Annotated in this window: 73 protein-coding genes and 4 tRNA genes; 24 read left to right on the top strand and 53 right to left on the bottom strand. The window is 72.7% G+C overall.

Annotation, left to right across the window (positions count from 1 at the left end):
- Positions 1 to 283 precede the first annotated feature (283 nt).
- Positions 284 to 1,000, top strand: coding sequence for a GTP pyrophosphokinase (locus tag CLV70_RS26295; protein ID WP_245908468.1), 717 nt, complete (start codon positions 284 to 286; stop codon positions 998 to 1,000).
- 51 nt (positions 1,001 to 1,051) lie between these two features.
- On the opposite strand, the gene CLV70_RS26290 is transcribed toward CLV70_RS26295, so the two are convergent.
- Positions 1,052 to 1,741 carry a peptidylprolyl isomerase gene (locus tag CLV70_RS26290; RefSeq protein WP_106129291.1) on the bottom strand — a complete coding sequence of 230 codons (690 nt, stop codon included), beginning with the start codon at positions 1,739 to 1,741 and terminating at the stop codon, positions 1,052 to 1,054.
- A 173-nt stretch (positions 1,742 to 1,914) separates the two neighbouring features.
- On the opposite strand from CLV70_RS26290, the gene CLV70_RS26285 reads away from it, so the two are divergent.
- The gene (locus CLV70_RS26285; RefSeq protein WP_245908467.1) at positions 1,915 to 2,142 is read left to right on the top strand and encodes a hypothetical protein; all 228 of its coding nucleotides are present in this window, start codon (positions 1,915 to 1,917) and stop codon (positions 2,140 to 2,142) included.
- Positions 2,143 to 2,191: 49 nt separating this feature from the next.
- Here CLV70_RS26285 and CLV70_RS26280 read toward each other — a convergent pair whose 3' ends face one another.
- From CLV70_RS26280 to CLV70_RS41795, 3 genes are all read right to left on the bottom strand, one after another.
- Positions 2,192 to 3,352, bottom strand: coding sequence for an alkaline phosphatase PhoX (locus tag CLV70_RS26280; RefSeq protein WP_106129258.1), 1,161 nt, complete (start codon positions 3,350 to 3,352; stop codon positions 2,192 to 2,194).
- 80 nt (positions 3,353 to 3,432) lie between these two features.
- A complete protein-coding gene (locus CLV70_RS26275) occupies positions 3,433 to 4,176 on the bottom strand; it encodes an esterase family protein (RefSeq protein ID WP_106129257.1) in 744 nt (247 codons plus the stop codon).
- Positions 4,177 to 4,200: 24 nt separating this feature from the next.
- Complete coding sequence (locus CLV70_RS41795) at positions 4,201 to 4,326, bottom strand: hypothetical protein (RefSeq protein WP_281260490.1); 126 nt, start codon at positions 4,324 to 4,326, stop codon at positions 4,201 to 4,203.
- A 191-nt stretch (positions 4,327 to 4,517) separates the two neighbouring features.
- On the opposite strand from CLV70_RS41795, the gene CLV70_RS26270 reads away from it, so the two are divergent.
- Complete coding sequence (locus tag CLV70_RS26270) at positions 4,518 to 5,768, top strand: glycoside hydrolase family 3 N-terminal domain-containing protein (RefSeq protein ID WP_245908466.1); 1,251 nt, start codon at positions 4,518 to 4,520, stop codon at positions 5,766 to 5,768.
- A 13-nt stretch (positions 5,769 to 5,781) separates the two neighbouring features.
- On the opposite strand, the gene CLV70_RS26265 is transcribed toward CLV70_RS26270, so the two are convergent.
- Entirely contained in the window at positions 5,782 to 6,369 is a 588-nt protein-coding gene (locus CLV70_RS26265; protein WP_106129256.1) for a hypothetical protein, read from the bottom strand.
- Between the two features lie 109 nt (positions 6,370 to 6,478).
- Between CLV70_RS26265 and CLV70_RS26260 the strand changes: the two genes are divergently transcribed.
- Positions 6,479 to 8,119, top strand: a complete 1,641-nt coding sequence (locus tag CLV70_RS26260) for a diguanylate cyclase (RefSeq protein WP_106129255.1) — start codon at positions 6,479 to 6,481, stop codon at positions 8,117 to 8,119.
- Between the two features lie 18 nt (positions 8,120 to 8,137).
- Here CLV70_RS26260 and CLV70_RS26255 read toward each other — a convergent pair whose 3' ends face one another.
- A complete protein-coding gene (locus CLV70_RS26255) occupies positions 8,138 to 9,817 on the bottom strand; it encodes a peroxidase family protein (protein ID WP_211303884.1) in 1,680 nt (559 codons plus the stop codon).
- Positions 9,818 to 10,036: 219 nt separating this feature from the next.
- Between CLV70_RS26255 and CLV70_RS26250 the strand changes: the two genes are divergently transcribed.
- Entirely contained in the window at positions 10,037 to 10,729 is a 693-nt protein-coding gene (locus tag CLV70_RS26250) for a hypothetical protein (protein WP_106129254.1), read from the top strand.
- A 134-nt stretch (positions 10,730 to 10,863) separates the two neighbouring features.
- On the opposite strand, the gene CLV70_RS26245 is transcribed toward CLV70_RS26250, so the two are convergent.
- The 3 genes from CLV70_RS26245 to CLV70_RS26235 form a co-directional block, all read right to left on the bottom strand.
- Positions 10,864 to 11,313, bottom strand: coding sequence for a YdeI/OmpD-associated family protein (locus CLV70_RS26245; RefSeq protein ID WP_106129253.1), 450 nt, complete (start codon positions 11,311 to 11,313; stop codon positions 10,864 to 10,866).
- Positions 11,314 to 11,390: 77 nt separating this feature from the next.
- Entirely contained in the window at positions 11,391 to 13,490 is a 2,100-nt protein-coding gene (locus CLV70_RS26240; protein ID WP_106129252.1) for an MMPL family transporter, read from the bottom strand.
- Positions 13,491 to 13,929: 439 nt separating this feature from the next.
- Complete coding sequence (locus CLV70_RS26235) at positions 13,930 to 14,454, bottom strand: LURP-one-related family protein (protein ID WP_106129251.1); 525 nt, start codon at positions 14,452 to 14,454, stop codon at positions 13,930 to 13,932.
- A gap of 65 nt (positions 14,455 to 14,519) precedes the next feature.
- Here CLV70_RS26235 and CLV70_RS26230 point away from each other — a divergent pair, with 65 nt between their 5' ends.
- Entirely contained in the window at positions 14,520 to 15,098 is a 579-nt protein-coding gene (locus tag CLV70_RS26230; RefSeq protein WP_106129250.1) for a hypothetical protein, read from the top strand.
- Positions 15,099 to 15,657: 559 nt separating this feature from the next.
- On the opposite strand, the gene CLV70_RS26225 is transcribed toward CLV70_RS26230, so the two are convergent.
- On the bottom strand, positions 15,658 to 16,398 hold the full coding sequence (locus tag CLV70_RS26225; protein WP_106129249.1) for a hypothetical protein: 741 nt from the start codon (positions 16,396 to 16,398) through the stop codon (positions 15,658 to 15,660).
- A gap of 603 nt (positions 16,399 to 17,001) precedes the next feature.
- On the opposite strand from CLV70_RS26225, the gene CLV70_RS26220 reads away from it, so the two are divergent.
- Complete coding sequence (locus tag CLV70_RS26220; RefSeq protein ID WP_106129248.1) at positions 17,002 to 17,994, top strand: helix-turn-helix domain-containing protein; 993 nt, start codon at positions 17,002 to 17,004, stop codon at positions 17,992 to 17,994.
- Here CLV70_RS26220 and CLV70_RS26215 read toward each other — a convergent pair.
- The 3 genes from CLV70_RS26215 to CLV70_RS26205 form a co-directional block, all read right to left on the bottom strand.
- Positions 17,979 to 21,461, bottom strand: coding sequence for a S8 family serine peptidase (locus CLV70_RS26215; RefSeq protein WP_106129247.1), 3,483 nt, complete (start codon positions 21,459 to 21,461; stop codon positions 17,979 to 17,981). The two genes, CLV70_RS26220 and CLV70_RS26215, sit on opposite strands and share 16 nt — an antisense overlap.
- 110 nt (positions 21,462 to 21,571) lie before the next feature.
- Positions 21,572 to 22,531, bottom strand: a complete 960-nt coding sequence (gene ligD, locus CLV70_RS26210) for a non-homologous end-joining DNA ligase (RefSeq protein ID WP_106129246.1) — start codon at positions 22,529 to 22,531, stop codon at positions 21,572 to 21,574.
- Positions 22,532 to 22,578: 47 nt separating this feature from the next.
- A complete protein-coding gene (locus CLV70_RS26205; RefSeq protein WP_106129245.1) occupies positions 22,579 to 24,411 on the bottom strand; it encodes a sensor domain-containing diguanylate cyclase in 1,833 nt (610 codons plus the stop codon).
- 105 nt (positions 24,412 to 24,516) lie between these two features.
- Here CLV70_RS26205 and CLV70_RS26200 point away from each other — a divergent pair, with 105 nt between their 5' ends.
- Positions 24,517 to 25,617, top strand: a complete 1,101-nt coding sequence (locus CLV70_RS26200; RefSeq protein ID WP_245908465.1) for a WD40/YVTN/BNR-like repeat-containing protein — start codon at positions 24,517 to 24,519, stop codon at positions 25,615 to 25,617.
- A 19-nt stretch (positions 25,618 to 25,636) separates the two neighbouring features.
- Here the strand turns inward: CLV70_RS26200 and CLV70_RS26195 are convergent, their stop codons facing one another.
- Both CLV70_RS26195 and CLV70_RS26190 read right to left on the bottom strand, forming a co-directional pair.
- Positions 25,637 to 26,272, bottom strand: a complete 636-nt coding sequence (locus CLV70_RS26195) for a LuxR C-terminal-related transcriptional regulator (protein WP_106129243.1) — start codon at positions 26,270 to 26,272, stop codon at positions 25,637 to 25,639.
- The gene (locus CLV70_RS26190) at positions 26,224 to 27,510 is read right to left on the bottom strand and encodes a sensor histidine kinase (protein WP_106129242.1); all 1,287 of its coding nucleotides are present in this window, start codon (positions 27,508 to 27,510) and stop codon (positions 26,224 to 26,226) included. The genes CLV70_RS26195 and CLV70_RS26190 overlap by 49 nt, the downstream gene beginning before the upstream one ends.
- Before the next feature lie 152 nt (positions 27,511 to 27,662).
- Here CLV70_RS26190 and CLV70_RS26185 point away from each other — a divergent pair, with 152 nt between their 5' ends.
- Entirely contained in the window at positions 27,663 to 28,679 is a 1,017-nt protein-coding gene (locus CLV70_RS26185; RefSeq protein WP_106129241.1) for a fatty acid desaturase family protein, read from the top strand.
- Positions 28,680 to 28,853: 174 nt separating this feature from the next.
- Positions 28,854 to 29,648, top strand: a complete 795-nt coding sequence (locus CLV70_RS26180) for an SDR family NAD(P)-dependent oxidoreductase (RefSeq protein WP_106129240.1) — start codon at positions 28,854 to 28,856, stop codon at positions 29,646 to 29,648.
- 160 nt (positions 29,649 to 29,808) lie between these two features.
- On the opposite strand, the gene CLV70_RS26175 is transcribed toward CLV70_RS26180, so the two are convergent.
- The 7 genes from CLV70_RS26175 to CLV70_RS26145 all read right to left on the bottom strand — a co-directional run bounded on the left by CLV70_RS26175 (position 29,809) and on the right by CLV70_RS26145 (position 32,950).
- A tRNA-Met gene (locus CLV70_RS26175) sits at positions 29,809 to 29,883 on the bottom strand.
- Between the two features lie 2 nt (positions 29,884 to 29,885).
- Positions 29,886 to 29,958, bottom strand: a tRNA-Lys gene (locus CLV70_RS26170).
- A 3-nt stretch (positions 29,959 to 29,961) separates the two neighbouring features.
- Positions 29,962 to 30,035 (bottom strand) — tRNA-Arg (locus CLV70_RS26165).
- A gap of 145 nt (positions 30,036 to 30,180) precedes the next feature.
- Positions 30,181 to 30,257: transfer RNA gene (locus tag CLV70_RS26160), tRNA-Trp, on the bottom strand.
- A 202-nt stretch (positions 30,258 to 30,459) separates the two neighbouring features.
- Positions 30,460 to 31,413 carry an SMP-30/gluconolactonase/LRE family protein gene (locus CLV70_RS26155; protein WP_146164159.1) on the bottom strand — a complete coding sequence of 318 codons (954 nt, stop codon included), beginning with the start codon at positions 31,411 to 31,413 and terminating at the stop codon, positions 30,460 to 30,462.
- Positions 31,410 to 31,712, bottom strand: a complete 303-nt coding sequence (locus CLV70_RS26150) for a hypothetical protein (protein ID WP_106129238.1) — start codon at positions 31,710 to 31,712, stop codon at positions 31,410 to 31,412. Before CLV70_RS26150 ends, CLV70_RS26155 begins: the two co-directional genes overlap by 4 nt.
- 47 nt (positions 31,713 to 31,759) lie before the next feature.
- Positions 31,760 to 32,950 (bottom strand): FAD-dependent oxidoreductase, encoded by a 1,191-nt coding sequence (locus CLV70_RS26145; RefSeq protein WP_106129237.1) that lies wholly within the window; start codon positions 32,948 to 32,950, stop codon positions 31,760 to 31,762.
- 132 nt (positions 32,951 to 33,082) lie between these two features.
- On the opposite strand from CLV70_RS26145, the gene CLV70_RS26140 reads away from it, so the two are divergent.
- Positions 33,083 to 33,679, top strand: coding sequence for a TetR/AcrR family transcriptional regulator (locus CLV70_RS26140; RefSeq protein ID WP_106129236.1), 597 nt, complete (start codon positions 33,083 to 33,085; stop codon positions 33,677 to 33,679).
- A gap of 171 nt (positions 33,680 to 33,850) precedes the next feature.
- Here CLV70_RS26140 and CLV70_RS26135 read toward each other — a convergent pair whose 3' ends face one another.
- Both CLV70_RS26135 and CLV70_RS26130 read right to left on the bottom strand, forming a co-directional pair.
- The gene (locus CLV70_RS26135; protein ID WP_106129235.1) at positions 33,851 to 34,843 is read right to left on the bottom strand and encodes a TAXI family TRAP transporter solute-binding subunit; all 993 of its coding nucleotides are present in this window, start codon (positions 34,841 to 34,843) and stop codon (positions 33,851 to 33,853) included.
- Between the two features lie 88 nt (positions 34,844 to 34,931).
- Positions 34,932 to 37,073 (bottom strand): TRAP transporter permease, encoded by a 2,142-nt coding sequence (locus CLV70_RS26130; protein ID WP_106129234.1) that lies wholly within the window; start codon positions 37,071 to 37,073, stop codon positions 34,932 to 34,934.
- Between the two features lie 134 nt (positions 37,074 to 37,207).
- On the opposite strand from CLV70_RS26130, the gene CLV70_RS26125 reads away from it, so the two are divergent.
- Positions 37,208 to 38,086, top strand: a complete 879-nt coding sequence (locus tag CLV70_RS26125) for a CDP-alcohol phosphatidyltransferase family protein (RefSeq protein ID WP_106129233.1) — start codon at positions 37,208 to 37,210, stop codon at positions 38,084 to 38,086.
- 220 nt (positions 38,087 to 38,306) lie between these two features.
- Positions 38,307 to 39,995 carry an AMP-binding protein gene (locus tag CLV70_RS26120; RefSeq protein ID WP_245908464.1) on the top strand — a complete coding sequence of 563 codons (1,689 nt, stop codon included), beginning with the start codon at positions 38,307 to 38,309 and terminating at the stop codon, positions 39,993 to 39,995.
- 113 nt (positions 39,996 to 40,108) lie between these two features.
- On the opposite strand, the gene CLV70_RS26115 is transcribed toward CLV70_RS26120, so the two are convergent.
- From CLV70_RS26115 to CLV70_RS26090, 6 genes are all read right to left on the bottom strand, one after another.
- Positions 40,109 to 41,293, bottom strand: a complete 1,185-nt coding sequence (locus CLV70_RS26115) for a glycosyl hydrolase (RefSeq protein WP_106129231.1) — start codon at positions 41,291 to 41,293, stop codon at positions 40,109 to 40,111.
- Between the two features lie 92 nt (positions 41,294 to 41,385).
- A complete protein-coding gene (locus CLV70_RS26110; protein WP_106129230.1) occupies positions 41,386 to 42,258 on the bottom strand; it encodes a carbohydrate ABC transporter permease in 873 nt (290 codons plus the stop codon).
- Positions 42,255 to 43,157, bottom strand: a complete 903-nt coding sequence (locus CLV70_RS26105; RefSeq protein WP_106129229.1) for a carbohydrate ABC transporter permease — start codon at positions 43,155 to 43,157, stop codon at positions 42,255 to 42,257. The genes CLV70_RS26110 and CLV70_RS26105 overlap by 4 nt, the downstream gene beginning before the upstream one ends.
- On the bottom strand, positions 43,157 to 44,557 hold the full coding sequence (gene ngcE, locus CLV70_RS26100; protein WP_106129228.1) for an N-acetylglucosamine/diacetylchitobiose ABC transporter substrate-binding protein: 1,401 nt from the start codon (positions 44,555 to 44,557) through the stop codon (positions 43,157 to 43,159). The genes CLV70_RS26105 and ngcE overlap by 1 nt, the downstream gene beginning before the upstream one ends.
- 16 nt (positions 44,558 to 44,573) lie before the next feature.
- The gene (locus CLV70_RS26095) at positions 44,574 to 45,317 is read right to left on the bottom strand and encodes a sugar isomerase domain-containing protein (protein WP_425440227.1); all 744 of its coding nucleotides are present in this window, start codon (positions 45,315 to 45,317) and stop codon (positions 44,574 to 44,576) included.
- A gap of 2 nt (positions 45,318 to 45,319) precedes the next feature.
- The gene (locus tag CLV70_RS26090; RefSeq protein ID WP_211303883.1) at positions 45,320 to 46,255 is read right to left on the bottom strand and encodes a MurR/RpiR family transcriptional regulator; all 936 of its coding nucleotides are present in this window, start codon (positions 46,253 to 46,255) and stop codon (positions 45,320 to 45,322) included.
- Positions 46,256 to 46,332: 77 nt separating this feature from the next.
- Between CLV70_RS26090 and CLV70_RS26085 the strand changes: the two genes are divergently transcribed.
- A complete protein-coding gene (locus tag CLV70_RS26085; RefSeq protein ID WP_106129225.1) occupies positions 46,333 to 47,244 on the top strand; it encodes an N-acetylglucosamine kinase in 912 nt (303 codons plus the stop codon).
- 145 nt (positions 47,245 to 47,389) lie between these two features.
- On the opposite strand, the gene CLV70_RS26080 is transcribed toward CLV70_RS26085, so the two are convergent.
- Positions 47,390 to 48,421 (bottom strand): zinc-dependent alcohol dehydrogenase, encoded by a 1,032-nt coding sequence (locus tag CLV70_RS26080; protein ID WP_106129224.1) that lies wholly within the window; start codon positions 48,419 to 48,421, stop codon positions 47,390 to 47,392.
- A gap of 54 nt (positions 48,422 to 48,475) precedes the next feature.
- On the opposite strand from CLV70_RS26080, the gene CLV70_RS26075 reads away from it, so the two are divergent.
- Positions 48,476 to 49,489, top strand: coding sequence for a LacI family DNA-binding transcriptional regulator (locus CLV70_RS26075; RefSeq protein ID WP_245908463.1), 1,014 nt, complete (start codon positions 48,476 to 48,478; stop codon positions 49,487 to 49,489).
- On the opposite strand, the gene CLV70_RS26070 is transcribed toward CLV70_RS26075, so the two are convergent.
- From CLV70_RS26070 to CLV70_RS26060, 3 genes are all read right to left on the bottom strand, one after another.
- The gene (locus tag CLV70_RS26070; RefSeq protein WP_106129222.1) at positions 49,481 to 50,491 is read right to left on the bottom strand and encodes a LacI family DNA-binding transcriptional regulator; all 1,011 of its coding nucleotides are present in this window, start codon (positions 50,489 to 50,491) and stop codon (positions 49,481 to 49,483) included. The genes CLV70_RS26075 and CLV70_RS26070 overlap by 9 nt on opposite strands.
- A 10-nt stretch (positions 50,492 to 50,501) precedes the next feature.
- Positions 50,502 to 51,329: a LuxR C-terminal-related transcriptional regulator gene (locus CLV70_RS26065; RefSeq protein ID WP_245908462.1), complete on the bottom strand. Its 828-nt coding sequence runs from the start codon at positions 51,327 to 51,329 to the stop codon at positions 50,502 to 50,504.
- A 117-nt stretch (positions 51,330 to 51,446) separates the two neighbouring features.
- A complete protein-coding gene (locus tag CLV70_RS26060; RefSeq protein ID WP_106129220.1) occupies positions 51,447 to 51,857 on the bottom strand; it encodes an ankyrin repeat domain-containing protein in 411 nt (136 codons plus the stop codon).
- Between the two features lie 63 nt (positions 51,858 to 51,920).
- On the opposite strand from CLV70_RS26060, the gene CLV70_RS26055 reads away from it, so the two are divergent.
- Entirely contained in the window at positions 51,921 to 53,576 is a 1,656-nt protein-coding gene (locus CLV70_RS26055) for an FAD-dependent oxidoreductase (RefSeq protein ID WP_106129219.1), read from the top strand.
- A gap of 326 nt (positions 53,577 to 53,902) precedes the next feature.
- On the opposite strand, the gene CLV70_RS26050 is transcribed toward CLV70_RS26055, so the two are convergent.
- Positions 53,903 to 55,030 (bottom strand): glycoside hydrolase family 12 protein, encoded by a 1,128-nt coding sequence (locus CLV70_RS26050; RefSeq protein ID WP_106129218.1) that lies wholly within the window; start codon positions 55,028 to 55,030, stop codon positions 53,903 to 53,905.
- A 302-nt stretch (positions 55,031 to 55,332) separates the two neighbouring features.
- On the opposite strand from CLV70_RS26050, the gene CLV70_RS26045 reads away from it, so the two are divergent.
- The 3 genes from CLV70_RS26045 to CLV70_RS26035 all read left to right on the top strand — a co-directional run bounded on the left by CLV70_RS26045 (position 55,333) and on the right by CLV70_RS26035 (position 57,769).
- Positions 55,333 to 55,683, top strand: a complete 351-nt coding sequence (locus tag CLV70_RS26045; RefSeq protein WP_106129217.1) for a histone-like nucleoid-structuring protein Lsr2 — start codon at positions 55,333 to 55,335, stop codon at positions 55,681 to 55,683.
- A gap of 82 nt (positions 55,684 to 55,765) precedes the next feature.
- Entirely contained in the window at positions 55,766 to 56,503 is a 738-nt protein-coding gene (locus tag CLV70_RS26040; protein ID WP_106129216.1) for an SDR family NAD(P)-dependent oxidoreductase, read from the top strand.
- A gap of 186 nt (positions 56,504 to 56,689) precedes the next feature.
- Positions 56,690 to 57,769 carry an NAD-dependent epimerase/dehydratase family protein gene (locus tag CLV70_RS26035; protein WP_106129215.1) on the top strand — a complete coding sequence of 360 codons (1,080 nt, stop codon included), beginning with the start codon at positions 56,690 to 56,692 and terminating at the stop codon, positions 57,767 to 57,769.
- On the opposite strand, the gene CLV70_RS26030 is transcribed toward CLV70_RS26035, so the two are convergent.
- The 7 genes from CLV70_RS26030 to CLV70_RS26000 all read right to left on the bottom strand — a co-directional run bounded on the left by CLV70_RS26030 (position 57,766) and on the right by CLV70_RS26000 (position 63,403).
- A complete protein-coding gene (locus CLV70_RS26030; protein ID WP_106129214.1) occupies positions 57,766 to 58,407 on the bottom strand; it encodes a GntR family transcriptional regulator in 642 nt (213 codons plus the stop codon). The two genes, CLV70_RS26035 and CLV70_RS26030, sit on opposite strands and share 4 nt — an antisense overlap.
- Before the next feature lie 31 nt (positions 58,408 to 58,438).
- Positions 58,439 to 59,287, bottom strand: coding sequence for a 5-oxoprolinase subunit C family protein (locus CLV70_RS26025; RefSeq protein ID WP_106129213.1), 849 nt, complete (start codon positions 59,285 to 59,287; stop codon positions 58,439 to 58,441).
- On the bottom strand, positions 59,287 to 59,901 hold the full coding sequence (locus CLV70_RS26020; RefSeq protein ID WP_106129212.1) for a 5-oxoprolinase subunit B family protein: 615 nt from the start codon (positions 59,899 to 59,901) through the stop codon (positions 59,287 to 59,289). Before CLV70_RS26020 ends, CLV70_RS26025 begins: the two co-directional genes overlap by 1 nt.
- Entirely contained in the window at positions 59,898 to 60,665 is a 768-nt protein-coding gene (locus CLV70_RS26015) for a putative hydro-lyase (RefSeq protein ID WP_106129211.1), read from the bottom strand. The genes CLV70_RS26020 and CLV70_RS26015 overlap by 4 nt, the downstream gene beginning before the upstream one ends.
- A complete protein-coding gene (locus tag CLV70_RS26010; RefSeq protein ID WP_106129210.1) occupies positions 60,662 to 61,423 on the bottom strand; it encodes a LamB/YcsF family protein in 762 nt (253 codons plus the stop codon). The genes CLV70_RS26015 and CLV70_RS26010 overlap by 4 nt, the downstream gene beginning before the upstream one ends.
- 16 nt (positions 61,424 to 61,439) lie before the next feature.
- Positions 61,440 to 62,663: an NRAMP family divalent metal transporter gene (locus CLV70_RS26005; protein WP_106129287.1), complete on the bottom strand. Its 1,224-nt coding sequence runs from the start codon at positions 62,661 to 62,663 to the stop codon at positions 61,440 to 61,442.
- Positions 62,664 to 62,755: 92 nt separating this feature from the next.
- Entirely contained in the window at positions 62,756 to 63,403 is a 648-nt protein-coding gene (locus CLV70_RS26000; protein WP_106129209.1) for a class I SAM-dependent methyltransferase, read from the bottom strand.
- A gap of 80 nt (positions 63,404 to 63,483) precedes the next feature.
- On the opposite strand from CLV70_RS26000, the gene CLV70_RS25995 reads away from it, so the two are divergent.
- The gene (locus CLV70_RS25995) at positions 63,484 to 66,558 is read left to right on the top strand and encodes an EAL domain-containing protein (protein ID WP_106129208.1); all 3,075 of its coding nucleotides are present in this window, start codon (positions 63,484 to 63,486) and stop codon (positions 66,556 to 66,558) included.
- On the opposite strand, the gene CLV70_RS25990 is transcribed toward CLV70_RS25995, so the two are convergent.
- Positions 66,521 to 67,468, bottom strand: a complete 948-nt coding sequence (locus tag CLV70_RS25990) for a DMT family transporter (RefSeq protein WP_106129207.1) — start codon at positions 67,466 to 67,468, stop codon at positions 66,521 to 66,523. The genes CLV70_RS25995 and CLV70_RS25990 overlap by 38 nt on opposite strands.
- On the opposite strand from CLV70_RS25990, the gene CLV70_RS25985 reads away from it, so the two are divergent.
- The 4 genes from CLV70_RS25985 to CLV70_RS25970 are packed head-to-tail and all read left to right on the top strand — an operon-like array spanning position 67,467 to position 71,328.
- A complete protein-coding gene (locus CLV70_RS25985) occupies positions 67,467 to 68,873 on the top strand; it encodes an aminotransferase-like domain-containing protein (RefSeq protein WP_106129206.1) in 1,407 nt (468 codons plus the stop codon). The two genes, CLV70_RS25990 and CLV70_RS25985, sit on opposite strands and share 2 nt — an antisense overlap.
- Before the next feature lie 22 nt (positions 68,874 to 68,895).
- Positions 68,896 to 69,813 carry a DNA-3-methyladenine glycosylase family protein gene (locus tag CLV70_RS25980; RefSeq protein ID WP_425440224.1) on the top strand — a complete coding sequence of 306 codons (918 nt, stop codon included), beginning with the start codon at positions 68,896 to 68,898 and terminating at the stop codon, positions 69,811 to 69,813.
- 27 nt (positions 69,814 to 69,840) lie between these two features.
- Complete coding sequence (locus CLV70_RS25975) at positions 69,841 to 70,593, top strand: ROK family protein (RefSeq protein WP_106129205.1); 753 nt, start codon at positions 69,841 to 69,843, stop codon at positions 70,591 to 70,593.
- A 3-nt stretch (positions 70,594 to 70,596) separates the two neighbouring features.
- The gene (locus CLV70_RS25970) at positions 70,597 to 71,328 is read left to right on the top strand and encodes an HAD family hydrolase (RefSeq protein ID WP_106129204.1); all 732 of its coding nucleotides are present in this window, start codon (positions 70,597 to 70,599) and stop codon (positions 71,326 to 71,328) included.
- Positions 71,329 to 71,645: 317 nt separating this feature from the next.
- On the opposite strand, the gene CLV70_RS25965 is transcribed toward CLV70_RS25970, so the two are convergent.
- From CLV70_RS25965 to CLV70_RS25920, 10 genes are all read right to left on the bottom strand, one after another.
- Complete coding sequence (locus CLV70_RS25965; protein WP_245908461.1) at positions 71,646 to 72,905, bottom strand: Pecanex-like protein 1; 1,260 nt, start codon at positions 72,903 to 72,905, stop codon at positions 71,646 to 71,648.
- Positions 72,906 to 73,005: 100 nt separating this feature from the next.
- Complete coding sequence (locus tag CLV70_RS25960) at positions 73,006 to 73,791, bottom strand: DUF4142 domain-containing protein (protein WP_106129203.1); 786 nt, start codon at positions 73,789 to 73,791, stop codon at positions 73,006 to 73,008.
- 166 nt (positions 73,792 to 73,957) lie between these two features.
- Entirely contained in the window at positions 73,958 to 74,656 is a 699-nt protein-coding gene (locus tag CLV70_RS25955; protein ID WP_342750412.1) for a COG4315 family predicted lipoprotein, read from the bottom strand.
- A 271-nt stretch (positions 74,657 to 74,927) separates the two neighbouring features.
- Entirely contained in the window at positions 74,928 to 75,701 is a 774-nt protein-coding gene (locus tag CLV70_RS25950) for an anti-sigma factor family protein (protein WP_106129201.1), read from the bottom strand.
- On the bottom strand, positions 75,701 to 76,378 hold the full coding sequence (locus tag CLV70_RS25945) for a sigma-70 family RNA polymerase sigma factor (protein WP_211303882.1): 678 nt from the start codon (positions 76,376 to 76,378) through the stop codon (positions 75,701 to 75,703). The genes CLV70_RS25950 and CLV70_RS25945 overlap by 1 nt, the downstream gene beginning before the upstream one ends.
- Before the next feature lie 821 nt (positions 76,379 to 77,199).
- Positions 77,200 to 78,171 (bottom strand): hypothetical protein, encoded by a 972-nt coding sequence (locus CLV70_RS25940; protein ID WP_211303881.1) that lies wholly within the window; start codon positions 78,169 to 78,171, stop codon positions 77,200 to 77,202.
- A gap of 28 nt (positions 78,172 to 78,199) precedes the next feature.
- Entirely contained in the window at positions 78,200 to 80,734 is a 2,535-nt protein-coding gene (locus CLV70_RS25935) for an AAA family ATPase (RefSeq protein ID WP_106129199.1), read from the bottom strand.
- Positions 80,731 to 81,882, bottom strand: a complete 1,152-nt coding sequence (locus CLV70_RS25930) for an exonuclease SbcCD subunit D (protein ID WP_106129198.1) — start codon at positions 81,880 to 81,882, stop codon at positions 80,731 to 80,733. The genes CLV70_RS25935 and CLV70_RS25930 overlap by 4 nt, the downstream gene beginning before the upstream one ends.
- Positions 81,883 to 81,891: 9 nt before the next feature.
- A complete protein-coding gene (locus CLV70_RS25925; RefSeq protein WP_425440223.1) occupies positions 81,892 to 83,652 on the bottom strand; it encodes an ATP-binding protein in 1,761 nt (586 codons plus the stop codon).
- A 63-nt stretch (positions 83,653 to 83,715) separates the two neighbouring features.
- The gene (locus CLV70_RS25920) at positions 83,716 to 84,441 is read right to left on the bottom strand and encodes a pyrimidine reductase family protein (protein WP_106129197.1); all 726 of its coding nucleotides are present in this window, start codon (positions 84,439 to 84,441) and stop codon (positions 83,716 to 83,718) included.
- Between the last annotated feature and the right edge of the window lie 3 nt (positions 84,442 to 84,444).

Below are 84,444 nucleotides of genomic sequence, written 5' to 3'. Positions count from 1 at the left end.
CGCCGCCTCCTACGCCGGCCACACCTGGGGCCTCGGCCGCCTCTGGACCCGCATCCCCTTCGTCCAGAAGCACCGCATCCTCATCTGAACCCACCCACACCACACCCAGCCGGCGCCCTTCCGGGGCGCCGGCTTCGTCGTGCCCGGCGCCGGGCGGGCGTACTGCGCCTACGGTAGGGCGGTGACTCCGTGAGGATGACGACCGCGCAGGCCGCGAGGGGTCATGATGGGCACCGCACCGGCGTCGCTCCGCGCGCCGGCCAGGACACGGGAGACCAGGAACGTGACGACCGAGCACGCCACGACCGCACACGCCGACCGTACGGCGTACGGCACCGGCGAGGGGCAGATCGCCCAGTGGGAGCACGCCGTCGACTCCGCCGCCTTCAGTGAGCTGGCCGACGAGCTGACCCACTTCATGATGGTCTACAAGTTCGGGCTGGCCGAGATCGGCACCAAGGTGACCATCCTCGCGGAGGAACTGGCGCACAAGGGCCGCGGCAACCCGATCGAGCACGTCAGCCCCCGCCTCAAGACGCCGGCCAGCATCGCCGCCAAGGCCCGGCGGATGGGCTGCCCGCTGACCTTCGACGACATCAGCGCCCGGATCCGGGACATCGCCGGCATCCGGATCGTGTGCAGCTTCGTCTCCGACGTCTACACGGTGGCCGACATGCTCACCCGGCAGCCCGACGTCAACCTGGTGCTGACCAAGGACTACATCGCCGAGCCGAAGCCGAACGGCTACCGCAGCCTGCACCTGATCGTGGAGATCCCGGTCTTCATGTCCGAGCGCGTGGTGGCGGTGCCGGTGGAGGTCCAGCTGCGCACGGTGGCGATGGACTTCTGGGCCAGCCTCGAACACAAGATCTACTACAAGTACGACCCGGGCATCCCGGCCGAGCTCCGCGCCGAACTGGCCGCCGCCTCGGAGGACGCCGCGCGCCTGGACCAGCGGATGGAACGCCTCCACCGCCAGATCCACGGCCCGCGCCGCTGACCCCCGGCGCGTGCTGTCGCGCCGGGGGCGGCGTGGGCCGGTGCTGCCGGCTCAGTGGCGTACGTGGGCCGTCTTGAACCTGGTGGTCAGGGCCGGGGCGCCGTCGACGGGGGCGGGGTCCTCCGGGGTCGGCGCCACCCCGCCGGCCGCGACCCGGTCGAGGGTGGCCAGGCCCGCCGGGGTCACCGTGCCGAAGATCGAGTAGTTCGGGCGCAGCGCGGAGTCGGCGTACACGAGGAAGAACTGACTGCCGTTGGTGTCCGGTCCGGCGTTGGCCATCGCGAGCACGCCGCGCGCGTAGACCCGCCGCTCGCCGGTCGGGTCGGTCGGCGCCGGCGGCAGGCCGGTGGGCAGCTCGTCCCCGTAGCGGTAGCCGGGCCCGCCCTCGCCCGTCCCGGACGGGTCACCGCACTGCAACACCTTGAGCGTCGGGTACGCCGTGAGCCGGTGACACACCGTCCGGTGGTAGAACCGGTGCCGGACGAGATGCAGGAAGCTCTGCACGGTGCAGGGCGCCGCGGCGCGGTCGAGCACCAGCGGGATCTGCCCCAGGTTGGTGCGCAGCAGCACCTCGACCGTGCCCACGCTGGGGGTGTGACGGGGGTCGGGCGGCAACCCCACCGGCCGGGCCGCGGGCTCCTCGGGCGTCGGCGTGTACGCGCACGGCCCCGGGGTCGGCTCCGTGGGATCCGCGCCGCTCGCCATCGCCGGGGTGCCGAGCCCCACCCCGGCGGTGACCATCACGATGGCGGCGAGCGCCCTGCCGAACCGTACGTATGCCACTTCGTCCTCCAGTGCGGGCCGGATAGTCCTCCCCGGGTCTAATCGACCGAGGTGGATTGGTCAAGCGCGGCGGGCGCGGCTCGCCGGCCGGAACGCATGACCGGGCGGGCCGGCCCGCCCATACTGGGGGCATGACCGTCGGTCCCGCGCCCCCGGCGATGCGGCGTTGCCCCAGGTGCGGGCACCTGACCCGCGCCGACCGCATGATCAAGGGCTACGGGCGGGACTGCGCCGCCCAGCTCGGGCTGATCGGCCGCACCGTGGACACCGGGCACGTGGGCCCCGACCTGCTGGACCTGCTGACGGAGGAGCCGGAGGACGCCTGCGACGGCGGCGACCGCCCCGCCGACCGCCCCTGACCCCGCGACCATCGCCGGTCGAGCCCGATCCAGGTAGAGCGCCGGGCGGTCAAGGGCGCCGGAACGGCCCCTTGACGCAGTACGTGATCCCGCCGGTGGTCAGCCCGGTGCGCCCCCGCTGCGACGAGAAGTAGAGGCGGTCGCCGGCCGGGTTGAACGCCAGGCCGGTCACCTCGGACCGGCGCTGGCCGGTGATCCGCAGGAACGGCGAGACGTGCCCGTCCGGCGTGACCAGGCAGACGTCCATGCTGCCGTTGTCCTCGGCCACGTACAGGTCGCCCGATTCCGCGCCGGTAAGGTTGTCCACGCCGGTCAGCGGCGGCGGGCCGGGCTTGACGAGGCTGTCGTCGTACGCGAGCCGGTATCGACCGGCGGTGAGGTCGAGTTGCCAGATCCGGCCGTCGCCCTTGGTGGTGAAGTAGACGGTGTCGTTGGCGTAGTAGCAGCCCTCTCCCCCGCTGAAGGCCTTGGCGGCGGCGACCTGGTGCCGGGTGCGCACCGGCGCGCCGCCGGGGTCCGGGACCGGGGCCCAGGTGAAGGCGCCGGACGTGCCGGGGCCCGCGCACATCACCTCGAGCCGGCCGGCCGCCAGGTTGCCCCAGACGTCCGGCACGAAGCGGTAGAAGCGGCCGTCCGGCTCGTCCTCGGTCAGGTAGACGACCTTGCGGACCGGGTCGGCCGCGGCGGCCTCGTGCTTGAAGCGGCCCATCGCCGGGCGCGCCTTCGCGGCACCGCCGGCCGGGTACGCCTCGAAGACCCGGCCGCGGTCGATCTCCTCGCAGGACAGCCAGGTGTGCCAGGGCGTACGGCCGCCGGCGCAGTTGCTGTCCGTACCGGAAAGGATGCGCCGGGCCGAGACCACCCTGCCGTCACGGTCGAAGCTGATCTTCGATGCTCCGCCGCCCTCGGCGGCGAGCACCTCGGAGTTGGAGACGTAGCACCATCCGTCGCCCTCGGCGAACGTCGCGCCACCGTCCGGGGCCTGATGCCATCGGTACGCCGTCCCGGGCACCCGGCGGCCCGTGCGCGCGACGACGCGGCTGCTGAATCCCCGCGGCATCCGGATCCCGTTGGCGTCCGCGGCGCGGAGCGGGCCGTAGGGGCCGGGAGCCGCCTGCGCCGCCCCGTACGCGGCCGACCAGCCGGTGAACGGCAGGGCGACCACCCCCGCGCCCAGCACCGTCGCCCGTAGCAGAGCCCGTCGGTCCATGACACCTCGCTGACATCTCGTGATCACGCCGAGACGCAGCGTAAACGTACGGGCGACCGACGGCCCGCAACCGCGCCGGATCAGCCGAAACGCGGCAGGTGATGGGCGAACTGGCGGCGCCACGACTCCCAGTCGTGCGGGACGTCGGCGCCCCACAGGTCCAGCTCGTGCCAGACGCCCTTCGCCGCGAGCAGCCCGCCCATCCGCCGGGTGGACTCGAGCGCGCCCGTGGTGTCCTCCCACCGGCCCTGGCCGCAGACGAGCAGCACCGACAGCCGCTCCCGCAACCAGGCGAGATGGTCACCGTCCAGGTTGGCCACATAGTCGCCGGGACTGTTGAAGTAGACGGCGTCGCCACGGTCGCCCCAGCCACGCCACGTGCCGGGGTCGTAGTTCCCCGAGAAGCACAGGGCGAGCGGGAAGAGGTCGGCCCGCTTGAAGGCGAAGTTCAGCGCGTGGAAGGCGCCCAGCGAGCAGCCGGCGGTGACGATCTCCGCGGCGTCCCCGCTGTCCTGCCGGATGTGCGGCACGACCGCGTCGAGCACCCAGGACTCGTACGCGGCGTGCCGCCACGCCCGCTCCTCCAGCGGCAGGTGGTGTGCCGACCAGCTCTCGGCATCGAACGAGTCGACGCAGTAGAGCTTCACCCGCCCCGACTCGACCAACTCCCCGGCCGCACCCACCATGCCGTTGCGGGAGAACTCCCACGCGTCGCCGCCCTCGGTGGGGAAGACGAGCACGGGCCGCCCCCAGTGCCCGTAGACGGCGACGGTCCCGGACCGCCCACCCCCGGGTACGGCCAGGTCGACCGAGTAGTGACGCACCGCCCCACGCTACCGGCCCGGCGATCACATCGTCGTGATCAGGCCGCCGTCGATCCGCAGGTCGGGCAGCGCCGCGTTCACCGAGCCGATCATGACGATCGGCCCCTGCCGCTCGATCAGGTACGGCAGCGCCGCCCGGGTGACCCGCACCGCGGCCAGGAAGTTGAGGATCAGCGCCGCCAGCCGCCCGTCGCGCTGCAGGACCGTCGCCGGCCGTTGGTCATCCGCCCAGCGTCGAGCATGCCGTCGCCCTTGTCCACGGGCAAGGCGGGCGCGGCGGCGCCCTTGTCCACGGCAGGCGGGCGCGGCGGCGTCCGGGGCCGGGCGATAGCGTGGGTGCGATGGCGGACATGTCGCGGATTGCGGTGCCGGCGGTGAAGCGTGGCCGGCTGTGGTGGGGTGTCGCCGGGGCGGTCGCCGTCGCGGCCTGCGGTGCGCTCACGGCCTGCTCGCCGCGTCCTCCCGCGGCCGAGGCCCCGCCCGCGCCCGCTTCCACCGCCGCCGCGGCCCCGCCGTCGCGCGCGGCGCCGTCCTCGCCGGCCGCGTCGTCGTCCGCTCCGGACTGTGTCACCCGGACGCTGGCCGGGATGTCCGTCGACGAGCGCGCCGGGCAGGTCCTGATGATCGGCACGCCGGTCGACACGCCGCGCCGGCTGGAGCGGGCCGTCGCCGACCGGCACCTCGGCGGGGTGTTCCTGGCCGGCCGCAGCACCCGCGGCGCCGCCGGGCTGCGGGCGGACCTCGCCGCGCTGCGACGCGCCGGGAAGATCACCCCGCTGATCGCCCTCGACCAGGAGGGCGGCAGCGTGCAGACGCTGAAGGGGCCGGACTTCCCGCTCCTGCCCTCGGCGCAACGGCTCGGCCGCGGCTCCCCGGCGAAGCTGCGCGACACCGTGCGCGACTCGGCGCGGCGGCTGGCGGACATCGGGGTCACCGTCAACCTCGCGCCGGTGGCCGACACCGTCCCGGTGGACATCGCCGAGGCCAACCCGCCGATCGGCGCCTTCCACCGCCAGTACGGCTCCGAGCCCGGCGCGGTCGCCGCGGACGTCGGGACCGTGGTCGCGGCGTCGCAGGGCGAGGGCGTGCTGACGATCCTCAAGCACTTTCCGGGGCTCGGACGCGTACGCGCCAACACCGACGTCTCCCGCGACGTGACCGACGCCCGGACCACCGCCGACGATCCGTACCTGCAACCGTTCGTGGCCGGGATGAAGGCCGGATCCGCCGGAGTGATGATGTCGTCGGCGCGGTACCCCCGCCTGGACCGCTCCACGATCGCGGCCTTCTCCAGGCCGATCGTGACCGGGCTGCTGCGCGAACGGCTCGGCTACTCCGGCCTGATCATGTCGGACGACCTGGGCGCGGCGGACGCGGCCGCGTTCGTGCCGGTCGGCGAGCGGGCGGTGCGCTTCGTGGCGGCGGGCGGCGACCTGGTGCTGACGATCCGGCCGCAGGACGCCGCGCCGATGGCCGCCGCGCTGGTCGCCGAGGCGCGCCGGTCGCCGTCGTTCGACACCCGCCTGACCGACGCCGCCCGGCACGTGCTCCGGACCAAGGAGCGGGCCGGCGTGCTGAGCTGCACGTCCTGACGCCGGACGACGCTCAGGTGACCGGGATGCCGGTCTCGCGGACGGTGGCCGAGACGGTCAGGGTCTTGTGGCGCTGCTTGCCGCCGCCGACCGTGTAGAGCGCGTACGTGTGGGTCTCCTTGTGGCCCGGCTCGCCGGCGCACGAGAACGTGAACTCCTGCGTGCCGTGCAGCCCGACCGGCCCGTACGTGCCCGGGGTGCCGGTCGGGTCGTCGACGGAGAGCGCGGCCGAGTGGGCGCCGGTGATCTTCCACTTGATGATCAGAGGGGCGCCCTCGGTGCGGTAGACGTCCGTGCCCTCGGGGCAGCGCGGCTTCTGCACGACCTTGAACGAGACGATCCGCGGCCCGGTCGCGGGCTTCGCGGTGTGCTTGGTCTCGACGACGGGGGTGACCTCGACGTCCCCGGTGCCACGGCTGTCGCCGGACTTCTTGGTGACGTGCGAGGCGGAAGAGGAGGACGAGGAGGACGAGGAGGACGAGGGCGCCGGGGCGGGCTCGCCGGCCGGCGACTGGACGGTGACGGTGCAGCCGGTCAGCGCGGCGGCGGTGGCGAGGGCCAGAACGGCCGGGACGGTGGCGGAAAGCTTCGTGTTGGGCATGCGACTGAGCGTAGGAACTCGGTGATCGGGAGTAATCCCGGAAACGTGCCGCGAAACTCAAGGGCAAGTTTCGCTCAAGCCGGGGCCGGTTCGGGCCGATCTGCGCACCATGACCACCAGCATCGCCGGAACCCGGCCGCCCAGCGCGGCCGCAGTCCAGGTCGGTGCGCTGCTGGTGCAGGCCGAGGAGGCGCGGCTCGCCGGGAACTACCGCGCCGGGTCGGAGCTCGCCCGCGAAGCGGCGGCCCTCGCCGAGTCGGCGGGCGACGGCGCCGGCCGGGCCGAGGCGCTGCGCTCGATGGCGAACCAGCTGCTGCGCCTCGGCGAGCAGGAGGCCGCCGTGACGGCGTGCCGGGAGGCCGTCGCCGTGCTGGAGAAGCTCTCCGACGACGCGGCGATCTGCGAGGTGCTCACCATCCAGGCGATGCCGCTGAACGAGCTCGGCATGCACGAGGAGGCGCTGGAGGTGCTCGCCACCGCCCGCGACATCGCCCAGCGGCTCGGCGACCGTGACCTGCTCTACTGGGTGCACAACCGGACCGGGGTCGTGCACAGCAGCATGGGCGACTACGACCGCAGCACCGAGTACCTCACCCGGGCCCTGACGATGGTCGAGGGCATGGACGCCGAGGCCCGCTTCTGCATCCTCAACAACGTCGGCGACAACGCGGTCTACCAGGTGACGAAGCTGCGCAACCGGGGCGACGCCGCGGAGGCCGAGGCCCTGCTGCACAACGCGCTCGGCTACGTCGACGAGGCCCTGCGGCTCGCCCGGGAGGCCGGCAACCCGTTCCGGGAGTCGATCTGCCTGGACAACTACGGCATGCTGCGGGCGCTCGACGGCGACTTCGCCGCCGCCGACCGGATGATCGAGGACTCGCGGGCCATCGCGGCCATCCACGGATACCGGTCGCTGGAGTCGGGGGCCCTGCAACACCAGGCTCGCGTACGCCTCATGCGCGGCGAATGCGACCGGGCGATCGACGGCCTGCTGGCGGCGCTCGACCGGGCCCTCGCTGCCGGGGAGACGCCGATGGTGATGGAGATCCACCGCGAGCTGTCCGAGGCGTACGAGCGGATCGGCGACTTCGCCTCGGCGCTGGCGCACTACCGCAGCTTCCACACGCTGGAACGCACCGCCCACAACCACGTGGCGGCGGCCCGCGCCCGGATGGCCGTCCACCAGTTCGAGCTCGACAACGCCCGCCTCGAGGCCGAGCTGGCCCGGGTCCGCAGCGCCGAGCTGGAGGCCGCGACCCTCAGCTGGCAGCGGCAGGCGACCGAGGACCCGCTGACCGGCCTGCCGAACCGGCGCGGTGCCGAGCTGCGGCTGCCCACGATGACCGCCCACGCCGGGGACCTGTGCGTCGCCATCGCCGACGTCGACCTCTTCAAGGGCGTCAACGACCGCTTCGGCCACTTCGTCGGCGACGAGGTGCTGCGCCGGATCGCGTCGGTGCTGCGGGACAGCGTCCGCGACAGCGACCTCGTGGCACGCCTCGGCGGCGAGGAGTTCCTCATCGGGCTCGACGGGGTCGACCTGGACGAGGGACGGGCCCGCTGCGAGGTGCTGCGGGCGCAGGTGGCGGCGTACCCGTGGGAGTCCCTGGAGCCGGGACTGAGCGTGACCATCAGTCTGGGTCTGGCCGTGATCCCGGCGGACGGCGACCTGCCGGCCGCCATGACCCGCGCCGACCAGCGCCTCTACGACGCGAAGCGGGCAGGCCGCAACCGGGTGGTCGCGGCCTGACCCGGCATCGCCGTCCGGTCACCCCGTCGGGGCCGTGTCGCCCAGCGGGGCGAGCAGCTCCTTGCGTCCCTCGAAGGCGAACAGCAGCAGGTCGACCATCCGGAAGGTCTGCTCGTCCGGGCCCAGCGAGGGCCGCCACGACGGGTCGCGGACGATCGAGATGCGGCTGCCCTCCATCGCGCGGTGGAACACCTCCGCGACGATCCGGCCGCCGACGCCGGTCAGCCGGCCACCGTTGAGCTCCGCCTCCCGCAGGATGTAGAACCACAGCGGCGTACGCGTGCCGAAGGCCTCCTTCTCGTCGTCGGTGAGCGTGTCGAGCACCGCGCCGCCGTCACCCTGAAGGATCTGTTCCCTGGTCAGCGGGGTCAGGCCCAGGAACTCGGCCATCTGCTGACCGCTGGCGAGCTCGACCATGCCGGCGCGGACCAGGTTGCGGAACGCCAGGTTCGCCTGGATCGGCGGCGGGTCGGTGCCCACCCCGCCGAACGCGCCCTTGGGCAGCGTGGCCAGCGGATCCACCAGCAGCGTGTCGATCCGCTGGGTGATGTTGAAACCGTTCGGCCCGGCCAGGTCCGCCCGGCCCGCCTCGCCGGCGAAGTCGTACATCCGGCGCCAGTCGACCGCCCAGTTGGTCGGCAGCCGCTCGAACAGGCCCGACTCGGGGTCGCTCACGTCCGGCCCGAACGCGTCGAAATTCCCGCTGGTCCCGCTGAAGATGAACAGGAACCGCAGGCTGCCGGCGCGGCCCGGGAAGACCCGGTTCCAGTCGTACGCGGCCCGCACCATGCTGTGCCCCAGCCGGTACGCCGCCACCGAGAACTCGATCGGCATCGTCGGGGTGTCGCCGGCCTTGACGGTCCGGTGGTGACCGTTGTGCGGCCCGTACGCCGGGACCTCGAAGAATTTGCGGCCGTGGGTGAACACGTCCTCGACGATGGCGCGGTCGACGATCCGCGGCAGGAAGTCCGTCCGGAGCATCCACTGGTAGTGGCGGACCACCTGGGCCTTGGCGCGGTTGAACAGCAGCGCGCTCGGCACGCCCCGGTCGGCGAGGGCGTCGACGACCCGGTTGTGGAAGCGGATGAAGGCCAGGTGGGTCTGCGCGACGACCAGGTTCTCGTCGTTGCGCAGGTCCGGGATGAGCGCGCTCTGCCGCTCGAACTTCGTCGAGCCCTGGGTGACCCGCGGCAGGTCGTACCCGTTGAGGTTGACGTTGGTGCCCGGCCCGTCGAACGCGGCGGTGATGCCGGCCCGCAGCTTGAGCTTGTCCGGGGCGTAGAACCGGTCGTCGTCGCGGTCGTCCGGGCCGCGCCCGTAGAGAGAATCCAGGTCCAGCGCCGGCGACCGGCCCTGGAGCAGCTCGTTGACGGTGACATGGTCGCCGAGCGCCTTGGCGGTGTTGTCCTGGGTCAGGTCGTGGTCGACGAACTGGCCCAGATAGGTGAAGCCGGCCGGGACCGGCGGGTCGGAGACGGGCTGCACCGGCGGCGTGCCGGTCGGCGCCGCGGTCATCGCGCGGGCGACCTTCTCCAGCAGACCCGGGTCGAGCGCCTCCCCCTTCGGCCCCAGCCGGGAGAATCGGAACTTGCGTAACGCGGCTTCCGTCGACGGGCGTTCGCACACGCCGCTCTTGCCGTCCGTGGTCAGAATCCCCTCGCCGACCACGTAGTAGTTCTCGCGCATGTGACGCTTCACGGTGCGCACCTTTCGCGTGAGCGAAGTCGCCGCCCGCCCGGTGGCCGGGCGGGCGGCGGGACACGTCCCCCTCGGCCGCGTCCGATCAACAGATCCGTGCCGGGGGTACGCAGATACGCCGGGCCGGAGTCGGCTACCCGACCAACACGTACGGTGTCGACAACGGCACGGACGGGTGGTCAAGGGCGGGCGGCGGTGACGGTCTGCCATCATGGCCGGATGCTTGTGCTGGGTCGGATGCTTCGGGGTGTGCTCGCGGTCGTCGCCGTCGCCGGTTTCGCCGGCTGCTCGTCGGACGACTCGCCCGAGCCGGACAGGACCACGATCACCGTCGACACGATGCGCAACGCGCTGCTGAAGCCGGCGGACGTGGGCCCCACCTGGAAGACGCCCACCGAGTCGGCCGCGCCCGCGCAGCTCGTGAGCATCTGCGGCGCCGACACCGCCCCGGCGACCATCCCGGGCAAGCCGTCGGTCGTCTCGGCGCCGCTCTCCGACGAGGGCACCGAGGGCGTGCAGAGCCTGACCCAGCACGCCCTGGTCTACGAGGACGCCGTCTCGGCCGCGACCGCGCTGGCCACGCTGCGCACGGTCGCCGACGCGTGCCCGCCGAGCGTGCAGCGCCCGGCGAAGTCCGGGGAGCGGGAGGAGCCGGCGTACACCGAGACCGCGGCGACGCAGCCGCTGGAGGAGGGCGCCTGGACGGGCTTCGTGACCCTGCGCACCAAGCTCTACGACAAGGCCCACCCGGCGACGGCCGACGTCGCCGTCACGGCGCTGGCGCGGGGCAATGTGGTGCTGGTCGATCAGTACGCGATCTACCGGCTGGGGCGGTCGGATGCGAGCGCCAACCCGCAGTTCTCGGCGGACTGGAAGAAGCTGGTCGGCACCACGCTGAGCCGGATCGGCTGACCCGCCTCCCGCACCTTCTCCGCGCCGGGCCGGGCCTTCCCCGCCGGGCCGGGCCTTCCCCGCCGGGCCGGGCCTTCCCCGCCGGGCCGGGCCTTCCCCGCCGGGCCGGGCCTTCCCCGCCGCGGCGGGCCGGGTCAGCGGGCGCGGCCGGCCGCCAGCAGGGTGATCGACTTCTCGATCCGGCGGGTCCGGGTCTCCGCCGTCTTCGCCCCGGTGACCTGCAGGACGTGCCAGCTCTTGTTGCTGTACGACAACCCGGCCCAGAACGCCTTCGCCCCGGGTGACGCCTCGAGCGCCGCGGCCAGATCCTCCGGCACGTCGACCTCCCGCACCGCCGTGTCCAGCTCGACGCCGACCTCGAGCACGTCACCGGCGGCGATCCCGGCCTCGGCCCGGCGCTCCGCACTCACGCCGAGCCAGTAGCTGCCGCCCATCCGCGCGATCGAGCCCCGCCACGAGTGCCCGTTGACGGTCACGACCACCTTGGGCCGGCCGCCACCACCCAGGCCGGCGACGAACTCGTCACCGACCTGGAAGCCGGTCGTGGTGCCGCCCGTCGCCAGCAACTCCCCGCGGAATTTCATGCCGCCGAGAATAGCCACTGACCAGCGCCCGAAGTCCAGATCGCCCGCAGGCGCACCCGCCCAGGCCCCTGCTCAGGTCACGGGACGCGGTCCAGGTTGCGGCCGGGGGCGTCGGCCTCCGTCACCGGCGCGTCCGGCTCGTCGCGGATCCGGGTCAGCCGGCTCGGCCACCACATCCACCGGCCGAGGTCCAGGTTGAGCGCCGTGACCAGCACCGAGCGCACCACCAGCGTGTCGAGCAGGACGCCGAACGCCACCGCGAACCCGATCTCGGCGAAGGCCACCAGCGGGAGGCTGCCCAGCGCCGAGAACGTGCCAGCCAGCACGACGCCCGCGGACGTGATGACCCCGCCCGTGGCCGCCAGGCCGACGAGGGCGCCACGCCGGGTGCCGTGCTGCTGGGACTCCTCGCGTACCCGGGTCATCAGGAAGATGTTGTAGTCGATGCCCAGCGCGACCAGGAAGACGAACACGTACAGGGGGAACGAGGTGTCCTGACCACCGAACCCGAACACGTGCCGGAACACCAGGGCGCTGACGCCCAGCGCCGCCATGAAGGACAGCACCACCGTCAGGATGAGCACCAGCGGAGCGACCACGGCGCGCAGCAGGATCCCGAGGATCACCAGGACGACCAGCAGCACCAGCGGGATGATGAGCAGGTTGTCGTGCTCGTTGGCGGCGTTGATGTCGAGCGTCATCGCGGTCATGCCGCCCACCTTGGCGTCGCCGACCGGATGCACCGCGTCGCGCACCCGCTCGATCGTCGCCAGCGCCTCGTCGCTGTCCGGGGCGGCGCTGAGCACCGCCTCGTACATCACCAGATCGCCGTTGACGACGGGGTCGCCGACCGAGTCGATGCCCCGGGTGCCCGCGACCGCCGACTTGATCTGCGCCGCGGCGGAATTCTGTCCGATGACGACGACCGGCTCGCCCTGACCGGCCGGGAAGTGCCGGGCCAGCGCCTCCTCACCGGACACCGACGCCGGCTTGGTGACGAACTGGTCGGCCTGCGTGAGGCCGGTGGCGTCGAGCTGGAACAGGCCGAGCGACATCACGCCGAGGACGGCGGCGGTGACGAGCCAGACGATCCGGGGCCGCCGGGCGATCCGGCCGCCGAGCCGGGCCCAGATGCCGGTCGCGGTGGGTTCGGCCGAACCGGACTTCGGGCGTACGGGCCAGAACAGCCACCGCCCGCAGATGACCAGCAGGGCCGGAAGCAGCGTGAGCATGGCCAGCAGGCCGACGGCGATGCCCAGCGCGGCGACCGGCCCCAGCCCGCTCGTGGAATTCAGCTCGGCGAGGGTCAGGCAGGACATGCCGATCGCGACCGTGGCGGCGCTGGCGATGATGGCCGGCCCGGCCCGGTGCAGGGCGAGCGCCATCGCCTCGTGCCGGTCCTCGTGCCGCCGCAACTCCTCCCGGTAACGGGCGACGAGCAACAGCGCGTAGTCGGTCCCGGCGCCGAAGACCAGCACGGTGAGGATGCCCGCGCTCTGCGCGTTGACCACCAGCCCGGCATGCTTGGCGAGCAGATAGATGAAGGCCTGCGAGGTCAGCAGCGCCGTGCCGGCGGAAACAACGGGCAACAACCAGAGAACCGGGCTCCGGTACGTGATGAGCAGAATGATCGTGACCACGACGAGCGTCGTGTAGAGAAGCGTGCCGTCGATGCCGTCGAACACCTCGGACGAGTCGGCGGCGACCGCGGCCGGCCCGGCGAGCTGCACGTCGAGGCCGTCAGCCGCACCGCCGGTCGTGGACCTGATCTGCTTCACGACGCCGACGACCCCGTCCAGATCACCCTCGACCTTGATCGGCACGAACGTCTGCAGCGCCTTGCCGTCCTGCGCCGGCACCGGCCCCGCCACCTGCCCGGTGACGCCGGCGATCCCCTGCAGCCGCGCCACGTCGTCGGCGGCCTTCTTCCGGTCGGCCGGCGTGATGCCGGCGCCACGCTCGTACACGATGACGGCAGGCACGATGTCGTCCGGCCGGAACCGTTCCTGCAGGTCGGCCACCTGGGTGGCCTCGGCCCCGCCGGGCAACCAGGCGGAGTTGTCGTTGCTCTCGACGCTGGTCAGCTTCCCCGCCATCGGGAAGGCAACCGCGAGAATCACCACCCAGAGCGCGAGGACCATCCACTTGGTCCACCGTCCGCACACGAGCCAAGCCATGACGTCCCTCGATCCCGGTCGAATATGTAGCGATGCTAGACCTTACATATGACGGGAAGAAGCACGGCAACGTCGCCTCAGGGAAATCTCAGGGTCGTCGTCCATCCCCTCTGATCGCGGCGGCGCGGCCCCGGAAGGGCGATGCGGGCGGCCGGGAGGGTCCTACTGAAAGGCGCTCTGAGCTGCCCGGACGGGCACGGTGAGGCGCCGCGGGTAGCTCGGACACCCGGGCGGCTCGCGCACCCAGGCGGCTCGCGCACCCAGGCGGCTCGCGCACCCGGGTGCCCGACCACCCAGACAGCTCGACCACCCAGGCGGCACGGGCACCCGGGCAGCTGGGGCACCCAGGCGGCACGGGCACCCAGGCGGCTCGGCTTCCCGGGCAGCTCGGTTACGGCCGCCCGGGCCGGTGATGGGGGCGCGGGTGGGGTGGTGGTGGTTACGCGGCTGCGGCGGTGGCGGACTCTACGGCGGCGCGAACGGATTGGGCGAGGCCGATCGCCTGCACGATCGAGAGCATCGGGGTGCGGAGTTCGAAGGCGAGGTTGCGGCCGAGCGCGAACACGCCGCCTCGGGTGTGGAGTTCCGCGACGGGGGTGCCCGCCTCGTCCGTCATCGTGAACTCCCGGGCCGTCCAGTTGCCGCGGGTGGCCAGGGTGCGGCCGTCCGGCAGGGACACCACGCCGCGTCCGGTCGGGCCGGTCCAGCCGCTGAACTTCAGCGACAGGAGGAACTCCGACTGCGGGCCCATGAGCTCGTACTTGTTGCCCCACATGCCGGCCTGGGACCCGGTGGCCAGCAGCGACGTGCCGGCCGCGTCCAGGATCTCGAAGCGCCGGCGGGAACTCCACACGCGGCGGCGGATGGTGGCGACGGGCAGGCCGTCCCCGGTGGTGACGGCGGAGGTGGAGCCGAGGACCGGGGAGTCCGGGAGCAGCAGGACCCCGGCGAAGGGTGTGTGCATCGTTACATTCTGCTCGCCGTACGCAAGGGCCCAAGGTTGTCGTACCCGGCCCATACGATCTGTCCGTGGGAAGCAGCTATCAGACGATCCTCGCCACGGGCGAGCTCAGCGCCGTGCGGGCGGCCGTCGCCGCGTCGGGACAGCAGGCCATGGTGATTCCGGTGGGCGACCGGCGGTGGGCGGTGGTGCCGATCCAGGTGGACGGCTACGCGGCAACGGAAGACCTGGCCCGCGCGCTGAGCCGCCCGGAGGGCAGCATCGCCGCGACGTTCGACGTGTTCGACTCCGACGTCATCGTGGCCGGCGTGTTCCGCGGCGGCCGCAGCGTCCACGACTACCTCTCCGACCAGTCCTACCTGGCGGAGGCGTGGGACGACGACGACAACGAGATCCTCGTCGACCTGCTCGGCCGCCCCTACCCACCGGGCACCGCCCCACCCGCCGGCCCCTACGGCGCGGACGCCGCGGCCTTCGCACCCCTCGGCATCGCCCCGGTCGACGAGACCGCCCTGGAGGCCGCACTCCGCGGCCCCGAAACGATGGCAGAGAGACAGCACCACGCGATCCTGCACGCGCTGAACGTCACCCCCCGTCCACTCCAGATGACCTACGAGGAGGCCAGAAGGTCGAACACGGCGGTCTAGCCAGGCCGCACCCAAGGCACCGTCGCGGACCGCCACCGTCCGCCGGTGCGATCCGGGCGGGGGCGCCGAGGGCCTCCGCGGCGATCCGGCCGGCCCGGGGCCCAGCCGGGCTGCCCCGCCGGCCACCGAGGGCAAGTCGCGGTCGGGCGAGCGCGACCAGACGCGGGCGAGCGCGACCAGACGCGGGCGAGCGCGACCAGACGCGGGCGAGCGCGACCAGACGCGGGCGAGCGCGACCAGACGCGGGCGTCGGCGCGACCAGACGCGGGCGTCGGCGCGGGTCGCGCGGCGGCTCGACCGAACGAGCACTCAACGGGGCGTGGCCGGGCGCGAGCGAGCGCCGACTCAGCCGGGTGCGGAGCAGCGGCGCGGGCCGACGCTGAGCGGCGAACGCGGGGCAGCAAGCGCGGGCCGACGCCGAGCAGCAGGCCGACGCCGAGCAGCAGGCCGACGCCGAGCGGCAGGCCAGCGCCGAGCGGCCAGCCAGCGCCGAGCGGCCGGCCGACGCAGGGCAGCGGGCCGACGCGGGGCAGCGGGCGGGCAGCGGGCGGTTGGTGGGTCAGGCTCGGCGGTCCAGCCAGCCGCAGTCGGAGCAGACGTCGAAGCGGCGGAATTGGGCGATGCGGCGACGGGCGCAGACGGGACAGATTACGCGGTAGCGCTCGTGGTGGGTGCCGTCGCCGCCGGAGGGGTGGATGACGGTGAAGAAGAGGCGGCGCTGCCAGATGCCGTCGCCCGGGTCGATCGCCACCACGCCGGAGCGGCGGGGTACGGCTATGCGGACCAGGAGGCGGGTGTCGGCTGTGGGGGGTGGTGGGACGAGGAGCAGGGGGGCCACGTCGGCCGGTTTGACGTCTTCGAGGCCGGAGAGGACGGCGGCGTCCCGGCGTACGCCGTCGGTGCCGAGGGGGGTGATCGGGAGGTCGGTGCACCAGGCGGGGCGCGGGCCGGGGTCGGACTGGCCGAGGCGGGTGCGGAACAGGATCCAGAGTCCGAGGTTCTCGGAGCCGACCAGCCCGACCTTCACGTCCGCGCCGCGTTCGTCGTTGAGGCCGACGAGTTGCGGGCCCCACTTGGTGGCCCGTTGCGCGGCGGCCACAGCCACGCCGAGGCCCGGGTAGAGGACGTCGGCCACGGCCTCGGTGAAGCGCCACAGGCCGCCGCGGGCGACGTCGCCGGCGATCTCCTCGCAGCGGGACGCCGCCCATGCGGAGACGCGGCCCTGCTGGGGACGGTCGGGCAGTTCGGGGCGCCGGGGCAGGGCGACGGACCCGAGCGGGTCGAACCAGGACCGGGGCATGGCCGGCATCCCCCGCGCGCCGGAAGACCGCGACCCCGGCACCCGGCGAGGACGCGGCGGCCAGGACCGGGGCGGCCAGGACCCGGGTGCACCCGGCACCTCACGAGGACCGGCCGCCCAGGACCCGGGCGCGGGCGACACCGCGCGGGGACCGGGCGACCAGGACCCAGGCGCGGGCGACACCCCGCGGGGACCGGGCGACCAGGACCCACCGGAAGACGGCGACCCGGGCCCGGGCGACACCCCGCGGGAACCAAGAGGCGACACGCCCCGGGAGCCAGCGGGCGACGCACCACGAGGACCGGGCGGCGAGGGTGACGCGTCGCGAGGGTGGGGGGACCAGGACCGCGGCGTGGCGGGGGTGTCACGGGGGCCGGAGGACATTGACACATGCTGGCACCGCCCCGGAGGTCCGGCCACCCGCACCGATTCGGACGGACCCCGGTAAAACCGTTGCTGACCTGGGCTTACCTGTCCTGGCCCGCAGCACCGGGTTACCCCGTTCGAGGTAACCCCTTGACCCGGGCCAGCAGCATTCGAACGCGGAGCGTGACGTATCGGTGACAGCCCATCGACCCTTGCGAATGTTCGTACAGTTGCCGCATGGACCTCGATCTCGGCGTGCTCACCGCGGCTGAGCAGCATGCCTATCGGATGCTGGTCCGCCTGGGCGGAGCCGGAGCGGACGACCTGGCCGCGCAGGACGGGCTGACCCCGGCGGAGGCCGCCGCGGCGCTGGAGTCGCTGCGGGTCAAGGGTCTGGTGAGTCCCGGGCCGGTCTTTCACGCCCTGCCGCCCGATGTCGCGCTGGGCGACGCCCTGCTGCGGCGGCAGCAGGCGCTGGAGAACGCCCGGCAGGTGGTGGCGGCGCTCAGCGAGGACTATCGCAGCCACACCCGGCGGCGCAGCTCGGAGCATCTGGTCGAGATCGTGGTCGGGGCGCGGGCGCTGCGGCAGCGGCTGCGGGCGATGCAGGACTCGGCGCGGGAGGAGATCCTCTGGTTCTGCCGGGCCAACCCGATCGCCATGCAGGGGCCGGAGAACGAGGAGGAGGGTTCGGCGCTGGCCCGCGGGGTCCGCTACCGCGCGATCTACGAGCGTGAACTGCTGGACAAGCCGGGCGAGCTGGCCAGCATCGTCGACTCGGTCGCGGCCGGCGAGGAGGCGCGCACGCTGCCGGCCCTTCCCGTACGGCTGGCGATCGCCGACCGCGAGCTGGCCATCTGCCCGCTGGTGCCGGACGAGTCGCGGGGGGTCGGCGAGCCGACGGCGGCGCTGATCCGGTCGAGCGAATTGCTCGACGCGCTGGTGGCGCTCTTCGAGAGCTACTGGGAGCGGGCGACGCCGGTCGGTGCGGTGGCCGCCCACGGCGACCTCCAGGAGTCCGAGGTGCTGCTGCTCTCGCTGGTGGTGTCGGGCATGCCGGACAAGTCGATCGCCACGCATCTGGGGGTCAGCAAGCGGACGGTGCAGCGGCGGCTGGACCGGCTGATGGATCTGGCCGGCGTGGACACCCGCACCGGCCTGGCGTTCCAGGCGGCCCGCCGGGGCTGGCTGTCAGCCCCGGCGGACCTCCACCGTCAGCCCCGGCCGTAGGCGCGGACGACCGTCTGGGTGAGCGAGTTGCCGGCCTTGTCGGTGGCCGTGATCCGCAGCGAGACGGGTCCCCGGCCGGGCGGCACCAGCACGGTCGAGCCGGTCACCACGGCCCGCTTCCAGGTGGCGCCGTCGTCCGCGGACAGCTCGGCCCGCAGCGACTTGAGCTTCGCCGAGAAGTCCAGCCGGACACCGTACGGGCGCACGTCGTAGTCCACTCCGAGCAGGGGCAGGTCACCCTCGCCGCCCGACTTGAACGTCCACTCCGATTCCGTACGGGTGCCGTACTCCCAGTCCTCTCCCCCGCGGCTGGCGTCGAGCCGCAGCCGGTAGGTGGCCGTACCCGCAACGGTCGTGACGTCCTGCCACCCGTCGGGCAGCTCGGCGATCTGCTTCCCGTCGCGCCACAGGGTCGCGGCGACGCTGTCGGCCTCGCCCATCGAGTAGTGCCCGTCGCTGTCCACGAACTCCGGGACCCGCAGGTGCAGCACGTCGCCGGTGCGCCTGGAGCCCACGTCGGCGGGGCGGACCACCGGCGCGACCCAGGACTCGGACCGGTGCCCGGCGCGGTAGCTCACCGGCTCGTCGGCGAAGCCGTACTTCAGCGGGCCCATCGAGTCCCACGGGTACGCGTGGTGCACCCGGTGCTGCCACACCGAATCCCCGGCGGAGACCCATTCCTCCCGCGCCGACGGGGTACGCACCGACCGCGACCTGTCGTTCCACGCGTACGTCTGCCAGGGCCGCCAGCCGAACCGCTGCTCCCGGACCCAGTCGAAGCCGCCGTTGTCGGCGTAGCGCGACGCGATGCGCATGCTGTTCGCGGCGGTGACGGTGTGGACGATCTTCTCCGGCACCCGGTCCTTCGACACCTGCACGACGTCGTACAGGTACGGGCTGGACGGGGTGAGCGTCAGGTCGATCGTGGCGGGCACCCGCTTCAGCAGCTTCTGCGCCGTGTCGTTGCCGACGGTGACCGCGATCGTCGGCATGCGCTGGCCGTCGGGGTGCCATGAGGTCCACGCCGACGTGGTGACCGGCTGCATCATCAGGGCCACCGCCGCGCCGGCCTTGGCCGCCGCGTCGATCTGGGTCTGCTCGTTCTCCTCGAGGCTGCCCTGGATCAGCACGGCCTTTCCGCGTACGTCCTTGGCACCCCACTTCACCAGGGGGAACCGGCGGGTGCCCTGGTAGTACGGCGAGCGGCTCATCAGGTGCAGGTCGAGGGGCCCGCGTACGCCCGGCACCGCGCCGGCGGCCAGCGGGGCGGCCAGCTGCCAGCGGGACGAGAACTCGAAGTCGCCCTTGGCCACCTTGCGGGTCGGCGCGACGTTCACCTTCTGCACGTACGAGAACTTCATGACGCCGTGGGAGATGCCCCGGCCGGTCCCGGTGACCCGGTGCGAGTAGAAGCTGAGCACCGTCTGCTGCTCGGCGGGGCGCGGCGTCTCGATCCGGATCGGCGTGCCCTTGCGGCCGTCGACCAGCACCGTGAGGTCCCGGTCGACCTTCAGCTCGGGAATGGTCACGTAGTTCGCCTGCCGGTTCTGCGGCTCGCCGTCCTCGAACTCGGCGTCCAGCATGTACGTGCCCTCCTGCACCTCGAACGTCTCGCCCTCCTCGGAGAGCGAACCGAGGACGTCGGAGCGGCCGTCGTCGCCGAAGAGGGTGAACGCGGGTACGAACGTCGGTGCGCCGCTGCGGTCCACGGCCTTCACGGTGACCCGGCGTACTGGGCCGTCCACGGTCCCGCCGACCGCGGTGGTCACCTGCACGCCGGTGGCGGTGGCGGTGAGCCAGCCGCTGATCCGGCCGGGGGCGAGCGTGGCGACGTCGAGGGTCACGGTGACGGCCGCCGTCCCGTGCGCGGGGACGGTGACGGTGTTCGCGCTGAGGCTGACCGCCGCGGGCTTCTTCAGCGTCAGGGTCACCGCGGTGTCGCCGTCGTTGGTGTAGGTGACCGTCCGGGTGTGCTTGGCCGGCTTCTCGCCGACGGCGTGCAGTCCGAAGTCGGCCACCGGGGTGCCGGTGACCTTCTGCGTGGTGGCGCGGGCCAGGTCCGCGCGGCCGGCGCCCTGGGCGTACACGGACAGGTCCGGGGCGGTCTTCGCCGTGCTGACCAGCGCTTCCTTGATCCGCTCGCCGTTCCAGCCGGGGTGCTGCTGGGCGATGATCGCGGCGGCTCCGGCGACGTGCGGCGCCGCCATCGAGGTGCCGGACGCGGCGGTGTAGAGGGCGTCGACCGGCTGGCCCATCGTGGTGCCGGTCGCGCGGGCGGCCACGATGTCCACGCCCGGGGCGGTGATCTCGGGCTTGAGGCCCTCGTCGCCGAGGCGCGGGCCGCGGCTGGAGAACTCGGCGATCCGGTCGGCGCGGTCCACGGCGCCGACGGCCAGGGCGTGCGGTGCCGCGCCCGGGGTGCCGATGCTGCTGTCCCGGCCCTCGTTGCCGGCCGAGGTCACGAAGAGCGTGCCCGACGACTCGCTCAGCTCCTCGACGGCCAGGCTCATCGGGTCGAGGCCGTCGGTGGCGTCGCTGCCCAGGCTCATGTTGACGATCCGCGCCCGCTGCTCGACGGCCCACTGCATGCCGGCGATGATCTGCGACTCGTAGCCATAGCCGTCGTCGCCGAGCACCTTCCCGACCAGCACGTCGGCGCCGTACGCGACGCCCTTGCGGCTGCCGCCGGAGCCCGCGCCGGTGCCGGCGACGGTGGACGCGACGTGCGTGCCGTGCCCGAACCGGTCCACGACGTCCGGGCTGGAGCTGAAGTTGGCGGTGCCGGCGATCTTGCCGGCGAGGTCGGGGTGGGTGGCGTCGACGCCGGTGTCGAGCACGGCCACCCGCACCCCGCGCCCGTCGAGGCCCAGCTGCCAGGCCTGCGGCGCCCCGATCTGGGCGGTGCTGCGGTCCAGCGCGGCCCGGACCCGGCCGTCGAGCCAGATCTTCAGGGCGTTCGCCGTACGGGCGTTGCTCTGCCCCTGCCAGAACGCGGCGAGGGTGTCCTTCGCGGGCCGCACCGCGGTGGCGCCGATGCTGCTCAGCGACGCCGCGGCCCGCATCCCGGCACCGCCGCCCTGGACGATCAGCGGCAGGGTGGCCGACCGGGCGTCGCCGTAGCCGTCGGCGATCAGGCGCTCGACGTCGAACAGGTCGGCGTCGACGCGGCCGGCCCGGACCAGCGGGATCGCGTCGGCGGGCAGGACCCGCAGGCCGCCGTCGACCTCGAAGGTGTGGAACGTGACGGCCTCGCGGCCGGGTGCCGGGGTGACCGTGGCGGCGTACCGGCCGCCGGCGGCCCGGGAGAGCTGGACGGTGTCGCCGGTGACGAGAGTGATCGTCTCGGCGCCGGCGGCGGCCGGGCGGGCGGTGCCCGGGGCCGGGGGTACGGCGGGGGGTGCGGCTGCCGCGGGGCCGGGTATCGCCGCGGCCCCGATGAGGATGCCGGCGAGCAGACGACTCAGCATGGGGACTCCTTCGCGCGTTTTTCGCTGCACGCATCATGGAGTCCGGAAATTCACCGCCGTGTTACGCGGGCCTGCCGCACAGCGGACATGGCGCGATGTGGACACGCAGGTCAGTCGACCTCCGCCGGCCCCTCGAGGCCGGCCTTCTCGTCACGTTCCGCCCACTGGAGCAGCGGGCGGAGGTCGTACGCGGTGTCGTCGATGGTGGCGTGCAGGTCGCCGAGCTCCGCGTACCGGGCCGGGACGGTCAGCAGCGTGAAGTCGTCCGGTTCCACGTCGTCGACCTCGTCCCAGCGGATCGGGGTGGACACCGTGCCGCGCTGGTTGCCGCGCACCGAGTACGCGCTCGCGATCGTGTGGTCGCGGGCGTTCTGGTTGTAGTCGACGAACAGCTTCGCGGGGTCCCGGTCCTTGCGCCACCAGGTCGTCGTGACGTCGTCCGGGGCGCGGCGTTCCACCTCGCGGGCGAAGGCGAGTGCGGCCCGGCGTACGTCACCGAAGCCGTGCTCGGGCCTGATCCGTACGTAGACGTGCAGGCCACGGCCGCCGGAGGTCTTCGGGTAGCCGGTGATGCCGAGCTCGTCGAGGACCTCGCGGGTGACGTGCGCGACCCGGCGTACGGTCGCGAAGTCGCAGTCGGGCATCGGGTCCAGGTCGATGCGCCACTCGTCCGGCTTCTCGGTGTCGGCGCGCCGCGAATTCCAGGGATGGAACTCGACCGTCGACATCTGCACGGCCCACACGACCTCGCCGAGCTGGGTCACGCACAGCTCGTCGGCGTGCCGGTCGTAGCGCGGGAAGGTGACCCGGACGGTCTGCAGCCACGGCGGCGCGCCGTGCGGCACCCGCTTCTGATGCACCTTCTCGCCGGCCAGGCCCTCCGGGAAGCGGTGCAGCATGCACGGGCGTTCCCGCAGCGCCCGGACGATGCCGTCGCCGACGCCCAGGTAGTAGTGGACGAGGTCGAGCTTGGTGAGGCCGAGCTCCGGGAAGTACACCCGGTCGGGGTTCGAGACCCGTACCGTGTGCTCCCCCGCCTCGACCTCCACCGCGGGCGCCTTCGTGGCCATGGCTCACAACGTAGCCGCTCACGAGCCGTCCCGCCGGTGTCCGCGGTTCAGTCCTCCGCGCGGTGGCGCCCGGCGCGGGCCAGCTCACGCTGGTGCGGGATCGCCGCGTTGCGGCCGCCGCCGAGGTGCTTGATGGCGTACATGGCGTGGTCCGCCGCCCGCAGCGCCTGGTCGGGGTCGTCGGTCGCGCTCGCCACGTGCACGCCGATGCTCGCCCCGATGGTCACTTCGTTGCCCAGAACGTGGAACGGGCGCTCGATGGCCAGGCGCACCCGGGTGCTCATCGCGTCGGCGTCCGCACGGTTGGTGACGCCCGGCATCAGCACCACGAACTCGTCACCGCCGACCCGGGACAGGACATCCTGCTCCCGTACGCAGGAACTCAGCCGGTCCGCCACCTGGCGCAGCAGCTCGTCGCCGGTCTCGTGACCGTGGGCGTCGTTGACGGGCTTGAAGCCGTCGAGGTCGACGAAGAGCACCGCCACCGGCTCCTGCCGCAGCGAGGAGTCCAGGGCGTCCTGCATCCGGCGGCGGTTGGGCAGCCCGGTCAGCGCGTCGTGCTGCGCCTCGTACGCGAGCCGCTCCTGGAACGCGCGGGTCTCGGAGATGTCGCGGGCGTTGATGACGATGCCGGTCAGCGCCGGATTGTGCATCTGGTTCGAGGCGGTGAACTCGAACCAGGTGGCGGTGCCCGACGAGTTCAGGATCCGGGTCTGCAGCCGCACCACGCTGCCGCGCTCGGCCAGCAACCGGCCGAACGCCTCCATCATCCGCGGCCGGTCCTCCGGATGGACCAGGTCGAACACGCTGTTGCCGCGCAGCGACCCCGGCGGGAAGTGCAGCACCGAGGCGGCGCTGGGGCTCGAGTACGCGACCCGCCCGTCGGCGTCGAGCACGGCCACCATGTCCGGCGCGTGCTGGAACAGCGCCTGGAACCGCTCGTCGGCCCGCCGGCGCTGCACCTGCGTGCGGTACCCGAGGATGGAGATGCCCACGGCGCCGATCAGCAGCATGGCGAGCAGGGTCAGGTTGATCGTCTGGCTGCGGCGGTGCACCGCGCCGTCGAACGAGGCGGTCGTCTGGGTCCGGACGTACGTCCACCCGCCCGGCAGCACGTCGCCGGTGACCAGAATCGCCGTCATGCCCGTACCGTCGGCGTCGTACGCGGAGAAGGTCGACCCGGACGGGTTCGCCCGCGCCGCCGCCATGATCTCCTGGTCGACCTTGGTGCCGATCAGCTCGGGATCGCTGGAGAACCCGATCGTGCCGACGCTGTCGAAGACCATGGTCAGGTGCGCATCCGACTGCAACTTCGCCGTGTACGCCTGCAAATTCGTGTCGGCGAGCTTGTTGAACCCGATCAGCAGCGCCACGGAGGCGCCGGCGACCTGCACGGGCACCGCGACCGCCTCGATCGCGACCGGCTTGCCGTCGGTGCCGTAGACCGTCATGACCGACGAGAACCCGGGCTTGCCGGCGAGCAGCAGCCCGCGCAACACCTGGAAACCGGGGTCGTCGAGCGAGGGCAGCGGGTTGCCGCGGGTGGTGTTGAGCACGGTGCCGTCGAGGCTGGTCAGCGCCGCCCCGTACGGGAACAGCTTGGACCTGGCCACGAACTCCTCGAGCACCTTGCGGTCGCTGGCCTGCCCCGGCGCGAGGATGAACGGGCGCCGCGCGGCCATGTCGCTGAGCTCCTTGGCGGAGAGCAGCTGCATCTGCCCGGCGAGGGTGGCGTTGTTGACGGCGAGCGCCCGGGAGTCGGTACGGTGCACCGTGTCGGCGGCACGAAGCGCCGAACGGTTGACCAATATGCCGACGATCCCCACAGCGACCAGCAGCAGCACGCTGGCAACCACGGCGATCCAGTTGCGCAGCCGCATCGAATCCCTCCTCAGGAGGAAACATCGGACCGACCGCGGCCGATCTGAAGAATTCCGCGCCCCGTTCGTCCGCTCCGGCCGCCAACGGGAGTAGGTTTCGCAACCATGATTCGAAAGCTCTCGATGGCCGCGCTCGGCCTGGTCACCCTCGCCGCCACGAGCGGCTTCAGCTCCGGCGGACCCGCGCCGTCGTGGGAACTCTCCGGCACGGGCGTGACGGCCCGCTTCCGCGGCCTCGCCCCGGTCAGCGACAAGGTCGCCTGGGTGGCCGGTTCCGGCGGCACCATCCTGCGTACGGTGGACGGCGCGCGCTCCTGGCAGCGGATCGACCCCCCGGGTACGGCCGAACTCCAGTTCCGCGACATCGAGGCCTTCGACGCCCGCCACGCCGTGGCCCTGACCATCGGCGAGGGCGACCAGTCCCGCCTGTACGCGACCGGCGACGGCGGCGCCACCTGGACGGAAACCTTCCGCAACGCCGACCCGGCGGCCTTCTACGACTGCGTCACCTTCCTGGACCGCCGCCACGGCCTGGCCCTCTCCGACCCGGTGGCGGGGAAATTCCGCATCCTCGCCACCTCCGACGGCGGCCGCACCTGGCACGTCCAGCCGACCACGGGAATGCCGGACGCCCTGCCCGGCGAATTCGCCTTCGCCGCGAGCGGCACCTGCCTCGTCTCGGCCGGCCCGCTCTCGGCCGGCTCGGTCTCGGCCGGCTCGGTCTCGGCCGGCTCGGTCTCGGCCGGCCACCACGCCTGGTTCGCCACCGGCGGCGCCGACCGGGCCCGCATCTTCGCCACAGCGGACGGCGGACGCACCTGGCACGCGACGGACACCGGCATCCCGAGCGGCCCGAGCGCGGGCATCTACAGCCTGGCCTTCCGCGACCCCCGGCACGGCCTGGCGGTCGGCGGCGACTACGCAACCCCCGAAACGGCCCCCGACGCGGCCGCCACCACCCACGACGGCGGCCACACCTGGACCCCATCCCGATCCGAGCCGGGCGAATACCGCTCGGGAGCAACCTGGCTGAGCACCACCTCGGCGCTGGCAGTGGGCCCGACCGGCAGCGACATCAGCCTCGACGGCGGCCGCAGCTGGAAGGAGTTCGACAGCGGCAGCTTCGACGCGGTGCGCTGCGTACGGGGGGCATGCTGGGCCTCGGGCGAGCAGGGCCGGGTGGCGAAGCTCACCTGGCAACGCTGAGCCTGCGGGCGGGGGCCGCTCAGCCGCCGAGGTAGGCGAGCACCGCCAGCACGCGGCGGTTGTCGTCGTCCGACGGTGGCAGGCCCAGCTTGGTGAAGATGTTGTTGATGTGCTTGCTGATCGCCTTCTCCGTGACGAACAGCTTGGCCGCGATCGCCGCGTTCGACCGTCCCTCGGCCATCTGCCCGAGCACCTCACGTTCCCGGGCCGTGAGCACGGCGAGTGGCTCCCGCCGGGCGAGCAGTTGTGACACCACCTCCGGATCCATGGCGGTTCCCCCGGCAGCCACCCGGCGAACCGCGCCCACGAACTGCGCCACATCAGAGATGCGGTCCTTGAGCAGGTAGCCCACGCCCCCGCTGCGGTCGGTGAGCAGCTCCCGCGCGTACAGCGGCTCGACGTGCTGGGAAAGCACCAGAACGGGAAGCCCGGGCACCTCGGTGCGGGCGGCAATCGCCGCCTGTAGTCCCTCGTCCGTGAAGGTCGGCGGCAGCCGGACGTCCACGACCGCCACGTCCGGGCGATGCCGCACCAGCGCCGGCAGCAGCGCGGGGCCGTTGTCGACCGCCTCGACCACCTGGAAGTCGAAGGCCTCCAGGATGCGGGTCAGCCCGTCCCGGAGGAGGGCGAGATCCTCGGCGATGACAACACGCACGGCAACTCCATCGTGACGGCAGTCGGCCCGCCCGGCGGGGACGACAGCGTCATGGTCCCATCGAAGGCAGCGAGGCGGCGCGCGATGCCCCGCAGACCCGTTCCCTCCTTCGGGTTTGCGCCGCCCTTGCCGTCATCGAGCACCACCATCGTCATCCGCCCGTCCTCGTACCGGATGGATACCGCGGCCGTCCGCGCACCGCTGTGCCGGACCACGTTCGTCATCGCCTCGGCCATCACGAAGTAGGCCGCCGACTCGACCGGCGTCTCCGCGCGGCCCGGCAGATCGACGTCGACGCTGATCGGCAACGGCAGCTGAAGGGCGAGGGCCCGCACCGCGCCGTCGAGGCCACGCTCGGCAAGCACCGGCGGGTGAATCCCCTGCACGAGGTGACGAAGCTCGACCAGGGCGGCGCCGCTGGCCTCCCGCGCCTCGGCGAGCAACTTGCGGGCGTGCGCGAGGTCGCGGTCGAGCATCTCCTCGGCCAGCCCGATCGTCATGCCCAGCGACACCAGCCGCGCCTGGGCGCCGTCGTGCAGGTCCCGCTCGATCCGGCGCAGCTCGGCGGCCTGCGCGTCGACCGTGTCCGCGCGGCTGACCGTCAGGTGTGCCACCCGTAGCCGCAGCTCAGCGGCCTTGGTGGGGGCCAGGAACACCTTGGCGAACCGCGCGTCGACCCAGCGCAGCCAAGGGGCGGCCGCGATGCCGACGGCCAGGATCAACACACCCTGCGGCAGGGACAGCAGCCCCTCGCTGAACGAGTTGATCGGCCAGAAGAGCCCGTAGCCGTACCAGTCGGTGCCGAGGTAGAGCCAGAGTGGAAGCAGCGTGATGCCCTCGATCCCATAGAGCGGTCCGGCCAGGGAGATGATGCCGAGAGCGATGCTAACGATCGCGCCGGGCACGAGCCAGGCGACGTCGCGCCAGGTAGCGGGATCGGTGAGAATCCACTGGTAGCGCCGCCAGCCGCCGGCCGCGGCCCGGGTCGGGCCGGGTGCATACGGGCGGGCGATGACGACCCCGACCCGGCCGGCGAGCTTGCGCTCGAGGTCGGCGCGGGCCCGCAGCACCAGGGTCATGAACGGCAGTGCGATCAGTCCGAGACCGGCGACCGGGCTGAGTGCCAGCGCGACCAGCCAGAGCACCAGGAGCGGGAAGTTGGTCAGCGACAGGCCGATGGCGATGAAACCACCCGCCACGGCCTCCAGGCCGCCTCGCATCCAGGTCCGCATCTCCATGGACCCATTGTGTCGACGGCCCGGCCGGACGGCGATGGTGCTGCCACCCCTTCATTTGTGGGGCACGCTCCCGCGGATGGTGGGGTTAACCCCACCATCGTCCGGGTGCTTTCACTCCTGACACCACGCCCCGCATCCGGGACCCTTGTCGGATGACGACGATGGAACGGCCCAGAGCCACGGCCGGCAGCGACTTCGCCGAACTCGGACGCCGCATCACCGAGGCCAAGCTGCTCGACCGCACACCCGGCTACTACGCCTTCCGCCTCAGCGCCGTCGGCCTGCTGCTGGTCGGCACCTGGACCGCGTTCTTCCTGGTCGGCTCGTCCTGGTGGACGCTCGCCGTGGCGGTCGTCCTCGCCGTGGCCTTCGCCCAGCTCGCGCTCGTCGCCCACGACCTGGCCCACCGGCAGGTGTTCCGCACCAACAAGCCGAGCGCGCGCGCCGGGCTGATCGCCGGGAACATCGGCATCGGCATGAGCTACGCCTACTGGATGGACAAGCACACCAAGCACCACGCCAACCCCAACCACGACGACCTCGACCCGGACGTCGCGCCGGCGGCCCTGGTGTGGTCGGTGGAGGACGCGGCCGTCCGCAAGGGCCGGATCAACCGCTGGCTGACCCGCAACCAGGCGTGGCTGTTCTTCCCGCTGCTCACTCTGCTCGGCCTGAGCCTCCGCAAGGACAGCATCGACGCGCTCCGCAACGGCACCGTCAAGCGCCGCGGGCTGGAGGGCACGCTGCTCGCCGTGCACATCGTCGGCTATCTGGCCGCCCTGCTGATCGTGCTGAGCCCGCTGCAGGCGCTCGCCTTCTTCGTGGTGCACCAGGCGCTGTTCGGCGTCTACCTCGGCATGACTTTCGCCCCCAACCACAAGGGCATGCCGCACCCCACCGGCGACGAGGACTTCCTCCGCAAGCAGGTCCTGACCTCGCGCAACGTCCGCGGCGGCATCCTGACGGACATCGCGCTCGGCGGCCTCAACTACCAGATCGAGCACCACCTGTTCCCGGGCATGCCGACCCCGAACCTCCGCAAGGCCCAGCCGATCGTGGAGGCCTACTGCAAGGAGATCGGCGTCTCCTACGAGATGACAGGTCTCATCGAGTCCTACCGCATGGCCCTGCGCCACCTCCGCGACGTAGGCGCTCCCCTCCGCTCCTGACCGCTCCCCGGCCGGCCGCGCCGCGGAACGACACCGCGGTCGCGGCCTTCTTCCCCGCCCCCACCCCTTCGCCGCGCCACGATTTCCGTGGCCGTCGAGTCGGGCCTTCTGCCTCGCGCTGTGCGACCGTGCCTTGAGCGCACCGGATGCGCCGCGGATCGAACAGGAGGCCCGATGGATCTTCAGCTCACGGACAAGGTCGCGGTAATCACCGGCGGCAGCGTCGGCATCGGTCTGGCCATCGCTCGCGGCCTGGCCGCCGAGGGCGTCCACCTGGCGTTGTGCGCCCGCGACGGGAAACGGCTGCGGGCCGTCGCGGACACGATCAAGACCGATTTCCCCGTACGCGTAATCGCCGTGCCCGCCGACATCGCCACCCCCGGCGGCGTCGCGCTGCTCGCCGGGGCGGTCGACGCCGAGTTCGGTGGCGCCGACATCCTGATCAACAATGCGGGCACGGGCAGCGAGGAGACGATCCTCGAGGCACCGGACGAGCGCTGGCAGGCGTACTGGGAACTGCACGTGATGGCGGCGGTCCGCCTCGCCCGCGCCCTGGCTCCGGGGATGAAGGCCCGCGGCGGCGGGGTGATCTTGCACAACGCGTCGATCTGCGCGACGCAGCCGCTGGGCTACGAGCCGATCTACAACGTCACCAAGGCGGCGCTGGTGATGTTCTCGAAGTGCCTGGCCAACGAGCTGATCGGCGACGGCATCCGGGTCAACGCGGTCAACCCGGGCCTGGTCATGACTCCGGACTGGCAGAAGACGGCGAAGCAGCTGACCGCCGGCACGGACACGTCCTGGGAGGCGTACCTGCAGAAGGTGGCCGACGACAACGCGCCGATCGGCCGATTCGCCGAGCCGGAGGAGATCGCCGACCTGTTCGTGTTCCTGTGCTCGCCACGCGCGAGTTACGCGGTCGGCTCGACGTACTACATCGACGGCGGCTGGCTGCGCACGACGACCTGACGCCGCCCGCGGGTCGTCGTCGAGGCTGCGGAACCTGAACAGCGGGCGGAACTGGGTCGCAGGCCCCGGTGTCGAACCGGGCAGCCCGCCCTTATGAGGGGCGGGTGAGCAGCCAACGCTCCGCCTGCGGTGGCCGCGGCAACCATTCCGCGGCCGTTCGTGGCAGGGGTGGGATTTGAACCCACGGCCTCGGGCTCATGAAACCCGCGAGCACTCCGAACTGCTCCACCCTGCGAGTGCGCCGCCGGGGACTCGAACCCCGAACATACTGATTAAGAATCAGCTGCTCTACCGTTTGAGCTAGCGGCGCCCGCACCCCCAGCAGGACTCGAACCTGCGGCCTCGACGTTCGTAGCGTCGCGCGCTTTCCAGCTGCGCCATGGGGGCAATTGTTGTTCCCGGGGGGCGGTGGGCCTTCGCGTTGGCGGGGTAGCGCAAGTGTTCCCTGCCAGCGAGCCCGGCGGTCGTCGTACCCGCCGCAGCCGGCCCGCGCCGGCCACCGCCCCTCGAGCGTCGGAAAAGTCATGGTGAATGGCACGGGCGGCAGGAATCGAACCCGCAACATACGGTGTTGGAAACCGTTGCTCTACCGGATTGAGCTACACCCGTAGGCAAAGAAAAGCCGCCGTCGGCGAACCCGGGGCGGCGGCGGAACGCGGTGATCAGCCGCGTCGCCAACCCGGCCGGGGGCGCTTCATCCACAGTTCCCGCATGCGCTTCGCGGTGCTGCCGATCATCTCAACCCCCTTGAATCCGTGTGCCGTGCGAACGCGACATACGTTAGCCCCTCCGCCCCGGGCCGCCAACACATTTAAAATTCCCGGGTACGCCCTGTGGAGATTCGCCACACTCTGGCGTCGTGGGGCTCCTCGAGCCCGGCCTGAGTGATGTAAAGGGAGGATCCCCGGATCTCCGCCGCGGTGGGCCAGTTGAGGCCGTCGTCCCGGCTGAGGATCGTGATTCTGCGTCCGCCCGGCCGGATGACCTGCACCTCGGCACTTCTGTTCGCCGCGACGATCGCCACGTCCGAGTGGTCGCCGGCGAAGGTGAAGTCATCGATGCCGACGACGCCCGAGGCGACGACCGCCATCCGTCCCGGCCTGCCCGCCCGGGTGATGGACACCTTCAACAGCGCGCCCTGGGCGGTGCTCGAGATCCACAGCGCACCGCGGTGATATCGCACCCCGTTCGCGCCGAATCGATCCGATTCCGTCGGCGCCAGGATCGGGTTCTCGAACCATTTCTCCGAGGTGCCCAGCCGGATGTCCACGGTCCAGATCACCCCGGCGACGCTGTCGGCGATGTACAGCGACCGGCCGTCCGGGTGCAGGGCGAGCCCGTTCAGGAATGAGGCGCCGGGCACCGCCGCCACCCGCACGGGCCGTCCGTCCGGTGGAAGCTTCCAGACGCCCGCGCGCGAGGCGACGGGGGAGTTGAGGTTGTAGTAGATGACCCCGTCGTCGGCGCGTACGTTCCCGGTCAGCATCTCGCCGTTCTCACCCTTGAAGAGGGTGGTGACCGCACCCGATCGATGCAGGCGGACGAGCGACGGCGGCTGCTGAGCGACCTTGCCCAGCATGGAGATGTTCATGGAGCCGTCCGGGTTGAAGGACAGGTCCTCGGGGTTCTCCCCGGCGCTGAAGTCGAAGGCCTTGCCGGTGATGGAATGGCGATCGGCGGAGGGAGCGAGGTCGGATCCGGCCGCCGCGGAAGGGCCGACAAGTTGCGCCACCACGGCAGAGAGGATCAGAAGGGTCGTCCTCATGACGACTCCACGGGCGAGGACGAGCGGGTGGCCGTGAACGGCACCGTCATGAACAGAGCACGGGCCTCGCCCGTCATCGCCTCTCCGTCCACCTGGGCGGCGCACTTGATTCTCGTCCGGATCGGCGACGTGATGGAGGCGGTGAAGGTCACCCGGGCGCCCTGCAACCGGCCCTCGCTGAGGGGCCTGCCGTCGAAGGTGCCGTTCAGCGCTTCTCCCGCCGATTGCAGGAACAGTTCGACGGTTTCCTCGCCGCCGCCGGTGACCAGGGTGAGGTGCCATTTTCCATCGATGCTCATCGTCTCTCTTCTCTCCTGGGGGTGACTCGGATGTCGCACGCGGGAAGCTATCGGGCGATGGATTCGGACTCGTCCCGGCCGTTGATCTCGTCCTTGAGCACCCGCATCTTGTCGCCGCCTTCGTGGCTGTCGTCCCGCTCGAGCAGGAAGCCGGCCACGCCGTCCAGGGCGGTGCTCCACTCCGCGGAGCGCGGCAGCATGGTTCGTTCGTACGCGCGCACGGCCTCGCCCACCGTGTCGGCACGCGTCAGGGCCAGAGCCAGCTCGTACGCGTCGAGCATGGCCAGGTTGACGCCGACGCCCACCGGCGGCATGAGGTGTGCGGCGTCGCCGAGCAGGGTCACGCTCGGCGAGTGCGCCCAGGTGTGCGGTGCGGGCAACACGAACAGGGGACGGTCGACGTACGGGCCGTCGTTGTCGGCGATCATGCCGAGCACCCGGGGCGACCAGCCGGCGAACCGTTCGAGCAGGTACGCCCGCAGGCCGGCGGTGTCGTCGACGCTCAGCCCTGCCTCCGAGATCCAGTGCAGCGGGGCGCGCTGGACGATGTAGACCCGGAGGTGATCGCCGCTGTTGCGCTGGGCGGCCAGCGCGCGTTCGCCGTCCGTCCCGGTCGCGAGTCCGTGGCCGATCAGGTCGGCGATGCCGGGATGACGCGCCTGGACGTCGTCGAACCGGGCCTCCAGGAAGGTCACCCCGGTGTAGCGCGGAACCGCGGAGGAGACCGCCGGCCGCACCCGGGAGAACGCTCCGTCCGCGCCGATGACCAGGTCGCTCTCGGTCGTGGTGCCGTCGGAGAAGCGCAACTGCCGAGGCCCGCCGGTGGGGCCGTCGACCGATTCCAGCGCGCGGCCCCACCGGACAGTGCCCGGCTCGAGGGAGCCGAGGAGCAGGTCACGCAGCATGCCGCGGTCGATCTCCGGCTTGTACCGGTCGTCGGGTTCCGGCAGCTGGCGGAACACGATGTTGCCGTCGGTATCGAAGCGCCGCATCTCCTGCCCCTCGGGGCGGGCGAGAGCGAAGAACTCGTCGAGCAGGCCGGCCTCGCGCAATGCCAATTGGCCGTCGTCGGCGTGCAGGTCGAGACTGCCGCCCTGGTTGCGGGCATGCACGTCGGTGTCGCGGTCGTAGACGGTGACCGGGATTCCGTGACGCTGCAGGATCCGGGCGCACGTCAGGCCGCCGGGACCGGCACCGATGATGCTGATCCTGGCCTCGGCCGGTTTCGAAGACTCCATCGCTTCTTCCTCTCGTGTCGGGGTGATCGGAGGACGCCCCGATCACCTGCCCCGTCACGATAGGCGGAACGAGTCTAAAAATGCAATGGTTCCAACTTTCGTTGTGATCCAAGTTTGAGATAGGGTCGGGGCATGAGTGTCACGGGCCGCGAACCGACCGGCCTGCGGGAGCGCAAGAAGGCGGCCACCCGTAAGGCGATCGCCGACACCGCACTGCGGCTGTTCCTCACGCACGGCTATGAGCAAGTGAGCATGCGACAGATCGCCGAGACCGCCGACGTCTCCGTGTCGACGCTCTTCAACTACTTCCCCGGCGGCAAGGAAGCCCTCGTCTTCGACGACGAAACCCACAACGAGGCGGCGCTGATCGCCGCCGTGACCGACCGGCCGCCGGGCCGGACGATCCCCGAGGCCCTGCGGATCCACTTGACCGGCTTCGTCACGGATCCCCAGACCCCCGGGTCCGGGCTCGCCGAGTTCCAGGCCTTCGTCCAGCGGACGCCGGCGTTGCGGGAATACGCCCGCGCGATGTGGCTACGCCACGAGGAAGCGCTCGCCCGCGCCATCGCCGCCCAGACCGGACGGCCGGCGGACGACCTGACCTCCGCGGCGCTCGCCTGCTTCGCCCTCGAGATCGTGACCCTTGCTCGCTCCCGTCCGGACCCGGCGGCGGCCGTCGCCCGAGCCTGCGAGCTGCTCGACCGCGGATGGGCAGCGGTCACCGCCTGAGTCGGGCCCGCTCGCCCCCGCCGGGCCGGCGAGGAGCAAGGCATCGGCCTCGCCGGGCCGGCGAGGAACAGGGCATCGGCCTGGCCGATCCGGCGAGGAGCTAGGCATCGGCCTGGCCGATCCGGCGGTGACCGCCGCCGGCCGGCGGCAGCGGTCGGCGCCGGCGGTGGGTCAGGGCGCGCCGAGGTCGTCGAGGGCCTTGGCGGCGCCGCGGTGCAGGGTGACCGGTTCCGTCCGGCGCGCCTTGTCGAGGGTGATCTCCTTCGCGGCGGCGTTGGCCTGGGCGAGCTGCGGCTGCTTCTCGAAGAGCGTCTTCGTCAGCACGCAGGCCACGTCCGCGTCCAGGTTCTGCCGGACCAGGAGCAGGTTGGGCACCACGATCGTCTTCACGTCCGCGGGCGTCCTGTACGTGGCAGCGGGGATCGCGCCCTCCTCGTACACCGGATTGATCTTCTTCAGGCCCGCGAGGACGGGCGTGATGTCGAGGAACTGGACCTGATTGCCGGACGTGGTCAGCAGGTCGGTGATGCCGGGCGTCGGCAGTCCGCCGGACCAGAACATCGCGTCGATCGAGCCGTCCTTCAGGCCGTCGACGGTCTTCGCGAGGTCGAGCCGCTGCGCCTGGACGTCCTTGGCCGGGTCGAGGCCCGCCGCGGTCAGCACCCGGTTGGCGATGACCTCGGTCCCGGACTTCGGCGAGCCGGTCGAGACCCGCTTGCCCTTCATCCCGGCCACATCCTTGATGCCCGCCGACTTCCGTACGATGACCTGCGTGTAGTTGGTGTGGATCCGCGCGAGCGCCTGCACGGGCTGCTTCGCGGTGAAACTGCTGGCCCCGTTCACCGCATCCGCGGCGCTGTCGGCGAGGGAGAACGCCACGTCGAACTCGCCGGCGACCAGCTGCTGAATGTTCTGCACGGAAGCGCCGGTTTCCGAGGCCGTGGCCTTGACCTTGCCGCCGCCGGCACCGATCTGCTCCGCGTACGCATTCCCGAGCGCGAAATACACACCGGTCGCATTGCCGGTCGCGATCCCGATCCGAGTGTCGTTGTCCACCGTGCACGTGACCGCGCCGCCGGTGTCGGTCTCGGCCGCGTCCTGTTTGCCGCCGCAACCCGCCACCGCCAGCGCGCCGGCCGCGGTCAACGCCAATAGCTTCCTCATGTGTCGCCTCTCCGTTCAGATCGGAGCCGGCTGGTCCCCCGGCTTTCGGTTTGTCCCCATCGGCCACGGTCGGTGCCCGCGGCCCCGGTCACGAGGCGGCCCTCGGATGCCGCGCCTGCTTCAGGAAGGCGATACCGGCGGAGAGCGCGAGTGCCACCACGCCGATGGCGATCGTCACGGGCGACAGATAGAGCAGCAGTAGTCCCGCCAGACCACCGAGGATGCGGCTGGCCGTACCCGCCGGGCCGATTCCCGGCACCCAGGCCCCCGTCGCGATCGCGAGGCCGACCACGGCGAGCATCGCGACGGCCGTCGCCCAGACGATGCCGGTGACCGGACCTCGCGCCAGCAGGTACTCGCCGGGCTCCGTCAGGACGAAGGCGACGGGCGCGAGGAACGCGGGCAGCGCGTACTTCAGCGCCTGCCACATCGTGGCCACGGTGCGTCCCCCGGTGATCGCGCTCGCGCCCACCGCGGCCAGCGCCGTCGGCGGCGTCACCTCCGACAGCACCGAGTAGTAGAAGACGAACATCGCGGCCGCCGGCGCCGGAACCCCCAGGCCGAGCAGGGCCGGCCCGATGATCACCCACCCGATGATGAAGCTCGCGGTGACCGGCACGGCCAGCCCCAGCAGCGCCAGGGCGACCGCGGCGAGGGCGACGGTGAGGGCCAGCACGAGCGCCGGGTTGTCCGTCACCGCCTGCGCGCCGCTGACCAGCAGGGACGCCAGCTGGGCGCCGAGGCCGGTCTTCGTCGTGGTCGCGGTGATGATGCCGGCGGCCGTGCACACCGCGACGACCGGCAGCACCCCGCGCACTCCGGCCGACAGCGCGCTGAACACTCGCTGCGGCGTCAGCCAGGCACGCCGGTCGAGAAAGGACAGGGCCGCGGCCAGCAGCGTCGCATAGACCACCGCGCGCGTCGCGCTCTGCCCGAGCGCCAGCAGAACGACGATCAGTACGAGCGACGAGAAGTGATAGCCGAACCGCAGGAGCAGCCGCCCCGCGCTGGTGGCGGGCGCGTCGACGGCCCGTACCCCATGCCGTCGCACGTCGATCTCGACCGCGAGCAGGATGCCCAGGTAGTACAGGACGGTCGGGATCATCGCCCACCCGAGGACGGTGAGGTAGGAGACGTCGAGGTATTCCGCCACGATGAACGCGGCGGCGCCCAGCGTGGGCGGCGACAGGATCGCACCGACACCGGCCGCGGCCAGCATGCCCCCGGCCTGCTCCGGCGGATATCCGGCCCGCCGCAACATCGGCCACGTCACGGCGCCGACGCTGACGGCGGTCGCGGTTCCCGACCCGGAAACGGTCCCGAGCAGAAACCCCGCGGCGACGGCCGTACGCCCGGCGGCACCCCGCGACTTCCGGAAGGCGGCCACCGACAGGTCGACGAAGAACCGGCTGGCCCCCGAAAGGTCGAGCACGGCACCGTAGATCGTGAACAGCACGATGTACGTGGCGGCAACGTCGAGCGGAGTTCCGTAGAAGCCGCTGCCCGAGTTGTAGAGCGCGTCGACGATCTGCGCGAAGTCCAGCCCGGAGTGGGCGATCGTCCAGGTCTGCGGAAGCAGCCCGCCGTAATACCCGTAGGCGAGAAAGACGAGGCAGACAACCGGAAGAGCGAGCCCTGTCGTACGCCGGCACGCCTCGACGACAAGCACCAGCATGACGGCCCCGGCCACGATGTCCGGGGTGTCGAGCAGCCCCTGCCGATCGAGGAACCCGTTGTAGCCGCCGGTCCACGGGTTGAGCGGGTACAGGCAGACAAGCAGGGTCGCGACGGCCAGAGACCAGTCGAGGGCGGTCGGCAGGTCGCGCGGGCCGGCCACGGCCGTTTCCCCGTCGGCGCCCGAGCCATCGTCCGTACGCGTGTTGCGGCGGCTCCGCCGCCATCGTGCCGGCGCCGGCACGCCACTGCGGTACACGAGGAACGCCAGCGGCAGCGTGGTGGACAGGAACACGATCAGGTAGAACTGGCTGCCCTGGGCCAGCGGGCGGAACACCTGCCAGAGCACGAGCAACGCCGCGGCGAAGGCCACGCTCGCGACTCCGAGGCCGACGTGGCCCGTCAGGACCCGAGCGGGTCGCTCCTCGTCGTCGTAGTGCACCGCCGGCGGGTCGTCCGAGAGGATGCCGGCCCGATCCGGCGCCGTGATGGACGTCGATTCCGCCGCCCCGTCCGCAGCCGCTTCCCGCTCGGTCGGATATCGACGGTTGACCATGAACGGACGTTACTATGCGGATCGCTCGTTGTAACCACGAGCACACGCGCCAGCCTCTCCCCCACCGCTCGACTGGCGTCACAAAAGGGATAAAAGTCGTGTCCGGGACAGGGCCCGGGCCGTTGATACCGGTTATGGTGCAACGCTCATCCCTGCAGGAAATCCGCGAGCAGACATACAAGGCTCGCGACGCGTGGTGGACGGTGCTGCTCGTCGATCCGGTGGCGGCCAGGCTCGTGTGGCTGGTCTCGCCGTACCGGAGGATCACCCCGAATCTGCTTACCGGCCTGGCCACCCTCCTGGGCCTCGCCGCGGCGGCCTGCTTCGCGATGCAGGATCGATGGTGGCTGGTCGCCGGCGCCGTCCTGTTCCACGCCAGCTTCGTCGTCGACTGCGTGGACGGCAAGGTCGCCCGCCTCCACGACACGGGGTCGATGTTCGGCGCCTGGCTCGACTTCATGTTCGACCGGCTCCGCGTCTTCATCTGCGCCATCGCCCTCTTCGGCGGCCAGTACGCGAGGACGGGCTCCACGGCGTACCTGTGGGCGCTGATGGTCGTGACCTTCCTGGACCTCTTCCGGTACTTGAACTCGAACCAGATGGCGAGGATTCGCCAGACCATGCGGGACGAGCTCGACGAGGCACGCGGCCCCGTGCCCGCGCCGTCCCCGTCCGAGCCGGCACCGGTTTCCGTGCCGCCCGGCACCCGCGCCCGCCTGCGCCACAAGCTGTTGTCCCGCCGGATCCGTACTCACCTCGTCAGCGGCATCGAGTTCGAGATGGCGGTGTTCATCATCGGCCCCCTGACCGGCTGGATGATCCAGACGTCGGCGGTCGCCGGCGTCCTGCTGCTCTTCTTCGAGCTCTGGCTGATCCTCCGTCTCTGGCAGGCCACCCGAGCCTTCCCCGTCGCGTTGGCCAAGGCCCACGCCTCGGCCGCGGTGGCGCACGCATCCCCTCGCCTGCCGACGCAGGACCCGGAGCACGAGCTCACCGCGACGACCCGGAATTGACTCCCCTCCCGTCCGATCGGCATGGACCCGCGGTTCGCCGGGAGCAGCACTCCCCTCGACTGCGGTTGGCCCGTGACGCTGAAGGAGGCGCGCACGCATGGATTGCGCTACCCCCGCACGGGGGTGGCGGACCGGTCGTCGCGGGTGCAGGCTGGCCGGGATCGGCGGAGACGACGGCGTGCGAGGCGCGAGAGCAGGCAGACGGCTACCAGGAGGAGATGTGACGGGGTCCGAAAGCACCGCGACGTTCCGGGCGGCGCGCGATTTTCTGCTCGAGCACCGGGAGGACTACGCCCGCGCCTACGCCGACTTCGCGTGGCCTCGGCTCGATGAGTTCAACTGGGCGCTGGACTGGTTCGACGTGATAGCCGCCGGCAACGACGACCCGGCGCTCTGGATCGTCGAGGAAGACGGCAGCGAACAGCGCTTCTCCTTCGCTCAGATGTCGCGGCGGTCGAATCAGGTGGCGAACTGGCTCCGGGCGCGGGGCGTCGCACGCGGGGACCGGGTGGTGCTCATGCTCGGCAACCAGGTCGAGCTCTGGGACACGATTCTCGCGGTCATGAAGCTGGGCGCCGTGATCATCCCTGCGACGCCGCTGCTGGGCGCCGCGGACGCGCGTGATCGGGTGGCCCGGGGCGGGGCCCAGCACGTGATCGTCCTGTCGTCGGCGGCCGAACGGTTCGCCGCGATCGACGACGCCGTCACCCGCATCGCGGTGGGCGGGCCGGTCGACGGGTGGCATGCGTTCCATGACGCGTACCAGGCCGGCACCGAGTTCGTCGCCGGCGGCGCGACCCGTGCCACGGACACGTTGCTGCTCTACTTCACGTCCGGCACCACGGCGCGGCCCAAGCTCGTCGAGCACACCCACGCCTCCTATCCCGTGGGGCATCTGTCGACCATGTACTGGATCGGGCTGCGGCCGGGCGACGTACACCTCAACATCTCGTCGCCCGGATGGGCCAAGCACGCGTGGAGCAACGTCTTCGCGCCGTGGAACGCTCAGGCCTGCGTCTTCATCCACAACTATTCACGGTTCGACGGGGCGCGACTGCTGCGCGAGATGGACCGGTGCGGCGTCACGAGTTTCTGCGCGCCGCCCACCGTCTGGCGGATGCTCATCCAGTCCGACCTGAGTGCGCTGACCACACCGCCGCGAGTGGTGGTGGGCGCCGGCGAGCCGCTCAACCCCGAGGTGATCGAGCAGGTCCGGAAGGCATGGGGGGTCACGATCCGGGACGGGTTCGGCCAGACCGAGACCACCGTCCAGATCGCCAACACTCCCGGCCAGGTAGTGCGGCCGGGGTCCATGGGGCGGCCGGTGCCCGGTTACCGCGTGGCGCTGATCGACCCTCTGACCGGTGAACCCGCGGACGAGGGCGAGATCTGTCTGGAGCTTGACCCGCGGCCGCTCGGCCTCATGGTCGGATATCACGGCGACGCGGAGCTCACGGCCGACGCCGTGGCCGGCGGCTACTACCACACCGGCGACATCGGGGTCCGGGACGCGGACGGCTACATCACGTACGTCGGCCGCACCGATGACGTGTTCAAGGCCTCGGACTACCGGATCTCCCCGTTCGAGCTGGAGAGTGTCCTCATCGAGCACGAGGCGGTGGTGGAGGCCGCGGTGGTGCCCTCGCCCGATCCGCTACGCCTCAGCGTTCCCAAGGCCTACGTCGTGCTGGCGGAGGGGTGGGCGCCCGACGAGGAGACGGCCCAAGCCATCTTCGCGCACTGCCGCGCGCACCTGTCGCCGTATCAACGGGTGAGGCGCCTGGAGTTCACCGAGCTGCCGAAGACGATCTCGGGCAAGATCCGCCGGGTTCAGCTGCGCGACGCGGAGCGCGGCAAGTACGCCTCGCTCGAGGCCGTGCCGCCCGGAGAGTTCCGCGACAAGGGCTGAACCGGAACGCCCGCGCTGCCTGCGCCGGGGTGGGCGCGGAGACCCGCGCCGAGAACCGGTGGGCCCGTCCCGGACGGATTCAGGACGGGCCCGATGGTCATCGGTGGGGTCGTTCAGCAGCGGCCGAGGTCTTCCCACTGCTGGGTCCAGCCCGGCTCCGAGCCCTGGGTCCAGTAGCGGGCGCGCCACAGGTGTTTGCCCTCGCCGGAGGCCGGACCGTTGGGGTCGCCGTTGCGGCTCTTCTCGTGCTTCACCGTCTGGCCGGCGGTGTAGACGGCGGAGAAGGACCACTCCGGGGCGGTGCTGCACGTGCCGGTCGGTGGGGGTGTGCTGGAGGGCGGGTCGGACGGCGGGGTCGACGGGCCGGAGGGCGGGGTTGTCGGGGTCGTGCAGCTGCCGCCGGTGGATTCGACCGTGTCGGCGAAGGTGGTTCCGGCGCTTCGGTAGGCCGCTGTTCGCGACGCTACCTGGGAGGGGGTGAGGGCTTGATTCTTGGCGAAGAGGACCCAGTCGACCTGTTCGATGTACGTGGAGCGGCCGCCCGAGTGGGCCGCGGTGTCGATGAACCAGAGGTTCCAGTTGATGGTCATCGTCTGGCGGGGGTAGAACTTGCCCGAGTGGTCGCCGACCCGGACGCCGTCGATGTAGTAGATGACGTGGCCGTTCGCCACCGTGGCCACCAGGTCGTGCCAGCCGTTGAGGGAGCTGCGCTGTTCCGAGTGGACGTTGTCGGCGTACCAGGGCTCGTTGCGGTAGGTGTACCAGGTGGTCTGGTAGTTGATCGGGCCCGTCTCGCCCCAGCCGCCGTTGGGCAGGTATTCCGAGATGTCGAGTTCGCTGTAGGTGGGGTCGAGGTCGCCGTTGAGGGGGCTGATCGTGAAGAACGTCTCGTTGATGTGGTCGCCGTCGGCTCCGCTGGACGGGGTGTCGGTGAAGCGGACCCGGCTGGCGTAGGTGCCCTCGAAGTAGCGCTTCTGGGTGCTGTAGAGCTCCGCGTGGTTGGTGCCGGCGCCGGTGCCGTCCGTGGAGGCGGTCAGCTGCATGACCTTCTGCCCGTCAGCGGTCGGGAACGTGATGCTGTTCGGCGACCAGGTGGCGCCCGGCACGCCGGGGCCGCCCGAGTAGCTGCGGGGCGTCCAGCCGTGGCCGGTCAGGTTGGCGTCGCTCGACGACGTGTAGTGGAAGTCGTCGAACAGGTAGCCGCAGTCGGCGGCGGATGCGCTCGGGGCGTTGACGGCGACGGCGAAACCGGCCGCGAGAACGGCCGCACCGGCGATGGCCCAGGGTCTGATGGACATGAGCTGTTCCTCCAAGGGGGGACGGGAACGAGCAAGGGACGGAACCGAACAGAACCGGGTAGGGGATGAGAACGGCAGGGACGGGGGGCGGGCTACTTGACCGCGCCGGCGGTCATGCCGGATCGGATGTGGCGTTGGAAGGCGACATAGGCGATCAGGACCGGGAGCATCGCTATGGTCAGGCCGGCGAACAGGCCGCTCCAGTCGCTTCGGTAGCCCTGGCTGACCGACAGGGCGGCCAGGCCCTGGGCCAGGACGTACCGGTCCGGGTCCGGGTTGAGGACCAGTGGCAGCAGGTACTGGTTCCAGAGACCCAGGAAGTTGAAGATGGCGACGGCCACCAGGCCGGGGCGGGCCATCGGGAGCATCACCCGGAAGAAGACCGCGCCGTGGGAGCAGCCGTCCATGAAGGCCGCCTCCGCTACCTCGCCGGGGAGGGAGCGGAAGAAGGCGTGCAGGAAGAAGACCGTGAAGGGTACGGCGTAGGCCGCGTACACCAGGATCAGTCCCTGGTATGTGCCGAGCAGACCGAGTTGCTGCACGACGAAGAACAGGGGCACCAGGGCCAGGAAGACGGGGAAGAACATGGCTGCGACGAACGTGTAGTAGATGAGCCGGTTGCCGCGGAACTCGTAGCGGGCGAGGGCGTACGCCACCAGGGCGCCCAGGAACATGGTGAGCAGCAGGGCTCCGCCGACCACGATGAGGCTGTTGAGGAAGTAGCGGCCGATGCTGGCCTCGTTCCAGGCGCGGGCCCAGTTGCCGGCCTGCGGGGTGGACGGCAGCGACCACGGGTCGTTGAGGATCTCGTTGTCCGTCTTGAACGAGCTCACCACCGCCCACAGGAGCGGGAGGGCCGTCACGACCGCCCACGCCAGCATGGCCAGGTGGACGGGGAACGAACGGAACGACCGGGGTGGGGACGGGACGCGGCGGGAACGGCTGAGCGACAGCGACAGAGTCATGCGAGCCCCGCAGCCGTCTTGCGGCCGCCGCGCAGGGCCAGCACCGCGAGGGTCAGGGTGGCGAAGAAGAGGGCGACTCCCATCGCCGAGGCGTAGCCGAACTTGCCGTACTGGAAGGCGTTGCGGTACAGGGACAGGCCGACGACCTCCGTGGCGCCGTCGGGGCCGCCCGGGCCGACGGTCATGACCTGCACCACGGCGAAGGCGTCCAGCGCCGCTATGCCGAGGTACACGAAGGCGACCTGCACCGTGTCGCGGACCAGCGGCAGGGTGACCTTGCGGAAGGTCGTCCAGCCGCCGGCGCCGTCGATCAGGGCCGCCTCGAACAGTTCCCGGGGTATGCCGTCGATCGCCGCGCTGAACAGGACCACGTAGAAGCCGACCGACGACCAGATCAGCACCGCCATCACGGCCGGCAGCGCCAGCGACGGGGACGCCAGCCACGACGGCCCGTGCAGGCCGATCGCCCGCAGCGCGCCGTTGAGCAGGCCGTTGTTGGGGTTGTAGACGAAGCTCCACAGCACCGCCACCACGACGAGGGAGAGCAACTGCGGAAAGAAGTAGACGATCTGGTACGCGCCGGAGCCCGCGATCCCCCGCCTGCCGCCCCGGCCGCCGAGGTGCAGCATGCTGGCCAGGAACAGGCCGATGGCGATCGTCACGAGCGGCACCGCGACGAGCAGCAGCGCGTTGTTGCGGACCGCGTCGAGGAACAGGGAGTCCTCGGCGAGGCGGGCGTAGTTGTCCACCCCGACGAAGTGCGCCTGGCCCGCGACGCCGGTCCAGTCGGTCAGCGACAGGTAGAAGGCCTGCGCGTACGGCGACAGCACGAAGACGACGTGCAGCACCAGCGCGGGGATCAGCGCCCCGGCCAGGAACCGCCACCGGCCGTGTCTCATCAGCGGGTGTACTTCTTGACCGAGGAGTCCTTGGCGATGCCGTCCGCCGCCTTCTGGACGCGGTCCGCCCACTGCGCCGCGGTGATGCGCTTGTTCACCAGTTCGCCCGTGGCGTCGTCGACGGCCTTCGCGAGCGGAGCGTACCACGTACGGAAGCGGTAGGTGAAGGTCTCCGATCCGGCCGCCGTGACCGCGTCGCGGACCGAGCCGAGGCCGCTGCTGAGCGTCAGGCCGTCGGTGGCGCCGACGACCGCCGGGAGGGTGCCCGCGGTTGCGGCGAAGGCCCTGGCCGACTTCTTCGAGAAGAGGATGCGGAGGTATTCCAGGCCGCCCGCCGGGTTCTTGGCCTTGGCCGGCACCAGGAACGACTCGCTGCTGGCGGCCTGCAGCGCCGTCGGCTTGAGCCGGTCCGACGTGGTGCGGGCGGGCACCGTGCCGAGGACCATGTCGAAGCCGTCCGGGGTGACGCCCTTCTGCTCGCTCTCCAGCCAGGAGCCGCTGGGGATGAACGCCGCCTTGCCCTGGCACCAGGCGGCCTGCGCCTCGGTGTGCGACAGCGCCTCGGAGCCCGCCATGATGTAGCCCTTGCCGGCGAGTTCGGCGAACGCCTCGGCGGCGGCGATCAGGCCGGGCGCCTTCCACGCGTTCGGTTCGAGGTTGTCGACCGCCTTGATCAGGTCGGGGCCGCCGGTCTTCGCGGCCATGCCGAGCATCGGGTCGTTGATGTACTCCGGGTACTTGCCCTGGTAGGTCCAGGGCGCGATGCCGGCCGCCCTGATCGTGGCGCAGAGTTCGAGCATCGCGTCCCAGGTCCGCGGGTACGTCCAGCCGCGCGCGGTAAAGAGCTTCCTGGAATACCAGATGCCCCACACCGTGTACGTGAAGTTCAGCGTCTGCGGCACATTGTCGAACGTGCCGTCGTCGATCACGCCGGGCAGCAGGGTGTCGCGGACCTTCTTGGCCGGGTCGTCGAAGGCGGGGGCGTCCAGCAGCGGGGTCAGGTCGGTGACCTGCTTCGCCGACACCAGGGCGGAGATGTCGAGGCGGTCGGCGCCCGTGTTGTCCACGACGTCCGGGGGCGTGTTCGCCACGAACCGGGGCTGCAGCGCCACACCGATCTTCTGCAGGCCCTTGTGGTCGATCTTCGCGCCCGCGTACTTCTGCGTGTAGGTGGTCTCGGCGCTCTTGGCGTACTCGTCGCCGTATCCGCCCTTGAAGATCACGACCTCGAGCGGGGCGTCCGCCTTGACCCCCAGGGGGTTGTCGGCGCTCTTCGCGCCGGTGTTGCCGGCGGCCCGGTCGCCGTCGTCACCGCCGTTGGTGACGCAGGCGCTGAGCAGGGGTACGGCGGCGCCCGCGGTGAGCGCGGTGCGCAACAGAGTTCGTCTCGTCGCAGACATCGGCACGACCTTCTTCCTATGCGGTACGCCGGATGCGCCCGGCGTAGCGCTCCTCGAGGAGTTTGTTGTGTTCGCGCCCGCCCGGCACGTTGTCGGACAGGTAGACCGGCGGCGTGACGCCCAGCGCCAGCAGCCGCGCCACGACCTCGACGACGATCTGCTGGGCGAGCAGCGCCGCGGTGATCGACGAGATCGCCCCGACGGCGCCGGAGCCGTAGTCGAGCGCCGCGTCGCCGTAGGGGGCGCCGTTGTCCAGGACCACGTCGGCCAGGTCGGTGAGTTTGAGCCCGCTGTCGTGCCGCGAGTCGACCCGCGCCGAGTGCGCGAGCGAGGTGATCGCGATCAGCGCGTGGCCGCGCTGCTTGACGAGCCGGGCCATCTCGACGACCGCGCCGTTCACGCCGGAGTTGCTGGCGATGACGAACAGGTCGTCGGGCTTGACGGGTGCCAGCTCGTAGAGGCGGTGCGCGACGCCGGGGGTGCGCTCGAGCTGGGGGTCGGCGAGGACGGAGGCCGGTTCGCCGCCGTACAGGACGATGTCGCGCAGGGCGATCCTGTTGGTCGGCACCAGGCCGCCGGCCCGGCCCGCGATCTCCATGGCGAGCGCCTCGGAGTGGCCGCAGCCGAACGCCTGGATCACCCCGCCGGCCTGGAGCGTCGCGGTGAACAGGTCCGCGGCCCGCGTCACCGCGTCGTGCTGGGTGGTGCCCGTACGGTCGATCGCGGCCCGGATCGCCTCGACGTAGTCGGCGCTCGTGATGGTCACAGCGGCTTGTCCCTCCGTGCTCGCTTGCGGTTGGCGGCGGTGTCCGGCACGCGGTGCGCGTCGACCGCCCGTACGGTGAGCTCGAACGCCTCGTTGGTCCGCTCGTACGTGCGCTGCGCGACGGCCACGTAGATCAGATCGAGGATCAGCAGCTGGGAGTGCAGGGCGGAGAGGGCGGCCAGCCGGAACGTGGTCTCGTGCACCGAGGTGGTGAAGACGACGTCGGCGACCTCGGCGAGCGGGGAGCGGCCGAACGAGGTGACCGCCACGGTCAGGGCGCCGTGGTCGGCGGCCTCGGCGAGCATCTCGATCGCCTCCCGGGTGCGCCCCGAGTGGGACAGGGCGATGGCGACGTCGTCGGGGCCGAGCAGGGCCGCGTTGGTCAGGGCGGTGTGGGTGTCCGCCCGGTAGCGCACCGGCACCCGGATCCGCTCCAGCCGGAAGGCCATCTCGCTGCCCGCCGTACCGCTGCTGCCCAGGCCGAAGATCTCCACCCGGCCGGCGCCGGCGATGGCCGCGGCGACCCGCTCGATCGCGTCGGTGTCCAGCGCGGACGCGGTGGCCTGGATGGCCCGGGTGTCGGCGGCGGTGATGATGTCGAGGACCTTCTCGGTCTGGTCGCCGGGGTTGATGTCGCCGCTGATGTCGGTCTCCCAGCGGGCCTGCTCGGCGCGGCCGGTCTCGGTGGCGACGGCGACGCGCAGGTTCGCGTACCCCTTGAAGCCGAGCGCCCGGGAGAAGCGGGTGACCGTCGCGGTGGAGGTCCCGGATCGCTCGGCGAGGTCGACGATGCTGGCGTGCGCGGCCGTCTCCGGGTCGGCGAGGATCGTCTCGGCGATCTTCGCCAGCGCCTCGGGCAGGGTCGGCCCCTCGATGCGCAGCCGCCCCAGCAGCCCTCCGCTCTCACCGGTCACCACGAACGTCCTTTTCATCGTTGGGTTATGCCGATGAAAATTACGACCACTTCGTCGTCTGGTCAATAACAACTTTCTATGTTTCGATCAGCGCCATGGTGCTGGTAGTGGGCGTGGACGCCGGGGGAACGGCGTCCCGGGCCGTCGTGGCCACCCCCGACGGCAAGATCGTCGGCCGCGGATCGGCCGGGCCGGGAAATCCCGCTTCCGCCGGTGCCGCGGCGGCCCGATCCATCGGTACGGCCGTACGCGCGGCCCTCGGCGGCCACGACCCGGGATCGGTGATCGCGGGGGCGGGCGGGGTCGCGGGGGCGTCCGTGCTGAGCGATCCGGCGATCGTCGCGGCCTTCGACGCCGAGTGGGCGGGGCTGGGCCTGACCTGCCCGGTCGAGCTGACCGGCGACGCCGTCACGGCCTTCGCGGCGGGCGTACCGGCACCCCGCGGCGCGGTGCTCATCGCCGGGACCGGCGCCGTCGCCGCACGGGTCGAGAACTGGCGGGTCGGGCGCACGGCCGACGGGCTGGGCTGGCTGCTCGGCGACGAGGGTTCCGGGCTCTGGCTCGGGCTCGAGGCGGTCCGCCGGGTGGCCCGCTCCTGGACGTCCACACCGGACGGACTCGCCGCGGCCGTCGCCGCCCACGCCGGCGTACGCTCGTGCGACGAGCTGGTGCACTGGGCCGGCCGGCAGCATCCCGCCGCGTTCGCCGCGCTCGCCCCGCTGGTCTGCGCCTCCGACGATCCGCTGGCGGCCCGCCTGACCGCGGAGGCGGGCGCCCGCCTGGTCGCCACGCTCGGCGAGCTCGGCGCCCCGGACGGGCCGGTGGTGCTGGCCGGCGGCCTGCTCACCGAGCCCACCCCGGTGCGCGAGGCCGTCCTGACCGCACTGCCCGGACCGGTCGCCACCGCCCACGATCCGGCCGCCGGCGCCGCCTGGCTGGCCCTGCGCCGCGCCCTCGACCTGGACGCGGGCACGGCCGCCGACCTGCACCGCCGCATGCTGCCCTGACTTTCCCTGGGCCCGGCCAGGCCGGGGTAGCCGAGCCGGGGTCAGCCGAGAGCCGGGGCCGGTCGAGATCAGAGCCACCAGCTCGACCTGCCGGCCCCGGCGGCGCTGGGCTCCGACCTGATCGCCGTGCTGCTGCGCTGACCGCTCAGCGCAGGGCGGCCGGGTCCGGCGCGACGAGCACCTTGATGTGCCGGCCGCTCTCCGCGTCCGCGAACGCCGCGGCGGCCTGGTCGAGCGGGCGGACGGCCGTCACGAACTCGCCCGACGTCACCACGCCGGCGCGCAGCAGGGTGATCGCCTCGGCGTAGTCCTCCGGCAGGTACGTGGCGCTGCCCTGGAGGCGCAGCTGGCTGTCCTGGAGCAGCGCGAGCGGCAGGCGTACGTCGCCCGGCGGCACACCCACGACCACGACCGTGCCGCCCTTGTTCGCGGCGGCGAGCGCCTGGTGCAGGGTCTCCTCCTCGGCGACGCAGTCGAAGACCACGTCGGCGCTCTCGCCGAGCGCCGCGCGCACCCGATCGGCCGCGTCGGGCGCCGTGGCGTCGACGACCGCGTCCGCGCCGTACTTCGTGGCTCGCTCGCGGCTCCGCGCCGACCGGGCCGTCATCACGATGCGCCGCGCGCCGCGGGCCCGGGCCACCCGCAGGGTGAGCAGGCCGATCGTGCCGGCGCCGAGGATCGCCACGGCCCGGCCGTCGAGCGGGCCGGCCAGCCGGGTGGCGTGCACCGGCGTCGCCAGCGGCTCGATGAGTGCGGCCGTCGCGTCGTCCAGGTCGTCCGGCACGGCGTGCAGGCGGCGGGCGTCGATGGTGAAGAGATCCGCCATCCCGCCCTGTTCCGAGCCGCAGCCGAAGAAGCCGAGGTTCTCGCAGAGGTTCTGCCGTCCCGCCCGGCACTGCTTGCAGTCCCAGCACGGCAGGTCCGGCTCCACGGTGACCCGGGTGCCGGGCGACACGCCGGTCACGTCCGCGCCGGCCGCCAGCACCACGCCGACGACCTCGTGGCCCGGCGCGTACGGCGGGGTGACGTTCGGGTGGCGTCCCCGCAGGGCGTGGGTGTCGGAGCCGCAGACCCCGGAGACGGCCGTACGGACGAGCGCCTCCCCCGGCCCGGGCACCGGCTCGGCGGCCGGCACCACCTGAACGCCGTCGGGGGTGACGACCACCTTGCGCATCATCATCGGAGAATAAATGGCGGCGGCCCGGTGTGCGCGACGCATTACGGTAGGGGCGTGCGCGCAGCGACGATGACCGACATCGCCCGGCGCGCGGGCGTGTCCCGGATCGCCGTCTCCTACGCGTTGAACGGCCGTCCCGGCGTCTCCGCGGAGCTGCGGGAGCGCATCCTCGGCATCGCCCGCGAGCTCGGCTACCGGGCGAACGGCCCGGCCCTGGCCCTGCACGGCGCCGCGGCGAGAACCGTCGGGCTGGTGCTGCTGCGGTCCTCCGCGGCGCTCACCGTGGAGGTCTTTCAGCGGCAGCTCATCGCCGGCATCCAGGCCGAGCTGGCGGGGCCCGGCTACGCGCTGGCCCTGCAGATGGTGGACGGCCTGCCCGAGGAGGCGTGGGTGCACCGGCGGTGGAGCGCCGAGCGCCGGGTCGACGGGGTGCTGATCTGCGACCCCCGGCTGGACGATCCGCGGATCGCCGCGGTCGGCCTGCTGGGGCTGCCGGCCGCGCTGATCGGCAGCGCGTACGACGACCGGCTGCCCGGCGCGTGGTGCGACGACCGGGGGTGGTCGCAAGAGCTCGCCGGCCACCTCGCCGGGCTGGGACACCGGCACATCGCCCGGGTCAGCGGACCGGAGGGCCTGCTGCACACGGCCATCCGCGACGCGGCGCTGCGGGACGCCGCCGCCGATCGGGGCGTACGCATCACGATCGTCCGCGGCGACTACACCGGCGACTCCGGCGCGCGCCACACCAGGGAGCTGCTCGGGATGGCGGAGCGGCCGACGGCCATCGTCTACGACAACGATGTCATGGCCATCGCGGGCCTCGGCGTGGCGGGCGACCTCGGCCTCCGCGTGCCCACCGAACTGTCCATAGTGGCTTGTGAGGATTCGCCGCTGTGCCAGGTGGTCGGCCCGCCGCTGACCGCGGTGCACCGCGACATCGCGGGCTACGGGGCGCTGGCCGCCGCGCAGCTGCTGGCCGCCATCGAGGGTGAACCGGGCCCGCCGGTGCAGGCCCGCGGCGGGCGGCTGGAGATCCGCGGCAGCACGGGCCCGCACCCCTCAGCGTGAGGGCGGGGCGGTGCTGCCGCGGACGAGCAGCCGGGCGGGCTCGTCGAGCCGGGCCCCGACCCGCTCCCCCGCGATCACCGCGAGCAGCAGCCGGGCCGCGTGCGCGCCGTACGTGTAGATGTCGCGGGCCAGCGCGGTCAGCGGCGGATGCACGAGCCCGCACATCGGCGAGTCGTCCCACCCCACGATCGACAGCTCGGCGGGCACGTCGAGGCCCCGCTCCCGCGCGACGGACAGCCCGGCGATCGCCATGATGTCGTTGTCGTAGACGATCGCCGTCGGCCGTGCGTCGCCGTCGAGCAGCCCGCGGGTGGCCCGCGCGCCGGCCTCGCCGGAATAGTCGGTGAAGACCGTCATCTCCTCGGTCAGCCCGAGCTCCGCGAACGCCCGGGTGCGTGCGGCGGTGCGCGCCAGGCCGGGCAGGCCCGCGACCCGGGCGAGGCGCCGATGCCCCAGCCCGGTCAGGTACTCCACCGCGGTCGCCGCCGCCACCGCGTCGTCGGACCACAGGGTGGCCAGCCCTCCCCCGGCCGACGGCGGGCCGATCGCCACCGCCGGCACCCCGATCCGCTCGATCGCCGGCACCCGCGGGTCGTCGGCGTGCAGGTCGCAGAGCAGCACCCCGTCGACCCGGCCCTCGACCCACCACTGCCGGTAGACCTCGAACTCGGCGTCGGCGTCGTTCTCCGGGACCATCTGCAGCAGCAACGCGTACGAGCGGGTGGCGAGCTCGGCCTCCAGCCCGCTGATCAGCTCCATGAAGAACGGCTCGACGCCCAGCGTGCCGGCGGGGCGGCGCAGGGCCAGCCCGACCACGTACGCGGGCGCGCCGGCCAGGGCGCGCGCCGCGGCACTCGCCCGGAAGCCGAGCCGCTCGGCGATCGCCAGGATCCGCGCCCGGGTTGCCTCCGACACGCCGGGGCGGTCGTTGAGCGCGTACGAGACCGCGCCCTTGGACACCCCGGCCTCCCGCGCTATATCGGCGATCGTCGGTCTCTTCACCGTTGCGACCTTAGGGCAGCAGGCCAAGTCTCCGGGCGGTCGTGACGGTTTCGACGCGGCCGTGGGTGCCGAGTTTGCGCATGGCGTTGCGCAGATAGCTCTTCACCGTCTCGGGCAGCAGGCCCAGCCGCCGGGCCGCCTCGGCGTTGCTGCAACCCATCGCCACCAGCGCCAGGACGTCCAGCTCGCGGGGCGACAGCGGGGCCACGGCGGTCCGGTCGGCGCCCTCGGGCCGGACGAGCAGCGCGCACACCCGTTCCAGCCGCGAGCGCAGCGCCGGATCGCCGACCTCCTGCGTCAGCGTCCGCAGTTCGGCGTGCGCGCGGCGGACGTCCTCCCACCCCGGCGAGCGCCGGGTCAGGGCGGCGGCCGTCTCCAGCTCGTCGAGGCGGCGCTGCACTTCCCGGCGTACGGTCAGCTCCGTCGCGATCCGGGCCGCCACCTGGCCCATCGCGTCGAGCGCCCGCGCGCCCACCGCCAGGGGTTCGCGCGTGCCGCCGTAGAGCACGGCCAGCACGGAGGTGCCCACGGCGACCGGCACCGCGGCGATCGCGCGCAGGCCCTCGGCGGTGACGGGCTTGTCGTACTCGTGGCTGATCCTCGGGTCGGCGGCGTAGTCCTCGACCCGCACCGGGCGGCAGGTCGACACGACCCGGCCGCCCAGCCCGTGACCCGCGCTGACCACCAGGCCGTTCAGCGCCAGGGTGGTCGTGCCCGCGAAGTCGGTCAGCCGCATGGTCCGGCCGCCGGCGGAGACGGCACCGCCGAACGCGACCGGGAGCCCGGTGATCCGCCGGATCCGGCCGAGCGCGGCGGTCAGGTCGGCTGTTTCGCGCACGTGACCAGCATGTCCCGCGGCCGGGTCACGGTCCACCCCCGAACGGGGGTGGCGGGGCCCTCCGGCCGCGCTCATGCTGCGGAAAGGCCGTCGCGCGCGGGCAGGCGGTGGAGCTCCTCAGGGACGCCTGACGCCCAGCAGGGCCGCGGTGCCGTGGTGACCGCCGGCCACGGCCCACTCCGCCGCCGTACGCCCGGCGCCGCGGTCCTCGCGCAGCGCCGGATCGGCCCCGCCGGCGAGCAGCGCGCGCACGCTCTCGTCGTGGCCCCAGCACGCCGCGGCACAGAGCGGCAGCCCCTCCTCGCCGGTGCCGCTCTCCCGCCCGGGGTCGGCGCCGGCGGCGAGCAGCAGCCGGACGTTGACGGCGGCGTCCTGCACCGCGGCCCGGTACAGCGCGGTGGTGCCGCCGGCGTCGGGCAGCCCGGGATCGGCGCCGGCCCGGAGCAACCGGGCCAGCTCGGCCGGGGCGTCCCGGCCGGCCGCCTCGACGAGCCGCCGCTGAAGCTTCTTGCGCCGCCGCCGGTTCACCCGCCCAGCCTCCCATTCCGCCGCCCCTGGTGCGACGGCGGCCGGCGTGGTGGAGTGGGACGCATGACTGACTACGACATCGTCGTCGTGGGCAGCGGCTTCGGCGGCAGCGTCACGGCACTGCGGCTCGCCGAGAAGGGCTACCGCGTCGGGGTGCTCGAGGCCGGCCGGCGGTTCACCCCCGAGACGCTGCCGAAGACCTCCTGGGACCTGCGCGCGTTCCTCTGGGCGCCGGCCCTCGGGCTGCGCGGCATCCAGCGGATCACCCTGCTCAAGGACATCGTCGTGCTCTCGGCCGCGGGCGTCGGCGGCGGTTCCCTGGTGTACGCGAACACCCTCTACCAGCCGCCGGCCCCGTTCTTCGCCGACGAGCGCTGGTCCGGCATCACCGACTGGGCGCGGGAGCTCGAACCCCACTACGACCAGGCGTCCCGGATGCTCGGCGTGACCGTGCAGCCCACGATGACGCCGTCGGACCGGGTCGTCGCGGCGGTCGCCGAGGAGATGGGGGTGGGCGGCACGTTCCGCCGTACGCCGGTCGGGGTGTTCTTCGGCGAGCCGGGCCGGACGGTGCCGGACCCGTACTTCGGCGGCGCCGGGCCCCCGCGCACCGGATGCGTCGAGTGCGGCGACTGCATGATCGGGTGCCGGCTGGGCGCGAAGAACCGCCTCGACCTCAACTACCTGTACCTGGCCGAGAAGCTCGGCGCCGTCGTGCACCCCGACACCGAGGTCACCGCGCTCCGGCCGGTGCACGGCGGCTGGCGCGTGGAGACCCGCCGCCGCGTCTTCACCGCGAAACAGGTGGTGCTCTCGGCGGGGGCGCTGGGCACGCAACGGCTGCTGCACGCGATGCGGGACACCGGCATGCTGCCCGCGTTGTCGCCGCGGCTGGGGTCGCTGACACGCACCAACTCGGAGGCGTTGCTCGGCGCGCAGGCTCCGCGCGTACCGTCGGAGCCCTTCTCCCGGGGTGTCGCGATCACGTCCTCGTTCCACCCGGACGCCGACACCCACATCGAGCCGGTCCGCTACGGGCCCGGCAGCAACGCGATGGGCCTGCTCACCACCCTGCTCGTGGACGGCGGCGGCCGGGTCCCGCGCCCGGTGCGCTTCGCCGGGCAGGCGCTGCGGCACCCGGCGGCGCTGCTCCGGTCGCTGTCCAAGCGGCACTGGAGCGACCGGACGATCATCGCGCTCGTCATGCAGACCCTGGACAATTCCCTGACCGTACGCCGGACCCGCCGCGGCCGGCTCACCACGGGCCCCGGGCACGGACCGGCGAACCCGACCTGGATCCCCGTCGGCCACGAGGCGGTACGCCGGATGGCGGCGGCGATCGGCGGCCACCCGGGCGGCGCGATCGGCGACGTGTTCGACATCCCGATGACCGCCCACATCCTCGGCGGCGCCACGATCGGCGCCTCCCCGGAGACCGGGGTGGTGGACGCGTACCAGCGGGTGCACCACTATCCGGGCCTGCACATCGCCGACGGCTCGGTGATCCCGGCGAACCTGGGAGTCAACCCGTCGCTGACCATCACCGCCCTGGCCGAGCGAGCGATGTCGTTCTGGCCCCGCAACGGCGACCCCGACCCACGCCCTCCGCTCGGCGCCGCCTACGAGCGGATCGAGCCGGTGGAACCGCTGACCCCGGCGGTACCCCCGCACGCGCCGGCGGCGCTGCGCTGGACCCCGTCCACCCACCCGGCCGACTGACCACCGGCCCGCTCCGTCCGTCGCGGCCCCACGTCCGCCGCGAGCCACGCCCACCGCGCCCCACGCCCACCCGCGCCACCGCCGCCCGCGCCCACGCCCTTCGCCCCCCGCGCCACCACCGCCCGCGCCCTTCGCCCACCCCCGCCCGCGTCGCGCCGCGACCCCGCGCGCCGCAGCCACCGCCACCGCGAGCCGCAGCCGCCGCGAGCCCCAGCCAACCGCCGGCCGCAGCCGCCGCGACCCCGCGAGGGCGGTTGGGCGGGAACACGCCGGCCGCTCCGCCGCCGGGTTGATCGGCGACGGAGCGGGGCTGTTCGCGGGGCCGGTCAGGCCCGGGTGCAGGCGGAGCCGTTGAGGGTGAAGGCCGACGGCGCGGAGTAGCCGCCGCTGAGCGTGCCCTGGAACCCGAACGACGTGCTGCCGCCGGCCGGCAGGCTGCCGTTGTGGCCGAGGTTGCGGGCGGTGATCGCCCCGCTGGAGCCGGTCAGCGTCGCGTTCCACGAGCCGGTGATGGCCTGGCCGGCGGGCAGGGTGAAGCCGAGCGTCCAGCCGTTGACCGGGGTGCTGCCGGTGTTGGCCACCGTCACGTTGGCCACGAAGCCGTTGCTCCAGCTGTCCGCGGCGTACGTGACCCGGCACGACGTCTGGCCGGACGGCGGCGGTGTGGTCGGGTCGCTGGGCGGCGGGGTGCTTCCGCCGCCGTTGACGGCCGCCGAGAAGTTGGTGACCGCCAGCCCGGTGCCGCCGATCCACGGCTCGAAGCCGGCCTGGATGCTCGTCAGATACCAGGAGCTGGTGATCGCCCCGCGGTTCTTCGTGTCGTTGATGAAGTCCAGGACGCTGAAATTCCAGCTCGTGATCGGGGACGGCGCCACGTACGAGATGACGTTGTTGGAGCCGTTGCTGCCCCGCCACACCTCCCAGCTGCGCCCGCCGATCGTGGTGGTGCCGACGACCGAGCCGATCGGCTGGATGGAACCCTGACGGTTGAACCAGATCATGATTTCCATGGCGTTGACCCCGTCGCGCCGCGGCGTCGGATCGAGCCAGATGTCGTAGGCGGCGTCGTACGTCGCCCCGCTCACGTAGTTGTACGAGATACTGCTGGTCACGCTGCTGATCGAGCTGAGTTGCAGGGGCAGATTCGTGCCCGGCGAACAGTTCGTGTAATGGCAGCCGTAGTAGACGGCCGGGTACGACACGGGCGCTCCACTGGTGCTGCCGACGCCCTGCTGACTGGTGATGGCAAATCCGCTGCTCGTGACATTGATGCACTGTTGCGCGCTGGTGCCCCAGCGGTTGTTCATCACCACGTATCGGCCGCCGATGGTCGTGGAGCCGTACTGCTCGCAGATCTGTGTGTCGGCCCGGGCGGGCCCGGCCAGCACAAATGTCGTCAGTCCGGCCGCGGCCAGCAGGGTGGCCGCGACGACGGCACGGATGGCACCTCTCATGCCAAGCTCCTTGGTGAGGGGGATCCCCGGGGGAAGGGGACGCTGTGGGAGCGCTCCCACGCAACGTACAACACATCGATGAACCTGAGAAGTGTTGCCGGAAAGTTTCGCGAAGTTGTCCTGGTCCGGCCCGGTCCCGGCCCGCCCTTTTCCGCCGGCCGGCCGCGGTCGCCGCGCGCAATATCCCCGGATCCGTACGCGACATGCGCGGGCGACAATTTGCTTCGGCAACCTCCGGGCGACAGAATGAATAGGCGCAATTAGAAGACAGACATTGGCACCGCTGTAGGAGCGACCACACCATGGCCAAGCAGGTAATCACCCTTCTCACCGACGACATCGACGGCAGCGAAGCCGATCGCACGGTCGAATTCGGGCTGGACGGGGTCAACTACACGATCGATCTGTCGGAGAAGAACGCCGGAAAGCTGCGCAAGGCCCTGGACCCGTACCTGTCGGTCGCCACCCGCGTCGGACGCAGCGGCTCCGACGCCCGGCCGGCACGCCGTGGCGCCGCCCCGGCCAGCACCGGCCGGGCCACCCGGGACCAGAATCAGGCCATTCGCGAGTGGGCGAGCAAGAACGGTTATGAGGTGTCGGAGCGCGGGCGCATCCCGAGCTCGATCGTCGAGGCGTACCACAGCAAGCGCTAGATTCTCCCTGGCCCGCGAAACGGCGCCGCCGATCGGCGGCGCCGTTTGCCGCCGGCGGAAGTCACCGGGTGCAGGAGGACGAATGCGGGTCGTTATCGTGACCGGAGCGTCGAGCGGGATCGGCCGCGCGACGGCGCTGCGGCTCGGCCGTCCCGGAACGACCCTGGTGCTCGCCGCCCGCCGCCGTGACGAGCTCGCCGCCGTGGCCGCCGCCGTCGAGGGCGCCGGCGGTGCCGCCCTCGTCGTCCCCACCGATCTGCGCGAGCCCGCCGCGATCGAGGCACTGGTCGAGGCGGCCCTCGGCGTCACCGGGGCGATCGACGTACTGATCAACAACGCCGGCCTGGGCGGGCCGGCCACCGTCCTCATCGACGACGCGACGCTGACCGGCGTGGTCGACGTCAACCTGCTCGCCCCGATCCGGCTCATGCGGGCCGTCGTGCCGGCCATGCGCGCGGCCGGGGCCGGCGCCATCATCAACATCGGCTCGGTCGCCGGCGAGGTCGGCATCGGGGGCACCTACTCGGCGACGAAGTTCGGGCTGCGCGGCATGACCGACTCGGTGCGCCGCGAACTCGCCGGCACCGGCATCGGCGTGACCCTCGTCGAGCCCGGCTACATCGCCACCGACCTGAATTCGCGCGACGCCGACCGGCTGCCCGGCCCCGGCATCGTCGTCGACGCGATCGAGCGCGCGATCCGCCGCCCACGCCGCCGGATCGTGGTGCCGTGGCGCTACCGCCTCTCGATGCTCGCGGCGGCCGCCCTGCCCGCCGTCCCCGACCGGATCTACGCCGGCAAAGCCGCCCGCAACTCCTAGGCCGGACCGACGCCGGCAAGGCCGCCCGCAGCGCCCAGGCCCGAACGACGCCGGCAAGGCAGCCCTCGACTCCCAGGCCGGACCGACGCCGGCAACGCCGCCCGCGACTCCCAGGCCGGATCTACGCCGGCAAGGCCGGCCGCGGCTCCTAGGTTCGATCACCCGCCCTCCGGGTACGCCCGAAGCATGCGAGTGGTGATCGTCGGAGCTACCGGTAACGCCGGCACGGCCCTGCTGCGCCGGCTGCGCAACGAGCCCGGGATGGACCTGGCCGGGGTGGTCCGGCGGCTGCCCGGCACCGCCGCCGCCCCGTACGACGCGGTCGAGTGGCACTCCTGCGACATCGGGGACGCGGACGCCGCCGGTCGGCTGGCCGAGGTGTTCCGCGGCGCGGACGCGGTCGTGCATCTCGCCTGGCAGATCCAGCCGAGCCACGACCAGCGCCGGCTCCACCGGACCAACGTGCTCGGCAGCCGCGCCGTCGTCGAGGGGGTGCTGCGCGCGGGCGTGCCGTCGCTGGTCCACGCCTCCTCCGTGGGGGCGTACTCGCCCGGCCCCAAGAATGCGTACGTCACGGAGGCGTACCCGAGAAAAGGGGTGAAGGGTTCGTCCTACAGCCGGCACAAGGCGATCGTGGAGGCGATGCTCGACCGGGTCGAGGCGGACCACCCGGCGCTGCGGATCGTCCGGCTGCGCCCGGGGCTGATCTTCCAGCGGGACGTCGGGACCGAGATCGGGCGCTACTTCGCCGGACCGCTGCTCCCCGCCCGCCTGCTCCGGTACGGCCGCATCCCGCTCGTGCCGTCCCACCCGGGGCTGCGGGTGCAGGCGGTGCACGCGGACGACGTGGCCGACGCGTTCGCGCGGGCGCTGCTGGCCGACGTACGCGGCGCGTTCAACGTGGCGGCGGGGCCGGTGCTCGACCCGTCGGTGGCCGCGCGCGTCTTCCACGGGCGGGAGGTGCCCGTACCCGGGTTCGCGCTGCGGGGCGCCGCCGGCCTGAGCTGGCGGCTGCACCTGCAACCGGTGGACGTGGGCTGGGTGAGGCTGGGCCTCAAGGCGCCGCTGATGTCCTGCGACCGGATCGCGGCGGAGCTCGGGTGGCGCCCGCTCTCCGACGCGGTGCACTCGCTGAAGGAGCTGGTCGCGGGCATGGCGGACCGGGCGCACACGGACAGCCCGCCGCTGTCCGGGCGCGCCGACCTGCCGGGCCGGATGGGCGGGGTGCTGCGCGGACGACTCCCCGGCACCGGCAACCCGTATTAGGGCAGGTTCCCCAGCACCACGCGTTCCGAGGTCAGCAGGTAGTCGCGGAGCATCTCGGCCGCGCGGGCCGCCTCGCCCGCCTCGTACGCGGCGGCGATGTCGTCGTTCATCGCCACGAACGGCCGGTGCAGGGATTCGAGGTCGGGCGCCGCCCCGAACGCCAGGCGCAGCTCGGCCGTCAGCTGCCGCATCCAGGTGTCCAGGCGGGGGCTGCCGGCGAGCGCCACGATCTGCTCGTGGAAGTGCATGTTCGCCGTGCCGACCCCGCGCCAGTCGGCGGCCTCGATGGCCCGGCGGGCGTCGGTGACCGCGGCGCGCAGACCGCCGGCGCGCGGCGGGTCGGTCGGGGCCTGCGCGAGGGCGGAACATTCGAGCAGCACCCGTACGCGGTAGATGTCGGCGATCTGCGCCGGGCTGAGCGTGGCGACGAAGACGCCGCGGTGCGGCCGGCGCACCAGCAGCCCCTCCTCGATGAGCGTGGAGAAGGCCTCACGGAGGGTGTTGCGGGAGACGCCGAGCGGGCCGGTCAGCGAGCCCTCGGCGAGGCGGGTGCCCGGCGCCAGCTCGCCGTTGATCATCGAGTTGCGCAACTGCTCCACCGCCCGCGCGGCGGACCCCGGCTTCTCCACGGTCGTCACCGTCCCAGTCAACCAGCCCGCCCCGGGCGGGTCATTCGGGGGCGCGGGCGAAGCGGACCGTCGCGCCCGGGCGGAGCTGGGCCGCGCGGTCCGCCGCCGCCGGGGTCAGCACCGCGATCACCGGGTAGCCGCCGGTCACCGGATGGTCGGCCTGGAAGATGATCGGCCGGCCGTCCGGCGGCACCTGCACCGCGCCGCGGACCACGCCCTCGCTGGGCAGCTCCGCCGTGCGGGCCCGGGCCAGCGCCGGGCCGTCGAGGCGCAGCCCCACCGAGTTGCTCGCCGGCGACACGGTGTACGCGGCCCCGAACAGCGTCTCGATCGCCTCCGCGGTGAACCAGTCGTCGCGCGGCCCGAGATCGGCCTCCAGCGGCCCCTCGCCTCCCGGGGCGACCATGGCCTCCACCTCCGGGAAGCCGGCGACCGGGCCGATCGGCAGGGCGTCGCCCGCGGCCGGGCGGGCCGGGCCGACCCCCGCGAGCGCGTCGGTGGAGCGCGAACCCAGCACCGGCGCGACGTCGATCCCGCCGCGGACGGCCAGGTAGCTGCGCAGGCCGCGGCGCGGCATGGTGACCGCCACGGTGGCTCCCGCCGGCACCCGTACCACCTCCTCGACGCCGGTCGCGGTGCCGTCCACCGTCAGCACCGCGTCGGTGCCGGTCAGGGCCAGCACCGCCGGTCCGTCGAAGGAGACCCGCAGGCCGCCCAGGGTGCATTCGAGGACGGCCGCGCCGGGCGAGTTGCCGACCAGGGCGTTGGCTCGCGCGTACGCCGCCCGGTCCACCGCCCCCGACGGCGCCACGCCCTGGTGCGCGTGCCCCGGCCGGCCGGCGTCCTTGAGAACCGTCATCGGGCCCGTACGCAGCACCGTCATCCGCATCACCGCACCGCCTTGAAGATCACGCGTACGCCCGGGACGAGCAGCGCCGGCTCCGGCCGCGTGAGGTCCCACATGGGCTCGGTCGTGCTGCCGATCAGCTGCCAGCCTCCGGGGCTCTCGTTCGGGTACACGCCGGAGAACCGGCCCGCGAGCCCCACCGAGCCGGCCGGGATCCGGGTCCGCGGGGAGCTGCGCCGCGGCACGTCCAGGGTGGGGTCGTCACCGGTCAGGTAGCCGAAGCCCGGCGCGAACCCGGCGAACGCGACGGTCCAGCGGGCCGCGGTGTGCCGGGCCACCACCTCGTCCTCGGTGACGCCCAGGTGCCCGGCCACCTCGGCCAGGTCGGGGCCGTCGTACACCACCGGGATCTCCACGGTGCCGGCGTCCGCGCGCCCGGCACCGCCCGGTTCCAGGGCCGCCGTGGCCGCACGGACCTCGGCCGGGGAGGTGACCGCCGGGTCGAGGCGGATCAGCACCGTCCGGGCGGCGGGCACCAGGTCGACGACGCCGGGCAGCCGGGCGTCGCGCAGGGCCGCGTACAGGGCGAGGGCCGCGTCGAGGTCGTCCACCTCGGCGAGCACCGCCTCCCGGCCGCAGCGCAGGAATCTCGTCATGCCTCGTATTCCGTGTCGGGCACGTCGGTCACGAACATGTGGCCGGGTGCGTGGGTGATCGCGTACGGGACCTTCGACGCCATCACGGCCGCCTGCGGGGTCACGCCGCAGGCCCAGAAGACCGGGAGCTCGCCGTCGCGGAGCTCGACCGGGTCGCCGAAGTCCGGCGCGCCGAGGTCGCCGATGCCCAGCCCGGCCGGGTCGCCGACGTGCACGGGCGCGCCGTGCACCGCCGGGAACCGGCCGCTGATCGTGACCGCGTCGGCGACCCGGTCCGCCGGGACCGGGCGCATCGAGACGACGAGTTCGCCGCGCAACCGCCCGGCCGGACGGCACTGCCGCCCGGTGCGGTACATGGGCACGTTGCTGCCGGCCGAGATGTGCCGCACGTCGATGCCCGCGTCGATCAGGGACGCCTCGAAGCTGAAGCTGCACCCGATGAGGAACGCGACGAGGTCGTCGCGCCACGCGACGGTGGCGTCCGGCACCTCCCCGGCGAGTTCGCCGTCCCGCCAGATGCGGTAGAGCGGCAGGTCGGTGCGCAGGTCGGCGCCGGGGGCGAGGACCGTGGCCGGCGAGCCGGGGTCGCTCACGTCGAGCACCGGGCAGGGCTTCGGGTTGCGCTGGGCGTAGAGCAGCATGTCCCACGCCCAGTCGCGGGGCACGGCGATGAGGTTGGCCTGCGCGACGCCGGGGACGAGCCCGGCGGTGGGCCGGACCAGGCCACGGCGGAACTCGGCGCGCAGGTCGCCCGCGGCGGTCACAGGCCGCTCCCGGCGAAGGCGTTGATCCGTACGCCGGCGGCCACGAGCCCGTCGTGCACGGCCCGGGCCATCCCGACCGCGCCCGGCGAGTCGCCGTGCACGCAGATCGAATCGGCCTCGATCTTGATCGTGGACCCGTCGGCCGCGACCAGGGTCCGGTCGGTGACCAGCCGGACCATCCGCTCCGCGACCTGCGCCGGATCGTCGAGCAGCGCGCCCGGCGACCGCCGCGAGACCAGCGTGCCGTCCGGGTTGTACCCCCGGTCCGCGAACGCCTCCCGGACGGTACGCAGCCCCGCGTCCTCGGCGAGCAGCAGGAACGCCGACCCGGGCAGCCCCAGCACGGGCAGGTCGGGGTCGTACCGCCGGACCGCGTCGACAACCGCGGCGGCCTGCTGCTCGTGGTGCACGATCGTGTTGTAGAGCGCGCCGTGCGGCTTGACGTAGAGCACCCGGTCGCCGGCCGCGCGGGCCAGCCCGTCGAGCGCGCCGATCTGGTAGATCAGATCGGCCACGAGCTCCTCGGGCTCGTAGTCGATGAACCGGCGGCCGAAGCCGGCCAGGTCCCGGTAGCCCACCTGGGCGCCGATCACGACGCCCCGGGCCACCGCCCGCTCGCACGTTTCGAGCAGCGTACGCGGGTCGCCGGCGTGGAATCCGCACGCGATGTTGGCGCTGCTGACGATGTCGAGCATCGCCGCGTCGTCGCCGAGCCGCCAGGTGCCGAAGCCCTCGCCGAGGTCGCTGTTGAGGTCCATGACTCCCCCTCGCCGGTCAGCCGGCCAGATAGTCGAAGATCGTGCGGGCCGAGGTCACGCCCATGTACCAGGTCAGGGCGGCGACGACGGCGCCGAGGGCGAGGAGCCAGCCCGGGTAGGCGTAGCCCCGCAGCAGTTCCCGCCGGCGCCACGCCGCGTACAGCAGGATGGTGAACCCGATGGGCAGGATCAGCCCGTTGAAGCCGCCGGCGAAGACCAGCAGGGCCGACGGCGCCGTGCCGATCAGCAGGTAGATCGCGGTGCTGACGGCGATGAACGCCACCGTCGCCCACGAGCGAGGGCGGCCCGAGGCGAGCGCGGGCGAGTAGGCGTTGAAGAAGGACACGGAGGTGAACGCCGCGCCGACCACCGAGGTGATGGCCGCGGCCCAGAGCACCACCCCGAACGCCCGCCGGCCGAACTCGCCGGCCGCCGACTCGAACGCCTGCGCGGTCGCGTTGCCGCTGGTGTCGAGGACGACGCCGCCGGCCACGACGCCGAGGATGGCCAGGAAGAGCAGGAAGCGCATCAGGCCGGTGACGGCGATGCCGGTGAGGGCGCCGCGGGTGACCTCCCTGACGTGCTCGGGCCCGGTGGTGCCGCTGTCGAGCAGCCGGTGCGCGCCGGAGTAGGTGATGTAGCCGCCGACCGTACCGCCGATGATCGTGGTGATGGCCGCGAAGTCGATGTCGTCCGGCAGGACGGTCTGCCGCAGGGCCTCGCCGACCGGCGGCCCGGAGACGATGCTGACGTACAGGGTCAGCAGGATCATCACCACGCCGAGCACGATGATCAGCCGGTCCATCGCCAGGCCGGCCCGCTTGACGGCGAAGATGATCACCGCGAGCAGGGCGCTGAGCAGGCCGCCGAGCTTCGGGTCGAGGCCCAGCGCGGCGTTGAGGCCCAGCCCGGAACCGGCCACGTTGCCGATGTTGAAGACCAGGCCGCCGAGGATGACGAGGGCCGCGAGCAGGTGGCCGGCGCCCGGGACGACCGCGTTGGCGATCTCGTGGGCCCGCTTGCCGCTGACCGAGATGATGCGCCAGATGTTCATCTGGACGACGAAGTCCACCAGGATCGACACCAGGATGCCGAAGGCGAACGCGGCGCCCAGCTTCGCCGTGAAGGTGGTGGTCTGGGTGATGAAGCCGGGGCCGATGGCGCTGGTGGCCATGAGGAAGATCGCCCCGATGAGGGCGGTCCGGCGGGTGCGGGAACGGGCGGTCGTGTCCGTCGGCATGAGCACTCCTGGATCGGTTCGGTTCGATGGGAGGCACCGTTGACGGTAGGGATTGTTGAACGATCGCACAAGGGTTGTTCAACAATCTGCGATCAGCGACCCGTCTGCACCTGCCACACGCTGGTCCGCCGCACCGGCACGCTCTCCAGGGCCTCGATCACCGGGACGTCGTAGGTCGCGCGCCGGACCATCCCGTCGACCGGCAGATACGCCCGCCCCGGGTCCCCGACCAGCACCAGCGCCCCGCGCCCCGCCGCGCGGCGCAGGAACGGCAGCACCCGCCCCGCCATCTCGCGGCTGTAGAAGACGTCCCCGGCGAGTACCACCGCGGCGTCGTCGTAACCGTCGGCCAGCAGATCGGCCTCCAGCAGCTCCAGGCGTACGCGATTGGCCGCAGCGTTCGCCTCCGCCGCCGCGAGCGAGAAGGGGTCGATGTCGTTGGCGGTCACCGGCCGGGCACCGGCCCGGGCCGCCGCGACCGCCACCAGGCCGGAGCCGGTGGCCAGGTCCAGCACGTGGCGCCCGGCGACCAGCTCGGGCTCGTCCAGCACGTGCCGGGCCAGCGCCTGACCGCCCGCCCACGCGAAGGCCCAGAACGGCGGCGGCTGCTCCGCGCCGCCCTCCTCGGTGCGCTCCCAGAGCTCGATCGGCTCGTCGGCCTGGTGCAGCACCAGCTCCGGCAGGAAGGGTACGGGCGCGAGCCGGGTGTTCGCCCGGACGAAGTCGGCAGAAGTGGACACCCCGCGATTCTGCTCAGTTGACGCCCCTGGAAACCGATCAGGGTCCCAGTGTCGCCGGAGCGCCCGGGAAGGGGAGGAGCATGCCGACACGGCTGGCAACCGCCCTCTTCGGTGCCGCGATGGCAGCCCTCGGCCTCCTGTTCGCCGCCGAGCCCGAGTGGCGCGCCCCGGTACGCCTGATCGCCGGCGTCTGCGCCGTCCTGGCCCTCCAGCTCGGCGTCAGCCGGCACCGACCGGCCCACCGGGGGCCGTGGCAGCTCCTCGGCGCCGCGATAGCGCTGTCGGTGGTGGGCTCGATCGCGCACGGGGCCGGCCCCCGCCTCACCGGCGCGGTGCCCTGGCTGCCCGCGGCGGGCACAGCCGTCCTCCTCGCCTTCTACCCGGTCCTGGCGGCGGCGCTGCTGATGTTCGTCCGGCGCCGTACCGGCGGCCGGCCGGACCGCGGCGGCCTGCTCGACGCGCTCACCCTCACCTGCGGCGTGGCGCTGCTCGCCTGGACGCTGGTGATCGGGCCGCACGTGCGCGACGCCGCCCTCTCCGCCGGCGACCGCGCGATCGCCGTGGCCTTCCCGGTCGGCGGCCTGCTCTGCCTCGGGGTGCTCACCCGCCTGCTCACCTCCGCCGGCCGCCGGCTCACCGCGGCCGGGCTGCTCGCCGCGGGCGTGCTCGCCATGCTGGTGGCCGACGTCGCCATCAACGTGGCCGCGCACCACGACGACCTGACCAACCTGGCCGTCTTCGGCCGCATCCCGCTGTACGCCGGCATCGGGCTGGCCGCCCTGCACCCCTCGATGCCCGAGCTGACCGGCACCGCCGCCCGGCCCGCCGCGGACCTCGGCCGGCTGCGGCTGGTCCTGCTGGCCGTGGCGTCGCTGGTGGCCCCGGCCGTGCTGCTGTTCCAGGTCGGCGTGGACGGGCGGGTGCCGGACCTGGAGGTGATCGCCGCCCTGAGCGCCTGCACGTTCCTGCTGATCCTGGCCCGGACGGCGGGCGTGATGGCGAGTCACCGCCAGGCCATGGCCCGCGAGCGGGGGCTGCGGGAGGCGTCCGCCGCCCTGGTCTCCGCGGCCGACGCGGACGAGGTCGCCGGCGCCGTCCGCGCGGCGGTGGCGCAACTGCTGCCCGCGGACGTGCCACACCGGGTGGTACTGGCGATGGCGTACACCGAACCGGAGCACCCGATCCCGGCCGAGGCCGCGGCCCAGTCGGCCCAGGACCGCGCCGCGGGGACCGCCGCCCGGCTGGTGGCGACCCGCGACCTGGACTGGGCGGTCTCCGTACGCCTGAGCCAGTTCAACACCGTGCTGCGCTGCCCGATGGTGCTGGCCGACCGCCCGACCGGCGACCCGCTCGTCGGCGTCCTGCACGTCGGCGGCCCCACCTGGGCGCTGCTCGGCCTGCAGCGGGCCCTGGAGGTGCTGGCCGGCCAGGTCGCGCTGGCGCTCGAGCGGATCGCGCTGAGCGAGGAGGTCATCCGGCGCAACAGCGAGGCGTACTTCCGGACGCTGGTGCTCAACACCTCGGACGTCATCCTCATCGTCGACGACGAGGACCGGGTCCGGTACGCGAGCCCGTCCGCCGTCCAGGTGCTCGGCGCCGACCCGGTGGGCGCGACCCTGCCGGACGTCATCCACCCCGGCGACCGCCCCCGCCTCGCCGACGTCCTCGCCGCGGTCCGCGCCGGCGAGGTCGCCCCGGAGGGGCTGGACTTCCGGGCGGTCGGGCGCCGGCGTACCGAGGTCATGCTGGAGATGCACTGCCGCGACCTGCGCGCCGACCAGACGGTGGCCGGCCTGGTCGTCACCCTGCGCGACGTCACCGAGCGCCGCCAGCTCGAGCGGGAGCTCACCCACCAGGCCTTCCACGACGCGCTGACCGGGCTCGCCAACCGGGTGCTCTTCGCCGACCGGCTCCGGCACGCCCTGGCCCGCGGCGCCCGGGACGGCTCGGTGGTCGGCGTGCTCTTCATCGACCTCGACGACTTCAAGATCGTCAACGACACGCTCGGCCACGCCGTCGGCGACCAGCTGCTGATCGCCGTGGCCGCGCGGATCGCCGGGGCCCTGCGCGCCGACGACACCGCCGCCCGCATCGGCGGCGACGAGTTCGCGGCGCTGGTCGAGAACGTCCAGGACCCCGGGGCCGTGGAGGAGACCGCCAACCGCATCCTCGCCGCGCTGGCCCGGCCCATCGTCGTCGACGGCGAACCGCTGCAGGCCGTCGCCAGCATCGGCATCACCACCACCCCCGAGGCGGACAACGCCGACGAGCTGCTGCGCCAGGCGGATCTCGCGCTCTACGTCGCCAAGGGGGCCGGCAAGAACCAGTGGCGGCGCTACCAGAGCCACCTGCACGGCGCGATGGTCGAGCGTCTCGAGCTGCGCTCGGCGCTGGACCACGCGGTCAACGAGGGCCACTTCCTGCTCCAGTACCAGCCGATCGTCAGCCTGGTCACCGACGAGGCGGTCGGGTTCGAGGCGCTGGTCCGCTGGCACCACCCGGCCCGCGGGGTCATCGCCCCGGACCAGTTCATCGAGGTCGCCGAGGAGAGCGGGCTGATCGTGCCGATGGGCCGCTGGGTGCTCGACCAGGCCCTGCACACCGTCGCGCAGTGGCGGCGCATCCTGCCGCGCACGCGCCAGCCGTACGTCAGCGTCAACGTGTCGGTCCGCCAGTTCCGCGAGGCCGGCTTCGTCGAGCAGGTACGCGCGTCGCTGGAGTTCGCGGGCGTGCCGCCGCAGGCGCTCATGCTGGAGATCACCGAGACCCTGCTGATGGGCGACGACGAGCACATCTGGTCCGATCTGGAGATCCTGCGCGACCTCGGCGTCCGGATCGCGATCGACGACTTCGGCACCGGCTACTCGTCGCTGGGCTACCTGCGCCAGCGGCCGATCGACGTCCTGAAGATCGACAAGATGTTCATCGACGACATGGTGGCCGACGACCAGCAGTTCGCCCTGGTACGCGGCATCGTCAGCCTCGCCCAGAACCTCAACCTGACCGTGGTGGCCGAGGGCATCGAGGACGCCAACCACCGCGCGATCCTGGCGCAGCTGGGCTGCCCGCTCGGCCAGGGCTACTACTACTCGTCGCCGCTGGACGCCACCGAGGCGCTCACCTGGCTGCGCAATCCTCAGCCGATCGCCGCGTAGCGCCGCGGACCCGGACGGCGCCGCGCGCGAGGGCGACGACGGCGAGGCCACCGGCGACCGTGGCCCCGCCGAGGGGTTCGCGCAGCAGCAGCGTCGCCCAGAGGATGCCGAGGACCGGCTGCACGAGCTGCACCTGGCTGACCAGGGTCATCGGGCCGATCGCCAGGCCGCGGTACCAGGCGAAGAAGCCCAGGTACATGCTGACGACGCTGAGATAGGAGAAGGCGAGCCACTGGCCCGCCGTGCCGGACGGGCGCTCCCCGGCGACGGCGGCGGCCGTGAGCCCGAGCATGAGCGGCGCGGCCAGCAGCAGCGCCCACGAGACGGTCTGCCACGAGCCGAGTTCCCGGGCCAGGAGGCCCCCTTCGGCGTACCCGACGGCGGCGGCCAGCACGGCACCGAAGAGCAGGAGGTCCGCCCGGTGGGGCGCGCCGAGGCCTCCGGTCCGCAGCGCGGCGAACGCCACGACGGCGGCGGCGCCGAGGCCGGCGAACAGCCAGAACGCTGCGGGTACGCGCTCCCGGCCGCGGAGCACGGCCATGGCGGCGGTGGCCGCGGGCAGCAGCCCGACCACCACGGCACCGTGGGCGGCCGGAGCCTGCGTCAGGGCGTACGAGGTGAGCAGCGGGAACCCGGCGACGACCCCGCCGGCCACCACCGCGAGGCGCGCCCACTGGCCCCGGTCCGGCACGACCGGGCGGCTGATCAGCAGGCACCCGGCCGCGAGCGCCGCCGCGACGACCGCCCGGCCCGCCCCGATGAACAGCGGCGACAGGCCGTCGTGCGCGGCGATCCGGGTGAACGGGATGGTGAGGGAGAAGGCGGTGACGCCCAGCAGCCCCCAGCCAAGCCCGGCCCGCTCCGATAGCGGTCCGGCGGATGGAGCGATAGCGCTATCCTGTGCTGTCATGGGTAACGATAGCGCAAGCCGGATCGTCGAGGCGGTCCGCGCCTGGCTCGCCTCCGCACCGCCGGGCGCCCAACTGCCGCCGACGCGCGCCCTGGGGCTCGCGCACGGCGCCGGCCCGGTCACCGTGCAGAAGGCGATCCGGCAGCTGGAGGCGCTGGGCCTGGTCGAGACCCGGCCGGGCATCGGGACCTTCGCCCGTACGGCGCGGCAGCCCCGGCCCGCGGACTACGGGTGGCAGGCCGCCGCGCTCGGCGCCCCGAAGGCGAGACTCTCCGCGCTGTCGTCGACCCAGCGGGCGCCGCAGCCGGACGCCATCGCGCTCCACTCCGGATATCCGGGCCGCGACCTGCTGCCGGAGCGGCTCGTCCGGGCGGCCCTGACCCGGGCGTCGAGGACGGGGGACGCGCTGACCCGGGCCCCCGTCGCCGGGCTGCCCGAGCTGCGCGCCTGGTTCGCGAGCCGGATCGCCGCCGGCGCACCCGCCGGCGCCACCCCGCCGTCCGCCCACGACGTGCTGGTCATCGCCGGCAGCCAGAGCGGGCTCAGCTCGATCTTCCGGGCGGTCGTCGGACCCGGCCGGCCGCTGCTGATCGAGTCGCCGACGTACTGGGGCGCCGTCCAGGCCGCCGACCAGGCCGGCGTCACCCTGGTGCCGGTCCCGAGCGGCGCGCACGGCCCGGACCCGCACGACGTCGAGCGCGCGTTCGCCGCGACGGGGGCCCGCGCCTTCTACGCCCAGCCCACGTTCGCCAACCCCACCGGCGCGCAGTGGCCGGCCGTCACCGGACGGGCGGTCCTCGACGTCGTCCGGGCGCACGGCGCGTTCCTGGTCGAGGACGACTGGGCGCACGACCTCGCCATCGACGCCGACCCCCGCCCCCTGGCGGCCCAGGACGACGACGGCCACGTCATCTACCTCCGGTCGCTCACCAAGAGCGTCTCCCCCGCCCTGCGGGTCGCCGCGGTGATCGCCCGCGGACCGGCCCGGGAACGGATCCTCGCCGACCGCGCGGCGGAGTCCATGTACGTCAGCGGCGTCCTGCAGGCGGCGGCGCTCGACGTCGTCACGCAACCCGGCTGGGCCACCCATCTGCGGGGCCTGCGGCACCAGCTCCGGCTCCGCAGGGACCTGCTGCTCGGCAGCGTGCGGGAGCACGCGCCGGACGTGCACGTCGCGCACGTCCCGGCGGGCGGGCTGAACCTGTGGGCGAGGCTGCCCGACGGCACCGACGTGGACCGGCTCGTCCGCGCGTGCGAGAGCCGCCACCTGCTCGTCGCGCCGGGCGCGGAGTGGTTCCCGGCCGAGCCGTCGGGCCCGTACCTGCGGCTCAACTTCGCGGCCGAGGACCCCGCCCGGTTCGCCGAGGCGGGTGAGCTGCTCGGCGACGCCCTGCGGACCATGTAGCGGCCGGACCGGCCGTCGTATAGTGGCGCGGGTGACGACCACGGTGACCCGCAGGCTGAGGCCACCGGACGGCTACCACTTCTCCGCCACGCTGCGGTCCCTGCTCGTCGTCCGCCACGATCCGTGCGGACGGCTCGCCGACGGTGAGTTCTGGCTCTCCGCGCGTACCCCCGACGGTCCGGCGTCCCTGCACCTCACCCGGGTGGGCGCGGAACTGGCCGCGACCGGGCACGGGCCCGGCGCGCAGTGGATCGTCGCGCGGGCCGACGCGATCGCCGGGCTGCGCGACGAGCTCGGCGACTTCCCGGAGCTCGCCGCGCGTCATCCGCTGATCGCCCGGCTGGCCAGGACCTTCTCGGGGGTACGCTTCCCCGCCACCGGCCGCCTCTTCCACCGTCTGATCCGGGCGGTGCTGGAGCAGAAGGTCACCGGGATCGAGGCGCACCGGGCGTACCGGGCCATGGTGAAGCATTTCGGTGAGCCGGCGCCGGGGCCGGCCGGGCTGCTGCTGCCGCCCGATCCCGCGGCGGTGGCCGCGACGCCGTACTGGACCTTCCATCCGTTCGGGGTGGAGCAGCGCCGGACCCAGGCCCTGCTGCGCTGCGCCGTCGCGGCCACCCGGCTGGAGAGCTGCGCGGACAGCGCCGAGGCGACGCGCCGGCTCACCGCGATCCCGGGCATCGGCGCGTGGACCGCCGCCGAGGTGGTACGCACCACGTACGGCGACCCGGACGCGGTCAGCGTCGGCGACTTCCACATCCCCAACACGGTCGCGTGGGCCCTCGCCGGCGAGCCGCGCGGCACCGACGCGCGGATGCTGGAGCTGCTCGCGCCGTACGCCGGCCACCGCGGCCGGGTCTGCGAACTGCTCGCGGCCGGTGGCATCAGGGCGCCCAAGTTCGGGCCGCGGATGCCGATCCGGTCCTTCGCCCGTTTCTGAGTTCCGGCGAACTGTCACACTGCACGGGTGGCTTTCACGTTGACGATCGACTGCGGTGGCGGCGGCATCAAGGGGTCAGTTCTCGACGAGGCCGGCACGATGCGCGCGCAGCCGCTCCGGGTGCCCACGCCGTACCCGTTGCCCCCGGACCTTTTCGTCAAGACCCTCCTCGGCCTGGGCGAGCGGCTGCCCACCGCCGACCGGGTCACCGTCGGCCTGCCGGGCATGCTGCGCCACGGCGTGGTGGTGGCGACGCCGCACTACGTGACCCGCAGCGGGCCGCGCACGAAGATCGACCCCGAGCTGGTCGACGCGTGGCACGGCTTCGACGCCCGCACCGCGCTGGCCGAGGCGTTCGGACTGCCCACGCTGGTCCTCAACGACGCCGAGGTGCACGGCGCGGGCGTGGTCGCGGGCACCGGCTGCGAGCTGGTCCTCACCCTCGGCACCGGCCTGGGCTGCGCGCTCTTCGACGGCGGCGCGCTGGCCCCGCACCTCGAGATGTCGCAGGCGCCGGTGCGCTGGGGCATGAGCTACGACACCTACATCGGCGAGCACGAGCGGCGCCGGCTCGGCGACGCGCTCTGGTCCCGCCGGGTCCGCAACGTCGTCGACGGTCTGCGCCCGGTCTTCCTGTGGGACCGCCTCTACCTCGGCGGCGGCAACTCGCGGCTGATCACGGCGGCGCAGCTGGCCCGGATGGGCGACGACGTGGTGGTGGTGCCCAACACCGCCGGCATCGTGGGCGGCGTCCGCGCCTGGACCCTGCACACCCGCTGAGCGATGCTGCCCTCCCCCGCGGCCCTGCTCCTCGACTTCGGCGGCGTGCTCGCCGAGGCCGCACGCCACGACCCGGCGCCGCCGGAACTCGTCCTGCGGCTCTACAACCTGACCGACGGCACCCTCTCGCCCGGCGAGATCAACCGGGCCCTGACGGCCGGGTTCGACGCGTACGCCGCCTGGCGTGACCTCGACGAACCGGACGAGCTGACCCACGAGGAGGTGTGGCGCCGCTTCGTCACCCCCGGCTGGCCGCTCCGGGCCCGCGAGGCCGTACGCGTCAACGCCACCCGGCTCAGCTACGACTGGACCTGGCGCCCGACCTGGGCCCTGCGCCCGGGAATCCCGGAGGCGCTGCGCGCGGCGCGGGCGGCCGGCCTGCCGATGGCCGTGGTGAGCAACACCCTCTGCGGGGCCGCCCACCGCGACTTCCTCGCCGGGGCGGGCGTCGGCGGCCTGTTCGCCGCGCAGATCTACAGCGACGAGGCCGGGGTGCGCAAACCCAACCCCGAGATGATCTGGTACGCCACCCGCGCGCTCGGCGTCTCCACCGAGGACTGCTGGTTCGTGGGCGACAGCTATCGGCGGGACGTCGTCTGTGCCCGGCGGGCCGAGACGGCGGCGGCGATCGTGATGCGCTCGCGGCGTACGGCCACCGAGGACGACGGGGAGCACGCCGTACCGGACGTGACCGTGGACGACGGCTTCGGCCTCCGCGACCTGCTCCCGTTCTGACCCCGGGCACACGCTCCGGGCGGGCCGGGCCTGGGCATGCCGATGGCCCTGACCGCGCTCCCGGTCAGGGCCATCGGGGAGGGTGGGCGGACACCCGAGTCGGTCCGCGTCACCCGGTGGCGGAGCTGGTAACCCGGCTCGAGTGGGGTCCGCCTCCTTTCGTCAGCCGATTCCTTGCTCGAGCCGCCTGCCGCGGGTGCCGTCCTCAGGGGGGTGGACGGCGTCCGGGTTCCGATGGGGGGTCCCGGCGGGGCGCGCCATGTCAGAGTGGCGCGGCCCCGCGGGGTCGGTTCCCGGGTTGCGGCAGGGCTCCGTACCTAGTTGTTGTTGCCGTTGCGGCCGCCCTGCTGCTGCTGGCCGCCCTGCTGCTGGCCACCCTGCTGCTGACCGCCCTGCTGGCCACCCTGGTTCTGGTCGCCGCCCTGGTTCTGGTCGCCACCGTTGTTGCCACCGCCGCCGCCGACCTCGATGCGGACCGCGTCGAAGGCCGGGGTCTGGTTGGCGCGCTGCATCATCGGGATGCGGTGCGAGCCGTCACCGGCCCACGAGGCGCACTGAGCGGTGCCCTCGTCCGGCAGCCCGGGAACCTGGATCGTCACGGTGTCGGGGGCGCGGCCACCCTGCTTGTCCTCGGTCGCCACGAAGAACGCCGGCACCGGCGCCGGGTCCGGGGCCTCGTTGGTGCTGTTCAGCATCCGGCAGGCGGTGTGGAAGTGACCGCGGACGATGCCGCCCTGCAGCACCGACGACTCGACGTAGTAGCCGCCCTGGCCGGCCGCGAGGAACCGGTCCCGGATCAGGTTGCGGGTGCTGACCTTCAGCGTGAAGGCCTGGCCCGCCTGCACCTGCTCGGGCGCCTCGGTGATCAGCAGCGACGGGTTGTTCTCCTGCGCGCCGACCTCACCGAACTCGGTGGAGACGCAGCGGTTGCCGTTCTGGAAGCCGTCGTGCGGCGTCAGCTGGCTGGTGTCGCAGCTGTTCGTCAGGATGCCCAGGCCCGCGCCGGGGGGCGGGGTGGCGCCACCGTTGTTGCCGCCGTTGTTGTTCCCGCCGCCGTTGTTGTTCCCGCCGCCGTTCTGGCCGCCACCGTTCTGACCCCCGCCGTTCTGGCCGCCACCGTTCTGGCCCTCGCCCGCGGCGGTGCTGTTCGACGGCGCCGGGCTCGCGCCACCGCCGTTGTTCCCGCCGTTGTTCCCGCCGTTGTTGCCACCCTTGCCGCCGCCGCCCTGGTTGTTGCCGGCGTTCTGCATGACCCACTGGCGGCACCGGGCACGCATCTGCTCGGTCGTCGGCACGTTGCCCGCACCGTCGTCGGCGTGCTGGGTGGTCCGGCCCTTGTTCGTCGTGTACGTACCCTGCCGGGTCTCGGTCGACAGCTTGGACTTCTTCGGGGCCTGGAGGTTGTTACAAGCGGCCAGAGCGCGGTTCGTCGATCGCTTCGTGCTCGCGTCGGACACCTGCGTGACGGTGACGATGCCGCCGAAGGCAACCAGGGTGGCTACCGCGGCGATGATCCGGCGCCGACCGGTGAACCACTTGGAATACTTGGATTCGCGCCGGTACTGCGACCTTCGCATTGCTGACACCTTTCTCTGTCCACACGTGACGGGCGTGGAGCCGCCTGAGGGGTGAAGCTGTACGGCCTGGTCGGCTGGCCAGGTCGGGAACCGTCCGCGGTTATCGCGTCCGGAAGATGCGCATGGTGGTGACCACGCCGGCCACGAGGGCACCGGCGAGAACGAGCAGGATGACGGAGGTGTTGACGCCCGGGACGCCGCTGGAACTGCCGGCCGCGGCCAGCATCGCGTTGTCCACCGGAACCGGACCGCCGGCAGCGGCCGGGGCGGGAGCCGTCGGCAGCTGGCTGTAGTCCAGGATTCCGCTGCTCTCCAGCAGCGTCATGTGCGTCATCACGAACTGGTTGGTGTCCTGAGCCAGCTTCCGCACCGAGTCGTTGCGGGTGCTGGCCCGGATCGTCGCGATCGCCGGGAAGATCTTGCCGTGCGCCGCGCGCAGCCGGTCGATGTAGATCTGATCGAACTGCTGCGGCGTCGGCGCGTTCTTCATCTCGTTCAGCCAGACCTGCTGATCGGTGTTCGGCAGGTTCGGCAGGGCGATGCCCAGTTTCTTGGCGACGGCGATGTCCAGCTTGTCCAGCACGACGTGCTGACCGGAGATCGTCTTGCCGATGTTCTTGATCCGCGGGTCCTTCGACTTCTCCATCGCCATGTTGCCGGCCGGGATCTCCCAGAGGCCGGCGAGCCGGACCTTGATGACGAAGTCCCGGTCGGCCGCCGACACCGGGCCGGCCCCCCTGTCCGTCATGCCGGTGTACGGCGGAACCGGCACCGGCCCGTCCGCCGCCCGGGCCACACCGGCCGGAGCCAGCAGGAAGGCCAGGGTCGTTGCCAGTGCGCCCACCAGCCAGCGCTGCGGCCGGCGAGAAGAGCGGGCGGCAATCATCTTTCACACCTCCGACGACGGTGGGGGAAGCGATTCCGGCGAATGTCTGATCCGCCGGAAACGCTAGGAGCAGCCTTGCGGTGTCGCAATGGAAAATGACGTTCTTAGGGTCGACTTAAAGAGAACTTATGGGCGGGAATTCGGCGTGTCCGCCGGGGATTCGCGCTCAGTAGCTGTAGTCGGACCCGGAGCTGTCGGATTCGGCGTCGCCACCGCCGTCGCCGCCCTTCTCCTTGTCGTCCGCGGGGGGCGCGACGGCCTTCGAGACGGCCGGGAGGCAGGTGAGGTTCTTCTTGCCCTCGGGCGTGACCACGAACCAGGTGCCGGCCACGTTCTGGCCCTTCCACTGGCCCGGCTTCTTGTCACCGATGTAGGTGTAGAGCGGCCACTTGTCGAGGGTCAGCTGCAGCGTGCCGTCCTCGCGCTCGACGGTGCCGACCAGGTCGGAGTCCACGCCCTCGAGCTTCGGCTTCTCACCCTTGTTGATCAGGGCGGGCGGCCAGACCTTGGCGCAGTCGCCCTTGCAGTTCGAGACGACCTCCGGCTTCACCTTGTCCTTGTCGAAGCGGTAGAGGACGAAGCCGTCCTGGTTCTGGACGGTCTCGCCCATCCGCTTCACCTTGGCGGCGCTCAGCTCGCTGGTGACCTCGTCGTCGCTCAGCTCGGGGGCGTCGCCACCCTCGTCGGCGCCGTCGTCGGTCTCCGCACCGGGCGTCGCGCCCGGGGTCGCCGTGGCCTCGGGGCCAGCCGTGGCAGCCACCTCGTTCGCCGCGGGCTGCGCACCGTAGTCGGTGCTGTCGTAGCCTTTGGGGGCGCAACCGGGCAGCGCGAACGCCGCAGCGATCGCGGCGCTTACGACGATCAACTTCCGCTTCTCCGGTACCACGAGAGCCCTCCCAGGTAATTCGTTCGTCTGTCGTGTTCCGCGCTGTAGTACGGGACGACGGGCGCCGAAGGTTGAAGAAAGACGGGACGAAGTTCCCGGAATTTTTATTGAACCCTTCGGCGCCCGCGTACGTGATTAAGCGGCCCCCGGGGCGATGTGACTGCGCTCGGTAATGGCGCCCTGGACGTACGGTGAAAAGCAACGAGCCCGGCCGCCACAATGGCGACCGGGCTCGATGTCGAGCGGTGTGTCAGGGCACGCGGACCAGCGTCTCCGTGGTGCCCTTGGGGTCGATCGACTGCACCTGGATGTGCGCGATGTCGGCGCGGGGCAGCGCGGTGACGGCCTGCAGCAGCAGCGGCTCGGGCTGGGCCGCCGTGCCCCACCCCTTCTCACCCACCGTCCAGGTCGACAGGACCTCGGAGTTGCCGTCCGTGCGCACCGCGACCAGGCGGCAGGTCAGCGGACCCTTGATGTTCGAGACCGCGAAGGAGACCTGGGTGCCCCAGTCCTTCGGCTCGAAGCCCACCGACGCCGAGACGCCGCTGCGGTTGTCGGTGCTGGTGTACGTCTCACCGGCGAGCGGCGTGCCACCGATGCCGCTGCCGCCCTGAGCCAGCGGCAGCGGGTCGAGCTGCTTGCTCGAACGCTGGGCCGGCGGCTGCGGGCCCTGGTCCGGGGCGAGCCACTGGCCGCCGGCGAAGAGCGCGCCGATCGAGAGCATCGCGAAGACGACGACCGCCGCGGCCAGCGAGTAGAGCCGGCGGCTGTTCGCCCGGCGGCGCTCCTGCTTGACCTCGCCGAGCATCTTCTTGAGCACGACACCGTCGCGTCGCGACTGCTCGCTGGCCACCAGCGCGTCCGCGTCCACGTCCGAGAGGATGTCCACCACCGGCAGCAGCGACTCGAGCTCGATGGCGCAGGCCGGGCAGTCGATCAGATGGTCCTCGAAGCGGGCGGCGTCGCGCTCGTCGAGCACGCCCAGGGCGTACGCGGCGACGTCGAAGTGCTGTTCCTGCGTCATTACTCTGTCACCCCCCGCTGCTGCAGGGCCGTACGCAGGGCCCGCAGGGCGTAGTACACACGCGACTTGGCGGTGCCCAGCGGCAGGCCGAGCACCTCCGCCGCCTCCGGAACGGTCCGGCCGCGGAAGTACGTCTCCACGAGGATCTCCCGGTGCGACTGGCTAAGAGTACGCAGGGCGTCCGTGACCGTCATCAGCTGGAGGACCCGGTCCGTGTCGTCGGCCGTACTGGGGAAGCTCTCGAGCTCCCGGTCGTACGTCTCCGGCGGGCGGGCGCTGGTGCTGCGGTGGTCGTCGATCGCGATCCGCCGGGCCACCGTGACCAGCCACGGCCGCAGCGACTGCTGGCCCTGGGCGCCGAGGCGGTGCGCGTTGCGCCACGCCCTCAGCAGCGTCTCCTGGACGATGTCCTCGGCGCGCTGCCGGTCCCCGCCGGTGAGGCGGAGGACGAACATCAGCAGCGGTCCCGCGTGCTCCTCGTAGAGCATCCGGACGAGGGTGTCCTCGTGACTCGCGGTCGCGGACCCTGCCTCGTGGCGGGCCTGCCGCGGCATCACAGCGTCATCATTGTCCGCACTACGGCCTCCGTCGAGAGCCTGCCACCGGCCTCCGGAACGCTGCTGCGTCATGACGCGCACCCCATCCGGCGTGAGCCGCTCCATGACCATCGCATGCATCGATTCCTCCTGCCGGTGCTTTCCCCGTCGCCTGTCATACGGGCGGGGTGCCCCGCCGGGATCAAAGCGAGCGGGAAAATTTCCCGACCCGGGGCAGGAGGGGGAGCATCGACGCGCAGTCGCAAGAGGTTCCTCCGGTTCCAAGCGCGTTGGGGCACGCCCGGCCGCCCGCGGGAACGCGGGGGCCGCAGCGCGCGTGGGGGGCGCAACATTCATCCATAGGCACCGATACGGGCCAGGGGGCACGCGAATAATACTCAGCAAGTCGGTCCCGTCGACAGACGCGCAGTGCGCATCCCACACGCTCGGCGGATGTCGAATCAGCACCGCGTCATGAGGCCTTCACCCAGAGTCGCAAAACCCCCATCTCGGGTACGCGTTGAGTAGCGTGACGGCAACGGTGAGCAGGTCCGCCAGGAACCGCCGAAAGGTACTAACCGGTCAACCGCCACCGCCCGCCCCGGCCGCGAGCCGGCCCGGACGGCCGCCGCCAACCCTGGTGGCCACCGTCGGCTTGGCCGGCCCGGACGGCCGCCGCTGACCGGCCCGGCACTGCCCGAGCCGGCCACCGCTGGCCGCGCCGCCTGGCTGGCCGCCCCACCTGGGTGACCGCGCCGCCCCACTGACCGCGCCGCCCCACTGACCGCGCCGCCCCACTGACCGCGCCGCCTGGGTGACCGCGCCGGCTGGCTGACCGCCGTGGGCAGGGGTGGCCGTGCCCGGCGGGCGACCGCCGCCGGCCCGGGCGGCGGGGACCCTGTCGGGTGGCCGCGGGCCGGGCGGCGTTCGGGCGGCGGCGGGCGGTCAGCGGGTGTGGGCGGTCAGCGGGTGTGGGCGGTTGCCAGGGTGAGGGCGCGGTGCAGCACCCGTGCGTCGCCGAGCAGGCCCCGCAGCCGCCGTTCCAGGCCCGCGATCGGCACCAGGTTCTGCGGGGCGCGGGGGTCCTTGTAGGCCGACGAGGCGAAGCGCGGCAGGGTCGCCCCCGACACCTCGGCGAGCTCGATGGCCTCCTCGGGCGTCAGGTCGGGCGAGCACTCCACCCGGACAATTCCCGACCAGGGCGCGCCCGAGCCGCCGGGCAGGCGCAGATACCAGGACCAGCCGCCCCAGACCGTACCGAGGGCGAAGACCGGGGTCCGCTGGCCGGGGCGCAACGCGGTGACCACCCGGGCCAGCTGGGCCGGGAGGTACTGCTTCTGCTGCGTCTTCACATAGCCGATCGTGCGCGGGAGCTGGCGGCGGTTGCGCAACGGGCCGTCGACGACGAGCAGGTCGGCGCCGTCCGAGCCGTGGTTGCGCGCCTCGCCCGAGATGTCGATCTCCAGCGCGGTGAGCGGGGCCTGGACAGCGGCGGGCAGCTTGCTCGCCTCGCCGGTGCCGCTGACCCGGTGCACCTCGTACCGCACCGAGCCGGCCTGGACGTCCCCGGCCGAGGGGCTCGCCGTGAACAGCCCGCGTCCGACGCGCGCGCCGGCCAGCTCCGCCACTCCCCGGCGCAGGTCGCAGCGGACCACGCCGGCCGCGTACGAGGCAGCCAGCCCGGCGTACGACTGGCCGTCCTCCTCGGCGGTCCACAGGCCGGCGTCGTTGCGGCGCACCCCGTCCACCAGGAAGACCACGTCGGGGCAGCGCACCCCGGCGGCCACGTCGATCGGCGCCCACTGCGCGGCGGGCACCTCGACGTCCGTGTCGACCTGGGCACTGCTCGGCGAGGCCGGCCCGTCGGAGGCGTCCCCGCCCTCGAACGAGGCCCCGTACGCCGGATCCCAGGCGTCGACGAACATCCGCGTCACAGACCCACCCCCTCCACGCGAGCCCCCGTCACAGGCCGACCCTCTCCACGTGCGCCGTACGGGCGTCCTTGTGCACCTCGAAGCGCACCGGGACGCGCTCGGCCAGCGCGTTCACGTGGGTGACCACCCCGACCATGCGGTCGCCGCGGGCGGCGAGGTTCTCCAGCGTCGCCGCGACCACGTCCAGCGTCGCCGCGTCGAGGGTGCCGAAGCCCTCGTCGAGCACGATCGACTCGAGGCTGGCGGCGGTGGTCGACATGCCGGCCAGCTGCTCGGACAGGGCCAGCGCCAGCGCCAGCGAGGCCTGGAACGTCTCGCCGCCGGAGAGCGTGCGGACGGCCCGGCGCAGGCCGGCGTCGTGGTGGTCGATGACGAAGAACTCGCCCTTGTCGTGCATCAGGTCGTACTGGCCGCCGGTCAGCTCCCGCAGGATCCGGGAGGCGCCGTCGACCAGCAGGTCCAGGGCCTCCTCCAGGAGCCAGCGCTCGAAGTTGTTGGCGCGCAGGTGCCCGGCGAGGGACTTGGCCACGCGACCGTCGCGCACCAGGGCCGCGCGCTGCTCCGCGTACACCCGGGCCTCCTCGCGCCGGTCCGCGAGCCGCTGCCAGGCCGCCTCGGCCCGCTCCGCCGCCACCGCCGCCGCCCGGATGAGGTCGGCGTCGGCGGCGGGATCCTGACCGCCCCCGGCCGGCCGGGGGCCGGCGTCCGCGGCCCCGGCCGGGGCCGGCAGGCCGTGACCGGTGAAGAGCTCAGCAACCTCCGCGCGGAGCTGCCGCGTCTGCGCCTGGGCCGCCTCGACCGCAGCGGTCGCCGCCTCCCGGTCGGCCTCCCGCCGCCGCGCTGACTCCCCGGCCCACTCGACCAGGGCCGACCAGGCTCCCGCGAGGTCGTCCCGGTCGGCCGGCGGCGGCCCGAACCGGGCCACCGCGTCGCGGACCGCGTCGAACGAGCGCCACGCCGTGCGCTGCTGCTCCTCGGCGGTGGTGACCGCGGCCTGGGCCTTGCGCTGGGCCTCGCGGGCGGAACGCACCTCCGCGCCGGCCTCGTCGAGCCTGCGCTGGAGGCGGGTCAGCTCGGCGAGGCGGGTGCGCAGCGCCTCCACGCCCGGCGACTCGGCGAGCCCCGCCTTGACCTCGGCCAGCCGCGACCGGTGCTGCTCGTACTGGGCGCGCTTGCGGTCGAGGCCGCGCTCCAGCTCGCGGGCGACGGCGTCGCGCTGCTTCCACGCCGTCGACGCCACGTCGGCCGCGGCCCGGGCAGCCTTGCCCTGACGCTCGGCGGCCTGCACCGCCGAGCCCTCCGGCATCGGCGGCACGGCGGTCACCCGCTGCTCGCAGACCGGGCACTCGTGCCCGGCGGTCAGGTGGGCGCGCAGCGCGGCGGCCCGGTCGACGGTCTGCGCCTCGGCGTAGTCCAGGCGGGCCTGCTCCAGGAGCTGCTCGGCGCCGAGGTGCGCCGCCTTGGCCAGCTCGGCGGCGGCGACGGCGTCCTTGTACTCGACCTCGGCGACCGAGACCTCGCCCGCGAACCACTCCGCCTGGCCGGTCAGCCGGTCGTACTCGGTGTGCCGGTCGAGGAGCAGCCCGAGCGAGCCCGCGTCGCCGGCCGCCGCCAGCTCACCGCGTACCTTCTCCTCGCGTTCCTCCGCGGTGCGCACGCCGGTGGTCGCCTCGGTGAGCCCGGCCCGCGCGGCGGCCGCGGCCTCGGCGATCCGGGCGCTGCCGGCCGGCGCCCGCACCCGGGCGAGCGCGGTGAGCTCCTCGGCGACGGCGTCGCGGGCGGCGGCCAGCTCGGCCTCGCGCTCCCGGGCGGCCCGCAACCGCGGCATGGCCGCCTCGACCTGCGTGGTGAGCTCGCGCATCGCGGCGAGCCGGGCGGCCGCGGCGTCGACCGCCTCGTCGTCGGCGTCGGCGAGCCCAGACAACGCCTGATCCACGACCGCGAGCTGGGCCTCCGCCTTCGTGGCGCGGGTGGAGGCGCGGGCCTGCACCTCCTCGTACACGTGCAGGCCGAGCAGGTTGACCAGGATCTGCTGGCGGGTCGCGGGCTTGGCGTGCAGGAAGTCCGCGAACTGACCCTGCGGCAGCACGACGCAGCTGGTGAACTGCTCGTACGGCAGCCCGACCGCGTCCACCACCGCCCGGTCCATCTCGGCCGGGGTGCCGGCCAGCACGTCGCCGAGGTCGTCGAGGCTCATCCCGGTGTCGAGCCGGGTGACGTCGAAGCCGGGCGGCATGAGCTGCAGGCCGGCGCCCGCCGTCTTCACGTTGCCGCGGCCGTCGCGGCGCACCACCCGGGTCGCGACGTAGCGGGAGCCGGCCGATTCGAAGACCAGCCGCACCCGGGCCTCGGTGGCCGACGGTGCGAGCGCGTTGCCGATGCCGCGGCTGCCGCCCCACCGGGGCACGGTGCCGTACAGGGCGAAGCAGATGCCGTCGAGCACGGTGGACTTGCCGGAGCCGGTCGGGCCGACCAGGGCGAAGTAGTCGGCGTCGGTGAAGTCCACGGTGGTCTCGTCGCGGAACACCGTGAAGCCGGCCATGTCGAGCCGCAGAGGCCTCATTGCTGGGTGCTCACCTCGTCATACAGCTGGTCGAAGAGTTCACGGACGCCTTCCTCGGCGTTCCCGCGGCTGTCCAGGTAGTCGCCGAAGAGCTGGCGCGGTGAACGGCCGGCGCGCTGGGCCATCCGCTCCCCCGCCTTGTCCGGCACCATGTCCGGGTCGATGCGCACCTCGAGGGCGTTGGGCAACAGCTCCTGCACGTCCTCGCGCAGCCCCACCCGCGGCGTCTCCCGCACGTAGACCCGCAACCACGCGTCCGGAAGGTTCACCGTGGCGAGCTGGTCGAGGCTGCCGCGCACCGTACGCAGGCTCCGGGCGGAGGTCACCGGCACGTCGCGCGTCCGGGCGGCCTTGTCGACGGAGACGTCCACGATCGCCACCGAGCAGACGTTCTCCTCCTCGCCGAAGTCGACCGCGAGCGGGCTGCCGCTGTAACGCACCGGGCAGGGGCCGATGACCCGCTGTGAACGGTGCAGGTGTCCGAGCGCCACGTAGTGCGCGTTGGACGGGAACACGGTGGCCGGGACGGCGTAACCCATCACGGTGTGTGCCTCCCGCTCGCCGCCGCCGGAGCTGGCGCCGACGACCGTCAGGTGCGCGGTGAGCAGGTTGACCACGCCGGGCTCGGCGAAGCCCTCGGCGAGCCGGCCGATCAGGCGGGCGACGTGGTCGGCGTACGTCTGGGTGGCCTCGGCGGCGGTCAGCTCGTACATCTCCACGGCCCGGACCGCGAAGCGCTGGGACAGGAACGGCAGGGCAGCGAGCTGCCAGCGCTCCCCGGCGGCCGTCTCACCCTTGATGATCAGGTCGTCGGGCTTGTCGCGTACGGACCCGCGCAGCTCGATGCCCGCGGCGTCGGCCCACGGCCGCAGCGCGTCCAGCGCCTGCCCGTTGTCGTGGTTGCCGCCGATCGCCACCACCCGGGCGCCGGTCTGCCGCAGCGCGGACAGGGCGCGGGTCACCACCCGGGTCGCGTCCGGCGAGGGCGCGGCGGTGTCGTACAGGTCACCGGCCACGATCACCAGATCGGGCTGCTCGGCGCGGGCGACCTCGACGACCTGGCCCAGCACGCGGATGTGCTCCTCGTGCCGGCTGCGTCCCTTGAGGACCTTCCCGACGTGCCAATCGGACGTGTGCAGGATGCGCATCGCAGAACCCTAGAACGGAATGTCGTCGTCCGACGAACCGCCGCGGCCGCCCACGACGGCGAACGGGTCGACGCCCTGCACCATCGAGCGCATGGCGCCGGCCGGCGGTGGCCCGGACTCGGATTTGCGGGTCGCCCAGGCCGGGAAGGGGAACTCGACGCAGAGCGGCACCGGGATGTCGGGCTGGTTGACGAACATCGTGCCGGGCCGGGCCAGCAGGGCACGCTGGCGCATGGCCGGGGGCAGGAAGCCGTACTCCGGGCGGGAGGCCTCCGCCGGGTCGAGGCGGCCGACCACCCGGATGGCCGAGTTGGTGACGATGCGGCGCTCGACCTCGCTCGCGGTCTGCTGCGCGCCGATCAGGATCACGCCCAGCGAGCGGCCCCGCTCGGCGATGTCCAGCAGCACCTCCTTGATCGGCGAGGAGCCCTCGCGGGGTGCGTACTTGTTGAGCTCGTCGAGGACCACGAACAGCAGCGGCCGGCCGGTGCCGGACTTCTCCTTGTCGTCGAACTCGGTCTTGAGCGTCACGCCGACCACGAAGCGCTGCGCGCGGTCCGGAAGGTTGTGCAGGTCGACGACGGTGACCTGGGCACTCTCCGCGGTCTTGATCTGATGCGGGCGGCGGGCCGCCAGGTCGCCCCGGATCAGCCGGGACAGATCGCGCTTGCTGCCGATCAGGCGCCGGGCGAACGCGTTGACCGTGCCCATGTTGACCGCGCTGCCCGCCCACGTCGACCGGGTCTCGTCGTCGGTGAGCTGGTCCACCACGTGGTCGACGAGATCACCGTACGACCCGAGGCGCCGGCCGTCGATGCTGATGCCGCCCTCGGCCGCCACGGCATGCCGGGCGAGGTGCGCGGTGACCGAGTGCACCACCATCGTGTACTGCTGGCGCTCGTCGTCGGCGTCCGCGAACACGTACGGCAGAAGCCGGTTGGCGCAGAACTCCTCGAGCGTCCAGTAGAAGCTGTCCACCCCGGTGAGCCGACTGTTCACGTCGGGCGCCCCGGACGAGTCGCCGGCCCGCGGCGGCGCGTAGACCCGCACGTCGGGGAACGCCGAGGCGGGCAGCCCGAGCAGCTTGTAGTTCGCCGTGGTGGCGTCGTCGAGCTTGGTGTTCTCGTGGTCGAGGAAGAGCAGGTCCTCGCCCTTGACGTTGAAGATCAGCGCCCGCGCGTTGGTGCCGTCGGCGCCCAGCGCCCCCGAGCGGAACACCGAGTAGAGCAGGAACGTGGCGAAGCTGGTCTTGGTCGCGACGCCCGAGATGCCGGAGATCGACACGTGCGCGCCCCGGGTGCCGTCGAGGAAGTCGGCGTTGAGGAACACCGGGACGCCGTCGCGGCCGGTGCCCATCGGGACCCGGCGCTCCATCCGGTCGAAGTGCAGCGCCGCGTCGCGGGCCGCGCCGGACGCCCGGTGCACGACCGCCCCCGGCGCCGGCGGGACGTAGAGCTCGGGGTCGACGCGGGTGGTGGTGATCTCCGCCGCCTCCTGCACCAGCGCGGGCAGCGTCCCCTCGGCGATCGCGAACACGTCGGAGTCGAACTGCGCGCCCTCGTGCCGCGCGCGCACCTGGGTGACCACGCCGGCGATCTTCACCGGCTCGCGGTCGGGCAGGTCGCGGCTGGTCACGACCACGTCGTCGAGCTGCAGGTAGCTGCCCGGCGTCACCGCCGTCCAGAACTGCAACGGGGTGGCGTCGGCGGTCCCGAGGACCCGGCCGACCGGCTCGCTGACTTCGACTGCTTCGTCTGACACGCCGATCATGTTGCACCAGACGTATGACACTTGTCGGACGCGGTGTCGGTTGGCACAGGTTGTCCACAACTTCTAGGGGTCATCCACAGGGTTGTCCACAACTTGTGGGCCGCTGCGGGCGTACCGGAGGAAAAGCAGGTCGTCCTCGGCCACGACGCCGCGCAGGACCATCCGCCGGGGCGGGCCCTCCGGGCCGGCCGCGATCCGGCCGGCGGCACCGCCGGTGAGCAGGGGCGAGACGGTGAGACAGACCTCGTCGACCAGGTCGGCCGCGATCAGCGCGCCGAACAGCCGCGGGCCGCCCTCGCACAGCACCCGGGTCGCGCCGCGCCGGTGCAGCTCGGCCACCATCGCCGCCAGGTCCACCTCGCCGTCACCCAGCGTGAGGATCTCGGCCACGTCCGCGAGGCCCGGCGGCGGCGTGCTCCCGGACCGGGTCACGACCAGCGGGCGGATCGGCGCGTCCGAGAAGATGAGCTGGTCGGGGTCGAGATCGAGGGAGCCGGAGACGACCACCATCAGCGGAAACTCAGGGAGTCCGCGAGCCCGGCGCCAGGCCCGGCCGGCCTCGTCGAGGCGTAACGCGTCGTAGTGCTCGGCGCGCACGGTGCCGGCCGCCACGACCAGCGCGTCGCACGTCGTACGGAGAAAGTCGAAGATCCGCTTGTCGGCCGGACCACCCAGCGCGCCCGACTTGCCACCCACCGTCACCGCGCCGTCGATGCTGGCGATGAAGTTGACCCGCAGCGTCGGTTCCGCGGCACGCGGGTAGCGTTCCAGCAGCTCTTCGAGGATCATGGC

The sequence above is a fragment of the Pseudosporangium ferrugineum genome (assembly GCF_003002065.1).
Lineage (GTDB): Bacteria > Actinomycetota > Actinomycetes > Mycobacteriales > Micromonosporaceae > Actinoplanes > Actinoplanes ferrugineus_A.
Note: the sequence above shows the minus strand (reverse complement) of the source record. Positions and strands in the feature narration are given on the sequence as shown.

Coding starts and splice junctions, on each gene's coding strand:
- CLV70_RS26245 (WP_106129253.1), bottom strand. CDS start 11,313: ATGAAATTCCGCGGGGAGTTGCTGGCGACGGGCGGCACCACGACCGGC.
- CLV70_RS26080 (WP_106129224.1), bottom strand. CDS start 48,421: ATGATGCGCAAGGTGGTCGTCACCCCCGACGGCGTTCAGGTGGTGCCG.
- CLV70_RS26130 (WP_106129234.1), bottom strand. CDS start 37,073: ATGGTCAACCGTCGATATCCGACCGAGCGGGAAGCGGCTGCGGACGGG.
- CLV70_RS26225 (WP_106129249.1), bottom strand. CDS start 16,398: ATGCCCCGGTCCTGGTTCGACCCGCTCGGGTCCGTCGCCCTGCCCCGG.
- CLV70_RS26110 (WP_106129230.1), bottom strand. CDS start 42,258: ATGACTCTGTCGCTGTCGCTCAGCCGTTCCCGCCGCGTCCCGTCCCCA.
- CLV70_RS25920 (WP_106129197.1), bottom strand. CDS start 84,441: ATGATCCTCGAAGAGCTGCTGGAACGCTACCCGCGTGCCGCGGAACCG.
- CLV70_RS25960 (WP_106129203.1), bottom strand. CDS start 73,791: ATGATTGCCGCCCGCTCTTCTCGCCGGCCGCAGCGCTGGCTGGTGGGC.
- CLV70_RS25930 (WP_106129198.1), bottom strand. CDS start 81,882: ATGCGCATCCTGCACACGTCCGATTGGCACGTCGGGAAGGTCCTCAAG.
- CLV70_RS26280 (WP_106129258.1), bottom strand. CDS start 3,352: ATGGACCGACGGGCTCTGCTACGGGCGACGGTGCTGGGCGCGGGGGTG.
- CLV70_RS25935 (WP_106129199.1), bottom strand. CDS start 80,734: ATGAGGCCTCTGCGGCTCGACATGGCCGGCTTCACGGTGTTCCGCGAC.
- CLV70_RS25945 (WP_211303882.1), bottom strand. CDS start 76,378: ATGCATGCGATGGTCATGGAGCGGCTCACGCCGGATGGGGTGCGCGTC.
- CLV70_RS26155 (WP_146164159.1), bottom strand. CDS start 31,413: ATGAGGACGACCCTTCTGATCCTCTCTGCCGTGGTGGCGCAACTTGTC.
- CLV70_RS26135 (WP_106129235.1), bottom strand. CDS start 34,843: ATGAGGAAGCTATTGGCGTTGACCGCGGCCGGCGCGCTGGCGGTGGCG.
- CLV70_RS26085 (WP_106129225.1), top strand. CDS start 46,333: ATGGTGCTGGTAGTGGGCGTGGACGCCGGGGGAACGGCGTCCCGGGCC.
- CLV70_RS26145 (WP_106129237.1), bottom strand. CDS start 32,950: ATGGAGTCTTCGAAACCGGCCGAGGCCAGGATCAGCATCATCGGTGCC.
- CLV70_RS26055 (WP_106129219.1), top strand. CDS start 51,921: ATGACTGACTACGACATCGTCGTCGTGGGCAGCGGCTTCGGCGGCAGC.
- CLV70_RS26020 (WP_106129212.1), bottom strand. CDS start 59,901: ATGACGAGATTCCTGCGCTGCGGCCGGGAGGCGGTGCTCGCCGAGGTG.
- CLV70_RS26190 (WP_106129242.1), bottom strand. CDS start 27,510: ATGGAGATGCGGACCTGGATGCGAGGCGGCCTGGAGGCCGTGGCGGGT.
- CLV70_RS25950 (WP_106129201.1), bottom strand. CDS start 75,701: ATGACGCAGGAACAGCACTTCGACGTCGCCGCGTACGCCCTGGGCGTG.
- CLV70_RS26150 (WP_106129238.1), bottom strand. CDS start 31,712: ATGAGCATCGATGGAAAATGGCACCTCACCCTGGTCACCGGCGGCGGC.
- CLV70_RS25985 (WP_106129206.1), top strand. CDS start 67,467: ATGGGTAACGATAGCGCAAGCCGGATCGTCGAGGCGGTCCGCGCCTGG.
- CLV70_RS26050 (WP_106129218.1), bottom strand. CDS start 55,030: ATGAGAGGTGCCATCCGTGCCGTCGTCGCGGCCACCCTGCTGGCCGCG.
- CLV70_RS26240 (WP_106129252.1), bottom strand. CDS start 13,490: ATGGCTTGGCTCGTGTGCGGACGGTGGACCAAGTGGATGGTCCTCGCG.
- CLV70_RS26185 (WP_106129241.1), top strand. CDS start 27,663: ATGACGACGATGGAACGGCCCAGAGCCACGGCCGGCAGCGACTTCGCC.
- ligD (WP_106129246.1), bottom strand. CDS start 22,531: ATGGCCACGAAGGCGCCCGCGGTGGAGGTCGAGGCGGGGGAGCACACG.
- CLV70_RS26090 (WP_211303883.1), bottom strand. CDS start 46,255: ATGAAAAGGACGTTCGTGGTGACCGGTGAGAGCGGAGGGCTGCTGGGG.
- CLV70_RS26035 (WP_106129215.1), top strand. CDS start 56,690: ATGCGAGTGGTGATCGTCGGAGCTACCGGTAACGCCGGCACGGCCCTG.
- CLV70_RS26200 (WP_245908465.1), top strand. CDS start 24,517: ATGATTCGAAAGCTCTCGATGGCCGCGCTCGGCCTGGTCACCCTCGCC.
- CLV70_RS26140 (WP_106129236.1), top strand. CDS start 33,083: ATGAGTGTCACGGGCCGCGAACCGACCGGCCTGCGGGAGCGCAAGAAG.
- CLV70_RS25925 (WP_425440223.1), bottom strand. CDS start 83,652: ATGATCGGCGTGTCAGACGAAGCAGTCGAAGTCAGCGAGCCGGTCGGC.
- CLV70_RS26215 (WP_106129247.1), bottom strand. CDS start 21,461: ATGCTGAGTCGTCTGCTCGCCGGCATCCTCATCGGGGCCGCGGCGATA.
- CLV70_RS25990 (WP_106129207.1), bottom strand. CDS start 67,468: ATGACAGCACAGGATAGCGCTATCGCTCCATCCGCCGGACCGCTATCG.
- CLV70_RS26250 (WP_106129254.1), top strand. CDS start 10,037: ATGCTTGTGCTGGGTCGGATGCTTCGGGGTGTGCTCGCGGTCGTCGCC.
- CLV70_RS26265 (WP_106129256.1), bottom strand. CDS start 6,369: ATGCCCAACACGAAGCTTTCCGCCACCGTCCCGGCCGTTCTGGCCCTC.
- CLV70_RS26115 (WP_106129231.1), bottom strand. CDS start 41,293: ATGTCCATCAGACCCTGGGCCATCGCCGGTGCGGCCGTTCTCGCGGCC.
- CLV70_RS26040 (WP_106129216.1), top strand. CDS start 55,766: ATGCGGGTCGTTATCGTGACCGGAGCGTCGAGCGGGATCGGCCGCGCG.
- CLV70_RS25970 (WP_106129204.1), top strand. CDS start 70,597: ATGCTGCCCTCCCCCGCGGCCCTGCTCCTCGACTTCGGCGGCGTGCTC.
- CLV70_RS26220 (WP_106129248.1), top strand. CDS start 17,002: ATGGACCTCGATCTCGGCGTGCTCACCGCGGCTGAGCAGCATGCCTAT.
- CLV70_RS26180 (WP_106129240.1), top strand. CDS start 28,854: ATGGATCTTCAGCTCACGGACAAGGTCGCGGTAATCACCGGCGGCAGC.
- CLV70_RS26045 (WP_106129217.1), top strand. CDS start 55,333: ATGGCCAAGCAGGTAATCACCCTTCTCACCGACGACATCGACGGCAGC.
- CLV70_RS26285 (WP_245908467.1), top strand. CDS start 1,915: ATGACCGTCGGTCCCGCGCCCCCGGCGATGCGGCGTTGCCCCAGGTGC.
- ngcE (WP_106129228.1), bottom strand. CDS start 44,557: ATGTCTGCGACGAGACGAACTCTGTTGCGCACCGCGCTCACCGCGGGC.
- CLV70_RS26105 (WP_106129229.1), bottom strand. CDS start 43,157: ATGAGACACGGCCGGTGGCGGTTCCTGGCCGGGGCGCTGATCCCCGCG.
- CLV70_RS26205 (WP_106129245.1), bottom strand. CDS start 24,411: ATGCGGCTGCGCAACTGGATCGCCGTGGTTGCCAGCGTGCTGCTGCTG.
- CLV70_RS26025 (WP_106129213.1), bottom strand. CDS start 59,287: ATGCGGATGACGGTGCTGCGTACGGGCCCGATGACGGTTCTCAAGGAC.
- CLV70_RS25995 (WP_106129208.1), top strand. CDS start 63,484: ATGCCGACACGGCTGGCAACCGCCCTCTTCGGTGCCGCGATGGCAGCC.
- CLV70_RS26270 (WP_245908466.1), top strand. CDS start 4,518: ATGGCGGACATGTCGCGGATTGCGGTGCCGGCGGTGAAGCGTGGCCGG.
- CLV70_RS26260 (WP_106129255.1), top strand. CDS start 6,479: ATGACCACCAGCATCGCCGGAACCCGGCCGCCCAGCGCGGCCGCAGTC.
- CLV70_RS25965 (WP_245908461.1), bottom strand. CDS start 72,905: ATGCGAAGGTCGCAGTACCGGCGCGAATCCAAGTATTCCAAGTGGTTC.
- CLV70_RS26010 (WP_106129210.1), bottom strand. CDS start 61,423: ATGGACCTCAACAGCGACCTCGGCGAGGGCTTCGGCACCTGGCGGCTC.
- CLV70_RS26290 (WP_106129291.1), bottom strand. CDS start 1,741: ATGGTCACCGCCGGGGTGGGGCTCGGCACCCCGGCGATGGCGAGCGGC.
- CLV70_RS26125 (WP_106129233.1), top strand. CDS start 37,208: ATGGTGCAACGCTCATCCCTGCAGGAAATCCGCGAGCAGACATACAAG.
- CLV70_RS26235 (WP_106129251.1), bottom strand. CDS start 14,454: ATGCACACACCCTTCGCCGGGGTCCTGCTGCTCCCGGACTCCCCGGTC.
- CLV70_RS26005 (WP_106129287.1), bottom strand. CDS start 62,663: ATGCCGACGGACACGACCGCCCGTTCCCGCACCCGCCGGACCGCCCTC.